Annotated in this window: 102 protein-coding genes, 8 tRNA genes and 1 pseudogene (1 of these 111 only partly in view); 44 read left to right on the top strand and 67 right to left on the bottom strand. The window is 71.4% G+C overall.

The annotated features are described in order from the left end of the window. Together ACTWQF_RS25315 and ACTWQF_RS25310 are read left to right on the top strand one after the other, a co-directional pair. Nucleotides 1-1,250 carry the 3' portion of a sensor histidine kinase gene (locus ACTWQF_RS25315; RefSeq protein WP_443281951.1) on the top strand. Its footprint begins 4 nt before the window's first position, so only the last 1,250 of its 1,254 coding nucleotides appear in the window; the start codon falls outside the window, past its left edge; the stop codon is at nt 1,248-1,250. After that, nucleotides 1,247-1,930: a response regulator gene (locus ACTWQF_RS25310; protein ID WP_443281950.1), complete on the top strand. Its 684-nt coding sequence runs from the start codon at nt 1,247-1,249 to the stop codon at nt 1,928-1,930. The genes ACTWQF_RS25315 and ACTWQF_RS25310 overlap by 4 nt, the downstream gene beginning before the upstream one ends. Nucleotides 1,931-1,933: 3 nt before the next feature. Here ACTWQF_RS25310 and ACTWQF_RS25305 read toward each other — a convergent pair whose 3' ends face one another. After that, the gene (locus tag ACTWQF_RS25305; protein ID WP_443281949.1) at nt 1,934-2,668 is read right to left on the bottom strand and encodes a winged helix-turn-helix transcriptional regulator; all 735 of its coding nucleotides are present in this window, start codon (nt 2,666-2,668) and stop codon (nt 1,934-1,936) included. Nucleotides 2,669-2,832: 164 nt separating this feature from the next. Between ACTWQF_RS25305 and ACTWQF_RS25300 the strand changes: the two genes are divergently transcribed. Both ACTWQF_RS25300 and ACTWQF_RS25295 read left to right on the top strand, forming a co-directional pair. Further along, nucleotides 2,833-3,405: a dihydrofolate reductase family protein gene (locus ACTWQF_RS25300; protein ID WP_443281948.1), complete on the top strand. Its 573-nt coding sequence runs from the start codon at nt 2,833-2,835 to the stop codon at nt 3,403-3,405. A 189-nt stretch (nt 3,406-3,594) separates the two neighbouring features. Then, a complete protein-coding gene (locus tag ACTWQF_RS25295; protein WP_443281947.1) occupies nt 3,595-6,045 on the top strand; it encodes a SpoIIE family protein phosphatase in 2,451 nt (816 codons plus the stop codon). Nucleotides 6,046-6,104: 59 nt separating this feature from the next. Here the strand turns inward: ACTWQF_RS25295 and ACTWQF_RS25290 are convergent, their stop codons facing one another. Next, the gene (locus ACTWQF_RS25290; protein ID WP_443281946.1) at nt 6,105-7,229 is read right to left on the bottom strand and encodes an FAD-dependent monooxygenase; all 1,125 of its coding nucleotides are present in this window, start codon (nt 7,227-7,229) and stop codon (nt 6,105-6,107) included. Nucleotides 7,230-7,336: 107 nt separating this feature from the next. Between ACTWQF_RS25290 and ACTWQF_RS25285 the strand changes: the two genes are divergently transcribed. Then, the gene (locus tag ACTWQF_RS25285) at nt 7,337-8,053 is read left to right on the top strand and encodes a TetR/AcrR family transcriptional regulator (RefSeq protein ID WP_443281945.1); all 717 of its coding nucleotides are present in this window, start codon (nt 7,337-7,339) and stop codon (nt 8,051-8,053) included. 49 nt (nt 8,054-8,102) lie between these two features. Here ACTWQF_RS25285 and ACTWQF_RS25280 read toward each other — a convergent pair whose 3' ends face one another. Further along, a complete protein-coding gene (locus ACTWQF_RS25280) occupies nt 8,103-8,519 on the bottom strand; it encodes a Fur family transcriptional regulator (RefSeq protein WP_443281944.1) in 417 nt (138 codons plus the stop codon). 289 nt (nt 8,520-8,808) lie between these two features. On the opposite strand from ACTWQF_RS25280, the gene katG reads away from it, so the two are divergent. After that, on the top strand, nt 8,809-11,028 hold the full coding sequence (katG, locus tag ACTWQF_RS25275; protein WP_443281943.1) for a catalase/peroxidase HPI: 2,220 nt from the start codon (nt 8,809-8,811) through the stop codon (nt 11,026-11,028). A 124-nt stretch (nt 11,029-11,152) separates the two neighbouring features. Here katG and ACTWQF_RS25270 read toward each other — a convergent pair whose 3' ends face one another. Beyond that, nucleotides 11,153-12,082 (bottom strand): D-alanyl-D-alanine carboxypeptidase family protein, encoded by a 930-nt coding sequence (locus ACTWQF_RS25270; RefSeq protein WP_443281942.1) that lies wholly within the window; start codon nt 12,080-12,082, stop codon nt 11,153-11,155. A 276-nt stretch (nt 12,083-12,358) separates the two neighbouring features. Between ACTWQF_RS25270 and ACTWQF_RS25265 the strand changes: the two genes are divergently transcribed. The 5 genes from ACTWQF_RS25265 (at nt 12,359) to ACTWQF_RS25245 (ending at nt 18,175) form a co-directional block, all read left to right on the top strand. After that, a complete protein-coding gene (locus tag ACTWQF_RS25265) occupies nt 12,359-14,065 on the top strand; it encodes a protein kinase domain-containing protein (RefSeq protein ID WP_443281941.1) in 1,707 nt (568 codons plus the stop codon). Nucleotides 14,066-14,166: 101 nt separating this feature from the next. Next, the gene (locus tag ACTWQF_RS25260) at nt 14,167-14,793 is read left to right on the top strand and encodes a MarR family winged helix-turn-helix transcriptional regulator (RefSeq protein WP_443281940.1); all 627 of its coding nucleotides are present in this window, start codon (nt 14,167-14,169) and stop codon (nt 14,791-14,793) included. After that, on the top strand, nt 14,790-15,590 hold the full coding sequence (locus ACTWQF_RS25255) for a class I SAM-dependent methyltransferase (protein WP_443281939.1): 801 nt from the start codon (nt 14,790-14,792) through the stop codon (nt 15,588-15,590). The genes ACTWQF_RS25260 and ACTWQF_RS25255 overlap by 4 nt, the downstream gene beginning before the upstream one ends. Nucleotides 15,591-15,690: 100 nt before the next feature. Continuing rightward, nucleotides 15,691-16,500, top strand: coding sequence for a phosphatase PAP2 family protein (locus ACTWQF_RS25250; protein WP_443281938.1), 810 nt, complete (start codon nt 15,691-15,693; stop codon nt 16,498-16,500). 79 nt (nt 16,501-16,579) lie between these two features. Continuing rightward, nucleotides 16,580-18,175, top strand: a complete 1,596-nt coding sequence (locus tag ACTWQF_RS25245; protein WP_443281937.1) for a bifunctional phosphatase PAP2/diacylglycerol kinase family protein — start codon at nt 16,580-16,582, stop codon at nt 18,173-18,175. 67 nt (nt 18,176-18,242) lie between these two features. Here the strand turns inward: ACTWQF_RS25245 and ACTWQF_RS25240 are convergent, their stop codons facing one another. The 8 genes from ACTWQF_RS25240 to ACTWQF_RS25205 all read right to left on the bottom strand — a co-directional run bounded on the left by ACTWQF_RS25240 (nt 18,243) and on the right by ACTWQF_RS25205 (nt 27,343). Beyond that, the gene (locus ACTWQF_RS25240; RefSeq protein ID WP_443281936.1) at nt 18,243-19,049 is read right to left on the bottom strand and encodes a glycosyltransferase family A protein; all 807 of its coding nucleotides are present in this window, start codon (nt 19,047-19,049) and stop codon (nt 18,243-18,245) included. 58 nt (nt 19,050-19,107) lie between these two features. After that, complete coding sequence (locus ACTWQF_RS25235) at nt 19,108-19,989, bottom strand: alpha/beta fold hydrolase (RefSeq protein WP_443281935.1); 882 nt, start codon at nt 19,987-19,989, stop codon at nt 19,108-19,110. 221 nt (nt 19,990-20,210) lie between these two features. Beyond that, nucleotides 20,211-20,561, bottom strand: coding sequence for a hypothetical protein (locus tag ACTWQF_RS25230; RefSeq protein WP_443281934.1), 351 nt, complete (start codon nt 20,559-20,561; stop codon nt 20,211-20,213). A gap of 35 nt (nt 20,562-20,596) precedes the next feature. Continuing rightward, complete coding sequence (locus tag ACTWQF_RS25225; RefSeq protein ID WP_443281933.1) at nt 20,597-23,230, bottom strand: SpoIIE family protein phosphatase; 2,634 nt, start codon at nt 23,228-23,230, stop codon at nt 20,597-20,599. Between the two features lie 320 nt (nt 23,231-23,550). Next, nucleotides 23,551-23,623, bottom strand: a tRNA-Lys gene (locus tag ACTWQF_RS25220). Between the two features lie 113 nt (nt 23,624-23,736). After that, complete coding sequence (locus ACTWQF_RS25215; RefSeq protein WP_443281932.1) at nt 23,737-25,878, bottom strand: DEAD/DEAH box helicase; 2,142 nt, start codon at nt 25,876-25,878, stop codon at nt 23,737-23,739. Between the two features lie 219 nt (nt 25,879-26,097). Continuing rightward, nucleotides 26,098-26,763 (bottom strand): hypothetical protein, encoded by a 666-nt coding sequence (locus ACTWQF_RS25210; protein WP_443281931.1) that lies wholly within the window; start codon nt 26,761-26,763, stop codon nt 26,098-26,100. Between the two features lie 205 nt (nt 26,764-26,968). Beyond that, nucleotides 26,969-27,343: a metallopeptidase family protein gene (locus tag ACTWQF_RS25205; RefSeq protein WP_443282003.1), complete on the bottom strand. Its 375-nt coding sequence runs from the start codon at nt 27,341-27,343 to the stop codon at nt 26,969-26,971. A gap of 115 nt (nt 27,344-27,458) precedes the next feature. Between ACTWQF_RS25205 and ACTWQF_RS25200 the strand changes: the two genes are divergently transcribed. From ACTWQF_RS25200 to ACTWQF_RS25180, 5 genes are all read left to right on the top strand, one after another. Next, nucleotides 27,459-29,027, top strand: a complete 1,569-nt coding sequence (locus ACTWQF_RS25200; protein ID WP_443281930.1) for a metallophosphoesterase family protein — start codon at nt 27,459-27,461, stop codon at nt 29,025-29,027. 145 nt (nt 29,028-29,172) lie between these two features. Continuing rightward, a tRNA-Glu gene (locus tag ACTWQF_RS25195) sits at nt 29,173-29,248 on the top strand. 159 nt (nt 29,249-29,407) lie between these two features. Next, entirely contained in the window at nt 29,408-30,049 is a 642-nt protein-coding gene (locus ACTWQF_RS25190) for a DUF2867 domain-containing protein (protein ID WP_443281929.1), read from the top strand. A gap of 134 nt (nt 30,050-30,183) precedes the next feature. Then, nucleotides 30,184-30,258: transfer RNA gene (locus ACTWQF_RS25185), tRNA-Asp, on the top strand. 64 nt (nt 30,259-30,322) lie between these two features. Beyond that, nucleotides 30,323-30,396: transfer RNA gene (locus ACTWQF_RS25180), tRNA-Phe, on the top strand. Nucleotides 30,397-30,487: 91 nt separating this feature from the next. Here the strand turns inward: ACTWQF_RS25180 and ACTWQF_RS25175 are convergent. The 22 genes from ACTWQF_RS25175 to ACTWQF_RS25070 form a co-directional block, all read right to left on the bottom strand. Next, entirely contained in the window at nt 30,488-31,690 is a 1,203-nt protein-coding gene (locus ACTWQF_RS25175) for a site-specific integrase (RefSeq protein ID WP_443281928.1), read from the bottom strand. Next, a complete protein-coding gene (locus tag ACTWQF_RS25170) occupies nt 31,690-31,887 on the bottom strand; it encodes a helix-turn-helix domain-containing protein (RefSeq protein WP_443281927.1) in 198 nt (65 codons plus the stop codon). The genes ACTWQF_RS25175 and ACTWQF_RS25170 overlap by 1 nt, the downstream gene beginning before the upstream one ends. 188 nt (nt 31,888-32,075) lie before the next feature. Next, nucleotides 32,076-33,242 carry a DUF3631 domain-containing protein gene (locus tag ACTWQF_RS25165; protein ID WP_443281926.1) on the bottom strand — a complete coding sequence of 389 codons (1,167 nt, stop codon included), beginning with the start codon at nt 33,240-33,242 and terminating at the stop codon, nt 32,076-32,078. Beyond that, nucleotides 33,239-33,595, bottom strand: coding sequence for a hypothetical protein (locus ACTWQF_RS25160; RefSeq protein WP_443281925.1), 357 nt, complete (start codon nt 33,593-33,595; stop codon nt 33,239-33,241). Before ACTWQF_RS25160 ends, ACTWQF_RS25165 begins: the two co-directional genes overlap by 4 nt. Beyond that, entirely contained in the window at nt 33,592-34,479 is an 888-nt protein-coding gene (locus tag ACTWQF_RS25155) for a bifunctional DNA primase/polymerase (RefSeq protein ID WP_443281924.1), read from the bottom strand. The genes ACTWQF_RS25160 and ACTWQF_RS25155 overlap by 4 nt, the downstream gene beginning before the upstream one ends. After that, nucleotides 34,476-35,279 (bottom strand): deazapurine DNA modification protein DpdA family protein, encoded by an 804-nt coding sequence (locus ACTWQF_RS25150; RefSeq protein ID WP_443281923.1) that lies wholly within the window; start codon nt 35,277-35,279, stop codon nt 34,476-34,478. The genes ACTWQF_RS25155 and ACTWQF_RS25150 overlap by 4 nt, the downstream gene beginning before the upstream one ends. A 178-nt stretch (nt 35,280-35,457) precedes the next feature. Continuing rightward, a complete protein-coding gene (locus ACTWQF_RS25145; protein ID WP_443281922.1) occupies nt 35,458-35,616 on the bottom strand; it encodes a hypothetical protein in 159 nt (52 codons plus the stop codon). A 238-nt stretch (nt 35,617-35,854) separates the two neighbouring features. Then, nucleotides 35,855-38,065 carry an ATP-binding protein gene (locus tag ACTWQF_RS25140; RefSeq protein ID WP_443281921.1) on the bottom strand — a complete coding sequence of 737 codons (2,211 nt, stop codon included), beginning with the start codon at nt 38,063-38,065 and terminating at the stop codon, nt 35,855-35,857. A 94-nt stretch (nt 38,066-38,159) separates the two neighbouring features. Next, nucleotides 38,160-38,585 (bottom strand): NUDIX domain-containing protein, encoded by a 426-nt coding sequence (locus tag ACTWQF_RS25135; RefSeq protein WP_443281920.1) that lies wholly within the window; start codon nt 38,583-38,585, stop codon nt 38,160-38,162. A 26-nt stretch (nt 38,586-38,611) separates the two neighbouring features. After that, a complete protein-coding gene (locus ACTWQF_RS25130) occupies nt 38,612-38,917 on the bottom strand; it encodes a hypothetical protein (RefSeq protein ID WP_443281919.1) in 306 nt (101 codons plus the stop codon). 43 nt (nt 38,918-38,960) lie between these two features. Next, nucleotides 38,961-39,158: a hypothetical protein gene (locus ACTWQF_RS25125; protein WP_443281918.1), complete on the bottom strand. Its 198-nt coding sequence runs from the start codon at nt 39,156-39,158 to the stop codon at nt 38,961-38,963. 5 nt (nt 39,159-39,163) lie between these two features. Beyond that, nucleotides 39,164-39,469: a hypothetical protein gene (locus ACTWQF_RS25120; protein ID WP_443281917.1), complete on the bottom strand. Its 306-nt coding sequence runs from the start codon at nt 39,467-39,469 to the stop codon at nt 39,164-39,166. 18 nt (nt 39,470-39,487) lie between these two features. Then, complete coding sequence (locus tag ACTWQF_RS25115; protein ID WP_443281916.1) at nt 39,488-39,877, bottom strand: RRQRL motif-containing zinc-binding protein; 390 nt, start codon at nt 39,875-39,877, stop codon at nt 39,488-39,490. Beyond that, nucleotides 39,877-40,818 (bottom strand): DUF2637 domain-containing protein, encoded by a 942-nt coding sequence (locus ACTWQF_RS25110; RefSeq protein ID WP_443281915.1) that lies wholly within the window; start codon nt 40,816-40,818, stop codon nt 39,877-39,879. Before ACTWQF_RS25110 ends, ACTWQF_RS25115 begins: the two co-directional genes overlap by 1 nt. After that, nucleotides 40,815-41,084: a DUF6284 family protein gene (locus ACTWQF_RS25105; RefSeq protein ID WP_443281914.1), complete on the bottom strand. Its 270-nt coding sequence runs from the start codon at nt 41,082-41,084 to the stop codon at nt 40,815-40,817. The genes ACTWQF_RS25110 and ACTWQF_RS25105 overlap by 4 nt, the downstream gene beginning before the upstream one ends. Nucleotides 41,085-41,563: 479 nt before the next feature. Then, entirely contained in the window at nt 41,564-42,301 is a 738-nt protein-coding gene (locus ACTWQF_RS25100) for a GntR family transcriptional regulator (protein ID WP_443281913.1), read from the bottom strand. Nucleotides 42,302-42,583: 282 nt separating this feature from the next. Then, nucleotides 42,584-43,684, bottom strand: coding sequence for an ABC transporter permease (locus ACTWQF_RS25095; RefSeq protein ID WP_443281912.1), 1,101 nt, complete (start codon nt 43,682-43,684; stop codon nt 42,584-42,586). 68 nt (nt 43,685-43,752) lie between these two features. Continuing rightward, nucleotides 43,753-44,625: a cytochrome c biogenesis CcdA family protein gene (locus tag ACTWQF_RS25090; RefSeq protein WP_443281911.1), complete on the bottom strand. Its 873-nt coding sequence runs from the start codon at nt 44,623-44,625 to the stop codon at nt 43,753-43,755. Between the two features lie 6 nt (nt 44,626-44,631). Further along, nucleotides 44,632-45,441 carry a DsbA family protein gene (locus ACTWQF_RS25085; RefSeq protein ID WP_443281910.1) on the bottom strand — a complete coding sequence of 270 codons (810 nt, stop codon included), beginning with the start codon at nt 45,439-45,441 and terminating at the stop codon, nt 44,632-44,634. A gap of 74 nt (nt 45,442-45,515) precedes the next feature. Further along, nucleotides 45,516-45,896, bottom strand: a complete 381-nt coding sequence (locus ACTWQF_RS25080; protein WP_443281909.1) for a hypothetical protein — start codon at nt 45,894-45,896, stop codon at nt 45,516-45,518. Between the two features lie 91 nt (nt 45,897-45,987). Next, complete coding sequence (locus tag ACTWQF_RS25075) at nt 45,988-48,111, bottom strand: tetratricopeptide repeat protein (RefSeq protein ID WP_443281908.1); 2,124 nt, start codon at nt 48,109-48,111, stop codon at nt 45,988-45,990. Beyond that, nucleotides 48,108-48,821: a SanA/YdcF family protein gene (locus ACTWQF_RS25070; RefSeq protein ID WP_443281907.1), complete on the bottom strand. Its 714-nt coding sequence runs from the start codon at nt 48,819-48,821 to the stop codon at nt 48,108-48,110. The genes ACTWQF_RS25075 and ACTWQF_RS25070 overlap by 4 nt, the downstream gene beginning before the upstream one ends. Before the next feature lie 117 nt (nt 48,822-48,938). On the opposite strand from ACTWQF_RS25070, the gene hrpA reads away from it, so the two are divergent. The 3 genes from hrpA (at nt 48,939) to ACTWQF_RS25055 (ending at nt 53,452) form a co-directional block, all read left to right on the top strand. After that, nucleotides 48,939-52,985, top strand: coding sequence for an ATP-dependent RNA helicase HrpA (hrpA, locus tag ACTWQF_RS25065; RefSeq protein ID WP_443281906.1), 4,047 nt, complete (start codon nt 48,939-48,941; stop codon nt 52,983-52,985). 91 nt (nt 52,986-53,076) lie between these two features. After that, a tRNA-Asp gene (locus ACTWQF_RS25060) sits at nt 53,077-53,151 on the top strand. A gap of 73 nt (nt 53,152-53,224) precedes the next feature. Beyond that, nucleotides 53,225-53,452 (top strand): DUF6274 family protein, encoded by a 228-nt coding sequence (locus ACTWQF_RS25055; RefSeq protein WP_443281905.1) that lies wholly within the window; start codon nt 53,225-53,227, stop codon nt 53,450-53,452. Between the two features lie 422 nt (nt 53,453-53,874). Here ACTWQF_RS25055 and bldC read toward each other — a convergent pair whose 3' ends face one another. Both bldC and ACTWQF_RS25045 read right to left on the bottom strand, forming a co-directional pair. Then, the gene (gene bldC / locus ACTWQF_RS25050; RefSeq protein WP_003949541.1) at nt 53,875-54,081 is read right to left on the bottom strand and encodes a developmental transcriptional regulator BldC; all 207 of its coding nucleotides are present in this window, start codon (nt 54,079-54,081) and stop codon (nt 53,875-53,877) included. 533 nt (nt 54,082-54,614) lie between these two features. Next, nucleotides 54,615-55,490, bottom strand: a complete 876-nt coding sequence (locus ACTWQF_RS25045) for a hypothetical protein (protein WP_443281904.1) — start codon at nt 55,488-55,490, stop codon at nt 54,615-54,617. A gap of 203 nt (nt 55,491-55,693) precedes the next feature. Between ACTWQF_RS25045 and ACTWQF_RS25040 the strand changes: the two genes are divergently transcribed. After that, a complete protein-coding gene (locus ACTWQF_RS25040) occupies nt 55,694-56,818 on the top strand; it encodes a Leu/Phe/Val dehydrogenase (protein WP_443281903.1) in 1,125 nt (374 codons plus the stop codon). A gap of 273 nt (nt 56,819-57,091) precedes the next feature. Then, complete coding sequence (locus tag ACTWQF_RS25035; RefSeq protein ID WP_433101372.1) at nt 57,092-57,352, top strand: DUF3073 domain-containing protein; 261 nt, start codon at nt 57,092-57,094, stop codon at nt 57,350-57,352. 132 nt (nt 57,353-57,484) lie between these two features. Here ACTWQF_RS25035 and purM read toward each other — a convergent pair whose 3' ends face one another. From purM to purS, 6 genes are all read right to left on the bottom strand, one after another. Continuing rightward, a complete protein-coding gene (gene purM / locus ACTWQF_RS25030) occupies nt 57,485-58,555 on the bottom strand; it encodes a phosphoribosylformylglycinamidine cyclo-ligase (RefSeq protein WP_443281902.1) in 1,071 nt (356 codons plus the stop codon). Between the two features lie 109 nt (nt 58,556-58,664). After that, nucleotides 58,665-60,215 carry an amidophosphoribosyltransferase gene (gene purF, locus ACTWQF_RS25025; protein WP_443281901.1) on the bottom strand — a complete coding sequence of 517 codons (1,551 nt, stop codon included), beginning with the start codon at nt 60,213-60,215 and terminating at the stop codon, nt 58,665-58,667. 55 nt (nt 60,216-60,270) lie between these two features. Further along, nucleotides 60,271-61,122: a sterol carrier family protein gene (locus ACTWQF_RS25020; protein WP_443281900.1), complete on the bottom strand. Its 852-nt coding sequence runs from the start codon at nt 61,120-61,122 to the stop codon at nt 60,271-60,273. A 96-nt stretch (nt 61,123-61,218) separates the two neighbouring features. Next, the gene (purL, locus tag ACTWQF_RS25015) at nt 61,219-63,501 is read right to left on the bottom strand and encodes a phosphoribosylformylglycinamidine synthase subunit PurL (protein WP_443281899.1); all 2,283 of its coding nucleotides are present in this window, start codon (nt 63,499-63,501) and stop codon (nt 61,219-61,221) included. Further along, nucleotides 63,498-64,181 (bottom strand): phosphoribosylformylglycinamidine synthase subunit PurQ, encoded by a 684-nt coding sequence (purQ, locus tag ACTWQF_RS25010; RefSeq protein WP_443281898.1) that lies wholly within the window; start codon nt 64,179-64,181, stop codon nt 63,498-63,500. The genes purL and purQ overlap by 4 nt, the downstream gene beginning before the upstream one ends. Further along, entirely contained in the window at nt 64,178-64,486 is a 309-nt protein-coding gene (gene purS / locus ACTWQF_RS25005) for a phosphoribosylformylglycinamidine synthase subunit PurS (RefSeq protein ID WP_443281897.1), read from the bottom strand. The genes purQ and purS overlap by 4 nt, the downstream gene beginning before the upstream one ends. Before the next feature lie 346 nt (nt 64,487-64,832). On the opposite strand from purS, the gene ACTWQF_RS25000 reads away from it, so the two are divergent. The 8 genes from ACTWQF_RS25000 to ACTWQF_RS24965 all read left to right on the top strand — a co-directional run bounded on the left by ACTWQF_RS25000 (nt 64,833) and on the right by ACTWQF_RS24965 (nt 69,699). Next, a complete protein-coding gene (locus tag ACTWQF_RS25000; RefSeq protein WP_443281896.1) occupies nt 64,833-65,150 on the top strand; it encodes a histone-like nucleoid-structuring protein Lsr2 in 318 nt (105 codons plus the stop codon). A gap of 241 nt (nt 65,151-65,391) precedes the next feature. Beyond that, nucleotides 65,392-65,463, top strand: a tRNA-Gly gene (locus ACTWQF_RS24995). 79 nt (nt 65,464-65,542) lie between these two features. Continuing rightward, nucleotides 65,543-65,615: transfer RNA gene (locus ACTWQF_RS24990), tRNA-Gly, on the top strand. A gap of 150 nt (nt 65,616-65,765) precedes the next feature. Continuing rightward, a complete protein-coding gene (locus tag ACTWQF_RS24985; RefSeq protein WP_443281895.1) occupies nt 65,766-66,728 on the top strand; it encodes an ABC transporter ATP-binding protein in 963 nt (320 codons plus the stop codon). Next, entirely contained in the window at nt 66,725-67,558 is an 834-nt protein-coding gene (locus tag ACTWQF_RS24980; protein ID WP_443281894.1) for an ABC transporter permease, read from the top strand. Before ACTWQF_RS24985 ends, ACTWQF_RS24980 begins: the two co-directional genes overlap by 4 nt. 76 nt (nt 67,559-67,634) lie before the next feature. After that, on the top strand, nt 67,635-68,918 hold the full coding sequence (locus ACTWQF_RS24975) for a sensor histidine kinase (protein WP_443281893.1): 1,284 nt from the start codon (nt 67,635-67,637) through the stop codon (nt 68,916-68,918). 34 nt (nt 68,919-68,952) lie between these two features. Further along, complete coding sequence (locus ACTWQF_RS24970) at nt 68,953-69,549, top strand: response regulator transcription factor (protein ID WP_443282001.1); 597 nt, start codon at nt 68,953-68,955, stop codon at nt 69,547-69,549. A gap of 77 nt (nt 69,550-69,626) precedes the next feature. Beyond that, nucleotides 69,627-69,699, top strand: a tRNA-Gly gene (locus ACTWQF_RS24965). A gap of 60 nt (nt 69,700-69,759) precedes the next feature. On the opposite strand, the gene ACTWQF_RS24960 is transcribed toward ACTWQF_RS24965, so the two are convergent. The 4 genes from ACTWQF_RS24960 to purD all read right to left on the bottom strand — a co-directional run bounded on the left by ACTWQF_RS24960 (nt 69,760) and on the right by purD (nt 76,220). Then, nucleotides 69,760-70,683 (bottom strand): phosphoribosylaminoimidazolesuccinocarboxamide synthase, encoded by a 924-nt coding sequence (locus tag ACTWQF_RS24960; RefSeq protein WP_443281892.1) that lies wholly within the window; start codon nt 70,681-70,683, stop codon nt 69,760-69,762. Between the two features lie 153 nt (nt 70,684-70,836). After that, on the bottom strand, nt 70,837-72,471 hold the full coding sequence (locus ACTWQF_RS24955) for a N,N-dimethylformamidase beta subunit family domain-containing protein (RefSeq protein ID WP_443281891.1): 1,635 nt from the start codon (nt 72,469-72,471) through the stop codon (nt 70,837-70,839). Between the two features lie 124 nt (nt 72,472-72,595). After that, nucleotides 72,596-74,623, bottom strand: coding sequence for a hypothetical protein (locus tag ACTWQF_RS24950; protein ID WP_443281890.1), 2,028 nt, complete (start codon nt 74,621-74,623; stop codon nt 72,596-72,598). A 322-nt stretch (nt 74,624-74,945) separates the two neighbouring features. Then, nucleotides 74,946-76,220 carry a phosphoribosylamine--glycine ligase gene (gene purD, locus ACTWQF_RS24945; RefSeq protein ID WP_443281889.1) on the bottom strand — a complete coding sequence of 425 codons (1,275 nt, stop codon included), beginning with the start codon at nt 76,218-76,220 and terminating at the stop codon, nt 74,946-74,948. A 201-nt stretch (nt 76,221-76,421) separates the two neighbouring features. Between purD and ACTWQF_RS24940 the strand changes: the two are divergent. Beyond that, nucleotides 76,422-77,105: pseudogene (locus ACTWQF_RS24940) on the top strand (SLATT domain-containing protein); the annotation flags it as partial. 71 nt (nt 77,106-77,176) lie between these two features. On the opposite strand, the gene ACTWQF_RS24935 reads toward ACTWQF_RS24940, so the two are convergent. From ACTWQF_RS24935 to ACTWQF_RS24915, 5 genes are all read right to left on the bottom strand, one after another. Next, entirely contained in the window at nt 77,177-77,836 is a 660-nt protein-coding gene (locus ACTWQF_RS24935; protein ID WP_443281888.1) for a hypothetical protein, read from the bottom strand. Between the two features lie 115 nt (nt 77,837-77,951). Next, a complete protein-coding gene (locus ACTWQF_RS24930) occupies nt 77,952-78,857 on the bottom strand; it encodes an alpha/beta fold hydrolase (protein ID WP_443281887.1) in 906 nt (301 codons plus the stop codon). Then, nucleotides 78,854-79,582 (bottom strand): GntR family transcriptional regulator, encoded by a 729-nt coding sequence (locus ACTWQF_RS24925; protein WP_443281886.1) that lies wholly within the window; start codon nt 79,580-79,582, stop codon nt 78,854-78,856. The genes ACTWQF_RS24930 and ACTWQF_RS24925 overlap by 4 nt, the downstream gene beginning before the upstream one ends. Then, entirely contained in the window at nt 79,579-80,976 is a 1,398-nt protein-coding gene (locus ACTWQF_RS24920; protein ID WP_443281885.1) for an aspartate aminotransferase family protein, read from the bottom strand. The genes ACTWQF_RS24925 and ACTWQF_RS24920 overlap by 4 nt, the downstream gene beginning before the upstream one ends. A gap of 151 nt (nt 80,977-81,127) precedes the next feature. Next, the gene (locus ACTWQF_RS24915; protein ID WP_443281884.1) at nt 81,128-81,649 is read right to left on the bottom strand and encodes a hypothetical protein; all 522 of its coding nucleotides are present in this window, start codon (nt 81,647-81,649) and stop codon (nt 81,128-81,130) included. A gap of 226 nt (nt 81,650-81,875) precedes the next feature. Here ACTWQF_RS24915 and ACTWQF_RS24910 point away from each other — a divergent pair, with 226 nt between their 5' ends. Continuing rightward, complete coding sequence (locus ACTWQF_RS24910; protein ID WP_443281883.1) at nt 81,876-82,598, top strand: response regulator transcription factor; 723 nt, start codon at nt 81,876-81,878, stop codon at nt 82,596-82,598. Further along, nucleotides 82,598-83,971: an ATP-binding protein gene (locus tag ACTWQF_RS24905; RefSeq protein ID WP_443281882.1), complete on the top strand. Its 1,374-nt coding sequence runs from the start codon at nt 82,598-82,600 to the stop codon at nt 83,969-83,971. Before ACTWQF_RS24910 ends, ACTWQF_RS24905 begins: the two co-directional genes overlap by 1 nt. Before the next feature lie 9 nt (nt 83,972-83,980). On the opposite strand, the gene ACTWQF_RS24900 is transcribed toward ACTWQF_RS24905, so the two are convergent. Continuing rightward, nucleotides 83,981-84,610, bottom strand: a complete 630-nt coding sequence (locus ACTWQF_RS24900; protein WP_443281881.1) for a LysE family translocator — start codon at nt 84,608-84,610, stop codon at nt 83,981-83,983. A 109-nt stretch (nt 84,611-84,719) separates the two neighbouring features. Between ACTWQF_RS24900 and ACTWQF_RS24895 the strand changes: the two genes are divergently transcribed. After that, nucleotides 84,720-85,172 carry an Lrp/AsnC family transcriptional regulator gene (locus ACTWQF_RS24895; RefSeq protein ID WP_443281880.1) on the top strand — a complete coding sequence of 151 codons (453 nt, stop codon included), beginning with the start codon at nt 84,720-84,722 and terminating at the stop codon, nt 85,170-85,172. A gap of 3 nt (nt 85,173-85,175) precedes the next feature. Here ACTWQF_RS24895 and ACTWQF_RS24890 read toward each other — a convergent pair whose 3' ends face one another. From ACTWQF_RS24890 to ACTWQF_RS24880, 3 genes are read right to left on the bottom strand one after another with little or no spacing between them, the layout of a single operon-like run. Beyond that, nucleotides 85,176-85,781 carry a hypothetical protein gene (locus ACTWQF_RS24890; RefSeq protein WP_443281879.1) on the bottom strand — a complete coding sequence of 202 codons (606 nt, stop codon included), beginning with the start codon at nt 85,779-85,781 and terminating at the stop codon, nt 85,176-85,178. Continuing rightward, a complete protein-coding gene (locus ACTWQF_RS24885; RefSeq protein WP_443281878.1) occupies nt 85,778-86,635 on the bottom strand; it encodes a polyphosphate polymerase domain-containing protein in 858 nt (285 codons plus the stop codon). The genes ACTWQF_RS24890 and ACTWQF_RS24885 overlap by 4 nt, the downstream gene beginning before the upstream one ends. 44 nt (nt 86,636-86,679) lie before the next feature. Beyond that, nucleotides 86,680-87,375, bottom strand: a complete 696-nt coding sequence (locus ACTWQF_RS24880) for a DUF4956 domain-containing protein (protein WP_443281877.1) — start codon at nt 87,373-87,375, stop codon at nt 86,680-86,682. A 159-nt stretch (nt 87,376-87,534) separates the two neighbouring features. Between ACTWQF_RS24880 and ACTWQF_RS24875 the strand changes: the two genes are divergently transcribed. The 3 genes from ACTWQF_RS24875 to ACTWQF_RS24865 all read left to right on the top strand — a co-directional run bounded on the left by ACTWQF_RS24875 (nt 87,535) and on the right by ACTWQF_RS24865 (nt 90,682). Next, nucleotides 87,535-88,119: a DJ-1/PfpI family protein gene (locus ACTWQF_RS24875; RefSeq protein WP_443281876.1), complete on the top strand. Its 585-nt coding sequence runs from the start codon at nt 87,535-87,537 to the stop codon at nt 88,117-88,119. Beyond that, nucleotides 88,116-88,574, top strand: a complete 459-nt coding sequence (locus tag ACTWQF_RS24870; RefSeq protein WP_443281875.1) for a MarR family winged helix-turn-helix transcriptional regulator — start codon at nt 88,116-88,118, stop codon at nt 88,572-88,574. The genes ACTWQF_RS24875 and ACTWQF_RS24870 overlap by 4 nt, the downstream gene beginning before the upstream one ends. A gap of 143 nt (nt 88,575-88,717) precedes the next feature. Next, nucleotides 88,718-90,682 carry a serine/threonine-protein kinase gene (locus ACTWQF_RS24865; RefSeq protein WP_443281874.1) on the top strand — a complete coding sequence of 655 codons (1,965 nt, stop codon included), beginning with the start codon at nt 88,718-88,720 and terminating at the stop codon, nt 90,680-90,682. A gap of 72 nt (nt 90,683-90,754) precedes the next feature. Here ACTWQF_RS24865 and ACTWQF_RS24860 read toward each other — a convergent pair whose 3' ends face one another. Both ACTWQF_RS24860 and ACTWQF_RS24855 read right to left on the bottom strand, forming a co-directional pair. Continuing rightward, complete coding sequence (locus tag ACTWQF_RS24860) at nt 90,755-92,419, bottom strand: ABC transporter permease (RefSeq protein WP_443281873.1); 1,665 nt, start codon at nt 92,417-92,419, stop codon at nt 90,755-90,757. Then, a complete protein-coding gene (locus ACTWQF_RS24855; protein ID WP_443281872.1) occupies nt 92,416-93,408 on the bottom strand; it encodes an ATP-binding cassette domain-containing protein in 993 nt (330 codons plus the stop codon). Before ACTWQF_RS24855 ends, ACTWQF_RS24860 begins: the two co-directional genes overlap by 4 nt. A gap of 108 nt (nt 93,409-93,516) precedes the next feature. Between ACTWQF_RS24855 and ACTWQF_RS24850 the strand changes: the two genes are divergently transcribed. Then, nucleotides 93,517-93,993 (top strand): GbsR/MarR family transcriptional regulator, encoded by a 477-nt coding sequence (locus ACTWQF_RS24850; protein WP_443281871.1) that lies wholly within the window; start codon nt 93,517-93,519, stop codon nt 93,991-93,993. 172 nt (nt 93,994-94,165) lie between these two features. On the opposite strand, the gene ACTWQF_RS24845 is transcribed toward ACTWQF_RS24850, so the two are convergent. Next, nucleotides 94,166-95,053, bottom strand: a complete 888-nt coding sequence (locus tag ACTWQF_RS24845) for a hypothetical protein (RefSeq protein ID WP_443281870.1) — start codon at nt 95,051-95,053, stop codon at nt 94,166-94,168. 373 nt (nt 95,054-95,426) lie between these two features. Here ACTWQF_RS24845 and ACTWQF_RS24840 point away from each other — a divergent pair, with 373 nt between their 5' ends. The 3 genes from ACTWQF_RS24840 to ACTWQF_RS24830 all read left to right on the top strand — a co-directional run bounded on the left by ACTWQF_RS24840 (nt 95,427) and on the right by ACTWQF_RS24830 (nt 97,900). After that, nucleotides 95,427-96,710 carry an adenylosuccinate synthase gene (locus tag ACTWQF_RS24840; protein ID WP_443281869.1) on the top strand — a complete coding sequence of 428 codons (1,284 nt, stop codon included), beginning with the start codon at nt 95,427-95,429 and terminating at the stop codon, nt 96,708-96,710. Between the two features lie 97 nt (nt 96,711-96,807). Then, nucleotides 96,808-97,416 carry a Uma2 family endonuclease gene (locus ACTWQF_RS24835; RefSeq protein ID WP_443281868.1) on the top strand — a complete coding sequence of 203 codons (609 nt, stop codon included), beginning with the start codon at nt 96,808-96,810 and terminating at the stop codon, nt 97,414-97,416. 211 nt (nt 97,417-97,627) lie between these two features. Beyond that, nucleotides 97,628-97,900, top strand: a complete 273-nt coding sequence (locus ACTWQF_RS24830; RefSeq protein WP_443281867.1) for a hypothetical protein — start codon at nt 97,628-97,630, stop codon at nt 97,898-97,900. Between the two features lie 124 nt (nt 97,901-98,024). Here ACTWQF_RS24830 and ACTWQF_RS24825 read toward each other — a convergent pair whose 3' ends face one another. The 5 genes from ACTWQF_RS24825 to yczE all read right to left on the bottom strand — a co-directional run bounded on the left by ACTWQF_RS24825 (nt 98,025) and on the right by yczE (nt 102,221). After that, entirely contained in the window at nt 98,025-98,738 is a 714-nt protein-coding gene (locus ACTWQF_RS24825; RefSeq protein WP_443281866.1) for an alpha/beta hydrolase family protein, read from the bottom strand. Continuing rightward, on the bottom strand, nt 98,735-99,988 hold the full coding sequence (kynU, locus tag ACTWQF_RS24820; RefSeq protein WP_443281865.1) for a kynureninase: 1,254 nt from the start codon (nt 99,986-99,988) through the stop codon (nt 98,735-98,737). The genes ACTWQF_RS24825 and kynU overlap by 4 nt, the downstream gene beginning before the upstream one ends. Next, a complete protein-coding gene (locus tag ACTWQF_RS24815) occupies nt 99,981-100,802 on the bottom strand; it encodes a tryptophan 2,3-dioxygenase family protein (RefSeq protein WP_443281864.1) in 822 nt (273 codons plus the stop codon). The genes kynU and ACTWQF_RS24815 overlap by 8 nt, the downstream gene beginning before the upstream one ends. Before the next feature lie 365 nt (nt 100,803-101,167). After that, complete coding sequence (locus ACTWQF_RS24810) at nt 101,168-101,581, bottom strand: DUF3151 domain-containing protein (protein ID WP_443281863.1); 414 nt, start codon at nt 101,579-101,581, stop codon at nt 101,168-101,170. A 37-nt stretch (nt 101,582-101,618) separates the two neighbouring features. Then, on the bottom strand, nt 101,619-102,221 hold the full coding sequence (gene yczE, locus ACTWQF_RS24805) for a membrane protein YczE (protein WP_443282000.1): 603 nt from the start codon (nt 102,219-102,221) through the stop codon (nt 101,619-101,621). A gap of 323 nt (nt 102,222-102,544) precedes the next feature. On the opposite strand from yczE, the gene ACTWQF_RS24800 reads away from it, so the two are divergent. From ACTWQF_RS24800 to ACTWQF_RS24785, 4 genes are read left to right on the top strand one after another with little or no spacing between them, the layout of a single operon-like run. Then, nucleotides 102,545-103,186, top strand: a complete 642-nt coding sequence (locus ACTWQF_RS24800) for a DUF6875 domain-containing protein (RefSeq protein WP_443281862.1) — start codon at nt 102,545-102,547, stop codon at nt 103,184-103,186. After that, nucleotides 103,183-104,127, top strand: coding sequence for a tryptophan 2,3-dioxygenase (locus tag ACTWQF_RS24795; RefSeq protein ID WP_443281861.1), 945 nt, complete (start codon nt 103,183-103,185; stop codon nt 104,125-104,127). The genes ACTWQF_RS24800 and ACTWQF_RS24795 overlap by 4 nt, the downstream gene beginning before the upstream one ends. 33 nt (nt 104,128-104,160) lie before the next feature. After that, entirely contained in the window at nt 104,161-105,441 is a 1,281-nt protein-coding gene (locus tag ACTWQF_RS24790) for a kynureninase (protein ID WP_443281860.1), read from the top strand. Then, on the top strand, nt 105,438-106,235 hold the full coding sequence (locus ACTWQF_RS24785; protein ID WP_443281859.1) for an SDR family NAD(P)-dependent oxidoreductase: 798 nt from the start codon (nt 105,438-105,440) through the stop codon (nt 106,233-106,235). Before ACTWQF_RS24790 ends, ACTWQF_RS24785 begins: the two co-directional genes overlap by 4 nt. A 179-nt stretch (nt 106,236-106,414) precedes the next feature. On the opposite strand, the gene fbaA is transcribed toward ACTWQF_RS24785, so the two are convergent. The 4 genes from fbaA to ACTWQF_RS24765 all read right to left on the bottom strand — a co-directional run bounded on the left by fbaA (nt 106,415) and on the right by ACTWQF_RS24765 (nt 110,335). Beyond that, nucleotides 106,415-107,446, bottom strand: coding sequence for a class II fructose-bisphosphate aldolase (fbaA, locus tag ACTWQF_RS24780; RefSeq protein ID WP_443281858.1), 1,032 nt, complete (start codon nt 107,444-107,446; stop codon nt 106,415-106,417). 224 nt (nt 107,447-107,670) lie between these two features. Next, complete coding sequence (locus ACTWQF_RS24775; RefSeq protein ID WP_443281857.1) at nt 107,671-108,213, bottom strand: orotate phosphoribosyltransferase; 543 nt, start codon at nt 108,211-108,213, stop codon at nt 107,671-107,673. Between the two features lie 47 nt (nt 108,214-108,260). Further along, entirely contained in the window at nt 108,261-109,112 is an 852-nt protein-coding gene (locus tag ACTWQF_RS24770; protein ID WP_443281856.1) for an aldose epimerase family protein, read from the bottom strand. Nucleotides 109,113-109,372: 260 nt separating this feature from the next. Then, complete coding sequence (locus ACTWQF_RS24765) at nt 109,373-110,335, bottom strand: hypothetical protein (RefSeq protein WP_443281855.1); 963 nt, start codon at nt 110,333-110,335, stop codon at nt 109,373-109,375. Between the last annotated feature and the right edge of the window lie 290 nt (nt 110,336-110,625).

Genomic DNA, 110,625 nt, shown 5'->3' with positions numbered 1-110,625 from the left:
GTTGGTCCCAGCGCTGTGCGGCCGTACGGGAGCGCGTCCGACCTGTCGCCGACGTGGCGGTGGCACTCGCCCTCGCGGTGACCACCGCTTCGCGGGACGGCCGGTCCGCCAACTTCGCCTACCTCGATCCGCCCCCTTCGCTCTGGCTGGCCGTTCCGCTGGGGCTACTGACCGGCGCGGCGGCTTGGCAGCGGCGCCGCCGCCCGGAGCTGTTCCTGCTGTGCGCCCTGGTCTCCTTCGTGGCGCTGGCGTCATGGGTGGTGGTGATGGTCGCGCAGTACACCCTGGCGGAGCGCACCACTTCCTGGCGGAAGGTCGCGCCGACCACGCTGCTCGCCCTGGTAGTGGTCGCCATGCCGGTCTGGCGGCTGGGCGGCCCCGACGCCTCCGCGCCGATCAGCCTGGGGATCTGTCTGCTGCCGACACTGCTCGGACTGTACGTCGGCGCCCACCGCGCGCTCCTGGCCGAACTGCGCGAGCGCGCCGAACGCGCCGAACGGGAACAGCGCCAGCGGGTGCTGCAGGCACGCAGCGACGAACGCGCCCAGATCGCCCGGGACATGCACGATGTGGTCACCCACCGGGTCTCGCTGATCGTGCTGCACGCCACCGCGCTCGAAGCCGCCAAGGGCGAGACCGCCCTCACCCTCGGCCGCCAGATCGGCACCATCGGACGCGAAGCCCTGAGCGAACTCCGCTCCCTGGTCGAAGTGCTGCGCGCCGATACGGACGTACCGCTGGCCCCCCAGCCCGGCCTGGCCGAACTCGAGGACCTGGTCGCCGAGTCCCGCCGCACCGGAATGCCCGTCACCCTGACGATGACCGACGGGGACGGGGACGGCGACTTGGACGGGGATGGGAACGGCGACGGGACGCCTGAACTGCCTGCCCTGGTCCAACATGCCGTCTACCGCGTCGTCCAGGAAGCGCTGACCAATGTGCGCAAGCACGCCGGTGACGCCGAGACCCACATCGAGGTCCGGAACACCCCTCAGATGCTGCGGCTGTCGGTGACCAACCGGCGCGGCACGACGGGCAGGGCCCCCGGCTTGCCGGGCGGAGGACACGGCCTGCTCGGCATCGCCGAACGCATCCGCCTCCTCGGCGGCGAGTTGACATCCCGGCCCACACGGGACGGCGGCTTCGAAATCCTCGCGGAGGTCCCGCTGGACGAGCCCCCGCGCGGCGCAGACCACCGCGACGGAGCCCACCGTGCCAAGACCTCCCCGACAACGGAAACGGCCCGATGAGCGAGAAGATCAGCGTCCTGATCGTGGACGACGAATGGATGGTGCGCTCCATGCTGCGCACCATCCTGGAATCCGCACCGGACATCACCGTGGCCGGTGAAGCGTCCGACGGCAACACCGCGGTGAGCATGGCCGCGACCCTCCGGCCGGACGTCGTCCTGATGGACATCCGGATGCCCCGGGCCGACGGCCTGACGGCCACCGAACGGCTCGCCCGCTCGGCCCACCCGCCGCACGTCGTCGTCCTCACCACCTTCGACCTGGACGACTACGTACGGACCGCGCTGCATCACGGCGCGGTCGGGTTCCTGCTCAAGGACGCCACGGCACACGACATGACCGCCGCGGTGCGCAGCGCGGCCCGCGGAGACGCCATGCTCTCCCCCAAGGTGACACGCAGGCTGCTGCGGCACTTCACCGAGGACGACGAGGGACGACGCGGAACGCAGACCGAGCAGCGGGCGGCCGAAGCCCGGCAGCGCCTCCAAGCCCTCACGGCCAAGGAGCGCGAGGTGCTCGCCGCCTTGGGCAAGGGCCTGTCCAACACCGACATCGCCGCAGCGCTGCGCATGAGCGAGGCCACCGCGAAGACCCACATCAGCCGGATCCTCACCAAACTCTCCGCCACCAACAGGGTCCAGGCCGCCATCCTCGCCCACCACGCCGGCCTCCTCGACTGATGGCTACGCGTCAGGTCCAGAAGGTCCAGGAAGTGCAGAAGGCCCAGAAAGCCCGGAAGGTCCAGAAGGCCCGGAGGTGGCGCCGACAGGTGCGGGGAGGCTGAACATGCTCAGGAAACGCCCGGCTGCCCCGACGTCGCCCTCGACCTCGACGTCTCCCGCAGCGGATGCCTTGCCGAGGTCGTACCCCTGGTACACCACGCGCGCGAGGAGGGTCGGCGGTCCGGTGACGACGGCGTCCGGCTGCTCCTGCGAGCCCCGCTCGACCAGGAGTGTCCCGTCCTCCAGAACCACGCGGGCGACCTCCTCGCCCACGTGCAGCTCGTACTTTCCGCGCGCACCTCCGGCACGGCCCTGGTCGAAGTTCGTGCGCAGAGACAGCAGGAAGGAGGTGGCGCTCAGATGGGCGGTGGCGTCGTGGTCGGGGGAGCGGATGGCCCAGCGGCCCAGTGCTCGGAGCAGCGGTTCGAGTTCGTATCCCCAGTCGGTGAGTTCGTAGACCGTCGCGCTGGTGGGCGGCGGGAGTCGGCGCTTGCGCAGGACGCCGGACGCCTCCAGCTCGCTAAGGCGCTGGGCGAGCACATTTGTTCCGATCCCGGGCAGGTCCGCGCGCAGTCGCCCGTATCTCTTCGGGCCGAGGAGCAGCTCGCGCACCACCAGCAGCGCCCAGCGCTCGCCGACCAGATCGAGCCCGTGGGCGATCCCACAGGCGTCGTGGTAGCTCCGCTTCTTTGCCATGGCAGCAGTCTACGGCACAGGACTTCTACTTTGAAACTTGCTACTTGCTTTTTAGAAGTAGCACCTCTACGTTGATCACAGTCGGGCAGGAGCCGACCCCGCTCCGGCGACGGAGACAGCACGCGGCACGAGACACCCAGGACACTCACTCAGGAGACTTCGAGATGCGCACTCTGATCAGCACTGCCTTCGTTTCGCTCGACGGCGTCGTGGAGGCCCCGGGCGGCGAGCCCGGCTACCGCAACTCCGGCTGGACCTTCAAGGAGGTCGAGTTCGACGAGGCGGCCTACGAGATCAAGGGCCGGGAACAGAAGGAAGCCACCGCGATGCTGCTGGGCCGGGTCAGCTACGAGGCGTTCAGCCCTGTCTGGCCGGACATGGCGGAGTTCGCCGACTACAAGCCGATGCCGAAGTACGTCGTCTCCTCCACCCTGTCCGAGGACGCCCTGGTCGACAACTGGGGCGAGAACACCATCCTGCGCACGCTCGACGACGTGGCCGCGCTGAAGGAGACCGAGGGCGGCCCGATCATCATGCACGGCAGCGCCACCCTCAACCGGAACCTCTCCGACGCCGGCCTCATCGACCGCTACCACCTGCTCGTCTTCCCGCTGCTGCTCGGCGCGGGCAAGCGGCTGTTCAGTGCCACGGACAAGGACGCCCAGAAGCTGAAGCTCGTCGAGCACGAGGCGTACGCGAACGGCATGCAGCTGAACATCTTCGACGTCGTCCGCTGAACAGCTGAACAGGAGTGAGGCCCCGGCTGGGCAGGCTTCCGGCCGGGGTCCCACCAGGGGCGACCGGGACGACCGGGGGTGCGGTGGGCATGGGGGGCGCTGCGGCGGGACGCTGGAGGGGGTACCCGGAGGTCGGTGGGGTTGCCGGCGAGCGCCCGGCTCCGGTCGGGGCGGGGCGCGGTCGGGGCCATGACCAGCAGGGGGGTCATACCTGGAGGCAGAGTGGAGGGACACGTTCCGGAGGGTTTGGCGGTCGTCGTCGACGCCGGTGGGGCGATCCTGGTGTGGAGCGCCGGAGCCCAGCAGCTGCTCGGATACGAATCCGCCGAGGCCGTGGGCCGGGCCGCCACCGACCTGCTCGCCGCCGACCTGCCGGATGCCACCCAGCGTTACCTTGCAGAGGGGCACCGGTGGGCCAGTGAGGTGGCGCTTCGGCACCAGGACGGATCTCGTGTCGTGGTGCGGCTCCAGGGAACGCCGCTGGCGGACGCGGGCGGCAAGCGGCTCTGGCTGGTGACCGGTGCCGCACCGGCGAGCGTGGCGGGGCGGCCCGAGCCGGGGGCGGTGGCCCTGTGGGACCGCACACTCACGCAGCTCCCCGTGCCGGTGGCGGTCTACGACCGCGAGGCCCGGCTGGTGGCCTGCAACGAGGTCATGACCCAGGTGATGGGCAGGGGCGAGGAGGAGATGAAGGGCCTGACCCTGTGGGAGATCGAGCCGAGGCCGCCCTTCGACGAGTACGACCGCCTTCAGCGGCAGGTCCTGCGCACTGGCGAAATGGTGTTCCTCGATGAGTACAACCGAGGTCCTGCTGAGATCCGGGAACATGCCTGGTCGATGTTCATTACGCCCTTGAAGGACGAGGCCGGCACCGTTCAGGGGTTGTCCGCGGTCGTCTTCGACACCACGGAGCAGTACTGGGCCCGCCGCCGCCTCGCGGTCCTCAACGACGCCAGCCTCCGCATCGGCAGCAGCCTGGACGTGACCCGAACGGCCGAGGAACTGGCCGAGGTCGCCGTGACCGGGTTCGCGGACTTCGTCACCGTGGACCTGCTGGAGCCCGTCGTGCTGGGTGACGAGCCGGAACCGGTACCGCTCGACGAGCCGGTCACCGTGCGTCGCACGGCCCAGCAGTCCGTGCTGGAGGGCTGCCCGGAGTCGGCGGTCGCCTCCGGCGACACGACGTTCTACCCGGTGGGGACGACGCCGATGCGGACGCTGGTCGCCGGCCGGGGAACCCGGCACAAGCCGGAAGATCCGGGGCTGAGGGAGTGGCTCAGATCCTCCCCGGCCCGCGCCGAGTCCGTGGCCAAGTACATGATCCACTCGGGGATGATGGTGCCTCTGCGAGCCCGGGGAGTCACCATGGGCCTGGTGCACTTCCTGCGGCACCGGACGGCGGAGTCCTTCAGCGATGACGACCTGCTGCTCGCCGAGGAGATCGTTGCCAGGGCCGCGGTGAGCGTGGACAACGCCCGCCGTTACACCCGTGAACGCCGCACGGCGCTGGCGCTCCAGCGCAGCCTCCTACCCGAGCGGCCGACGCGCCTGGCGGCGACGGAGGTGGCCTACCGCTATCTGCCGACCAGCTCCGGTGCGGACATCGGCGGGGACTGGTTCGACGTGATCCCGCTGTCCGGCGCCCGGGTCGCCCTGGCCGTGGGCGACGTGGTGGGACACGGCATTCACGCCTCGGCCACGATGGGCCGGCTGCGGACCGCCGTACGGACCCTCGCGGATGTCGACCTCGCCCCCGACGAGCTGCTCACGCAACTGGACGACCTCGTCATCAAGCTCGACCGGGAGGAAGGCCCCGAGGTGCGCAGGCAGGCGGAGGCGGCGTCGGGGGAGGTGGGGGCCACCTGCGTGTACGCCGTGTACGACCCGGTGTCCCGCCGCTGCACCATGGCGCGCGCCGGACATCCGCCGCCCGCCCTGGTCACGCCCGACGGCGTCGTACGGCTGCTCGACCTGCCGGCCGGGCCGCCGCTCGGTCTCGGCGGCCTGCCGTTCGAGGTGGCCGAGATGGAGCTGGAAGAGGGCAGCCTGCTGGCCTTCTACACCGACGGCCTGGTCGAGGCCGCCGACCACGACGTCGAGACCGGGCTCGCCCTGCTGCGCCAGGCGTTGAGCAGCCCGGCCGACACCCTGGAGGAAACCTGTGACCAGGTGCTGAGCACGGTGCTGAGGGGCCGTCCCGCCGACGACATCGTGCTGATGCTGGCCCGGACATCCGCGCTCGACACCGGAAATGTACGCACCTGGGAGCTGGAGCAGCACCCTTCGGCCGTGGCCCAGGCCCGCAAGATGGCTGCCGAACAGTTGGCCGCCTGGGCGCTGACGGAGGCGGCGTTCGCCACCGAACTGATCGTCAGCGAGCTGGTCACCAACGCCCTCCGGTACGGCACAGCCCCCGTCACACTGCGGCTGATCCGCGACTCGACCCTCATCTGCGAGGTGTCCGATGGCAGCAGCACCGCGCCGCATCTGCGCCGGGCCCGCGTCTTCGACGAGGGCGGGCGCGGGCTGCTGCTCGTCGCCCAGCTCTCCGAGTGCTGGGGCAGCCGCCAGACTCCCACCGGCAAGACCATCTGGGCCGAACAGCCGCTGCACGCCGAACCATCCGCCGGCCCACCCTGACGGCACTCGGCTGCTCCGCGAGCCGCGGGACGGCGTTGAGCGTCTGCCGCCACCGGGGATCAGAGCGTCCAGCCGATGACCGGAGCGAGCGACCGGGCGAACGCGGAACGTGGCGTCATGCGCATGAATGCGTTGCGCGCCGGGGTGAGCGCCGGGCCGGATCGATGCGCCATCGCCCCGATCCGGCGTGAGCGGCGGGCAATCATCTGGGTCCGCGGTCGGCGAGCACGGTCGTAGGCCGCCAGCCCTTCGGCCACGGTGACCTGCTCCATCGCCCTCGCCAGCACGACCGCGTCCTCCAGTGCCTGGCACGCGCCTTGTCCGAGGTCGGGCGTCATCGCGTGTGCGGCGTCGCCGACCAGCGCGACCTTGCCGCTGACGTACGTGTGCAGGTCCGGCAGCTGACAGGTGTCGTGGTACAGGGCACTGTCCTCGTCCGCGTCGTCGAGAAGCGCCGGTATCGGGTCGTGCCAGTCCGACAGGCGCCGACGCAGTTCGGGGAGGCGGCCACGAACGCCTTCCGCCGCGGTGACCATGACGTAGCAATAGACCCGTCCGTCCGGCAGCGGCGCGTAGCCGACACGCACCCCTCGGCCCCAGGTTTCGACGCTGCCTTCGAAAGCTCTGGGCTTGACGATGAGGCGCCAGGTGCCGTAGCCGGCATAGCGGGGCCCGGATGCGTCAGGCCACACCGACCGACGTGTGATGCTGTGCAATCCGTCCGCGCCCACGACGAGGTCTGCCGCGGAGCTGCCCTCGGTGTGTGTGACGGTGCCGTCGCCGCGCACCTCTCGTACCTCGATACCGGGCCGGAGCGCCTCGGGAGGCAGCGCGGTCCGCAGCTGGGCGAGCAGTTCGGCGCGCGGCAGCATGACCCACCGGCCATAGCGGCGTTCCAGTTCGTCCGTGTCGTTACGGACGAGCCACTTCCCGCTCGCGGCCCTGATCCCGCGGGGCGGGCCTGCCAAGGCGCCGGCCCGGATGGGCGTACCGAGCCCCAGCGCGTCCAGTGCGCGCAGGGCGTTGGGCTGAATCGCCAGGCCCGCGCCGACCTCGGTGAACCGAGGGGCCCGCTCCAGGACTTCGATGCGCCAGCCGCGCTGGTGCAGCGCCAGCGCGGCTGCGAGCCCGCCGATACCGCCACCGATCACGACCGCTTTCCGGGCGTGCGACGTCCGAGCCATCTCTCTCCCTTCCCTTATGGCCTCTAAGTAAATCTAGAAGCCGTAAGGAAACATAGATGCTCTAGGGTGTCAAACCTGCCGAGCGACGGAGGAGACGAAGGAGAACGATGGCCGCACAGACCAGTGCCCGCCGGAGCAGACAGCGACAGGCCACCGTGGCCGAGATCCGCACAGTCGCGCGCCGACTGCTGATCGAACGCGGGGCAGCCGCGGTGACGATCAACGCGGTCGCCAGGGAGATGGGGATGAGCGGCCCCGCTCTGTACCACTACTTCTCCGGCCACGACGAACTGGTCGGAGCCATCACCTCGGACTTCTTCCAGGAACTGGCCGAGGAGATGGAAGCCGCACGCGAGGCCACCTCCGCCGACCCGCCCGCGCGGCGGCTCCTGGCCATCTGCCGCGCGATGCACGGCTGGGCGAGGTCACACCCCGCCGAGTGCCGCTGGATATTTGCCAGCCCGGTGGCACCGCCGAACAGGGAGCCCGACTCGCCCCGGCACCAGGCCGGGCGCCACTTCGAGCAGATCTTCCTGGCCGAGGTCACCGCCTTGTGGGAGACACAACCGTTCGCGGTGCCGGACCTCGACGACCTGGCGCCGTCCCTGCGTGAGCAACTGCGCCAGTACGTGACCTCGACAGCGACTCCGCTGCCGCCGGAAGCCGCGCATGTGTTTCTGTCCTGCTGGATCAAGCTGCACGGTCTGCTGTGCCTGGAAGCGCTGCACCAACTCGACTTCGCCTACTCGGATCTCACTCCGGTTTTCGAGGAGTGCCTGCGCGACATCTGCCACATGCTGGGCCTGAGCTACGAGAAGCCATGACTGAGCAACTCGGCCCAGGAGACCGGGGCGCAGATGATCAGGGGCAGATTCAGTGGCCGGTGCAGTCGGGGCACAGGCCCCGGTAGGTCACCTCGACGGCGGAGACGGTGAAACCGAACCGCTCGGAGGCGGGCAGATCTGTCAGTGGATCGCCGACAGGGTGTACGTCACGGATGGTGCCGCAGCGCGAGCAGAGCAGGTGGTGGTGAGGCCGGTGGGCGTTCGGGTCGTAGCGCTTGGCGCGGTCGTCGGTGGCCACCTCGAGCACTTCGCCCAGGGAGACCAGCTCACCGAGGGCGTTGTAGACGGTCGCGCGGGAGATCTCCGGCAGCCGGGCGGTGGCGCGCGCGAACACCTCGTCCGCGGTGAGGTGGACGTGCTCGCCGTCGAGCACCTCGGCGACCACCCGGCGCTGGGCGGTCATCCGCCAGCCACGTCCGCGAAGCCGTTCCAGCAGGTCACTCATGACCACCAGCCTAACCATGTCTGCCGAACGAAAATCTTACGGGCCTGGTTTCCGTATTGACTTGGATTTCGTCCATCGTAGGATCGGTTCCAGCGACAGCCAAGGGGCAGGACACAGCAGGAAACATCGTGATGGTTCAGCAGGTGGGCCCGATCACATTTCGCAATCCGGTCGACGAGGCGACGGTCTTCATCGACGAGGCGACGGTCTTCGCCGGAGCCTGTGCCCCGGCTGTTCCAGTACCGGCATTCCCTGAGCACCGTGATCCGCCCAGTCCGGAAGGATTCCCATGTCTGAGAACCATGAGGCGATCGTCGTAGACGCGAAGACGGAGGACACAAGCGGCGGCTGCCCGGTCGCGCACGGACGTGCCCTGCACCCGACCCAAGGTGGCGGAAACCGCCAGTGGTGGCCGGAGCGGCTCAACCTGAAGATCCTTGCCAAGAACCCCGAGGTGGCCAACCCCCTCGGTGAGGAGTTCGACTACGCCGAGGCGTTCCAGGCCCTCGACCTCGCGGCCGTGAAACGTGACATCGCCGAGGTGCTCACGACCTCGCAGGACTGGTGGCCCGCCGACTTCGGCCACTACGGCCCGCTGATGATCCGTATGGCCTGGCACAGCGCCGGCACCTACCGGATCAGCGACGGCCGCGGCGGTGCAGGCGCCGGCCAGCAGCGCTTCGCCCCGCTCAACAGCTGGCCGGACAACGGCAACCTCGACAAGGCCCGCCGTCTGCTGTGGCCGGTCAAGAAGAAGTACGGCCAGAGCATCTCCTGGGCCGACCTCATGATCCTCACCGGCAACGTCGCGCTGGAGCAGATGGGCTTCCAGACGTTCGGCTTCGGCGGCGGCCGCGAGGATGTCTGGGAGGCCGAGGAGGACGTCTACTGGGGCCCCGAGACCACCTGGCTCGGCGACGACCGCTACAGCGGCGACCGTGAGCTGGAGAACCCGCTCGGCGCGGTCCAGATGGGTCTCATCTACGTCAACCCGGAGGGCCCGAACGGCAACCCGGACCCGCTCGCCGCGGCCCGTGACATCCGCGAGACGTTCCGCCGGATGGCGATGAACGACGAGGAGACGGTCGCCCTGATCGCAGGCGGCCACACCTTCGGCAAGACCCACGGCGCGGGCCCGGCGGACGCCGTCGGCGCCGACCCCGAGGCCGCCTCCATGGAGGAGCAGGGCCTGGGCTGGAAGAGCACCCACGGCACCGGTAAGGGCGGCGACGCCATCACCTCCGGCCTGGAGGTGACGTGGACGGAGACGCCCACGCAGTGGAGCAACAACTTCTTCAAGAACCTCTTCGAGTACGAGTACGAGCTCACCCAGAGCCCGGCCGGCGCGAACCAGTGGGTGGCGAAGAACGCCGAGGCGATCATCCCCGACGCCCACGACGCGTCGAAGACGAAGCTCCCGATGATGCTCACCACCGACCTGTCGCTGCGCTTCGACCCGGTCTACGAGCAGATCTCCCGCCGCTTCTACGAGAACCCCGAGGAGTTCGCGGACGCCTTCGCCCGGGCCTGGTACAAGCTCACCCACCGCGACATGGGCCCGAAGTCGCTGTACCTCGGCCCGGAGGTCCCGGAGGAGACCCTGCTGTGGCAGGACCCGCTGCCCGAGGCAGAGGGCGAGGTCATCGACGCCGGGGACATCGCGGCGCTCAAGGCCAAGCTCCTCGACTCGGGTCTGTCCGTCTCGCAGCTGGTCACCACCGCGTGGGCGTCGGCCTCGACCTTCCGCGGCAGCGACAAGCGCGGCGGCGCCAACGGCGCCCGCATCCGCCTGGAGCCGCAGCGGGGCTGGGAGGTCAACAACCCCGACGAGCTGGCGACGGTGCTGCGCACCCTGGAGGGCATCCAGCAGGAGTTCAACTCCGGGGCCAAGAAGGTCTCGCTGGCCGACCTGATCGTGCTCGGCGGCGCCGCCGCCGTCGAGAAGGCGGCCAAGGACGCCGGCTACGACGTCGAGGTTCCGTTCACCCCGGGCCGTGTCGACGCGACGGATGAGCACACCGACGCGGAGTCGTTCGCCGCGCTGGAGCCGACCGCCGACGGGTTCCGCAACTACATCGGCAAGGGCAACCGGCTGCCGGGCGAGTACCTGCTGCTGGACAAGGCGAACCTGCTCACGCTCAGCGCCCCCGAGACGACGGCCCTCGTCGGTGGTCTGCGCGTGCTGGGCGCGAACCACGACCAGTCGAAGCTCGGCGTCTTCACCGATACCCCGGGCCGGCTGACCAACGACTTCTTCGTCAACCTGCTCGACCTGGGCACGACGTGGAAGGCGACGTCCGAGGACGAGAACACCTTCGAGGGCCGCGACGCCGCCACCGGCGAGGTCAAGTGGACCGGCAGCCGTGCCGACCTCGTCTTCGGCTCCAACTCCGAGCTGCGCGCACTCGCCGAGGTGTACGCGAGCGACGACGCGAAGGAGAAGTTCGTGAACGACTTCGTCGCGGCGTGGGACAAGGTGATGAACCTCGACCGGTTCGACCTGAGCTGATCGTCAGCGTCCGAGCAGGACGTCCGGTCTCAGCAAGCTGAGGGCAGGGCCCCGACCGCCGCCGGTCGGGGCCCTCGCCGTTGTGAGGTCCCGCTGGCCTGCGGTGGAACGTCAGTCTGGAACGTCAGTCGTCCTGGGAGCCTGTGGGGAGTTCGCGGATCTTGAGGTCCTTGGCGCTGTCGGAGCCGAAGCCGTGGTCCAGCAGCTTGGCCGCGTCCTTGTACCGGTCCTTGCTGTTGAGGACGGTGCCCACGAGGGTCTTGCCGTCGCGGGTGGCCGCGAAGACCAGGCACTTGCCGGCCTTGCTGGTGGTGCCGGTCTTGAGGCCGATCGCGCCGTCGTAGGCGCCCAGGAGCTGGTTGGTATTGGTCCAGGTGTAGTACCGGGTCCGGCCGTTGGCGGCCGGGGCTTCGGCCTTGTACTTCTTGGTCCGGACAATCTGGCGGAAGGTGTCGTGGTGCAGGGCGTGCCGGGTCAGCTTCGCCAGTTCGGCCGGGGTGCTGAAATCCTTGGAGGAACCGTCGAACGTCCCGAACCGGGTCTTCCTCAGGTGCAGTTGCCTGGCCTTGACGTTCATCTTCCCGACGAAGGACCTGACCCGTTCGGTGGGAGTGTCGCCGGTGCCGAAGGTGTCGGCCAAGGCGTAGGCGGCGTCCGCGCCGGAGGGCAGCAGGGAGGCGTAGAGGAGCTGGCGGACGGAGACCTTGTCACCGGTCTGGAGGTCCGCCGTGCTGGCGTGGTGCTCGGTGACGTAGTCGCGGTACTGCTGCCGGACCGCAACCTTGCGCTCCAGGTCGACATTGCGGGTGTCCAGGACCACCGACGCGACCATGATCTTTGCCGTGCTGGCAATCGGACGGGCCTTGTTCACGTCCTTGCCGTAGAGCGACTTGCCGTTCTTGGCGTCCACCAGCGTGGCGCCCTTCGCGGCCACGGTCGGTGCCGGGTCCTCGGATGTGATCGCCCGCGCGACCAGTGGGGAGGCGGCCAGAAGGGTGCCACCGGCGGCGACGGCTATGACGGCTTTGCGGACGGTCAGCGTTCTTGCGGCCATGGGAAGGTGCTCCGAATCTGCGGGTTGGAGTTCGTCGTGGGGCCGAGCCCTCCGGGTCCGGACGACACCGATGTCTGATGACGGCCCCGCCGCAAAAGTTCACGGCGCCGCCGCCCAATGGGTTCACGCCGCCCCCAATGCCTGAAGGCCCAGCCCTTCTGGCCCCTCCTCCGGCTGCGTGGGGGTGGGGGCCCAAGGCTGGGCCCCCACGCGTTGGACCCCGTACGCTCGCCCGGTGCAAGCGGATGGCCGGACGGCAGGGAGGGGCAGGGCGGGATGAAGCCGCTGGAGGCTGGCGATCCTTATGCGATCGGCCCGTACGAGTTGCTGGGGCGGCTCGGCAGCGGGGGCATGGGGGAGGTGTTCCTCGGCAGGCCGGGGCGGGACGGCCGACCGGCCGCGATCAAGGTGGCGCGGGGGGAGTTCGCGGACGACGCGGGGTTCCGGCGGCGGTTCGCGCGCGAGGTGCAGGCCGCGGGGAAGGTGGACGGCCGGTTCACGGCCGAGGTCCTCGGGGCCGACCCGGAGGCCCGCCGTCCATGGCTGGCCACGGCGTACATACCCGCGGCCTCGCTCGCGGACGCGGTGGCCACCAGCGGGGTGCTGCCGGAGAGTTCGCTGCGTGCGCTGCTGGCCGGGATCGCTGGGGCCCTGGAGGCGATCCACGCCGCCGGGCTCACCCACCGCGACCTGAAGCCCGCCAACGTGCTGCTCGCCGACGACGGGCCGCGCGTCATCGACTTCGGCATCTCCCACTCCTCCGAGCAGTCGCAGCTCACCCGCACCGGGCAGGCCCCCGGAACCCCCGGCTATATGGCACCCGAACAGTTGCGGGGCACCTCCCTGGGCCCGCACACGGATGTGTTCGCACTCGGCGCGACTCTCGTGTACGCCGCCACCGGCGAAGGCCCGTTCGGGGCCGGCGACCCCATGTCGCTGATGTACCGCGTGCTGGAGGACGAGCCGCGGCTGGACGGCGTGCCGGACGGGCTGCGCGACGCTCTCGCGCGCTGTCTGGCCAAGGATCCGGAGCAGCGGCCGACGGTCGCCGCGCTGCGCGCCGAGTTCGCCGTCCCGCGCACGGTCGGCGAACGGCGCTGGCTGCCGCCTGAGATCTCCACCATGGTGGCGCTGCCGACACGGCTGGAGCCACAGCGGCTGGACGATCCGCAGGGCGCCGCCGTCCCACGGCAGCCCGACGATCCGCGGAACGCGCTCGCCACACCCCGGGGCGCCTTCGGACCGCCGCTTGGCGCGGACGGCCGGCCACCGTCGCCGGGGGCCGCCGCGCCCCCGATGCCCCCCGCGTACGGCACGCCCCCCATCGCCCCGCAGCCGCCGGGCGCGCCGGGCGAGGCCCCCAAGCGCCGCCTCAGCCGCCGTTCGCTGGTGGCGCTGACCGTGGGCGGAGTCGCCGCGCTCGGGACCGGCGGGACACTCGGAGCCCTCGAAATCCTGAACGGGGGCAGGAGCGAGGGCAAGGACAACAACGCGGACGACAGGGGGCCCGGGGGCAAGGGCGACGCCCCCGCCGACGACGCCGCCCGCAGCGATGGCCGGGGCAGCGGGCCGCTGCCGAAAGTCGTCTCCGGGAAGAAACTGGGGCACCGGCCGACAGTGGAGAAGGAGCGCGGAGCCCCGCCGAAGGACCTGGTCGTCCGTACGCTGATCCAGGGCTCAGGCCAGAAAGTGCGGGGCGGCGACCATGTGAAGTGCCACTACGTCATGCAGGAGTGGACCAGGGCCAAGACCGTGGACAGCTCCTTCGACCGCAAGGAGACGTTCGTCCTCCAAGTCGGCGTCAGCCAGGTCATCAAGGGCTGGGACGCGGCCCTCACCGGCCGACGGGCGGGCTCCCGTCTGGAGGTCTCGGTCCCGCCCTCCCTCGCCTACGGCGACAAGAGCCCCAGCGAGGACATCCCGCCCAGAGCAACGATGCTGTCCGTGATCGACATCCTCGAGGTCATCCACACCAGCGACTGACCGCGCCCTCCGGGGGACGGCCCCGGACATCGAGGTGGTGGCCGACTGCGGCAGAATGTATTTGCTTGTACAAGCAGATAATTTCCCTCTATTCTCCGGACGTGACGATCACGACAGAGGACGGGGAAGAGCCGTCGCGTCCGGCGGACGACGCCGAGGACGACCGCTGGTGCATGGCCGTACGGCTGCTGGGGCGGGTCGAACGCGAGCTGGACGAGACCCTCTCGCGCCGCCACGGCCTCCCGTTGTCCGAGTACCGGGCACTGTGCGCCCTCAGCCGCGCCGACGCCGAAACCGGGAGTGAAGAAACCGGGAGCGGAGAAACCGAAGGCCAAGAAGCCGAGGGGGAAAAGGCGACCGCTCTGCGCATGGGGGAGCTGGCCGACCGGATCGGGCTCAAGGACAGCAGCGTGACGCGGCTCGTCGCACGGCTGGAGGGACGCGGGCTGGCGGAGCGCGCCGCGGCACCCGGCGACAGACGGGCCGTTGCCGCCCGGATCACCCCGCTGGGGCGCCGGTGGTACGCCGACACCACGCCGACCTACCGGGCCGCGCTCGGCCGCGCGCTGGAGGCGTCGTTGAGCAACGTCTATCTCGCCGATCTCGCCGCCTGGGTCCGCACCGGGCAGTCCGCGGTGGCGGGCCTCCACCCCGCACCGGGCCCGTCCGCGCAAGAGCCCGCGCAAGAGCCCGCAGAAGGATCCGCAGAAGGAGAGGACCGCCCATGACAGCCGCAACCGGCGCCGGCAGGACCAAGGGCGCAGCCCAGTACGAGGCCCACTACGCCTCCCTCCTCGCCCCGCACTACACCTGGATGCTCGGCGGTGACCTGGAGGCCGCGGTGAGCGCGCAGCTCGATCTCCTGCGCGGGCTCGGCCTGCCGCGGGAGCAGCCGGGCGCCGGCTCCTTCGCGATCGACCTCGGCGCCGGTCCGGGGCCCGGCGCCCTCGCGCTGGCACGTCTCGGCTTCACCGACGTGGCGGCCGTCGACACCAGCGAGGAGCTGCTCGACGAACTCGTGCGGCACGCCGCGGAGACCGGCGCTGCGGAGGCGGTACGGCCGGTGCGGGACGACATCCGCAGCTACCCCCGCACCGTCGCTTCCGGCTCCGCCGAGGTCGTGCTGTGTCTGGGCGACACCCTTCCGCACCTGCCCCACCGTTCGGACGTCCTGGCGCTGCTGGTCGAGATCTCCGGCGTACTCGCCCAGGGCGGCAGCTTCGTCGCCACCTACCGCGAGCAGGAAAAGGTGGCACGGGGCACGGACCGCTTCCTTCCGGTACGCAGCACCCAGGACCGGATCCTCACCTGCTTCCTGGAGTACGTGGACGAGGACACCCTCCTCGTCCACGACCTGCTGCACACCCGCGACGGTGCGGGCTGGCACCTGGAGACCAGCGCGTACCCCAAGCTGCGGCTGACGGCGGGCCTGCTGGAGGAGCAGTGTGCCGAGGTCGGCCTCCGGGCCCGCCATCACGAGACCGGCCCCCGCGGGATGCGGGTCCTGCACGCCGTCAAGCCCTGAGACGGCCACCCGGCCGGCGGCTCCCCGCTCGCACCCGTGGTCGGCTGCCGCTCTACTGAGGGCTACGTGCCCTCAGCGGCCCACAAGGAGGAGCCCACCGATGAGCGGCCAGTTGCCCCTGGAATCGTCCGAAGCCACCGCAATCGGCGGGCCCCCCGACACCGTCGACCCCCGCGGGCTGCTCAAGCACCTGGCGCCGGTCAAGGTGCCGGTGCCCGCGGGGAGCGCGACCCGGCGGCTCCCCGGGCACGACGGGCCCTCCCGGCGGGCCCGGCTGCTGCCGCTGGGGGCCGGGCTGCTGGCCAGCCTGCTGCTGTTCGCGGCCACCACGTACCTGGTGCTCGGGAGGGGCACGGGCCTCCTCGACTGGACGGTGCTGACCGAAGTCGTGGGGCACCGGCAGGACGTGCTGAACGGGCCGGTGCGACACCTCACGCATGCCTCGCAGACTCCGCTGCTCATCGGTGCGGCGCTGCTGGCGCTGTGGCCTGCCTGGCGGGACCGGTCCTGGTGGCCGTTGGTGCTGGTCGGCGCCGCCTCCGGGCTGGCACTCGTGGTGGCGACGGCCGCCAAGCACTTGGCGGACCGCAGCCGGCCGCCCGCAAAGCTGTGGGAGGTCCAGGAGGACGGCTTTTGCTACCCCTCCCGGCACACGGTGATCGCCACCGCCGTTCTGCTCGTCCTCGCCTATGTGTTCGCCGTCAGGATGGCCTCCCGTGCGGCGCGGATCCTGCTGTGGACCGGTACGGCAGTGCTGTGTCTGCTGGCCGGGGCCGGCCGGGTCTATCTCGGCGTGCACTGGCCCACCGACGTACTCGCGGGCCTGGCCCTCGGCGCGGCCGTCCCGCTGCTGGTCGTCATGGTGCACGCGCTGGCTGATCCGCGACGCTCCCGTCGCTCCTCGGGCTGACTCCGGTGTGTCCCGTCCGGCATTGGGCACTCCGCCCGTGACGTACGACGGATGCGACGGGAGCGAGGGGGCACCACCGATGGAGACACACCGGGGAGCGAGCGGGAGCGTGAGCGCCGGTGCCGAAGGGGTACGCGGCACCGTCATCCGGACCCTCAGCGCCTGGGATCGCACCCTCTTCCGCACCGTTGCCCTGCGCCACTGGCCGCGCGGCGAGGGCGTACTGCCACGGCTGAGCCGCACCGCCGACCACAGCAAGCTGTGGCTGGGCACGGCGGCGGCCATCGTGCTCTCCGGGGTGGGCGGACCCCGCGCCCGGCGGGGTGCCCTGCGCGGGCTGGCCTCCATCGCGGTGACCTCGGCGGTGGTCAACACCGTCGGCAAGGGCGCGTTCGGCCGCACCCGCCCGGTGCTGGACGACGTACCGGTGATCCGGCGGCTCAAACGGCTGCCGACCAGCACCTCCTTCCCCTCCGGGCACTCGGCGTCGGCCGCCGCCTTCGCCACCGCGGTGGCACTCGAATCGCGCGGCTGGGGCGTGGCGGTGGCGCCGGTGGCCGCCTCGGTCGCGTTCTCCCGCGTCTACACCGGCGTCCACTACCCGAGCGACGTCCTGGTGGGCTCCGCGCTCGGCACCGCCGCCGCCTTCGGGGTACGCGCAGTACTGGACGCGCGGCGTCCGGTACCGCCCGCGCAGCCCCTGGTGGCGGCCCCGGCGCTGCCGGAGGGGCGCGGTCTGTCGGTGGTGGTCAATCCGGGCTCGGGCTCGGCATCGGCCGCCCGCGAGATCGGCGAGGCGCTGCCCGCGGCCCGCGTCGTCCACTGGGACCCGGACGCGGGGCCGCTGACCGAGCTGCTGGCCGACGAGGCGCGGCGGGCAGCCGAAGAGGGCGGCGCGCTGGGGGTGTTCGGCGGCGACGGCACGGTCAACGCGGGGGCACGCGCCGCACTCCGCTACGGGGTGCCGCTCGCGGTGCTGCCCGGTGGCACCCACAACCACCTCGCCCTCGACCTGGGTATCGGCCGCTGCGCCGATCTGGCCGACGCGCTCGCCTCCGGGCACGCCATCGCCGTGGACATGGTCCGCTTCGCCCCACCGCGCGGGTCGCGGCGACAGGCGGAGGGTGCCACTCCGTCCGAACCGGGCTACTTCGTCAACACCTTCAGCCTGGGCGCCTACGGCGACCTGGTCGAGGTACGGGACCGCTGGCGAGACCGGATCGGACCGTGGGCGGCCGGGCTGGTCGCCGCGGTGCACGTACTGCGCCACTCGCGCCCGTTCGAGGTACGGGTGAACGGCCGACGGCGGTCGCTGTGGCTGCTGTTCGTCGGCAACTGCTCGTACCACACCGTCGGCGGCGGCCCCGGCGGGGCGCGGCGCTTCAACCTCTCCGACGGCATGCTGGACATCCACCTCGTCCGCGCCGGCCGCTGGGCCCGCACCCGCCTGGTGGCCTCCGCGCTCGCCGGCGTACTGCACCGCTCCCCGGTGCACGCCGCAGCGCGTGGACGCCGACTGCACCTCGCCGGGATACCGGAGGGCACCCTGTGCTCGTACGACGGCGAGACGGCGCCCTCCGCGCCTGCCCTGCTCCTCGACAAGTCCGCCGGCACGCTGACGGTCTACCGGCCGCTCCCGGCCTGGCTGAACGGATCGGCGCTGCCGGACGGTTGAGCGGGTCGGCAGCGAAAAGCGGGGAGCCGGACAGCCGGGAGCCAGACAGCCGGGAGTGCTCCGCCCGTCACCCGGCCTCCCACGGCGGCAGGGCCAGCAGTCCGGCCACCCGGCTGCGCACGCCGCGGACCTGGGGCCCCTCGACGGCGGAGCTCCGGGCGTGCCTCGAGCGCTGCTCCGCATGCCTGCGGTACCGGAGAGTGGCCTGCGGGATGAGCACACCGGGCGTCGCGGCGGAGGCGGCCATCAGCAATGCGGTGTCCTCCATCCCCGCGGCCGCCTGCCAGCCGCCGAGCACGGTCACCAGATCGCGGATGTACAGGGCAGCGGCGGGGACCGCGGGAAGCAGATAGGTGTCCTCGGTGGTGACCCAGTGCGCGGCGAGCGTGCCGCGTTCCAGCGGGCCGGGTGCCAGCGGGAGGGGGACCTCACGGAGTCGGCCGTCCGGCAGCAGATCCCTGGCCTGGCCCAGCGCGAAGCCGGCACCGGGGTGCTCGGCGAGCGCGGCGACGAGCCGGGTGAGGGCTTCGGGTTCCAACTCGTCGTCGGCGTCGGCCGTCTGGACGTAAGGGGCCTGCCCCCGGTGGAGGGCGAGGTTGCGGACGATCGCGGGGCCGAGGGCTGCGCCCCCGTGCGCACCGATGCGCACCCGGGGGTCCAACACCGCGCCGCATCCCGTCAGTACCTCGGTGACCTCGTCGGCGGCGCCGTCGATCTCGACCCACCAGGTCCAGCGGGGATGTGTCTGCTCCCGGAGCGACTTCCACAGGTTGGGGAGGAAAGAGGCGTACGCGGCGTGCACAGCGGTGACCACATCGACATCAACCCTGTCCGCTCGCGGCGTCCGGCTCCGTATCGGTCCATCGCCGTACATGCGCCCAGAATACGGGAACAGTTGTACGGGCGGGGTACGGGAAAGGGCGTACCGGAACTCAGTCGGCGGACAGCACCTCGCGCAGCGCAGCCGCGAACGCCTCCGGCTCGCCCTGCTGGCCGAACTCGCCGCCGAGGAAGCCCGCATGGTGGCTCGGGAAAACGGTCAGCGCGATGCCGAGCCGGTCGGCGATCGACGCCGCGGCGCGGGCCGCCAGCTGTCCCCCGGACTCCTTGCCGGCCGCGACAACGATACGGGTCGAAGCGGCGCGGAGTGCGTCGAAGTCGGGCCGGTAGCCGGTGCAGCCGCGGATGTTCTGCCGCATCAGGGGGTCGTCGCGGGAGCCGTCGTCCTCGGTCGGCAGCCCGAAGTCGGCCGGGTCGGGCGAGGGCTCCTCGGCCCAGTTCGCAGGAAACGGCCCCTTTCTGCTGGTCACCGCTATGAACTTGGCCATCCCGGGGCCCATTCCGCTGCGTTGGTAGGTGTCGTAGATGTCCACGCAGACCGCCAGCGCCTCCTCGCGGTCCGGCAGCACCTGCGCCGTCGGCGGCTCATGAGCGACGAACGTCCGCACCAGTCCAGGGTGAGCCGCCACCAGGGCGAGCCCGTTCACCGCGCCGCCGCTGCTGCCGAACAGCTCCACGGGACCGGCGTCCAGGTCCTCGATCACCCGCCGCAGATCGTCGGCGTGCTCCTCCGGCAGATGCTCCGCGGCCCCGTCGGTACGTACGCTGCGGCCGACCCCGCGCGGGTCGTAGGTGACCACGGTGCGGTCGGTGAAGTACGACCCGAGCGTGCCGAACCCGTCGGCGGTCATCGGCGAACCGACCAGCATCAGCACGGGGCTGCCGTCCGCCCCGGCGTCCTTCAGCTCGCCCCGGATGTCGTACTGGAGCGTGGCGCCGGGAACCTCCAGCGTGCGCGTCTCGAGCTCGGTCATGGCTGCCTCCTCGTCATCGGTGACGTTCAGCAGGACAGACCGGCGAGCCCGCGAAAAGTAATCGCCGCGCCACTATGGATTGCCGCGCCGCCAAGGCTTGCCCGGCGGATCTTGCGCGGCCCTCCCGTGTTCCGGCCAGGGGGTGCCCCTGCCCGCCGCCCGCAGGCTGCGGGCGGGTTGTGGCTGATCGCGCAGTTCCCCGCGCCCCTTCGGGGCTCGTCCTATCGCGCCGCCCACGGCACCCGGCAGACATGCGGAGCGTCGCCTTCCGGGCACAGGCCGCGGAGGACTCCCTTGCGCAGCGCCCGCCAGACCCGCAGGGAACACTTCACCCGCACCGCCACCTCCACCGGCCGCCGCGCCCCCGCGTCCTGCCCCGGGTGCTCGATCGTCCACTGCTCGCGCAGGTCGCCGTACAGCTCCTCCGCGCTGACGCCGCCGCCGAGATCGCCGCTCAGAGCGCGCAGGTCGTCCACCGTCGCGCGCCGGACCGCCGCCTCCCGCCGGATGACGTCCTCGACGAACTGAACGCCCTCGTCGTCGGCGAAAACCCCGAACCTCAACCACCGCATGGCGTCACGCTACTCGCCCCGCCTGAGCGGCGGCTTCAGGGGAGGACCTGCTCCGCCCAGATGATTTTCCCCGCGGGCGTGTAGCGCGTGCCCCACCGTTCGGCCAGCTGGGCGACGAGGAAGATGCCGCGCCCGCCCTCGTCCGTCTCGGCCGCGTACCGCATATGAGGCGAGGTGCTGCTGGCGTCGTAGACCTCGCAGAAGAGGCTGTGGTCCCGGATCAGCCGGACCCGGACGGGCGGGGTGCCGTAGCGGATGGCGTTGGTGACCAGTTCGCTGAGCAGCAGTTCGGTGGTGAACGCCGTCTCCTCCAGCCCCCACTCCGCGAGTTGCTCGGTGGCCGCGGTGCGCACCTGCCCCACCGCGGTCGGATCGTGCTCGACGTCCCACTGCGCGACCTGGTCGGAACGGAACGTCCGGGTGCGGGCCACCAGCAGGGCGACATCGTCGGACGGGTGTGTGGGCAGCACCGTCTTGAGCACCTCTGTGCAGGTCTGCTCCGGTGTCGGACCGCTGCCGGCGAGGGCCCCGCGCAGAAGCTCGATTCCGGCGTCGACGTCCCGACTGCGGTCCTCGACGAGGCCGTTGGTGTACAGGACCAGACGACTGCCCTCGGGAAGCTGCCGCTCGACCGCCTCGAACCGCATCCCTCCCACTCCGAGCGGCGGACCGGGCGGCAGGTCCAGGAACTCCACGGCCCCGTCCGGGGTGACCAGCGCGGGCGGCAGATGCCCGGCGCGGACCAGTGTGCAGTGTCCGCCGACCGGGTCGTAGACCGCGTACAGACAGGTGGCCCCGGCCACCGGCGTCCGGTCCGGGCCCGTCTCCTCCACATCGATACGGCTGACCAACTCGTCCACCCGTGCCAGCAGTTCGTCGGGCGGCAGATCCAGGTCGGAGAGGGTGTGGATGGCCGCGCGCAGCCGGCCCATGGTGGCCGTGGCCTGGAGGCCGTGGCCCACGACATCCCCCACCACCAGCGCGACCCGGAATCCCGTCAGCGGCAGCACATCGAACCAGTCCCCGCCCACCACGGCCTGCGCCGGCAGATACCGGTGCGCCACCTCCAGGGCGTTGTGGGTGACGTGGGCGCCGGGAAGCAGGTTCTCCTGGAGCGTCACCGCGGTGGCGTGCTCACGGGTGTAGCGGCGGGCGTTGTCCACGCCCAGGGCCGCCCGGGCGACGAGTTCCTGGGCGAGGAAGAGGTCCTCCTGGCCGAACGGTTCGGAGTCACCGGCCCGCCAGAGGTTGACCATGCCCATCAGCACTCCCCGGGCACGCAGCGGGACGAGGATCAGGGAGTGGATCCCGTAGTCGATGGCACGCTGCGCCTGCTCCTGGTCCACCGCCATCCAGGACCGGGAGGCAGCGCGCAGATCCCCCATGAGAACGCCCGGCGCTCCGCCGAGCACCGCGGCCTGCGGCGTGCTCGGCGGCAGGGTGAGCTCGGTCCCTACCGGGAAGAGGGGGTGGTCCTCGCGGATGCCGTGGACCGCGGCCCGGCGCACCGGAACCAGCCCGTGGGCCATGACCGGTTCCTCACCGCGGAGCACGGGCTCCGCCAGATCGACGCTGGCGAAGTCGGCGAGCCGGGGCACCACCACCCGCACCAGCTCCTCCGCCGTCCGGGTCACGTCCAGGGTGGTGGCGATGTCCGCGGCGGCGTCGTAGAGCAGTTTCAGCCGCTTCCGCGCGGTCTCGGCCTTGCCGGTCAGGGCCCGCAGCTCGGTGGAGTCGCGCAGCGTCGCCACGGTGCCGGCGGGGACGCCGTACCCGTCGGTGCGCCGCTGGTTGACCGCGAGCAGCCGGTCCCCGACCGTGATCATCTCGTCGGTGGCCTCGCGCCCCGAGGCCAGCAGCGCCGTGCTGTACGGGGGCAGATCCAGCTCGTCCACCCGTTTGCCCTCGGCGTCCGACGGCAGCTGCAGCAGACGGCGGGCCTCGTCGTTGGCCAGCGTCAGCCGCCGGTCGTCGTCCACGAGCAGAACGCCTTCACGCACGGAGTGCAGCACCGCGTCGTGGTGCTGGTACTGCCGCGCGATCTCGGCCGGATCCAGACCCAGCGTCTGACGGCGCACCCGGCGCGCCAGCAGGAACGAGCCCGCGGCACCGATCGCCAGCGCCGCCACAGCCAGCCCCACCAGGATCGGGATCTGGCGCGACGCCTCGGTACTGATCTGCCGGAGCAGCACCCCTGCCGAGACCAGGCCCACCACCCGGCCGTCGTCCTTGATCGGCACCACAGCACGCACGGATTCGCCCAGCGTGCCGCGGTAGGTCTCGGTCAGCGCCTCTCCGCGCTGGGCCGGTCCGATGTTGCCGACGAAGTGCCGCCCGATCTGGGCCGGGTTCGGATGCGTGTAGCGGATCCCGCCCGGGCTCATGAACACGACGAAACTGGCTCCGGTGTCCCGCTGCACCGCCCTCGCCACCGGCCGCAGCTCCCGGGTGGGATCCGAGGACTGGACGGCGCTGATCACGCTGGGGGCCCGAGCGAGCGTCCGGCTGATGGCGAGCATCTTCTCCCGGCTCTCCGAGTTCGCGGCCCGCAGCGAGAACCCGACACTCACCGCAGCGCCGATGCCGACGACAAGCACCAGAACCCCGACCTGGAACAGCAGCATCTGCCCCGCCAGACGCCATCCACCCCGCGCAAGGACAGGTCTCATGTCGTCACACTCTCGCTCGCCTGCTGACGAGCTTATGGTTTATGACCTGTTTCTTCGTGTTTGACCAGGCATGGACACGCGCGGACAGCTCTTTCGCCCACATCTGCGGCACCGGGCACAGAAGTCGTGCCGGAAGAACGGATCGCTCGACCCCCGCTCTCCACGACCGCAAGCGTGGCCCTCCAGGACGCCTCCTGACGGCACATCGGCTCACGGCATCGCGCACCCACAGCCGCCCGGAACGCCGAAGCGCCCGGACCGATCATCTCGGTCCGGGCGCTTCCTTGCAGGTCAGCGGGGTGCACCCGCCTCCCTCTCGGTAGGCCGTGTGGGACTCGAACCCACAACCAATGGATTAAAAGTCCACTGCTCTGCCAATTGAGCTAACGGCCCGCACCGAGCAGCATAGCCCGGGGGTCGGGCGGGCCTCGAAGGCATTCCGGGTTGAATGCCTTCGAGGCTGCGGTCGGGCGCGCGTTCGGGAGGGCCGGGGCCCTCACCGTTCGTCAGCCGTTGCGCTTCCAGCGGGGCTTGTCCGCGCGGCGGTCCGGGGTACGGGCGCCGTTGCGGGCCGGGGCGTGCGAGCTGGAGCGGTGGTCACCCGCGCGGCCCTGCGGGCGGCGGTCGTCGCGCCGGTCGCGGAGGAACGGGCGGTCGCCGCCACGGAAGCCCTCCCGGCGGAAACCACGCTCACCGCCCTCGCGACGGTCGTCACGGCGGACATCGTCCCGGCGGTAGCCCGCCGCGCCGGAGCCGCCACGGCCACCGTCCCTGCCGCCGTCCCGACGGTCCCGGTCACGGTCGCGGTCCCGCCCGTACGAACGGTCGTCACGGTCCCGCCCGTACGAACGCTCGTCCCGGTCCCGCCCGTACGAACGCTCGTCCCGGTCCCGGTCCCGGCGGAAGCCGCCCCGGTCGCCGCGGTCGCCGCCGCGGTCGGACGGACGGCGGTCGCCCCGGTCCCGGCGGTCGTACGACGAGCGTCCGCCGCGGTCGCCGCGGTCGCCGCGGTCGCGGTCGGACCGCTCCCGCTCCGCCCGCTCACGGCGCTCCGCCTCGGCCTTCGCCTCGCGCCGGGCCTCGGCGCGGGCCTCCTCGGCGGCGTGGGCCGCCTCCGCCTCGGCGGCGGCCGCGACGGCGGCCTCCGGGTCCTCGCCGCGCTCACGCGCCGCGCGGGCGGTCAGCAGGGTGGCCTCCTCGCGCAGCTCGGCGGCGCGCTGCTGGAGCTTCTCCAGCTGGCGGCCGAGCTTCTTGGCCTCGCGCTCGGCCTGCCGGGCCGAGTTGGCGGCGGACTCCGCCTGCACCTCGGTCAGCGAACGGGCGCCTGTGATACGGGCCACGTCCTCGTCGAAGATGTCGCCGCGGCCGATGATGTGCCGCGAGGCGTCCACGCCCGCGTCCTCCATCAGCCGGAAGATCTGCCGCCGCTGGTGCGGCAGCGCCAGCGAGACGACCGTCCCGGACTCGCCCGCGCGTGCCGTACGGCCCGAACGGTGCAGGTAGTCCTTGTGGTCGCCGGCCGGGTCGACGTTCAGCACCAGGTCGATGCCGTCGACGTGGATGCCGCGGGCCGCGACATCGGTGGCGACCAGGGCGTTGACCTTGCCGTCCTTGAAGTCCGCCAGCGTGCGGGTACGCGCGCCCTGGGTCATACCGCCGTGCAGCGCATCGGCGCGTACGCCCGCCTCGCGCAGCTGCTCGGCGACGCGGTCGGCGCCCAGCTGGGTGCGGACGAAGATGATGGTGCGGCCCTTGCGGGCTGCGATGGCGGTGGTGACCGGCGCCTTGTCGCGGGGCTTCACGACCAGCACATGGTGCGTCATGGTCGTCACCGCGCCCTGCGCCGCGTCCACCTCGTGCGAGACCGGGTCGACGAGGTAGCGGCGCACCAGCGAGTCGATCTCCTTCTCCATGGTGGCGGAGAAGAGCATCCGCTGGCCGCCCTCGGGCACCAGGTCGAGGATCTCGGTGACCTCGGGCAGGAAGCCCAGGTCGGACATCTGGTCGGCCTCGTCCAGGATCGCCGTCTGAACGTCCTCAAGGGAGCAGGAGCCGCGGTTGATCAGGTCACGCAGCCGGCCCGGGGTGGCGACGAGGATGTCGACACCGCGCTCGAGTGCGGAGATCTGGTTGGCCATCGACGTACCGCCGCACACGACCTTCAGCTTGAGGCCGAGCGTGTCCCCGTACGGCTGGAGCGCGTCGGAGACCTGCATCGCCAACTCGCGGGTGGGCGTGAGGATGACGCCGCGCGGGCGCTTGCGCTGGGTGCGGCCACCGCTGAGCCGGGCGAGCAGCGGCAGACCGAAGGAGAGGGTCTTGCCGGAGCCGGTACGGCCACGGCCGAGCACGTCCTTGCCGGCCAGCGCGTCGGGGATGGTGGCGGCCTGGATGGGGAACGGTGCGGTCACACCGTTCTGGGCGAGCTTGCGTACGACGGACTCGGGAAGCCCGAGATCGCCGAACGTGATCTTCGTCTCAGCCGCCTCGTCGGCTGCCGCCTCGATGCTCTCGTCAGCCGCCGTTTCGGCCGCTTCCGTCATCTCGGGGGCCGTTTCGGTGGTTTCGGGGGCCGTTTCGGTGACCGTCTCAACGGTCGGCTCGGGGAAGTCCTCGGGCCGTACGGCGGCAGGGGTGGTGACAGACATGCGAGTTGCGACAACCTTCCGGAGTCATTCGGCACGCGCCCATAACTCCGTGAAATTCGCAAAGAACCGCCTCGATGCGGTCAGCCACGGTCGGAGAGAACGCGCCACACGGCGCGCTCTGCTGACGGCGCCGGGCAAATGGGATCAAACGATCTACCAGCATACGCGGACCCGGGAGTAACAGCAAACGGGCCTCGGGGCCGCACCCGGCCCATCCTCTCAGGCCGGGCTGGGCTGGGTGCGGCGGGTGTAGCTGTCCGTATGTCCCCCGGCGCCCGGCCGGGAGGCGCCCTCGGGTGACGCGGTGGTCCGGGTCGGCGAGGGATCCGGGTCCGGCTTGCTGGGGGTGGGGCTGGGCGAGTTCGTCGGTGAGCCCGAGCCGCCGCCGTGTCCGCCCCCGCTCCCGGAGCCGCCCGAACCGCCGCCGTCCCCGCTCGGACGGGGCCTGGGCCGGTTCCGGTCGCCGCCCGACGACGAGCCCGACGCGTCGGTGCCCGAGGAGGACGCGGCGTCCCCGCCCCCGCTGTCGCCGTCCGTACGGTCCCGGCCCGCGGAGCCTTCGCCGTCGTCGGAGGTGTCGCGCTTCGCGTGCTTTTCGTTCCCGTCCCGTCCGCGCTCCCGGCCCTTGCGCCCGTCGGCGCCGTGCTTTCCGCCATGGGCGTGGCCGTTCCGGTAGGCGCTGCCGTCCAGCCCGCCCTCGGGCTCGGCAGCGCCGCCGTTGTCGTCGGCCCGGCTCCCCACCGGGGCCGCGCCCTCACCGGCGTCACCGGTGCCCTGCACCGTCATACAGCCGCTGAGAGTGGAGACCGCCGCGAGTATCAGCGCCCCTGCGGTCGTCCGCGCGACGACGGTGGTGGTGGGCGCGGCGGTACGGGATCGGCGCACGGCGGGACCTCCTGCGCGGGACTTCGGCGGGACTTCAGGCGAGTGCCATGCCCAACTCCCCGTCACCCCAACAGGTCACGCCGCACGGCGCCGACGGCGCCCGGCACGGCGCGCATCCACCCGCGGAGCGCCGCCGCCGCAAGCGCCCGAACCGCCGGAAAACCCCCGGCCCGTCGCGGGCGGAGGCGCGAGGCGCGGGCGCCGCTCACCCGTACCCGAGGGCGTGCAGCCTCTCGTCGTCGATGCCGAAGTGGTGCGCGATCTCGTGGACGACGGTGATCTCGACCTCCTCCACGACCCCCTCCCGGCCCTCCCCGTCGCCGCCGTCCTGGATGCTGTCCCGCTCGACCATGCGCAGGGTCGGCCCGCGGTAGATCGTGATGCGGTCCGGCAGGACGCCCGCGTACCACTCGCCCCGCTCGGTCAGCGGCGTCCCCTCGTAGAGCCCGAGCAGCTCGGGGTCGCTCGCCGGGGGCTCGTCCTCCACGAACACCGCGACGTTGTCCATCAGCCTGGTCAGCTCCGGCGGTATCCGGTCGAGGGCTTCGGCGACCAGCTCCTCGAACTCCTCACGCGTCATCTCCAGCACGCGCCCATTGTCGGCCAGCATCCCGGCGGAGGCATCATCCCTGCCCCGCGGAGGCAGCATTCCTTTCCGGGCATACGGATGCCGCACAAGGGGCATAGGGGCCCACATGGCCAGCGTTGTCTCCAAGCCGTCGCGTGCCGCGGGGGGCTGGTTCAGACAGTTCGCCGACCGGCTCGCCACCGCCGTCCACCACCCACGCCCCTACCAACGCGCCGCCGGTCTGGTCGTCGTCACGCTGCTCGGAGCCTGGCTGGGACTGCTCGTCGTGGGCAGCGTCCGCGCGCCCGTCGGGCCGGTCGATACGACGATGACGCTGCGCCCCTCCCTGGCCGGCGGCACCAAGGTCAACGTCTCCCCGCTGGGCGCGCTGGAACTGCACAGCCACACCGCGCCGCTGCGGCTGGACGTCGACGTCGACCAGCTGGACCAGGAGCGCGCCGCGGCGCTCGTGGACCATCCGGAGCGCATCGAGGGCCTCGAGGACGAGATCTCGGGCGACGTCCGCTCGGGCGCGCTCGACCTCGGGCTGCGCTCCGCCGTCGCGGTGCTGACCGGCTCGTCCGCGCTCGCCCTCGCCGTCTACCGCCGCCCCCGCAAGGCCCTCGCGGCGGGCGGCCTCTCCCTCGCGCTGCTGGTGGCCTGCGGCGCGACGGCGGCGGCGACCTGGAACCCGAAGTCGGTGCTGGAGCCGAGGTTCTCCGGACTGCTGGCGAGCGCTCCGTCGGTGGTGGGCAACGCCCGCAGTATCGCCACGGAATTCGACGTCTACCAGAAGGAGTTGGCCCGCCTGGTCACCAACGTGACCAAGCTCTACGATGCGGCCTCCACCCTCCCGGCCTACCAGCCGGACCCGTCGACGACGCGGGTGCTGCACGTCTCGGACATCCACCTCAACCCGGCCGCCTGGCACATCATCCGGTCGCTGGTCGCCCAGTACAAGATCGACGTCATCATCGACACCGGCGACACCATGGACCACGGCACGGCCCCCGAGAACGGCTTCCTGGAACCCATCCCGGACCTGGGCGCCCCGTACGTCTGGGTACGCGGCAACCACGACTCCGCCACCACCCAGAAGGCCATGGAGAAGCTGGCCGACAAGCGCGGCTCGCAGGTGCACGTGCTGGACGAGGGCGTACCGGTGAACGTCGCAGGGCTGCGCCTCTCCGGCTGGGGCGACCCGCAGTTCACCCCGGACCGCTCGGTCGTCCCGGAAGGCGACCCGGCGGAGCGGGCGGAGGGTCGCCAGCTGGCCGAAACCCTGCGCGCCCAGCGGGCCGCCGGCACCCCGGTGGACATCGCCGTCGGCCACAACCCCGAACTGGCCAAGCAGACCGACGGCCTGGTGCCACTCGCCCTGGCCGGGCACACCCACAACCGGAGTACCAAGGTGCTGCCGCACGACACCCGGCTGATGATCGAGGGCTCCACCGGCGGCAGCGGGCTGCGCGCCGTCGAGGGGGAGACCCCCGACAAGGTGCAGGCGTCCGTGCTCTACCTGGACCGGGACAACAACCGGCTCCAGGCGTGGGACGAGATCAACCTGGGCGGCCTCGGGCTGTCCAAGGCGGAGGTCTCCCGGCACCTCCCGGCTGAGATAAAGCCCGGCTCGTCCCCGTCGCCGTCCCCCTCCTCGTCGAGCCCCACCGTCACCAGCCCGGCGACGGGGCGTTGACAGGCCGCTGACGGTCCGTCGCCGGGCCGCAGCACCGCGGGAGACGGGCACCGCCGCCCGAATATGTTTTGGCGAACCGTCCGTGCATCCCATATGCTGCCCGAGCCTGCCGAAGCACTGCTCAGGCGCTCGGTTCGGCCGTTTCGCCCTCATCGTCTAGCGGCCCAGGACGCCGCCCTTTCAAGGCGGTAGCACGGGTTCGAATCCCGTTGGGGGCACCAAAACAACGCCCTGTGACCTGCGGAAACGCGAGTGGCAGGGCCTTTTTTGTGCCCGAAGACCCTCTCGCACCCCCCCAATCACGCCAAAGGTGTATACGCCGGCGTACAGATGGGGCTAACCTGAGTTCTATACGGCACCGTATAGAGAGGGGTCCGGCCATGAGACTTCCCCGCACCGCACACACCTCCCGCCCCTGGCGCATCCACGAGATCGCGCCCGACTTCAAGATCGAAGACGTATGGCGGATGCCGACCCCCGGCGGGCCGGACGACTTCCCCCATCTCGTCGACCAGATGGCGAACGGCGTCGAAGCGCACCGCTCCGCCGCCGTCTCCCGCTTCCTCTTCGCGGTCCGCTGGAAGCTGGGCGCGGTGCTCGGCTGGGACAGCTTCGACGCGTCCCTCGGCGCCCGCGTCCCCACCCTGCGGGACCGGCTCCCCGCAGACCTGAGGGAAGTCCCGCGCGGGCCGGACCTCAAGGGTGTCCCCATCCCGTTCCTCTCCGTCTACCAGACCCACGACGAATGGGTGGCCGAGATGGCCAACCGCACGGTGCACGGGCTGATGCACGTCGGCTGGGTCCCGGACACCAAGGCCCCGGGCGGCTACCGAGGCCAGATGACCGTCCTGGTGAAGCCGAACGGGGCCTTCGGCACGCTCTACATGGCAGGCATCAAGCCCTTCCGGTACCTCGGGATCTACCAGCAGATGCTCCTCGCCCTCGGCCGCGAGTGGCGGGCGACCGCCGCCCGGAGGAGCACGGCCGAGACGACCAGGACGACCGGCACGACCGGCCGATAGCAGTTCGGGGCAGCCCCCGGGGTCTGTTACTCTTTTCCGGCGACGTCACCCCTGCTGGGGAGCCCCACAAAGCCCACAAAAGCGGTTGGGAGCACTCGTCGCACTGTGCGAGACTGGAGCTCGCACGAAAGCTTGGTCCTGTGGAGCAGTTTGGAGTGCTCGCCACCCTGTCAAGGTGGAGGCCGCGGGTTCAAATCCCGTCAGGACCGCTGCCATCAAGTTTCTTCATCTCTTGATGGTCCTCCCGACCAGGGGTTCCGCCCCTGGACGCCGGGCTGGGTAGCTCAGTTGGTACGAGCGTCCGCCTGAAAAGCGGAAGGTCGCCGGTTCGACCCCGGCCCCAGCCACAGCAGCCCTGAACAGGGCAAACGGCCCCACCGAAGATCTTCGGCGGGGCCGTTTTTCGATCTCTTACGCCATCCGGTACGCCAACGGGTCTCAGGAGAGGGTGTCACCCAGCTTCCGGAGCGCCTTCCGCTGTTCGTCCAGGGAGGCGTGGGCGTAGACCTTCATCGTCACTCCGATGTCGCTGTGCCCGACGATCTGCCGGACGATGTGGGGCGGCACCCCCAGATCGAGCAGGAGCGAGACGGCCGAGTGCCGGAGGTCGTGAAACCGGATCTCCAGACCGAGCCGCTTGCGGAGCGGGTGCCAGCTCCTCCGGAGGTTGTCCGGCTCCAGCGGAGTGCCGATGCGGGACGTGAATACGAGCCCGCGCTCCTTCCACTCCATGCCAGCGGCGGCCCGCTCCTGCGCCTGCCGCTCACGATGCTCAGTGAGCGCCTTCACGACGACCGGCGGGAGCGGGATCGTACGGAACGAGGTCTTCGTCTTGGGCGCCACCAGCGTCAGCTCACCGTTGACGCGCTGGAGTGCCCGCTCCACGATCAGCGTCTCGCGGTCGAGGTCGACGGCATCCCAGCGGAGCCCGAGCAGCTCCCCCCGGCGCATCCCCAGGACCAGGGCAAGCACGTAGAGCGCGTGCAACCGGTCGTCGGCGGATTCCCGAAGCAGGAGACGGGCCTCAGTGACGCTGAGCCCCTTCCCCGTGTCATACGACGGTGTGGGGATCTGCACGAGCTGGGCGACGTTCCGCACGATCAGCTCCTCCCGGACGGCGTTCTGGAGGGCGTTCCGCAGCACCGCATGGATGGACTGCACCATGCGGCGGGACAGAAGCGTCTGGCAGCACTCCCCCGCCGCGCAGCACTCCGGCTCAGGACGCTCCTCATCCCACCCGTGCTTGCAGCACTGGCACTCGGACGTGACGCGGGCAAGCCAGGTGCGGACCTCGGCGGCGCGGAGCGTACGGATCTTCTTCCGCCCGAGTCCGGGCACGATATGGACGCGGACGACGCTCTCATAGCCCTGGTACGTCTTCGGGCGGCGGTTGACCTTGACGACCCGGGCGAGCCAGTACGTCATGTACTCGTCCAGCTTCATGTTGGTGTCAGGCGTGGGGATGCCCTGGTTCTCCTGGTCCTGGAGTCGGGTGATCTTCTCTCGTACGTCGTCCCTGGTCTTGCCGTAGACCGAGACGCGCTTGCGGATGCCGGAGGTCGTCGTCACGTAGACGCGGCCCTCGTACGTACCGTTCTTGCGCTGACTGATGCTGCCGTCGCCGTTGGCGCGCTTGGCCATCAGGCTGCCTCCTGGAGTTTGTTCTGCATGTACGTGTAGAGCGAGTCGGCTGGAATGCGGCGAGTGCGTCCCTCGGTGAAGCTGGGGAGAGCTCCCGAGCGGATGAGGTCGTAAACCTTGAAGCGGCTGAGACGCAGGGCCTCCATAACCTCCGGGACGGTCAGGGCCCTGTGCGTCGGGGGCAGGGTGAAGCTCATCGGGGTGCCTCCTGGGCAGGCGACGGCTCGGGGGGCCTCTGAAGTCCGCTACATCCGCTTCACCTGCTACGCCACAGGTCAGAGGCGGGTTTCGGAGTAGCGGTCAGGCGGTGTGTAGCGGACGGTGCCGCTACAGCGCTGGTCGGCTGTAGCGGCACAGGTGGGGGTGTAGCAGGTGTGTAGCGGCTTCAGTCGGCTACTTCCGCTACGGCGTTCGCGCTGATCAGCGGGTCATCGGCCGTGGTTGTGGCGGATGTAGCGGCTGGGCAGTACCGGGCCCAGGCGTCGTGAAGGTCGGCGGCGTAGTAGCCCTTGACCACCGACCCCTCTCGGGTGCGGATGTTGCGGGCCTTGATGGGCTGGTTGTCGGCCGTGACGTACTCCCCGAGCCGCTTGGCCAACTGACGGGAGTCCAGCGGCTTGCCGCCCATGTCGGCCCAGGGCGCCTCGTCCATGGCGTTGAGCCCGGCGAGGATCTGCGCGGTGGGCATCCGGTCGGCTCCGCAGAACACGGTGTCGCGCAGGTCGGTCAGCAGCCGGATGCCCAGCGACGCCTTGTCCCCGGCGGTGGCGGCGGCGACCAGTTCGACGCAGGCTTGCCGGGCCCGCTCGGGCCAGGTTCCGCCAGCCGCGTCCGCGACGGCCAGCAGCGGCTCCCACACGTCCGCAGGACGGTCGGAGATCCCCTCGGGCATCACGGGGAAGGCGTCACATACCTGCTCGCGCACGCTGTCGGCCCACGCGCTGAGCTTGGCCCGCAGGGCGTGCCCTTCCGGCTCGTTGCGGGTGCGGAAGGCTTCCACCTGCTCGTTGGGAGCGCGCCGGCGCATGCGGATGACCACGGAGCGGGTCAGGATCGTGTCCGGCAGCCACCCCAGCCCTGCCATGGCCACCCCGCAGTAGGACGGGAAGGGCTGAACGCCCTGGTTGGAGCCGTCGCCCACACACCGGTAGGTGACGCCCTTGCGGCGGTGCCCGGCGTTGAGGAATCCCCGCAGCTCCTCGTTGTCCCCGGCCTTGGGCCCGAAGACGGTATCGATCTCGTCGAACAGGATCGTGGGACGCCCCTCGGTCCCGGAGACGGAGCGGAAGAGCGCCGCCGCACTCGCGTTGACCGCCACCATCGGCTGAGGAACGAGGGTCTCGCAGATCTCCAGCGCCCGTGACTTCCCCGACCCGGGTTCGGGAGAGAGGAAGGCGAGGCGGGGTGTGGAGTCGAAGCAGTCCAGCAGGTGCGCGTGTGCGTCCCACAGGGCCACGGCCACGTGGGCGGCTTCGGTGGGGAAGACGTTGAAGCGGCGGTGGAAGCGCTCGACTTCATCGAGCAGCGCGGCGCCGTCGATGGGCTCGGTCATGCGGCGGCCCTCCCTTCCTGGGGAGCACGGAGCGGGCAGATCTCGCGGTGTGCGGTGTGGTCCTCGATCAGCGCGGGCACCTTGGTGTGGCCGACGGCGCTGCGGTTCCTGCCGCACGCGCACCACGACGTGGCGGTGGGTACGGCGCCGCGTCCGGGTGCGGTGATGGTCAGCCATGCCACGGGGCACCGTCCGTCGCCCTGGTGCGGGTCAGAGCGGAGAGCTGAAAGGACGCCCTTACGGGCGGCGTCTTTCGGCGCGACACGGCCAGTGGTGGCCGGGGCCGGTTTGGCGGAGCGGGGCTGGTCGGTGGAGGGGATGCTTTTCAGGCGGGGGGAGTTGGGGGTGCTCACGCTGTCTCCCGGGGCCGGGCGTTGCGGATGGACCAGTTCAAGGCACTGCGCAGGGTGGAGCGGCACTCGGCCGGGGTGAGGCCCGCCGACTCTCCCCCCGCCTGAAAAGCCGCTTCTACCTGGTGGCGGGGGATGTCGCCCCACGCGACGAAGCGGCCCATGGACCGTGCGGCGGTGAACAGCGTGTGCTCGCGGGCGCCTTCCTGCGCAGCCGTGATGCGGGCCGTCTCGCGCTCCAGCGCCACGCGCGCCACCTTCGTAGCGTCCTGTGCCGGTGCGATGGACACCGGTCCGGTGGGGCGCTGCTCGCGCAGCATGTCGGCGAGCCAGGCAGGGAGCGGGGCGACCAGCGCGGCATCGGTGAGCTGGTAGGTGCCGTCCGGGGTGGTGCTGCCGGGGGCGACGACGTAGCCGCCCCACGCGCGGGTGTCGATGCGCCGTGCCAGGCGGCGCGCGCTCGACTTCAGCCGCTCGCCGGGCGGTGCGGTGAAGTACAGGTGCTCCCCGCCGCTGGGTGTCCGCACTCGGCGGGTGTGGGGCACCTGCTGTCCGGCGCGCTCGCAGAGCGCCTTGAAGGACGTTGCGCCGTCAGGCGCTCCTTTCTCGTCTTTCGGCTTGAGCGTGTCCAGGTCGACCACCAGCAGCCCGGCGGGGCCGGTAGCGATACCGACGTTGTACGGACGCTGTCCCCACGCTGCCCGGATGAGGTCCGGATCGGTGGTGGCGCGCTGCTCAGGCGTCACGTGCCCACCGGCGCAGCGGCCGGTGCCGGGGCAACGGTCCTCCCGGTGACCGGCCGGGCGCTTCCCACCAGGACGGAGGGGAATGACGGGCCAGCCGTGTTCAGCGGCTCCCAGAGCGGCGTTCAGCAGGTTCCCGGTCATGCGGCGGCCCTCCCTTCGAGGGTGGGCTGGTGCCAGGTGGGAAGGCCGCTGAGCATGCGTTCACGCCAGGCCAGCGCGTAGGGCAGGCAGTTGGCACAGTTCTTGTGCGTGTGACCGAGCATCGGCTCACGGCGGCGCGCGTGGGAGCTCCAGGCGAGGGAGTCCGCCGAAGCCAGTAGGTGCCCGACGCGTGCGAGTCCGAGCGTTTTGAAGCCGAAGCCGTGCAGCTTGAGCCCGTGGGCGGCCATCGCAGCGACGATGGCCGCCCCCTCGCTGGTCGACTGCAAGCGGCACACCGACCCAAGCCCCACAACGGGCTCACGTGCCAGGTCCACCCCGGCACGCTCATACAGCTCCCGGCAGTGTTCGTAGTCCGGGATACTCCGGCCCTGAAGTACCGGGATGATCCGCAGCTCAGGGGCCAGTGACCGCAGATCGAGGAAGTTGGCGACAGTACGGCGCTGATGCTCGCGGACGCTTAGGTGGGTGCCCACGAAGGTGAGAGGCCCGGCCTGGCCACCGTGGATGATCAGGTCCTCGCACATCCAGTCTTGGGGCGCGGCCCAGTCGTAGGGGCCCACGCATTCCCAAATGCGGCGCAGATCGTTCAGGTACTGCTTGGGGCTGCGGGTCCAGCGACCATGACGCTGGAGCTCCGAGAATCCTCCGGAGTCCACCGCGTAGGGGCCCAGTGCCTCGGGCAGGGTTCGCGCGGCAGCGAAGTGCCCGACCTGAACGAACAGCGGCTTGTCGGTCAGGCGCACCCAATGGCGCTTATGGGTGGTCAGGTAGAACCGCATGCCACCCCAGGCGGGTAGCTGCGCGGGAGCTCCCGCTTCCGGCAAGCGCGGCCTGAACCGCGCTCGCCGGATGTCAGTGAGTTGGGTCATGCTGGAGACCTCCAGTGCTCTGTTGAGTTGCTGGGTGGACAAGGGCGGCCCCGGTTCTTTGGCGAGAGAGGGGCCGCCCTTGGCGTGTTCAGGGGCAGGTGCATTCGAGGCGTTCGCTGCCGCCGTCGGCCAGGCACAGGCAGCAGTGCGGGCCCTCGTACGGCTCGTCGCCGTCGTCCGGCCAGCACAGGGGGCAGTCCTGGGCTTCGAGGTAGTCGTCGTAGCTGGTCGGGTTCGGAATGGACATGCAGAACCTCCTGGTGTGGGTGCTGATGAGCAGAAGCGGAATCCGCACGGAAGTGGTTCAGGGAGGCGGAGGCACCCCCTGCCGGGAGCCATGTGGAGGGGGTTTCCGGCACACGCCCCGGGGTGCCTCCCTGCCTCCCTGGCAGGTCATTTGTGCTGATCAACCCCAGGGAGGAGGGGCCAGGGAGGGGGTTAGGGAGTTCTCCCTGTCTCCCTGACCCCGCCGGGTGCGGCTCCCTCTACCCGAGACCGGAAGCGGAATCCGTCTCGGGCCGGTTGGCGAGGGCGCGATGGAGCCGTTCGCGGCCGATGACCATCCGGCCGTCGGACTTGTAGGGCTCCGCGCCAGTGCCGTCCAAGACGCGCTTGAGGTCGATGAACGACCACTTCCCGTATGCCTCGCCGGACAGTGCGGCCAGCCGCTTGAGTACGTCCTGCGTGAGGACGCGGGGCGCGTCCCCAACCACGGTGGCGATGTCGGCCAGGTGGTCTCGCTCCTCGCCGGTCTCCACGGCGTGCAGGGTGGTCACCCCGTCGCGCACCGCCTTCGCACGCTCGGCGATCTCGTCGGCTTCGTCGTCGGTGATGTAGTGGGTGCGGATCGTGGTGGACGACTGGCCGGGCGCGAGCTTCACGCCGTCACCGGCCACCACGACGGTGCCCTTGTCCAGGCCCTGACGCAGCTTGTGCGGGGCGGCGCCGCCGTCCACGGCCTTGTCGCCCAGCGCCATGCGGGCCTGCGACTCGGTGCCCAGCACGAGCGACGCGCGGATGTGGGCGCCCTCCCGCACGAGCTTGGGCAGGTTCTGGTCGGTGGGGTCCTGGGTGCCCTGCCACAGCAGCACGTCCACCGCGCGGCCCTGGTTGTGAATCTTGCGGGCCGCCTGGAAGTAGCGGCTGGTGGCCTTGGTGCCGCCCAACGGCCGCTTGTCCGCTGCGCCGATGGGCTTGCCGTTCTCGTCCAGGGGTCGGTTGTCCTCGCTGATCGCGGGGCACATGAACGCCACCTGCGCCTCATCAACCACCAGGATCAGCGGGCGGAACTTCGTTCCGGGCGGGGCCATGATGCGGCGCTCCATCTCGGCTACGCCCTCTTCGACCATGTCCACGACCTGGGCGACGTGTTCGTCGGTGGGGCCCTCGATCAGGACCGTTGCGATGCCCTCGAACGGCTTCCAGTCCCCCACGCCCTTCAGGTCCCCGATGCGGAATTCGACCGTGGGGTCGAGCGCGAGCCACAGCGCAAGGGCCCGAAGGGAAGCGGTCTTGCCCTGGTTGGACAGACCCGTGATGAGCAGGTGCCGCTGGAAGAGACTGATCAGGGCCGCGTCGCCGCGCAGATCCTGGCCCCAGGGGGCACGGCCACCCTTGTAGTCGCCGGTCGCGGTGGGGTCGGTGACCAGCGGCGAAGGGCCGATCGGCTCGTCCAGCGCGCCGGAATCCGCGATCCACAGCCGCACCGTGCGGGCCGCCTCGGGGATGGTGATGAACACTTCGTGTTCATGTCGGGAGAGGTTTTCCGCGAGCTTGCGACGCCGGTTTTGCACCTCGTCGGTGGAGACACCGGATGGGAGCGTGACATCAACTTCCACGCCGCATCCAGCGATCCGGATCGGCCCGAGCATCCCGGCGCCGGCGTCCCCCATCTCCTTGATGGCGCTGCGGAGCGCTGCCACTCCGAGGTTGCGCAGGGCCTGCACCACGATGGACGGGGTGATGGGCTCGCCCTCGGTGCTGCGCTGGTTGGCGGGCAGCGCCCAGGCCGGGGCAGCACTGCGCTTGCGGCCCACGTTCCACAGGCCCGCGAGCAGCGCCCACGGTGCGATGGTCACCAGCGGTCCCCATACGACCGTGCCGATGAACACGATCCAGCGGATCAGCTCGATCACGGCCATAACCGGGCCGATGACCTGCGTGATGTCCTTCTCCGCGATGGCCAGGACGATCCCGAGCAGCAGCAGGCCAGCAGTACCGGCGCCAGTGCCGACGGCGGCCGACTTGGCGATACGCGGCGCGGACGTCAGCAGCTCCATCCGGCGGCTGTGGCGGTCCGCGCGGAAGCGGCGGGCGCGCTCCTCCCACTCGGCCGCAGCTTCAACTTGTCCGGCGGCCTCAGCGGTGCGCATCATCCGCTCGTACCGGGCGGCGGTGCGCCCGTCCCAGGCACGGCGGGCGAGAATCCCGCTGCCTGCCAGCACGTAGGAGCCGTGGCGGACCACCAGGCGGGCCCCGGTTCGGGTGCGTTCGTCGGCCAGCGCCGCACGCGCGGCCCGCATCCCACGCACCCACACTCGGGGCGGCGCGGCCGAGGGGCCGTCCGCCGACCGCGCTGCGGGGCCGGGCGACGGTATCGGCTTGACGAGGCTGACGGGACCGCTCTTGCGGGCGCGGTGCTCTTCGAGGCTGGTCACGGCGCCCGGTTCATGCGCCGCTGCTGTGGGGTGGGTCATGCTGGTCTCTCCTGTCTGCTCACGAGTGGGGCGGTGCAGGGGCCCGCGACGGCCGACGACGCTGGCAGGCTTGGGCGGCCGTCGCGGGGCGGAACTACCGGCGGGTGGGGTCCGCCAGACCGTGCAGGATGTCGGCGTGGTCGAAGGCCAGTTCCGGCAAGCTGTCCAGCGGCCACCAGCGGGCGGCGCGGGCGTCGTCCCCGGCGGTGGCGCGGGTGTCGGCGGGGACGTGGGCGAAATAGGCGACAGTCACGTACCGGCCGCGTGGGTCCCGGCCGGGACGGTCGAAGGCCCCGAGCTGCCGCAGGTCCCCGGCGGCGACCTGAACGCCGGTCTCCTCGGCCAGTTCGCGGACCGCCGCCTCACGGCTGGTCTCACCCTCGTCCACATGCCCACCGGGCAATGCCCAGCGGCCCTCGAACGGCTCCCAGCCCCGCTCGATCAGCAGGACACGGCCGTCAGCAGTGACGGCGACCACGTCGGCGGTATAGCGGATGGTCTCCGGAACGGTCTCGGTCATCGGTTTTCCTCCTGAGCAGTCGGGTGTTAGCGGCGGGCGCGCTCAGCGCGGCGCAGCCGGTCCTCAGCGTCCCTACGGGCCTGCTTGGCCCGCTGCCGCTCCTCGGGCCGTGCGGAGCGTTCGGCGGCCTTGGCGGCGGCCAACTCGTCCTTGGCCTGGTCGATTTGCCGGTCCAGGGCCCTGCGCTCGCGCTCGTAGCGGTCGGTGGCCACGCGGTCGATACGGTCAAGCTCGAGGTCGATGGCCGAGGTGTCGCCGTAGGCGTTCTTCGCGCCCTTGGCCAGCAGCCGGGCCCGCTTGACCTTCTCGCCCGGGGTGTAGGTGTGGCTCATCAGGTGGTCTCCCTGTGTCGATTGCTGCTGTTCACGGGGGTGTTCAGCCGACCTTGCGCAGTTTGTTGTTGGTGCGGCACAGAACGGGGCCGATCAGCGGGCCGATCCGGTGGACGGTCCAGCGGCCGACTGTGAGCGGTCCGGGCGGGACCTCGTCCACGATCCGGCCGGTCCTCCCGGCCGCGCGGGGGTCGTCCTCGCAGGAGGTGATCAGCACTTTGTCGCCGACGGTGAAGGCCATGGCGTTCAGCTCCTGCTCTGCGTGAAGTCGCTGAAGACCGAGCGCAGGACGACGACGCACACGGTCAGGGCCACGGCGCCGATGGCGAACGCGACCATGGACACCGCCAGCGAGACGGCCAGGAACGCCCCGGCGGTGACGATGGCGACCCACTTCCCGGCCGCCCCCTGCGGGGCGGGCGCCTGGTGGTGCTGGCAGGGTGCGGGCGTCGCCTGCTGCGCGGCCTGAATGGCGGCCAGGACTACGGCGAACTGCTCGCCCTGCCGGGCCGCTTCCACGGCGTCTTGGCTCGCCTTCTCGATATCGCTCATGGGTTCCTCTCCAGACGTTCAGGCGGCGGCCTGGACGTCCTCGGGGTAAGCGCACGGGATGCACATCCCGAGCGAGGAAGGGATGACGTAGCCCGCGTCCAGCCCGCAGGCGGGGCAGGTACGGCGGGCGAGCATCGCCAGCGCCAGCGCTCCCCACTTGCGGGAGGTCATCCGCCGCACGGGCTTCGCGCAATCGACTCGATAGAGGAACGCCACCGCCACACCGGACTTGTGGTTGCGGGAGTGGCGCATCACCTGCGCCTGGATCTCCTGTCCTCCGGGCCGTAAGCCCATCGCCCGAAGCTGCCGACGCGTGGCCATCCCGTCGGGCGCGTAGCGCCATGGGTAGGTCGGTATGCCGTACCGGGCACCGTTGGGGTCCCAGCACTTTCCGAACGCGGGCGACATCAGGCGGCCCTGTCCAGCGCGGTGCGGTCAAGGGCCAGGCGCGCGAACGCCTGCTCATCCTCCGGGACTTCCATCTGGTGCCGCTGCTCAGCCACACGTCCCTCGGCACGTTCGGTCTTCACCGTCTCGCGGAGCTCCCGGGCTTTGGTCGCCGAGCAGCGCACGGACTTGCGGATGACCTCGGCGGTCACCTCGGAGTCGGGCAGCTTGTGCGTAGCCGCCCGCGCCTCAGCGAGCAGTTGAGCCGGAGTGCGAGTCGGCCGCGTGGGTCGGGCCGACTCCGGGAGTCGACCAGTCGCCCGATGCGGACGCGTAGTCGACTCAGCGGCCACCGCACGAGCCGCCGGGACGGCCGACGCGGACGGCTTGGACGGCTCGTGCGCGCCGACCGGCACGCCGGGAAGCGGCTGCGGTTCGACGGCCGGGGCAACCGGCGCCGGAGCGGTCTCCCGCAGGTCAACGGTCGACTGATACGCCCCGACCTGTGCCGATCCCTCAGGGTTCGGTGCCGGTTCGGGTCGGTGGTGGAGGACCTTGGCCACCAGGTCGGACCCGAAATAGATCGAGCCGACCGGCAAACTCGTCGCCAGCAGCACCAGCGCCCAGTTGGCCGGGTCCCAGTCGGCCAGTCGACCCCAGTCGACCGACGCACCGTGCAGGTCGGGCACCAGCCCGTGCACGTAGTTCAGGACCAGTGAAGCGACGGTGTAGGCGCCCAGTACCCGCAGAGCGAACCTGCGGTCGTCCCCAGTCAGAACGAGGGTGGCCACCAAGGCGAGCGCCATCAGTCCGTCGACCACAAAGGGGTAGAGGGTCGCGGCGGTCTGGTCAGCGCCGACCGCACCGGCGATGTCGCGCAGCGCGTTCCACGACACCCGGAAGGCCATCCCCACGACCGCGACCAGCGCGGCAACCAGCAAAGTGCGACCTTTGCCCTTCATGCCCCCACCCCCGACGAGGTCACGGTGATCGAGGCGTTGGCCAGGTCGCGGCACTCCTTCAGTACGCGCCGTACGGCCCGGCGAACGCGGAAGATGTCCAGCTCGCTGGCCGGACGGTCAAGCGTCATGATCTGCGCGTCCAGCAGCTCGACCTCAGCGTCGATAAGGGGCGTCTCCAGCCGGATCGCGTCCAGTTCGGCACGGGTCGGCTCACGCCACGGAGCGAAAGCCGTAACAGCCTCCTGAACAGTCACGATGTGATCCATGGGTCGTGTCCTCTCGAATCGGGACGGCCCTACAGCGGCCCCGGTGTTGCACCACCGGGGCCGCGCGCCGTTGAGAAGCAGGAATCTCCGGCTCCCCTCAGCCCCGCCCGTACGACCCGCGCAGTACGCGGACCCGGACGGGCGGGGGAGGCAACCGGCCGCAACACACGCAGCGCTGCGGAGAGGTCAAGTCGTGCAGGTGTCTCCTTCGAGAGCGCGCTCCCGTTCCAGGCGTATGGAGACGTGGCCTTTCGGCCTAAGCCCTCCGAACTGCCAAGGGGTTCGGGTCCCTCGCCCCCGCGCTGACGCACAGGGCCTCATGACCCCCAAAGGGGCCCTTGGGAACCTCTGTGAAGTTCCCTAGGGATATTGAGCCAGAGTTCCCTAGGGATGTCAACGAGGAGCGGAAAAGATGCGTCTGAGCAGCAGAAAGGGAGCCCGCCAGTTGGCGGGCTCCCTGGTTTCGCGAAGTGGTGGGGCTAGCTTTCGAGGTGATACCGCATCACGTAGACGCCGGCGTCAAGCAGCATCTGGTTGACCTCGATCGGGCGGCCGTTGGTAGTGAACGCGATCCGGCAGATCTCGACCACGGGCGTACCGGCCGAGACGGCGAGCAAGCTCGACTCCTCCTGGCTCGGCATGCGGGCCCGCAGCTCCTCCGTGAAGCGGACCGGCTTCAAGTCCAGGTCAGCCAGGCGGCCATAGATGCCGCCCTCGCCCGGGTTCTCCTGCGCGATGGGAGAATCCCGTACCTCCTTGGCAGGCAGGTAAGAGGTGGCCTGCTGCACAGGTTCCCCCTCCACCACGTAGCGCCGACTCCGGACGATGACCGGCTCGCCCTCATCCAGTTCCAACAGCTTGGCCACCTGTCGAGGAGGCTCCGACTCATAGACCTGCAGGTCGGTAACCGTGAACTCGCGGTCGCCAAGGTCGGCGTCCCAGATGGATTTCCCGGCACCCCAGCCGTCCGCAGCCAGCCTCTTGTTCGCCACGCGCGGGATGGGTCGGAACTCGCGAACGTAGGTGCCGCTGCCCCGTCGACGGACGGCCAGCCCCTCGTCTACGAGCAGCGTCAAGGCACGGCGCGCGGTCTCCTTGGCGACGCCGTAGTCCCTGACCAGCGCAGGCTCACCGGGCACACGGTCGCCCGGCGTCAGCTCACCCGAGCTGATGCGCGCCCGCAGATCGTCGGCGATCTGCCTAGCCGTCTCTGCCATCGAAAATCCTCACTTCCCTAGGGTGGCACTCCTCCACAGTGACACAGATGGAGCGGGAGTGACGCCCCCGCCTCGTTACCGGAATAGAGCGGGCGGCTTACGCCAGTCCGTACGCCAACAGCAGCGCACAACGGCAGCCACCAGACGACACACCTGGTCTGCGCGATCAGCCCTGGTCAGGCCCAGACACGGCCTGAAAAGCGGAAGGTCGCCGGTTCGACCCCGGCCCCAGCCACAGTGTGAGGAAGGCCCCGTCCCTTGGGACGGGGCCTTTTCGTGGTTTCAGCCCGGGGCTGCCGCGGCGCGGCCGCCCGGGTGGCGGTGGCGCCAGGTCCAGAAGACGGCGCAGGAGACCAGGGCCCAGGCGGCGAGGACCAGGTAGGGCTGGAGGAGCTGGTGGTCCGGGAAGTAGACGGCGGTGTGCTGGGCGTTCACGGAGGCGCCGGGCGGCAGCCAGCGGCCGATCTCGCCGAGCGCCGACGGCAGCAGCGGCCAGGAGACGGCGCCGCCCGAGGAGGGGTTGCCCAGCAGCACCATCAAGCCCCAGGTCGGCAGCATGGCCCAGCGGCCGACGAGGGTGTTGAACATCGTGAAGACCATCCCACTGGCGAACATCGTCAGCGCCAGGATCAGCCAGGAGCGCACGAACGGGAGGTGCAGTGCGTCGAGGCCCCAGTCGACGAGCGCTGCGATGACGAAGCCGCCGAGGAGGGCGTAGGCGACGGTGAAGGCGATGCGCTCGGGCGGGTTGAGGGCGCGCGCGTGGACGCTGAGCTGGATGGCGCCGACGAAGCCGATGATCACGGCGGCGAGCGAGATGTAGAAGATCGCCAGGCCGCGCGGGTCGCCCTTGCCCAGCGGTTTGAGGTCGCGGACCTGGACGGGGACCCCGATCTTCTTGCCCACCTTCGGACCCGCCTCCTCGAGCAGCTCCGCCACCGAGGCACCGGAAGCGCTGGAGACGTCCAGTTCGACGCCGTCCGGCCGCTCCACCCGCATGACGGCGAAGACCCGCTGGGCCTCGATGGCCTGCTCCGCCGCCGCCTGCGCACGGTAGTGCCGCAGCTGCAGCGAGGAGCTGAGCGCCTTCTCCATGCCGGTGACGAACGCGCTGCGGTCCTGCTTGCTGTCGGGCTCGCCGACGACCGCGACGGGCACATGGCGCGGGGTGGGGTCGGCCATCGCGTACGTGTACGACCCGGCGAACAGGCCGGCGGCGGCAGCGAGGATCAGAACGAGGACGGTGGCCGGCAGGAACGGCGAGTCCTTGAAGTCCTGCCACTTCTGGGACGCGGTGCGCTGGGCGCCGTCGTGCCTGCCATGGGGCCCCCGCCGGGGGCCGGGGTCCGCGCGGTGCTCGGACCACTCGGGTTCCTCGCTCATGGCCCTCACATTAGGCGGACACAGCGGTCATTCCCGTACTTTCCGGGCAGCCGGGGCTTGGCCCTCCGCTATGTGTCCGAGGACTTATCCGAGGACGTATCCGCGTACGTGTCCGAGCGCGCCCGGCGGCTCCCCCGTACCGCGCGGACTCCCAGCACCGCGCCCACCGCGAGCACCAGGGCCACCAGCAGCGCGCCGTCCGGTACCGCGTCGCCCGCCCGCCGGGCCCAGCTCTCCGCGGCGAAGGCGCCGTCCACGTCCGTCAGCCCCGGCAGCCCGGCCGCGCCGTCGAAGGCGAGGAAGAGGGTGCCCAGCAGTACGAAGAACAGCCCCGACAGGAGCGAGGTGGTGTGGAGCCGGAGGCGTCCGCCGAGCCGCAGCTCCCGCCCGCGCAGCCAGCGCCGCCGGCCCAGATCGAACCGCTCCCACAGCAGCGCGAGTACGAACAGCGGTACGGCCATGCCCAGCGCATAGACCGCCAGCAGCACTCCGCCGTAGACGGGGTTGCCGTGCACGGCGGCGACCGTCAGCACGCTGCCGAGGATGGGACCCGCGCAGAACCCGGCCAGGCCGTAGACGGCGCCCAGCGCGTAGACGGACAGCGCCGTTGTCGGACGGATGCGGCCCGACGCCTCCGCCAGGCGGCGCGGGGCGAAGCCGCGGCCCGCGAGCTGTACCAGCCCGAGCGCGACGATCAGCCAGCCGCCCGCCGAGACCAGCAGATCGCGGTGGCCGTAGAACAGCCGCCCGGCGAAGGAACCGGCGGCGCCCAGCGGGACCAGCGTCGTGGCCAGACCGAGGTAGAAGATGCCGGTACGGGCCACCAGCCGGCCGGCCGAGTCGATCGAGTACGCGAAGAACGCGGGCAGCAGCAGGGCGCTGCACGGGCTGAGCAGGGCGAGGAGGCCGCCGAGGAAGGCGGCCAGATATCCGACGTCCATCAGTCGTCAGCCCTTGTGGCCGGACTTGCCGGACTTGCCGGACTTCTCGGCCTTCGCCGCCGCGCGTTCGATGGCGTCGATGAACACCTCGTCCGGCTGGGCACCCGCGATCGGCTGCCCGTTGACGAGGAAGGCAGGCGTGGCGCTCGCACCGAGCCCGTACGCCTCCGTGCTGTCCTTCTTCAGCTGCTTCCTTGCGGCCTCGCTCGCGCGGTCCCGGTCGAAGCGGCCGAGGTCCTTCACGCCCGCCTGCTCGGCGAGTTCATGCAGCTGACCGGTGGTGAAGGCGCTCTTCTCGTTGCCCTTGTCTGCGTAGACGGCGTCGTAGAACTGCCAGAAGCGGCCCTGCTGCCCCGCCGCGTAACTGGCGAGCGCGGCGCGCTCGGAGCTTTTGCCGAAGACGGGGAAGTTGCGCCACTCGATGCGCAGCAGGCCCTTCTCGACGTACTTCTTCACCAGCTTCGGCTCGGTGTCCCGCGCGAACTTGCCGCAGAAGGAGCAGCCGAAGTCGGCGTACTCGATCATCACGACAGGCGCGTCCTTGTCCCCGCGCGCGAACGGGTCGTCGGCGGTGCGGCGCGCGAGCTTCAGCAGTGCGGGGTCGCCGGCGGCCGTGTCGTCGGAGCGACCTTCGACGGTGGCGTTGCCGCCGCCCGAACCGGTGGAGTTGCCACCGACGGCGTACTGCGACACCCAGCCCGCCAGCAGCGCGGCGACGGCGACGAGGGCGCCGATGACGACGCCCTTGCGGGGGCGGGACGGGGAGGGGGACGAAGGGGTGGGCCTGTTCGGTTTGTGCTGTTTGTTCGACGGCATGCGAACGTCTCCTGTGCTGCGAATGCGGAAAGCGACGGACCGGCGCCGACGCGGAGCCGCGTCGGCGGGTGCCGCTATACGCGCAGGACGGAGAGCTCGACGGGAGTGGGAGGCGGTATCGGCGCGGGACCGCGCACGGGCGGCCTCGCGTGCGCCGCACCGATCGCGCTGTGCGACTGGGGTGTCAGACAGACCGGGAGCGCGAGGGGCAGCAGTTGCTGCTGACCGGCGGCCGGCGCCGCCGGAAGCGCGCCTCCCCCGTCCTTCGACTTGTGACAGTGGGAGGGACCCGCGTCGCCGACGGGGGCGGCAGCGGAGGCGACGGGCGCATCGGCGGCGGACGGAGCGGACCGGTCCCCCGCCAGCTGGACGGCTCCGCACAGGGCGAGCAGCAGCGCCACGAGTACGGCGGCGGCCCGCCGTGTCCCTCGTACCGCCTGCTCGCCACCGTGCATGCCGCCACCCTAGGGGGTACCTCCCGGCCGGAGTCCCCCAGCCTCCGGCCGGGGGCACCCCCAGGGGGAGGCCGACAGTTGGCAGGCCCGTTCACCCCAGCACGCGCCGCAGGACCTGGGCCACCTCCTCCGCCGTCAGCAGCGGCCCGGTCTCCTCCCCCTTCGGGGTGTACGACTGTTCGAGGTGGTTCCGCGCGGCGTCCAGGTCGCCGCGCTGCTCCGCGATGCGCGCCAGCAGGTGCCGGGCGGTGCGGTGCTTGGGGGAGTCCTCCAGCACGGGAGCGAGCAGGGTCTCGGCCTCCTCGTACGCCTCCTCCGTCGCGATGTCGTTCACCAGCACCGTCGCCAGCTCCATCGACGGGTTGAAAAGCGAGGTCAGCATGAAGCCGCTGTAGCCGAGCCGCACGATGTGGTGGACGTCCCGCGCGGTACGCAGCCACTCCACCGCCTCCGCGGATCGGCCCTGCCCGTGCAGCGCCCGCCCCAGCCAGTACGCGGCCTCGTGCAGCGGGTCCTTCTCCTCGCGGCCGGTCCAGGCGAGCCGCAGCAGCCCCTCCGCCTCCGTGTACCGCTTCCAGCGCACGAGCTGCATACCGGCGCGCCAGCCGTACCAGACCCGCCCGCCCTTCGCGGCACGCGTCCACCAGCGGACGGCCTCTTCCATGTCGCCGTAGTCATCGCCGACCCGGTTGCCGACCCAGCTCGCGGCGTCGGGCCGCCCGAACCGCGCCGCCTTGCGCAGCCACGGCTCCGCCTTGACCGGCTCCTCCAGCCGTACGTACAGCGCGCCCAGTCCCTCGATCGCGTCCAGGTCGCCCGCCTCGGCCGCGGGCAGATAGAGGGGGGCGGCCGCCTTCTCGTGGGCGCCGCACTCGTGGTGCAGCATGCGGCCGAGCGCGTACGAGGCGGCGGGGCCCTGCGGGCTGTCGGCCGCGGCCATGGACGCGGCGCGCTTGTAGTGCCGTACGGCCTCCGGATAGCGGTGCAGGCTCTCCATCAGGCGGCCGAGTTCGAGATCGGCGGCCGGGTCACCGGACTCGGCGGCCTCACGGAGCGCGGGCAGCCGGGACTCCTCCTCGGCGTCGAGGGCGGGCGGGGCTGCCAGCTCGGCCTGTTCCAGCTCTTCGAGGGACTCCTCGGCGGACTCATAGGTGTCGTCGTCGCCCTCGGTGCCCTCGGCCGCCGCATCCAGCCAGCGGCGGGCCTCGGCCAGCCGCCACTGGTCGCGGTAGTAGTCGCCGAGCCGCCGCTGCTGGACGCGATCGCCGGCCTCGGCGCCGGGCAGCAGCGACGCCTCGTACTTCTCCAGCTCGCCGTACTGGAGGTGTACGGCGCTGAGGGTGCGGGCCAGCATCCGGGAGTCCGGATACCGGCGCAGCCCGTCCTCCAGCACCCGGCACGCGTCCTGGTACCGGTCGAGGTTGTAGTACAGGAGCCCGTGCCAGCGGTCGGTGCGCGGGTCACCGAGCGCCTGCGCCTCCTCGTACGCCTTCTCCGCGTCGGGGAGGAAGGAGGGGTAGGAGGTGAACCACTCCGGCTCCGTGTGCAGTTCACCGAAGGGCTCGTACTCGTAGTCGTCCTCACCCTCCTCCAGGAACGCCTCCAGCTGCTCGTCGAGGTCCGCGGGGCGCTCCTCGGGCGGCAGCGCGCACAGTTCGCCGAGCTCGGAGATCCGCTGCCGGTAGTGGTCGAGCCGGTCGTCCAGCTCGATCAGCCGGTCCTCGATCTGGTCGGCCACGTGGTCGTGCAGCGCCGCCTGCTCCAGCTCAGCCCTGGCCTCGCTCGTGCGGCCCTGGCGCAGCATGAGCAGGGCGCCGTTGGTGCGGCACTTGACGCTGCCGAGTTCCGCGCCCTTCGCGTACCACTCGGCGGCCCCCTCCGGATCGTCCAGCCGCTCCAGCAGCAGCTCCGCGAGCCCGAAGGCGCAGTCGCCGTCCCGCTCGGCCGCCGAGCGGTACCAGTAATCGGCGACCGAGAACTGGCCCCGGTCCTTCGCCGTTATCGCGCGCAGCCGGGCGGCCCGCGCGTCGCCGCCCTCGGCCGCCTCCTCCAGCCATGGAACGGCGTCGTCCACGCGTCCTCGGCCGACGAGGTACTCGCCGTACGCCTGCTTGTCCCCCGCGTCACCCTCCTCGGCGGCGGTGCGGTACTTGCGCTCCTCGGCCGTGAGCTCGGTGTTGCCGGAGCCGTCGGTGCTGGTCGCCGTTGATGTCATTGCTGTGTGTCGCTTTCTCGCGGTTTCTTCGAGTGCTGGCGGTGGTGCTTCCCGGACTCCGCGAGGGCACGCCGGACGCCGGGTTCATGGGGGCCGAGGAAGCGCGGGTCGGGGGTGACCGCTGCGTCGTACGCCGCCTTCACCGCACCCGGCAGCTCACGCAGCCCGCCCGCGTACCAGGTGGCGTCCCGCGGTTCTCGCACGGGAATGCCGTACGAATCGATGCCCGCCCCCCGGCACAGCGCGGCAGCACGGCGTACGTGATAGTCCTGGCTGACCAGCAGCGCCCGGCGCACCCCGAAGACACGGGCGGCGCGTGCGCACGAGTCCCAGGTGTCGAAGCCCGCGTAGTCCGCGACGATGCGGGAGGACGGGACGCCGCGGTCGGTGAGGTAGTCGCGCATGGCGCCGGGTTCGTCGTAGTCGTGGCGGCTGTTGTCGCCGGAGACCAGAAGGACGCGGACCTTGCCCGCGCGGTAGAGCTTTGCCGCGGTGTCGAGGCGGTGCGCCAGATAGGGGGAGGGTTCGCCGTCCCACAGCCCCGCGCCGAAGACGAGGGCCACCGGCGCTTCGGGGGCTTGCGCGATGTCCGCACGGATACGGCTGTCGGTGGAGAGCCGCAACCATGTCGCGGGCAGCAGCGCCAGTACGCAGGCCAGCACGGCGCCCTGCACCCACCGCCTGCGGCGCGCCGTGACGCTGCTCCTCACCCTGTTCCCCCGCCCATCCCCCGTCCGGTTCCGTTTGCGTACAGCGACGCGGAAGCCGCGCCCCCGGTTGCAAACCGTTCGCCACTCGCTCCCCGCGGGTGCGATCCTTGGCGTGGTATGTCGACTTCCACCCAGACCCCCGCCCCCTCTCCCCAGGAGCTGACCGAGCGCATCCCGCACCTCATGCTCGGCGACCAGCACCGGCTGGGCCGCCGTCTCACGGGGGCGCGGAAGATCCGCAAGTCAGAGGCCCGTACGGCCGTCCTCGCGGAGATCTCCGCGGCGATGGACGCCTCCGAGCTGCGCGTGGCCGCCCGCCGCGCGGCAGTTCCGCGGATCACGTATCCCGAGCAGCTGCCCGTCAGCCAGAAGAAGGACGCGATCCTGGCGGCCGTCCGCGATCACCAGGTGGTGATCGTCGCGGGCGAGACCGGCTCCGGCAAGACGACACAGATCCCGAAGATCTGCATGGAGCTGGGCCGCGGCATCCAGGGTGTAATCGGTCACACCCAGCCGCGCCGGATCGCGGCGCGCACGGTCGCCGAGCGGGTGGCGGAGGAGCTGGGGTCGCAGCTGGGCGAGGCGGTCGGCTGGAAGGTGCGCTTCACCGACCAGGTGAAGGACGACACGCTGGTCAAGCTGATGACCGACGGCATCCTGCTGGCGGAGATCCAGCAGGACCGCGAGCTGCGCCAGTACGACACGATCATCATCGACGAGGCGCACGAGCGGTCCCTCAACATCGACTTCCTGCTCGGCTATCTGGCGCAGCTGCTGCCCAGACGGCCCGACCTCAAGGTGATCATCACCTCCGCGACGATCGACCCGGAACGGTTCTCCCGGCACTTCGGCGACGCACCGATCGTGGAGGTCAGCGGCCGGACGTATCCGGTGGAGGTCCGCTACCGGCCGCTGCTGGAGGAGAGCACCGAGAACGCCGAGAGTGCGGCCTCCGACCGCGACCAGGTCACCGCCATCTGCGACGCGGTGGACGAACTGCATGCCGAAGGGCCCGGCGACATCCTGGTCTTCCTCTCCGGTGAGCGGGAGATCCGGGACACCGCCGACGCGCTGGAGAAGAAGTTCAAGAGCGGCCAGGGTGCACGCGCCGGCGGCGCCGTCGACGTGCTCCCGCTCTACGCCCGGCTGTCCAACGCCGAGCAGCATCGCGTCTTCCAGCCGCATTCGGGCCGCCGCATCGTGCTGGCGACCAATGTGGCGGAGACGTCGCTGACCGTCCCCGGCATCAAATACGTCATCGACCCGGGTACGGCCCGCATCTCGCGCTACAGCCACCGCACCAAGGTGCAGCGGCTGCCGATCGAGCGGATCAGCCAGGCGAGCGCCAACCAGCGCAAGGGCCGCTCGGGCCGTACGTCGGACGGTATCTGCATCCGGCTGTACTCGGAGGAGGACTTCCTCGCCCGGCCGGAGTTCACCGACCCGGAGATCCTGCGTACGAACCTGGCCTCCGTCATCCTCCAGATGACGGCCGCGGGCCTCGGGGACATCGAGAAGTTCCCGTTCATCGATCCGCCGGACCACCGCAGCATCAAGGCGGGCGTGCAGCTGCTGGAGGAGCTGGGCGCGCTGGATCCGCAGCGAGCACAGACGCGGAAGCTGACACAGCTGGGCCGCCGCCTGGCCCAACTGCCCGTCGACCCGCGGCTGGCCCGGATGGTGCTGGAGGCCGACACGCATGGCTGCGTACACGAGGTGATGGTGATCGCGGCGGCGCTCTCCATCCAGGACCCGCGCGAGCGCCCTTCGGACAAACAGCAGCAGGCCGACCAGCAGCATGCCCGCTTCAAGGACGAGGGCAGCGATTTCCTGGCGTTCCTCAACCTGTGGCGCTACGTACGCGAGCAGCAGCGCGAGCTGTCCTCGTCGGCCTTCCGCCGGATGTGCAAGGCGGAATTCCTCAACTATCTGCGGATACGCGAGTGGCAGGACATCTACAGCCAGCTGCGCCAGGTCGCGAAGACGATGAAGATCCGGCTGACCGACCAGGAGGCGAACGAGGACGCCGTCCACCAGTCGCTGCTGGCGGGCCTGCTCTCCCACATCGGGCTCAAGGACACCGACAAGAACGCGTATCTGGGTGCGCGCAGCACCAAGTTCGCGGTGTTCCCCGGCTCCGCGCTGTTCAAGAAGCCGCCGCGCTGGGTGATGTCGGCCGAGCTGGTGGAGACCTCGCGGCTGTGGGCCCGGGTGAACGCGAAGATCGAGCCGGAGTGGATCGAACCGCTGGCACAGCACCTGGTCAAGCGGACGCACAGCGAGCCGCACTGGGAGCAGAAGCAGGCAGCAGTGCTGGCGTACGAGCGGGTGACGCTGTACGGCGTGCCCATCGTCGCCCAGCGGAAGGTCAACTACGGCCGGATCGACCCGGAGACCTCACGCGATCTGTTCATCCGCAACGCGCTGGTCGAGGGTGACTGGCGCACCCACCACCAGTTCTTCCGGGACAACCGCAAGCTGCTGGACGAGGTCGAGGAGCTGGAGCACCGCGCCCGGCGCCGCGACATCCTGGTGGACGACGAGACGCTGTACGACTTCTACGACCAGCGCGTGCCCGAACACGTCGTCTCCGGGGCGCACTTCGACTCCTGGTGGAAGAAGAAGCAGCGCGAAGAGCCCGACCTGCTCAACTTCGAGAAGTCGATGCTCATCAACGACCGGGCCGAGGAGATCTCCGCCGCCGACTACCCGGACGTGTGGCGGCAGGGCGGCCTCGCCCTCCCGGTGACATACCAGTTCGAGCCGGGCACGGACGCGGACGGTGTCACGGTGCACGTCCCGCTCCAAGTGCTCAACCAGGTGACGGCCGGGGGCTTCGACTGGCAGATCCCGGGACTGCGCGAGGACCTGGTCACCGAGCTGATCCGCTCGCTCCCCAAGGCGATCCGCCGGCACTACGTCCCCGCGCCGAACTACGCCAAGGAGTTCCTGCGCCGTACGCAGCAGCATCAGCATGAGGCACAGTCCGAGCCACTGACGTACGCGCTGGCGCGGGAGCTCAAGCAGATGGTCGGCGTCCCGGTGACGGCCCAGGACTTCGACCTGGCCAAGGTCCCCGACCACCTGAAGATCACCTTCCGGGTGACCGACGAGCGCCGCCGCAAGCTCGCCGAGAGCAAGGACATCGAGGCGCTGCAGATCCAGCTCAAGTCCCAGACGCAGACGGCGATCTCCAAGGCGTTCGACTCGTCGGCGCGCGCGGCCCGCAACAAGACCCGCAAGTCCGCCACAGACGCCTCAGCGGCCACGGAAGCCGCCGCCGCGCCCGCCCTCCAGCGCACGGGGCTCACCAGCTGGACGATCGGCTCGCTCCCCCGCACCTTCGAGACGCGGCGCGCGGGCCAGCCGGTGAAGGCGTACCCGGCGCTGGTGGACGAGGGCGCCTCGGTGGCCGTACGGCTCTACGACACCGAGGCGGAGCAGCGCGCCGCCATGTGGCGCGGCACCCGGCGCCTCATCCTGCTCAACGTCCCCTCAGACCCCGCGAAGTTCGCCCAGTCGAAGCTGAACAACCAGCAGAAGCTGGCCCTCTCCCGCTCCCCGCATGGCAGCGTGCAGGCCCTGTTCGAGGACTGTGTCGCGGCCACCGCCGACCAGTTGGTCGCCGCGCGCGGCGGGCCCGCCTGGAACGAGGAGTCCTTCCGCAAGCTGTTCGACGCCGTACGTGCCGACCTGGTGGACGCCACACTGCGGACGGTGCGCCAGGTGCAGGAGGTACTGGCCGCCTGGCACTCGTGCGAGGGCCGGCTGCGGGCGACGACCAGCCCGGTGCTGGCCGACTCCGTGGCGGACGTACGGCAGCAGCTCGCCGAGCTGATCAAGCCCGGGTTCGTGACCGAGCACGGGGCCGGACGGCTGGCCGACCTGATGCGCTACCTCGTCGCCGCCGACCGGCGCCTCCAGCAGCTCCCGCACAACGTGGAGCGCGACCGGACCCGGATGGCCAAGGTCCACGAGATGCGGGACGAGTATCTGTGGCTGCTGGAACAGTTCCCCGCGGGGCGTCCGGTGCCGCAGGCCGCGCGGGACATCCGGTGGATGATCGAGGAACTGCGGGTCAGCTACTTCGCCCATGCGCTGGGCACCGCGTACCCCGTCTCCGACAAGCGGATCGTGAAAGCCGTGGACGCCGCCGCACCGTGAGGGCTTCGCCGCCGCGCGGTGGGTGATCTTTCCGTCGCTCAGGGTGAGTTCGCTCCGAGCCCCTGACCTGCTGTACAGTTCCATCTCGCGAGGTCCTGTGGAGCAGTTTGGAGTGCTCGCCACCCTGTCAAGGTGGAGGCCGCGGGTTCAAATCCCGTCAGGACCGCACTTTTTGAGAGGGCCGCGCAGCCAATGGCTGCGCGGCCCTTTTCGTTTGCCGCCCCACTCGTTGCCCCCACATGTTGACGACCCGGGGAACGATGGGTACTCCTGGCCCAAGGAGGAGGTGGCTCATGGCGAGGGAGCCCATCGACGCGGCGCGGCGGGAGGCGAGGGCACTCCTGGGCAGCCACCTCGCGGCAAGAGGGCGCCGGCATCATGCGACCCGGCACTGTCCGCACTGTCACCGCCTGCTCCGCCTCGCGATGGCCGCGGCTCCACGTGAGGTCGCCAGGAAGCACAAGTGAGGGGCGGCGCCGAGCTGTTGGCGCACTACCGTACGGGAGCCGGTCGTCACAAGACCTCCCGTATGTGACGGGAGTCACGCGACCGACCCATACCGGCCGGGAACTTGAGGGGTCCTCAGAAGCCCTCAATTTAATATGTGCAATTGCACCGCTCATCGGGACACGCGCACGGGTTCCGTGCATCAGGCCCCGCACACCAGGTCGCGGACGCAAAATGCCGTGGGTACGAGTCACCTCGGCGGCGCCCACAGGAAGCGGACACAAAAAGATCGCGCTGGACCCGGCGGAGTCCAGCGCGATCAACGGACAAGCACTGTTGGGGCAGCGACCTGGCCGTGTGGTGCGCAGTGGGCGGATCGATGGGGTTGGGGGCCCCGGAAACGCCCCTGTTTGGTGCTGTTGCGCCTGCTCAGGAACCCTGATCAGGCTTCGCTGCGCTGCTGCGGGATGCCCGCCAGCAGAGCGCGAACCTCCGCTTCGCGGTAGCGGCGGTGTCCTCCGAGCGTGCGGATGGACGTGAGCTTGCCCGCCTTTGCCCAGCGCGTGACCGTCTTGGGGTCCACACGGAACATCGTGGCAACCTCAGCCGGGGTCAACAGCGGCTCGGCATCAGGGGTGCGAGCGGTCATGAGCGGCCTCCTCGGGAGAACCGAACCATCACGGTTCTTTCCTCTAAATTCTGCACCTTGACCCGCGTTGCCCGATATGGCGGACGCGAGCCGAGTCGGTTATAGGACGAACGGCTTGTCCTCGGCACTACAACTACACCATCTGTCCAGCCACGTCGGCCAAACCGATGGAATTGCCCTCTCAGGTGTTCAACCTCGGCGGAAGCCGATGGACCGTCCCATAGCGGACAGTCATCCCCCCGTAACGATCAGTCACAACGGGAGCAGGGGTCATCAGACCCACCAAGGAGCGCAATACCGATCTATCCGCCCATAGTTGGACGGAAGGAGCCCCGTGCGGACTCCTTGTCCTATTTTGACACGAGGGGTAGCTCTGAGAGCAAGACCCGTTTAAGTGCAATCCATCACGCTTGAGGCAAACACCCGGTTCGAGACGTAGGTCCCACTCCCGCTCCCCCAGCCTTCGGCCGGGAGGCGCCCCCAGGTCGGCGGGCTCGCGTGACAGACCGCCCCCGCCGTGCGGCGGGGAGGGGTCAGCTCGCGTACTGGAGCTGGCGAACCGCTCTCCAGCGCGCTGTCAGCCGCTCGTACGCCGCACCGGCACGCTCACCGTCGCCCGCGCGGAGGGCCTCCAGGCCCTCCGCCACATCGGCGGCGGAGTGGTCGCCCGCCAGCTGCTCCTCGGGGATGGCGTGAGCCAGCCCGCCGTAGTCCAGCTCGACCAGGGAGCGCGGGTGGAATTCCTCCAGCCAGCGGCCCACATCGATCAGGCCCTCGACGAGCGGCCCCTCTTCCAACTCCTCGCGGAGCACCTTCAGGCCGCGAGCGAGGCGACGCCTCGCCTGAACCATGGGCGTGCGATAGCGGAAAACGAACTGCTGTCCGCTCTCCTGACCCGATTCCGGCTTCGCAAACTCCCTTTCTTCGTCCTCGAAGAGAACGAACCAGCGCACGGGCACATGCCACAGCGCCGTACGGATCCAGGGCCGGGCGTCCGGGTTGCGCTCGCGCCACTGCTCGTAGTCGGCCGCGGCCTGCCGCCGTACGACGGGCGGCAGCGCGGCGTCCAGCACCGTCTGGGGCAGGGCGAGTTCGAGGTCGTCGGCGGCCTGGGTGAGCGCGCTGAGCGCCTGCCAGCTGCGCAGCCGGGTGCGCCAGGGGCAGACGCACGTCACACCGTCCACCTCCGTCACGAACGCCTCGGCGCTCTCCCGGACAGGCACCACCACAGGCGGCACCGGGACCAAGTCGGCCAGGGCACGGCGGATTTCGTCCTGCGCGGTGGGAAAGCGCTCTCCCTTCGCATATGCGATCCAGTGCGAGCGCTCCGGCTCGGGGAAGGCCGCCAACGGTTCGTAGACCCGCAGGTACGCCGCGTACGGGACGACGACCGACGCTTTCTCAGCCACGCATTGCCTCCAAGCCTCCACGCCTCACGAACCGGTCGCGATGAGCGAGCCTGGAAGACAGTTGACTACCCCGATCGTGGGACCGCAACGTGCCCGTGACGCGCAGGTCGTACGCTGCTTCCCGACCCGGCCCTCCCCGGGCTTCGACTGCCACAAGCGGCGTGTCCGCCGAGGGCTACGACGCGATCCCAGGAGTCACTACCGTGATCGAGGTATCACCTTCTGCAAGCGTTCCCGCCGGCGTCCCTGCGGGGGACCCGGTCGTCAGCACACTTTTCCGCTCCGAGCAGGGCGGACACGAGCAGGTCGTGCTCTGTCAGGACCGTCCCACCGGCCTGAAGGCCGTCATCGCGCTGCACTCCACCGCGCTCGGGCCCGCGCTGGGCGGCACCCGCTTCCACGCGTACCCGGGCTCGGCCGACCCCGAGCAGGCCGCGGTGCTCGACGCGCTGAACCTCGCGCGCGGGATGTCGTACAAGAATGCGCTGGCCGGGCTCGACCACGGCGGCGGCAAGGCCGTGATCATCGGCGACCCCGAGAAGATCAAGACCGAGGCCCTGCTGCGCGCCTACGGCCGCTTCGTCGCCTCTCTCGGCGGCCGATACGTCACGGCCTGCGACGTCGGCACGTATGTGCAGGACATGGACGTCGTCGCGCAGGAGTGCCGCTGGACGACCGGCCGCTCGCCGGAGAACGGCGGCGCCGGCGACTCCTCGGTGCTGACCGCCTTCGGCGTCTTCCAGGGCATGCGCGCCGCCGCACAGCGGCTGTGGGGCGCGCCCACGCTGCGGGGCCGGCTGGTGGGCATCGCGGGCGTCGGCAAGGTCGGCAAGCACCTGGCCTCGCACCTGCTGGAGGACGGGGCGCGGGTCGTCGTCACGGACGTGCGCGAGGAGTCCGTACGCGGCGTGCTGGACGCCCACCCGGGCGCCCCGCTGACGGCCGTGGCCGGCACGGAGGCGCTGATCAGGACCGAGGGGCTGGACCTGTACGCGCCGTGCGCGCTCGGCGGCGCGCTGAGCGACGAGACGGTGCCGGTGCTGACCGCCAAGGCCGTCTGCGGCGCCGCCAACAACCAGCTCGCACACTCCGGCGTGGAGAAGGACCTGGCCGAGCGCGGCATCCTCTACGCGCCCGACTACGTGGTGAACTCGGGCGGCGTCATCCAGGTCGCGGACGAGCTCCATGGCTTCGATTTCGCACGTGCGAAAGCAAAGGCCGAGAAGATCTACGACACCACTGTGGCGATCTTCGAGCGGGCAGAAGCGGATGGCGTACCTCCGGCCGTCGCCGCCGACCGGCTCGCCGAGCAGCGCATGGGCCGATGAGTGTGACGCAGGAGACCACCGTGACAGTGGTCTCACCACCCCACGGCGGGTCCCTCAGCTACAGGAAGGTAAAATCGCCACTGACCAGCACGAGAAGGGTCAACGGGCGCGTCGGACGGCGGCCGTGTCGTGCGGGCGACGTACCGTACGGCGGCGGAAGCAGGTACCGTTGAAGCCCTGAGTACCGGTCTCTCGGTCGAGAGGCCGCTCTGAACTATGAACGCGTGTCAAGACTCTGGGGCCGTCGAGCCCCGTCGTTGAGGGGGTCGAGCCATGGGGCGCGGCCGGGCCAAGGCCAAGCAGACGAAGGTCGCCCGCCAGCTGAAGTACAACACTGGCGGGACAGACCTATCGCGCCTGGCCGAGGAGCTGGGCGCATCGACATCGAACGAGTCGCCGAACGGCGAGCGCTTCGAGGACGATGAGCAGGACGACCCGTACGCACGGTACGCGGATCTGTACGACGACGAGGATGACGACGACGCGGGTGCGCCCGGGTCGTCCGACCCCCAGTCGAAGCGCCGCGGCGCCTGACGTTCGCCCGTACTGACCCGGTCCGGCAACCGCCGGGCCGGGTTCTGGCGCGCGCGGCGGGCCCGCGGCGCGGCACAGCAGCCCTGCGGCAACCCTGCGCGGAGCAGCCGCGTGGGGCCCGCTGTCAGATGCTCACCGGGCATAGTCACCCGTGAGGGTGACCGCTTCCGTGCGGTCCCCGCGCTCGGTGATCGCGCCCGCCACCCAGGCGTCCACGCCCCGGTCGGCGAGGGTCGCCAGCGTGGCGTCGACCGATTCCTGCGGTACGACGGCGATCATGCCGACGCCCATGTTCAGTGTCTTCTCCAGCTCGGCACGCGCCACGTCGCCCGCGGTGCCGACCACCTCGAACACCGGGCCGGGCCGCCACGTCGAGCGGTCCACCGAGGCGTGCAGCTCGTCGGGGATGACCCGCGCGAGATTGCCGGCCAGCCCGCCACCGGTGATGTGTGAGAAGGCGTGCACCTCGGTCGTACGGGCCAGCTCCAGGCAGTCCAGCGAGTAGATCTTCGTCGGCTCCAGCAGCTCCTCGCCCAGGGTGCGGCCGAACTCGGGGACGTGCCTCTCCAGCGCCCAGCCCGCGCGGTCGAAGACCACGTGCCGGACCAGCGAGTACCCGTTCGAGTGAAGACCGGAGGCCGCCATCGCGACCACCACATCCCCCGTACGGATGCGATCGGGGCCGAGCAGCGCGTCGGCCTCCACCACGCCGGTGCCCGCGCCCGCCACGTCGTACTCGTCCGGGCCCAGCAGCCCCGGGTGCTCGGCCGTCTCCCCGCCCACCAGCGAGCAGCCCGCCAGGACGCAGCCCTCCGCGATGCCCTTGACGATGTGCGCCACGCGCTCCGGGACGACCTTGCCGACGCAGATGTAGTCCGTCATGAACAGCGGCTCGGCGCCGCAGACGACCAGGTCGTCCACGACCATCGCCACCAGGTCGTGACCGATCGTGTCGTGCACGTCCATGCGCTGTGCGATGGCGACCTTGGTGCCTACCCCGTCGGTCGCGGACGCGAGGAGGGGGCGGGCGTAGCCCTTGAGGCGGGACGCATCGAAGAGGCCCGCGAAGCCGCCGAGCGCACCGATCGACTCGGGGCGCTGGGTCTTGGCGACCCACTCCTTCATGAGCGTCACCGCCCGGTCGCCGGCCTCGATGTCGACGCCGGCGGCGGCATAGCTGACGCCTTCGCTGCTGTTGGTCATGGGTACGTCGTCTCTCGTGTCTGCGGGAGGGAGAGGGCGCTCCGCACGCCCCTGAGGCGGCGAGGCCGAAGGGGGTGGGCAACCCCCACGAGCGCGGGGCGGGCGAAAGCTACGGGCGCTTCAGGGCGTCGGCGGCGCCTACACCGGAGGCCAGCGTGTTGACGCCGTCCACGTCGGACCCCGCCTCGGCCTCGAGCAGATGCTTGCCGAGCAGCTCGGGGTCGGGCAGCTCCATCGGGTACTCCCCGTCGAAGCAGGCCCGGCACAGCTGGTTCTTGGGGATCGTCGTCGAGTCGATCATCCCGTCGATGGAGATGTAGGCCAGCGAGTCGGCCCCCAGCGACTTGCCGATCTCGTCGGTCGACAGCCCGTTGGCGATCAGTTCGGCGCGGGTGGCGAAGTCGATACCGAAGAAGCACGGCCACTTGATCGGCGGCGAGGAGATCCGTACGTGCACCTCGAGCGCCCCGGCCTCGCGCAGCATCCGCACCAGGGCGCGCTGCGTGTTTCCGCGGACGATCGAGTCGTCGACGACGACCAGCCGCTTGCCGCGGATGACTTCCTTGAGCGGGTTGAGCTTGAGCCGGATGCCGAGCTGGCGGATGGTCTGCGAGGGCTGGATGAAGGTCCGGCCCACGTAGCTGTTCTTGACCAGGCCCGCGCCGTAGGGGATGCCACTGGCCTCGGCGTAGCCGATCGCGGCGGGGGTGCCGGACTCGGGCGTCGCGATCACCAGATCGGCGTCGGCCGGGGCCTCGGCCGCCAGCTTGCGGCCCATCTCCACCCGGGAGAGGTATACGTTCCGGCCCGCGATGTCGGTGTCGGGGCGCGCGAGATAGACGTACTCGAAGACACAGCCCTTCGGCTTTGCTTCGGCGAACCGCTGGGTGCGCAGTCCGTCCTCGTCGATGGCGATGAGCTCGCCCGGCTCGATCTCCCGGATGAAGCTGGCGCCGACGATGTCCAGCGCCGAGGTCTCGCTGGCGACGACCCAGCCGCGCTCCAGGCGGCCGAGGACCAGCGGACGGATGCCCTGCGGGTCGCGGGCCGCGTACAGCGTGTCCTCGTCCATGAAGACCATCGAGAACGCGCCCTTGACCTGGGGCAACACCTGCGGCGCCGCTTCCTCGACGGTGAGCGGCTTGCCGTCCTCGTCGGTCTGGCCCGCGAGCAGCGCGGTGACCAGGTCGGTGTCGTTGGTGGCTGCTACCTGGGTGGCGCGGCCACTTCGGGCGTCGGCCTGCTTGGCGACCAGCTCCGCGAGCTCCGCCGTGTTGACCAGGTTGCCGTTGTGACCCAGGGCGATGGAGCCGTGGGCGGTTGCGCGGAAGGTGGGCTGGGCGTTCTCCCAGACCGAGGCGCCGGTTGTCGAGTAGCGCGCGTGACCCACAGCGATGTGGCCGCGCAGGGAACCGAGGGAGGTTTCGTCGAAGACCTGTGAGACCAGGCCCATGTCCTTGAAGACCAGGATCTGGGAACCGTTGCTCACCGCGATACCCGCGGACTCCTGACCGCGGTGTTGCAGAGCGTAAAGGCCGAAATACGTGAGCTTCGCGACCTCTTCCCCCGGCGCCCAGACACCGAAGACGCCGCAAGCGTCCTGGGGGCCCTTCTCGCCGGGGAGGAGGTCGTGGCTGAGCTTTCCGTCACCACGTGGCACGTCTTCGAGTCTACGGCCAGCAACGCAGCTCCGCCGAACCGGGGACCTGTGACCTTCAGCCCAGTACGGGCAGCACCTGGGACAGGTCGGCGCGGGCACCGCTGGCGATGAGGTGGGGGGTGGCCAGCGCTTCGGCCCAGGTCGTGCGGCCCGTGGCCAGCCGGATCCAGGTCAGCGGGTCGGTCTCCACCACGTTCGGCGGGGTGCCGCGGGTGTGCCGGGGGCCCTCGACGGCCTGGACGACGGCGAACGGCGGGATCCGCACCTCGACGGAGGCACCGGGGGCCTTGGCAGCCAGCGCGTCGGCGAGCAGCCGCACGGTGGCGGCCGTCGCCTGCCGGTCGAGCGCCACACGCACGCCCGTGGCCCGCGCCAGGTCGTCGCTGTGCACCACCAGCTCGACCAGCCGGGTCACGGTGAAGTCGAGCATCCGCATCGCACCGAAGTCGTGCGGGATCAGCAGATCCTCGCGTACGGCCGACTCGATGACCGGCTCCAGGTCGGCGACGGCCTGGTCGATACGGGCCGGGCTTCCCCCAGCCTCCGGCCGGGGGGACCCCCAGGAGGACTCCGCGTCCTTGCGGGTGTCCGCGTCCAGTTCCTCGGCGAGGGTCGCGGTCGAGACGGCCCAGCGGGCGAGGGAGACCTGCGGCGCCTTGCTCGTCACCTCCGTCTCCGGGCGGGCCAGGAAGCGGGGCACGGCGTCGATCTGCCGGGCGATGTGTACGAGCAGGTGGTGCACGTCCCATCCGGGGAGCCCGGACGGGAGGGCGTGCTGCGCGGGCGTGAGGCGGTGCGCGGCGTCGGCCACGGCCTCGACCTGGTTGATGAGCGCGGTGCGGATGCGGGTCGGGTCGTACGTACGCCGGTCTCTTCCAGAGGGGGCGGTGCGTCGAGCGGGCGGCATACGCGTGAGATTAGCCGCCGAGCGCCCTTTGGGGGGAGAAGGCCGGGAGAAGGCCCCTGCCCCGGGCCTTCACCCGGGGGCAGGGGCCGGGGCAGCTCAGCCGAACAGCTGGGGGATCGTCGCCTCGTGGTGGCGGCGCAGCTCCTCCAGCGGGAGGGAGAACTGGCCCTGGATCTCCAGCGCTTCCCCGTCCACGACACCGATCCGCGCCGCAGGCATCCCGCGTGCGGCGCACATGTCGGTGAACCGCACCTCCTCGCTGCGCGGAATGGCCACCAGCGCCCGGCCCTGCGACTCCGAGAAGAGGAAGACGAAGGGGTCGAGCCCGTCCGGCACCACGATCCGGGCGCCCTTGCCGCCCTTGAGGCAGGACTCCGCGAGGGCCTGGACGACGCCGCCGTCGGAGATGTCGTGCGCCGCGTCGGCCATGCCGTCGCGCGACGCGGCGATGAGGATCTCCGCGAGCAGCCGCTCCCGCTCCAGGTCGACCTTGGGCGGCCGGCCGCCCAGGTGGTCGTGGGCGACCTGCGACCATGCCGAGCCGCCGAACTCCTCCTCCGTTTCGCCGAGGAGATAGATCAGCTGACCCTCGTCGCGGAACGCCATCGGGGTGCGCCGGGTGACGTCGTCGATGACGCCGAGCACGCCGACCACCGGGGTGGGGTGGATGGCGGCCTCGCCGGTCTGGTTGTACAGCGAGACGTTGCCGCCGGTGACCGGGGTGCCCAGCTCCCTGCAGGCATCGGCGAGCCCGCGGCACGCCTCGGCGAACTGCCACATGGCCGCCGGGTCCTCGGGGGAGCCGAAGTTGAGGCAGTCGGTGACGGCGAGGGGGCGCGCGCCGGTCGCGGCGACATTGCGGTACGACTCCGCGAGCGCCAGCCGCGCTCCCTCGTACGGGTCCAGCTTGGCGTAGCGCCCGTTGCCGTCGGTGGCGACGGCGACGCCCAGGCCCGTCTCCGCGTCGATACGGATCATGCCGCTGTCCTCGGGCTGCGCGAGCACGGTGTCGCCGAGGACGTAGCGGTCGTACTGATCGGTGATCCAGGACTTGGCGGCCTGGTTCGGGGAGGAGACCAGCGCGAGCGTGGCGGCCCGCAGCTCCTCGCCGTTCGCGGGGCGGGGCAGCTTGGCCGGGTCGTCGGCCTGGAGCGCGTCCTGCCAGTCGGGGCGGGCGTAGGGGCGCTCGTAGACGGGGCCCTCGTGCGCGACCGTACGGGGATCGACGTCGACGATCTTCTCGCCGTGCCAGAAGATCTCCAGCCGGTCGCCGTCGGTGACCTCACCGACGACGGTGGCGGTGACCTCCCACTTCTCGCAGATCTCCAGGAAGCGGTCCACCTTGTCGGGCTCGACCACCGCGCACATCCGCTCCTGCGACTCGCTCATCAGGATCTCCTCGGGGGAGAGCGAGGAATCGCGCAGCGGCACGGTGTCCAGCTCGACCTGCATCCCGCCGGAGCCGTTGGAGGCCAGCTCGCTGGTGGCGCAGGACAGCCCGGCCGCACCCAGGTCCTGGATGCCGACGACGAGGTCGGCGTGGAACGCCTCCAGGGTGCACTCGATGAGCAGCTTCTCCTGGAAGGGGTCGCCGACCTGGACGGCGGGGCGCTTGGACGGCTTCTCATCGTCGAAGGTCTCCGACGCCAGGATGGAGGCGCCGCCGATGCCGTCGCCGCCGGTCCGAGCGCCGTAGAGGATGACCTTGTTGCCGGTGCCGGCGGCCTTCGCCAGGTGGATGTCCTCGTGCTTCATCACACCCACGCAGAGCGCGTTGACCAGCGGGTTTCCCTGATAACAGGGATCGAAGACGACCTCGCCGCCGATATTGGGCAGCCCCAGGCAGTTGCCGTAACCACCGATACCGGCGACGACACCGGGCAGCACCCGCTTGGTGTCGGGGTGGTCGGCGGCGCCGAACCGGAGCGGGTCCATCACCGCGACCGGGCGGGCACCCATGGCGATGATGTCGCGGACGATGCCGCCGATGCCGGTGGCCGCGCCCTGGTACGGCTCGACGTACGAGGGGTGGTTGTGCGACTCGACCTTGAAGGTGACCGCGTAGCCCTGGCCGACGTCCACCACGCCGGCCTGCTCGCCGATGCCGACGAGCATCGCCTCGGCGCCGGGTCCTTCGGTCGGGGCCTTCTCGCCGAACTGCCGCAGATGCACCTTGCTGCTCTTGTAGGAGCAGTGCTCGGACCACATCACCGAGTACATGGCCAGCTCGGCGCCGGTGGGACGGCGGCCGAGGATCTCCCGGATACGGGCGTACTCGTCCTCCTTGAGGCCGAGCTCCTTCCAGGGAAGTCCGGTGTCGGGGGTCTGTTCGGCGTGCTTGACGGTGTCCAGGGTGTGGCTGTGGCTCTGGGGACTCATGAGGCGACCAGCTTCTTCAGGGCCGAGGTGAAGAAACCGAGCCCGTCGGTCGTCGGCCCGGTCAGGGCCTCGACGGCGTGCTCGGGATGCGGCATGAGGCCGACCACGTTCCCGGCCTCGTTGGTGATTCCGGCGATGTCGCGGCGCGAACCGTTGGGGTTGCCGTCGAGGTAGCGGAAGACGACGCGGCCCTCCCCCTCCAGCTCGTCCAGGGTGCGCTCGTCGGCGACGTAGCCGCCCTCGCCGTTCTTGAGCGGAACGACGATCTCCTGGCCGCGCTCGTAGTCCGACGTCCAGACAGTGGTGTCGTTCTCGACCCGGAGCCGCTGGTCGCGGCAGAGGAAGTGGAGATGGTCGTTGCGGGTCAGCGCGCCGGGGAGGAGATGGGTTTCACACAGGACCTGGAAACCGTTGCAGATGCCGAGCACCGGCATTCCGGCCTTCGCCTGTTCGACAACTGTCTCCATGATGGGAGAGAACCGGGCAATTGCGCCGCACCGCAGATAGTCGCCGTAGGAGAATCCGCCCGGCAGCACGACCGCGTCGACCTGCTGCTTGCGCAGATCCTTGTCCCGGTGCCAGAGCGCGACGGGTTCTCCGCCCGCGATACGGATGGCGCGCCGTGCGTCGCTGTCGTCCAGGGAACCGGGAAATGTGACGACGCCGATACGGGTGGTCACGCCACTGCTCCTTCGGATGCCGCATCCGGGCCCGCCTCGACGGGGCGTTCGTTCCCGTCCGCGTCCTGGACGCGCACGGTGAAGTTCTCGATCACGGTGTTGGCGAGAAACGTCTCGGCGAGTTCGTGTATGCGGGCGAGGGCGTCCGCGTCGACGGGACCCTCCACTTCGAGCTCGAAGCGCTTGCCCTGGCGGACATCGGAGATGCCCTCGAAACCCAGGCGGGGCAGTGCACGCTGCACCGCCTGTCCCTGGGGGTCGAGGATCTCCGGCTTCAGCATGACGTCGACGACGACGCGAGCCACAGGTACTCCTAGTGCTTAGCGGGGCGCTGCGCTGGCCAGCGTACCCGGCGCCAGAATCTACGCGCGTTGATATGTGTGCCGATCCTGGTAGGACTTCGCGAAGCACTGGGAAAACCGGCGGGAAAAAAGTAGGGTCCAGATTGCGGCCGGATCCGGAATCAATTCCGTGTGGCCACAATCTTTGTGCGCCCTTTGCACTCCGGTGCCGGTGTGCAGCACATAGTTGAATAAGAACCTGTTTCCTACTCGGGTTCGCCCCGCATACCCGCCGGTCGGCGGGGACTTGCCGACGACGTCGTAATGCCGGGTGACCCCCTTTCGTGATCCTGAGGAAGGACCGATATCCGTGGCCCAGCGCGTAGTAGTGATGCTCTCCGACGACATCGATGGCGGAGAAGCGGCGGAGACGGTCTCCTTCGGCCTCGACGGCAAGACCTACGAGATCGATCTGAACTCCGACAACGCGAAGCGGCTCCGTACCGAGCTGGCCCCCTTCGTGGAGGCCGGCCGCAAGCGGGCGAAGTCCGGCAAGACGTACCGCCGGACCTCCATCGACCCCGATCCGAGTGCGGTGCGCGCATGGGCGTCGTCCAACGGCTTCGACGTGCCCGCGCGGGGGCGCATCCCGAAGAAGGTGTACGAGGCGTTCCGGGCCGCCAGCTGATTGCGGCGAACGTTGTGGCTGCGGGCCTCGCCCCTGCCGCCGAACCCTCGTTGATTGTGGTTGCCCACCGCTGCGGCGGGATGACGGGGCGCCCCGGGACAGTGGGAGGGGCGCCCCGGCACAGCTCGGCGGGCCGGAACGGGGGGCGCTGGGGCTCGACTTGCCAGGGACCCCGGGTGATCGGCTAGAGTCAAGGCACGCCGCGAGGGACCCCCCGAAAGGGAGGACCTCAAGCAAGCGTGCGGGTGTAGCTCAGTAGTAGAGCGCCCTCTTTCCAAGAGGGAGGCGCAGTGTGCGATTCCTGTCACCCGCTCTCCAATACGGACCGCCGGTCGGAAACGATCAGGTACAGTATTGGTCGCGCCACTCGGTGAGAGCCGGGTGGAGGCAATGCGGACGTAGCTCAGTTGGTAGAGCGCAACCTTGCCAAGGTTGAGGTCGCGAGTTCGAGCCTCGTCGTCCGCTCGGTTCACCAGTGAAAGAGCCCCGGTCTTCGGACCGGGGCTCTTTCGCGTATGCGGCCTCCCGATGACGTGGCTCCCCGATGACGTTTGTCATCCGCACCCATGACTGCCCGCACTCCCCTCGCGCTCTGACCGGCGGAAGCCTGGAGGCATGGACGCGATCGAGGTCGAGGGACTGAAACGCCGCTACGCGGCCGAGGCCGGTGCGGGCGGCGACGGATTCGAGGCAGTACGGGACGTCTCGTTCTCCGTACGCGAGGGGGAGATCTTCGCGCTGCTGGGCACCAACGGGGCGGGCAAGACCTCCACGGTGGAGGTGTTGGAGGGGCTGGCGCGGCCGAGCGCGGGAGTCGTGCGGGTGCTGGGGTTCGACCCGTTCAGCGAGCGGTCCTTCGTACGGCCGCGTACCGGCGTGATGCTCCAGGAGGGCGGCTTCCCCTCCGAACTGACCGTCATCGAGACGGCGACGATGTGGGCCGGCGTCACCAGTGAGGCCCGGCCGCCGCGGGAGGCGCTCGAACTCGTCGGGCTGGGCGGCCGGACCGGCGTACGGGTCAAGCAGCTGTCCGGGGGCGAGCGGCGGCGGCTGGATCTGGCGCTGGCGCTGATCGGACGGCCCGAGGTGCTCTTCCTGGACGAGCCGACGACGGGCATGGACCCCGAAGGGCGCCGGGACACCGCCGAGTTGGTGCGCGAGCTGCGCGCTGAGGGCACGACAGTGCTGCTGACCACCCACTATCTGGAGGAGGCCGAGCAGCTTGCCGACCGGCTGGCGATCATGCAGGCCGGGCGGATCGTGACGTCGGGAACCCCGGAACAGGTGGTGGCCGCCCGGCCCTCGCGGATCACCTTCCGGCTGCCGGCCAGGTTCCCGCCCGAGCGGCTGCCGCTGGGCGTTCCGGCCGCGGTGGACGGTCGGGTGGTGACGGTGAAGACGCACGAGCTCCAGCAGGCACTGACCGAACTGCTGCTGTGGGCACGGGAGTCCGGCATCGCGCTGGAGAACCTCCAGGCGAGGTCGGCCTCGTTGGAAGAGGCGTTCTTGGAGATCGCCCAGGCAGGCAACCGGCCGGGCCGGGAAGACGAACGAGCGGTGACGGGGGTTCGGGCATGAGCGGGACGACGACGACCACGGCCCAGGGCGCTGCAACGGCGCGCAGCGCGCGTACCGGCTGGGCGGGCAGGCTGTCGGCGAAGCGGGTGGCGGCGCTGGCCCGGGCGGAGCTGACGCTGCTGATACGGAACAGGTCGGCGCTGTTCGTCGCACTGCTGCTGCCGACCGTGATGACCTTCTCCCTCAAGTCCACCGTCGAGCAGGCGGATCTGTCCGGCACCGGGCTCTCGGTGGGCACCGCCGTGCTTCCGGGGACCGTGGGGATGGTGTTGCTGTTCGCCGTCTACAGCAACCTCGTCGGGGTCTATGTGGGCCGCCGCGAGGAACTGGTGCTCAAGCGGCTGCGCACCGGGGAGGCGGACGATCTGGAGATCCTGGGCGCCGCGGCGCTGCCGTCCGTCACCATCGGCATCGTCCAGTCGGTGCTGCTGCTGGCGGGCGGGGCGCTGCTGCTGGACGTGGGGGCACCGGCGCGGCCGGACCTACTGGTGGCAGGGCTGGTGCTCGGCCTGTTGCTGACGGCGACGCTGGCCGCTGCCTCGGCCGCGTTCACCCGGACCACCGAGCTGGCGCAGCTCACGCCGATGCCGCTGATGCTGGCGACGTTCGCCGGGTCCGGGGTCTTCGTCCCCCTGGAGGTCTACCCCGACCGGATCGCCGAGATCTGCCGCTGGCTCCCGATGACACCGGTCATGGACCTGCTGCGGAGCAGCTGGACGGAACAGCTCAGCGGGCCGGAGACGCTGCGGGCGCTCGCGGTGGCGGTGGGCTGGACGGCCGTGGGCGGATACGCGGTGCGCAAGCGGTTCCGGTGGGAGCCCCGCCGCTGACCGGCTGCGGGGTCGGGCTGTGGCGGATGCCGCATACGGTGTGCCGTAAGCGAGACGAGGAGGGGGGCGATCGCCGATGATCCGCTGGGGGCGGCAGAAGCGGCGGAACTGGCAGCGGCGCAGCCAGCTGGAGCAGGTCGAGGTCTCGACGCGCTGGATGCTGCTGCTCACACCGTGGATCTACTTCACCAGCGGCATGCCGCAGTTCCTCGTCCAGGTGACGTCCCAGCCGCAGCCGATGACGCTGGCCGGCATCGTGGTGGCGCTGGGGTTGGTCCAGTGCCTGACCGCGGTGCGCGGTCTGCGGCAGGGGGTCGACCACTATCTGGGGACCGGCGAGGCCCCGCGCCGCCTGATGGCCGCCGGGCTGGTGTCGTTCGCCCTCAGCACGGCCTTGCTCACGGTGCTGGTCGCACGCGGGTGGGTGGGCGACACCGTGGGGCCCGCGATGGGACTGTTCGCCAGCGTCCCGGGTCTGACGGGGATCTACGGACTCACCGTGCCGCCACGTCGGTCGGCGGCCGTGGCAGCCGGTGGCGGCGCGCTCGCCACCTGTGCGTTCGCCGTGGCGGGCATGGCGTGGCCGTCCCTGCTGGGCACCCTGATCGTGCTGGCGCTGGGCGGACTGGTCGGGATCTTCACACCGCGCTGCTCGGCCTGGTACATCGCCGTGATGCGGGAGCTCGACGAGGCGAAGGAGGCCCAGTCGCGGCTCGCCGTCGCGGAGGAGCGGCTGCGCTTCAGCCGCGACCTGCACGACGTGATGGGCCGCAATCTGTCGGTCATCGCGCTCAAGAGCGAGCTGGCGACCCAGCTCGCCCGGCGGGGTGCCGAGTCGGTCGTCGAGCAGTTGGAGGAGGTGCAGCAGCTGGCCCGCCAGTCGCAGACCGAGGTGCGCGCCGTGGTCCGCGGCTACCGCGAGGCGGGGCTGGAGACCGAACTCGCCGGGGCCCGCTCGGTGCTGCGGGCCGCCGGAGTGGACTGCCGTATCGAGTCCGCGGAGCTCGGGATGGCGCGGGATGTGCAGTCGGCGCTGGGCTGGGTCGTCCGCGAGGGGGCCACCAATGTGCTGCGGCACGCGGAGGCGAGCCACTGCGCGATCCGCCTCACCACCGGTGCGGCGGGCACCGCGGTGCTGGTGATGGAGAACGACGGGCTGCGGCCGAGGCCGCAGCAGGGTGGCTCCGGTCTCACCGGTCTGAGCGAGCGCCTGGCCGCCCTCGACGGCACGCTGACGGGGGAACGCGATGAGACCGCGCAGGTCTACCGGCTGCGCGCCGAGGTCCCGCTGGCCGTCGGCGGTGAAGCAGCCGTCGGCGGTGAGGTGGCGGGCCCGGTGGGAGGAGAGGGCTGTGAGTGACGAGGGAACGGCGCGGGGCGAAGGTGTCATCCGGGTGCTGCTGGCCGACGACGAGCATCTGATCCGGGGAGCGCTGGCAGCGCTGCTGGCGCTGGAGGACGATCTGGCCATCGTCGCCGAGGCGGCCTCGGGGCCCGAGGCGCTGGCCATGGCGCGGGCGCACCACCCGGACGTGGCCGTGCTCGACCTCCAGATGCCGGGTGCCGACGGGGTACGGGTCGCGGCCACGCTGCGGGAGTCGGTGCCGGAGTGCCGGACGATGATCGTCACCAGCCACGGCAGGCCGGGCCATCTGAAGCGGGCGCTGGCGGTGGGCGTGCGCGGCTTCGTGCCCAAGACGGCGTCCGCCGAGCAGCTCGCGGAGATCATCCGTACCGTCCATGGCGGCAGCCGCTATGTGGACCCCGAGCTGGCTGCCGACGCCATCAGCGCGGGGGACTCGCCGCTGTCCGCGCGCGAGGCCGAGCTGCTGGAGCTGGCCGGGGACGGGGCGCCGGTCGCGGAGATCGCCAAGCGCGCCTCGCTGACCCAGGGCACCGTCCGCAACTACCTCTCGGCCGCCGCCGCCAAGCTGGGCGCCGAGAACCGGCACACGGCGGTCCGGATGGCGCGCGAGCGGGGCTGGATCTGACGCGGTCCCGGGCCGGGAAGGGTCCGGCTATACTGGGCCCCGCACCACGGCGGCCCGCTCGGGCCGAGGGTGGGCATGCGGACGTAGCTCAGTTGGTAGAGCGCAACCTTGCCAAGGTTGAGGTCGCGAGTTCGAGCCTCGTCGTCCGCTCGGGTTGTACAGATCAACGGCCCCGGTCTAGTGACCGGGGCCGTTGTCGTGTGCGGGCCGTCAGCTCCAGGGGACGCCGGTGAGGCGTTCGTACGCCTCGATGTAGCGGGCGCGGGTGGCCTCGACGACCTCGGCGGGGAGAGCGGGCGGCGGCTGCTCGGAGGCGCGGTCCCAGCCGGACTCGGGAGAGGTCAGCCAGTCGCGTACGTACTGCTTGTCGAACGAGGGCTGGGAGCGGCCCGGCTGCCACTGGTCGGCCGGCCAGAAGCGGGACGAGTCGGGGGTGAGCACCTCGTCGGCGAGGGTGAGCACCGGCTCGTCGCCCGCTGCGTTGCCGCCCTGGTCCCAGCCGAACTCGAACTTGGTGTCGGCCAGGATGATGCCGCGCTCCCGGGCGATGTCGCGGGCGCGGTCGTACGCGGCGAGGGTGGCCTGGCGCAGTTCGGCGGCGGTCTCGGGGCCGACTTCGCGGGCCACCTCCTCATAGGCGACGTTCTCGTCGTGCTCGCCCACGGCTGCTTTGGTGGCGGGGGTGAAGATCGAGCCGGGCAGCTCGGAGCCGTTCACCAGGCCGTCGGGGAGGGCGAGCCCGCAGACGGTGCGGGACTCCTCGTACTCGGCCAGCCCCGACCCGGCGAGGTAGCCGCGGGCCACGCACTCGACGGGCACCATGCGCAGGGAGCGGCAGATCGTCGTGCGGCCCTCCCAGTCGGCGGGGGCGCCCGCGGGCACGTCGGTGCCGAGCACATGGTTGGGCAGCAGGTCCGCCAGCTGCTCGAACCACCACAGGGAGAGACGGGTGAGGATGCGGCCCTTGTCCGGGATCTCGGTCGGCAGCACCCAGTCGTACGCGGACATCCGGTCGCTGGCGACCATCACCAGGTCGCCGTCCTGGTTCCGGTAGAGGTCGCGCACCTTGCCCGTATGCAGGTGCACCAGGTCAGGGACCTGGGCGGGCTCGGGCTTTTCGACGAATCCCGTCACGTTTTTCCTCCCGGGGGCAGCCGACGTACTGCGGGTGCCCTCGATTGTTCCTTGTCGGCTGAGGGGAGTGCGCATCGGTACTCGCCGTGGGGGTTCTCGCCGTGACGGTTCACCCACCCGCCCGCCTCCTCGCCCCTTCGGGGCGCGCCGGCCCTAGTCACGCTTGCAGATGCGGTCCAGGAGGTTGCTGGTGGCGCGTTGGACCCGGGAGTCGACGTAGCCGGGGCGGTCCAGGGCCGGGGACCAGGCGAAGGTGCCGGAGGAGAAGACCAGGGCGCCGGAGGGGGCGCGGTAGAGGGAGGTCTCCTGGTGGCGCTTGGCGCCGCCGCGGTCGCGGTAGGGCGAGTGCGCCAGCAGGATCCGGGAGGTGTGCTCCGGCAGCACGGTACGCGGGAAGTAGCGGTCCGCCTCGCCCGCGACGAGGCCGGGCAACTCGTCCCCCTCGTACGCGCCGGTGGCCTCCCACAGCCAGTGGTCAGCGTTGCGGACGATCAGCGGATAGGGCTCGGCGACCTGGCCGGCGTACTGGATGCCCAGCAGCGCCTGCTCGGGTTCGCCCTGCTCACGCCAGAGTGCGGGGCGCCCGGGCCCACGCCGTTTTCGGCAGGTCAACAGCCGGTCGGGGGCGCCGGAGGGCAGCGCCTCCAGTTCGACCTGCCAGTACATGGTGTTGGCGGAGAGAAAGACCAGCGCGGTGCCGCTGTCCCGGGCGCGCTCGACCGCCCGGCGCATGGGCACGGACCAGTACTCGTCGTGGCCGGGGAAGACCAGCCCCCGGTAGCGGGTGGGATCGATGTGCCCGGCGTGCAGATCGCGGGTGTCGGCGTAGGCCAGGTCGTAGCCGTACCGCTCGGCCCAGCGGATGAAGTCGTAGGCGTGGCCCACATGCAGGGGCAGCCCCGAGCCGGCGTAGGGGCGGTCGAAGGAGACGGTCATCGCCGCCTCGCTCTCGCCGAGCAGCCGCCCCTGGTCGTCCCAGGCGTGATAGAGGCTGGCGCCGGTGCGGCCGTCCTCGGGGAAGAGGTTGTACGCCTGCCATGTCACGTCGGGGAGGACCAGCAGCAGGTCGGCGGGATCGCGGTCGCGGACGGTGAAGGGGATGTGGGAGCGGTGGCCGTCGGCGGTGGTCAGGACGGCGACATAGGCGCCGGTGGACCAGTAGTCGGGGATCTGCAGCCGCCAGGAGAGCCACCAGTGGTGGCAGGAGACGGTGCGGTCCGCGGTCAGCGGTGCGGGCTGCATGATGCCGGACAGCCGAGGACTTGTGGTGATCTTGGTGGCGCCCGCGCCGCCGTAGTGACCGATGCGGTAGACGTCGACGCTGAAGGGCTGCGGCGGGTTGACGGTGATCCGGAAGTCGATGGACTCACCGGGCGGGGTGCCGCCGGCCACGGACGCGAAGCCCTTGATCTGGCAGCGCACATCGTCAGCGGTGGGCGGAGCACTGCTGGACAGGCCCCGGGTGCGGGGCTTGGGAACGGTCTGGCCGCCGCCCGCCAACTCCCGCACGAGTTCGGGGGTGTGGGAGGTCTGGCCGGGGGCCTGGTCGACGCAGTCGACGTACCAGGGGACGAGGCGCCCGTTCTCGAAATAGTTCTCACTCACCCGCAGCCATGGCAACGGGCCCTGGCCGAAGGGGTCGGTCACGGCGTGGGCCAGTGCCCCCGACTCCCATCGCCGGATCGGCTCGGCCGTCTCACTTGCGGTATGTACAGGCTGCTCGGCCGTCGCGAGCCGCTCGATCCGCTCGGCTTCACGTACGGGCTGCCCGGTGCGCTCGGTTCCCATCGCTGCTCCCTCCCCGGCACCCTCGCTCCGCGCTGCCGCTGTGCCGCGGGTGTGACGGCAGACAGCACATCACATTACGCAAGGGTGTGGTCACCCTTCGTCGCTAAATGGCTGGAGATGATCTTCAGACGAGCCGAACGGGCTTCTCCGGCCGGACGCCGACCGCCGCCAGCCAGTCGCGCAGCCCCGCCGTCTCGCCGTCCTCGACAAGTGCGAGCACCAGTGCGGACAGTTCGCTGGTGCGTCGGCCGTCGACGTACAGCGCCGGGCCGTCCAGCCAGTCCAGCCCGGGTGCTGCCCCCGCCGTGTCGACAGCGGCGCAGCAGACGGCCGCGGTGATGTGATCGGCCAGCAACTCCTTGCCGCCGCGCGGCGGCTGGAGCGGCAGCCCCATGGGGGCCAGGGGCGCGAGGTGTGTACTCCCCGCACCCGGCAGCGGCCCCGCGCCGGGGCTCGCACCGATGACACCGGGGGCGCTCGCCGCTTCCGCACGCGCCACCTCGGCGCTGATACGCGCGGCCAGCGCGTCGATTCCGCCCGGCGATGCGAATCGGTCCAGCACCCGGGCCAACGTCGGCCCCACCAGCCCGTGATCCGCATCGTCGCCGGGCAATGATCTGTCGCTGCCGGTGGGGGGCGGTCCGTCGCCGTCGAGGGGTGGAAGCCTGTTGCCGTCGTGGGGCGGAAGGCCGTCGCTCTCGCGGAGTGGGCGTCTGTCGCCCTCGGGGGTCGGGGAGGCGGCGCCGACGACGGGTGCCGGGGCCGGGTGGCCGACGGCCAGCGGGGAGTTGGCGCTCTCGGCGGGGCGCGGTGCGCCGGCTGCGGCCGGCGACGGGGAGCCGACGGCGTCCAGCGCGGCGAAGAGGCGGGCCGCTTCGGCACGCCAGATGCGGTCGACGACCTCCTCCGGATACGCGGACCACTCCACCGGCGTCCACTCCGGCGCCGCCTCCCGCGGTCCGGCCGTCATGGGCAACGGTGGGCGGTGCCCCAGGAAGAGGCGGGCCGCGAGCAGCGAGACCGCGCCGTCCACGGCGCCGGGCTCTTTCAGCAGATCGCAGGCGGGGCGTTCGCCGAGCCGCGAGGTGAAGCCCTCCGCGAGCCGGTCGCGGTGGGACAGCTCGGTCAGCGCCGAGACCACCCCGGCGTCCAGCCGGGTGGGCCACAGCCCGAGCCGCCAGGCGGGCAGCGCCACCCGGGTCAGCAGCCGGTCCCAGCCGGCATAGGCGAGGCCGACCTGTTCCTGGGCCGCGGCCCGCATCGCGTGGTCGACGGCCTGGGCGCGGTCGGCGGCGGCAGCGGCGACGCCCTGCTCCATCGCGGCGGCGTACGGGCCCGCCGCCCGGAGCATCAGCCGGGCGACCGGCCCCACCATCCGGTGCACCGCCCTGCGCAGCACAGCCGCGCCGGCACATACGGCACGCCCGAGCGGTCCGGACCCGCCCGGCGAGGCGAGCGGCCCCGGCGGTCCGGGCCCCCAGGCCGAGGCGTGGCCGGGCCCTCCGGCCGGGTCCGGAGGCCGCTCGGCGTTGGCGACCGCCGCATCCAGCCCGCGTACGAAACGCCGCGCCGCCGCTATGTCGGGGTGGGCCGAGGGGCCGGTGCCCGCGACCACGGGGGCGAGCAGCGCTCGCAGTTCGGCAACGCGCATCCACCACAGGAACGGCGAGCCGATGACCAGGACGGGGGCCGCACCGCGCGCTCCGCCCTCGCCGGTGTCCGCGCGGAAGTGCGTACGGTCTTCCAGCCAGCTGTCGCAGTCGGGGGTCAGCGCGATGGCCGAGGGTGCGGGGACCTCCAGCCGGTCGGCGAGGTCACGCACCAGGGCGTGCAGATCGGGGGCCGCGCGCTCCTCGACGGGCACCGTCGGCGAGACGGCCGGGCGGCCCCGGGCGATGACGAGCCCGGCGACAGCGGCGCAGGCCAGCGCTGCGACGGCGAGCCCGGTGACCGACCAGCGGGCCGCGTCCCAGCCGGGGCCGGGGCCGAACTGTCCCGTCGTACGCCCCACCCACAGGATCACCGCTGCGGCGGCCGGGAGCAGCGCCAGGGCGAGTGCCGTACTGCGCACCCGGAGCACGGCGAGGGCGTGGGCGCGTGCGGAGCGCGCTACCGTCCGCCGGCCGGGGCCGGGTCCACCGGAACCGCTCACGTCTCACCCCCGCACCTTCCAGACCGCAAGCCGGGCTCTCCGGCTTCCACCCACTGTGTCACCGCGCTCCGACACCGCAATGCGCGCTGCGCCAGTCGACGGACGGTTCGAGACAGCTCGGCGAACAGTCGCCGGACCGTGCGCGAGCAGGCCGTAAACCGCCCAGGCGGCAGTTCACGGCGCTTGTGGGGCACCATAGTTGGGGCCCTGGCGGGCGTCAGCCGTAAGCGAGCGTCGTCACTCGATGGAATGGCTTTGGGGAGAGCTCTTGCCCGGGTGGGACCGGGGGTATATGGGTACGCGCCCTTCGCAAGCGGCCAGGTCAGCCCTCGGCGGACTGGGTAGCGGCCCGCTCCGCGATGTCCCTGCGGTGGTGCGAGCCCGCCAGCCGGACGCGGCCGACTGCCGCGTAGGCACGCTCGCGGGCCTCGCCGAGGTCGGTACCGGTCGCGGTGACCGACAGGACCCGGCCACCCGCGCTGCGCACCGTGCCGTCCTCGTCGGCCTTGGTGCCCGCGTGCAGGACGTACGCCTGCGGGCCGTCCTCCCGCTCGATCTCGTCGAGCCCCTCGATGACATCACCCGTACGAGGCTTCGCCGGGTAGCCGTGTGCCGCGACCACGACGGTGACCGCCGCGCCGTCGCTCCAGCGCAGCGCCGGGAAGTCGGCGAGCGCTCCGGTGGCCGCCGCGTACAGCAGCCCGCCCAGCGGCGTACGGAGCCGGGCGAGGACGGCCTGCGTCTCCGGGTCGCCGAACCGGGCGTTGAACTCGATGACCCGCACCCCGCGCGAGGTGAGGGCCAGGCCCGCGTAGAGCAGCCCGGAGAAGGGGGTGCCGCGGCGGCGCAGTTCGGCCACGGTCGGCTCCAGGACCGTCGAGGTGATCTCGTCCACCAGCTTCGGGTCCGCCCACGGCAGCGGCGAATAGGCGCCCATGCCACCGGTGTTGGGGCCCTCGTCGGCGTCGTAGGCGCGCTTGAAGTCCTGCGCGGGCTGGAGGGGTACGACGGTCTCCCCGTCGGTCACCGCGAAGAGAGAGACCTCCGGGCCGTCCAGGAACTCCTCGATGACGACGGCGCCACCACAGGCGCGGGCGTGGGCGCGCGCCTGCTCGATGTCGTCGGTCACCACGACGCCCTTGCCGGCAGCGAGGCCGTCGTCCTTGACGACGTAGGGCGGGCCGAACGCGTCCAGTGCGGCGTCGGCCTCCTCGGGCGTCGTACACACATAGCTGCGTGCCGTGGGTACGGCTGCGCCCGCCATGACCTCCTTGGCGAACGCCTTGGAGCCCTCCAGCATGGCCGCCTCGGCGGACGGGCCGAAGACCGGGATGCCGCGCGCGCGGACCGCGTCGGCGACGCCCGCGACCAGCGGGGCCTCGGGCCCGATGACGACCAGGTCGGCGCTGACCTCGGCGGAGGCGGCGAGCGCGGCGACCGCCTCGCCGTCGAGCGCGTCCACGGCGTGCGGCGTGGCCACCTCGGCGGTCCCGGCGTTGCCGGGTGCGCAGTGCACGGCGCTGACCTCGGGGTCGAGGGAGAGCGAGCGACAGATTGCGTGTTCGCGGGCACCGCCGCCAATGACCAGAATCCTCACGCCGCCACCCTAACGGCCCGCGCGGCCCCGCTTGCGCGGCCCTTACGAGTGACACGGCAGTGCCCTATACCCGACCGGGCGCCACTTCTGGGGGGAAATCGGCGCGGATCGTCGGCGTGGTCCCACTTTTGGCGGTAGGAAGGGAGGCCGCCGGGAGCGCCGGGAACACCGGGACCGCCGGATCACGACGAAGGAGCATGGGTGAAGCGGGTCAAGCAGCCGGATCTGCTGGGGCGGGGGTTCCCGTCCGGGGACTGGAACGAGCCCGCCGAGCGCCTCGAAGAGCTGTACCAGTGGGTGGAGCAGGAGGCAATGCGCCTCGTCGAGTGGTATCTCGCCGACCGGGTACGCAAGCGCCGGTGGGCGCGGTGGCTGCGCGGCGGTGTCGTGGTGGGGGCCGCCGTGGGGGCGCTGGTGCCGCTCGCCGATCTGGCGGGCGTCGCCTTAGCGCACGGGCGCTCCGGCTACGTCGGTTACGTCGCGCTGCTGTTCGCCGCCGTGTGCGCCCTCGCCGACCGCTGGCTCGGGCTGACGTCCGGGTGGATGCGGGATGTCGCCGCCGCGCTGGCCGTGCACCGGCGGCTGGAGATGCTGCGGTACGAGTGGGCGGCCGAGAACGTCCGCGAGGTCCTCGGCCCGGCCGAGGGGACGGCCGGAGAGGCGGCGGAACGGGCACTGGCCGTGCTCCGCCGCTTCTCGGAGGACGTGAACGAGACCGTACGGGCCGAGACGGTGGACTGGATGGTCTCGTTCCGTACCGCGGGCTCCCCCCTCATGCTGGCCGCGCAGAGCACGGGGCCCGGCGCGCGTGGCGTCCCGATGCGCAGGCTGCCCCCGCCGCCGAACGGGTCCGGGGGCTGGGCCACCATGCCGCGGCAGCGGCCACTGGGTGGTGGACTGGGCCCCGGGTGGGGACTCTCCCGCCCCGGGACCCGGCGGGGGCTGCCCCCGTCGGCTCATCCGAAGACGATCATCGACCCCTGGGCCAGGCTGCGCGTCGCGGCGGCGTGCAGGCTCAGCCACACATGCCGCTCCCTGCCGAACGGGGTGCCGTCCTCGTAGCCGATGGCCGCGGAGGCCGCGGGCTCGTCCAGCTCGGTGGGGCCCAGTGGCGCCGCCGGTGCGGGCGGTGGGTTGTCCGGGTCGATTCCCAGGTGCGGTCCCACCGTCCTCAGCTCGCGCAGCAGTCCGTGACTGGAGCCCAGCGGGCCGCCGCCCTCCAGCAGTTCGTCGTCGGACAGCGGGGCGTTGAAGTCCACCGGGATGTAGGCGCCCGCGTGGTCGTAGTGCCACACCAGATGCGACTGCTGGGCCGGCTGCTCGAACATCTCCAGGAGTTGCTCGTAGTCGCTGCCCAGCTCCCCCACAGGCGTGACCTCCAGACCGGCGGCCAGCAGCAGATAGACGCGGCGCAGATAGTGCAGGGCCTCGTAGTCGAAACCCGCGACCGGGGCGACGTCCCCGGAGAGGCCCGGCATATAGCCGAAGACGGGAACCTTGGGCAGGCCGGCTTCGGTCAGCGCCCTGTCGTAGATGGCGATCTCTTCCGAGAAGGGGTTGTCGGGGCTGTGGCAGAGCACGTCGACGAGGGGGACGAGCCAGAGGTCACAGGCCAAGGGGCGCTCCAATACCGTCAGGGACCTGCCTGCGACCAGCGTAGTGCGCCCCCCTGCGGTCCGTCCCCCGCACGGCTCACCCCTTGTCCGCCGGTACGCAGCCACGCCGCGGGCCTCACTCCCCCGCGCGCTCCCGCAGCGTGCACAGCACCGCCGAGGCGTGCGTCCACAGCAACGCGCCGCCCACACCGGGCAGTACGTGCCGCACAGCACCGGGTACCCGTGCCGTCAGCCCTTCCCCTTGGTCGGGCGAGTGGCCGAAGTCCTGATCGCCGTACCAGAAGTCGACCGGTGCCCCGATCGCCGCCAGGTCGATGTCCCAGCGCCCCATGGCGAGCACCGTGTCGCGGGCGTAGCCGTCGGGGCCCTGCGCGAACGCCTCGTCCAGGGCGCGGCGGTAGGCGGTCGCGAAGTCGGCGCGCTCGTAGACGGCCCGGTCCTGGGGCGGGCTGCCCGCGAGCACCATGTCCCACATCGCCTGCGGGGTGAAGCGCGCGAACTCGGCGTGCGCCGCCTCCGGTTCCCGGGTGGCCAGCTCTGTGAGCCGGTACAGGTCAACGGGGAGTACGTCGGTGAAGGGCGGCCCGGCGAATCGAGGATGGGCGATCTCGTCCGCACCGGAGACCACCGCCAGTGCGCGGATCACCCCATGCGCGGCGCAGGCCAGCGCGAAGGGAGCCCCCTGGGAGTTGGCCACCATCGCCGGCCGGTCCAGGCCGCGCGTCCGGGCGAACGCGGCGATGTCGGCGGCGAAGTCGTCGAACGTACGGCCGGGCGCGGGCGTGGAGGCACCGAGCCCCGGGCGGTCGAGCGCGATCAGCCGCACGCCGGCCTCGTTCACGACGCCGGCGCCGAAGCCCAGGGACCGGGACGTCGCGGCGCCCGGCGAGAAGAGGACCGGGATGCCGTCCTCGGGCCCCCACTCGGCCCATGCCATCTCCCGGCCGTCCGGCAGCGGCGCAGTGCCGGTGCGGGCGGCCGGGGCGACCAGGACGGGGGACCGGTCCGGGATGACTGTCATGTGGTCGGCTCCGCCGCGCCGACCTGTGCCAGCGCGTGTTGGTGGTAGGTGGCCATGACTTCGCGGGCGGCGCGCGCGTCGCCCGACTCGACGGCGTCCAGCAGTGCGTTGTGCCCCGACCACAGGCGACCGCGCAGCGAGGTGTGCCGGCGCAGGACCGGTACGGCGAAGACCCAGCACTGGACCCGGAGCCGGTCGAGGAAGTCGCAGACGTACGGGTTGCCGAGCAGCCCGCTCAACTCCCGCCAGAACCGCAGGTCGTAGGCGATCAGCACATCGAGGTCCCCGGCGCGCGCCGCGCGTTCGGCGGCGTCGGCGCGGCGGCGCACCGAGGCCAGCACCTCGGGTCCCAGGCCGCCCAGCGCCCGGCGGGCGACCGACATACCGGCGGAGAGACCCTGGGGGCCCGCGGAGTCGGCGGCGTGCTCCTGGTCCCGCTCGATCCCCTGGAAGACGCCGTCCACGACCAACTGCCGGGCCTCGCACATGGCGCGGTAGTCCGCGAGCGTGAACTCGTGTACGCGGAAGCCGCGATGCTGTTCCACATCCAGCAGCCCCTGCGCCGCGAGATCCACCAGCGCCTCGCGGACGGGAGTCGCGGAGACGCCGTACTGCTCGGCGATCTCCTTGACCGTGAAGTCGCGGCCCGTGGCGAGCCGGCCGGCCAGGATCTCGTCCCGCAGCGCGGTGGCGATCTGCGAGCGCAGGGTGCTGCGTTTGATCACGCCCCCGCGCTCCCTGTGCCCGCGGTGGTGTGCGCGTCAGCCGCGGTCAGCGCCTCGTCCAGCACGCTGAGGCCCTCCTTCAGCTCGGCCTCGGAGATGTTGCACGGCGGCACGACATGGGTTCGGTTCATGTTGACGAACGGCCACAGGCCGCCGCGCTTGGCCGCCGCGGCGAAGTCGGCCATCGGTTTGTTGTCAGCGCCGGTGGCGTTGTACGGGACCAGCGGCTCGCGGGTCTCCTGGTCGCGCACCAGGTCGAGGGCCCAGAAGACGCCGGTGCCGCGCACCTCGCCGACCGACGGGTGGCGGGCTGCCAGCTCGCGCAGCGCCGGACCGATGACGGTCTCGCCCAGGTGCGCGGCGTGCTCGACGATGCCCTCCTCGGCCATGGTGCGGATCGTCGCGACGGCCGCGCCGCAGGCCAGCGGGTGGCCGGAGTAGGTGAGGCCGCCCGGGTAGGGGCGCTGGTCGAAGGTCTCGGCGATCTTCGCGGAGATCGCGACCCCGCCGAGCGGTACGTAGCCGGAGTTGACGCCCTTCGCGAACGTCATCAGATCGGGTATGACGTCGTACAGGTCGGCCGCGAACCAGGTGCCGGTGCGGCCGAAGCCCGCCATCACCTCGTCCAGCACGAAGACGATGCCGTGCCGGTCACAGATCTCCCGCACGCCCGCCAGATAGCCGGGCGGCGGCATCATGATCCCGGCGGTGCCGGGGATGGTCTCCAGGATGACGGCGGCGACGGTCTGCGGCCCCTCGTACGCGATCGTCTGCTCCAGGTGGGCCAGCGCGCGCTCGCACTCCTGCTCCTGGGTCTCGGAGTAGAACGGGGTGCGGTAGAGGTGCGGCGCGTGGAAGTGGACGACGCCCGCGGTGCCGCTGTCGGACGCCCAGCGGCGTGGGTCGCCCGTGAGGTTGATGGCCTGCTGGGTACCGCCGTGGTACGAGCGGTAGGCGGAGAGCACCTTGGGGCGGCCGGTGTGCAGGCGGGCCATGCGGATGGCGTGCTCGACGGCGTCGGCGCCGCCGTTGGTGAAGAAGATCTTGTCGAGGTCGCCCGGCGTCCGCTCGGCGATCAGCCGGGCCGCCTCGGAGCGCGCCTCGATGGCGAAGGCGGGCGCGAAGGTGCACAGCTTCGCGGCCTGCTCCTGGATCGCGGCGACGACCTTGGGGTGCGCGTAGCCGATGTTGGTGAAGACGAGGCCACTGGTGAAGTCGAGGTACCGCTTTCCCTCGTAGTCCCAGAAGTACGAGCCCTCGGCGCCCGCCACCGCCGGCGGATCGATCTGTCCCTGCGCCGACCAGGAGTGGAACACATGCGCCCGGTCGGCGTCGTGCACGGCCCGGCCGGTGGCGGGGTCGGGATGCGCTGAGGGGTGGTGGTGCGTCGTCACGGTCGGTACCTCGGTTCGCTCGCGTGTCGCCCGTCCGGCCCCGGACGGGCACCTTCCGGGCAGGGAGGCCCCCGGAAGGGTGACAGCCAGCGTAGTGTCGCCCTCCGCTTTTCTGCGCGGGGAGGGCGCCGGCCGCGGAGCGGGGTGCCGGTCAGTCGTCGTCCGCGTCGCTGTCGTCCGCCTGGCTGTCCCGCTCGACCGTGGTCTGCGGCTTGCCGTGGACGCAGCGGATGCGGACGGTGGGGTCGTCGGCGTCGTCCGCGGCCGACTCCAGCTCGACGGTGGCCCTCAGCGCCGGGCCCGGAGCGACGTCGTCGACGCTGTAGCCCTCCCCGGGGGTCCAGCTCAGCAGCGTGACGGTGCGCGCCTCGGCCCGGCACTCGGCGCGCGCTGTGCCGAGCCCGTCCGGAAAGCGGACGGTGCTCGTGCTCCCTGCGGAGGGCTCGGAGGAGGGGCTCTCCGGTGCGGGGCTCGTGGTACGGCCCCGCTGCTTGGCCTGGCCCAGCTCATGCCGGACGCCTGCCTCGGTCAGCGGGTCCGGGCGGCCGTACTGGCCGCCGGGGTCGGCTTGTGAGAACGACCACGCGCCGAGCAGAAACGCGATGCCGACCGCGCACACCCAGCCCGCGGCGGCCAGCCGTCGCCGCCCCAGCTCGCTCCTGATGAACTCCATCCCTCACAGTCTGCAGCCGCGTTCCCTAACACCGGGTTAAGGAGCGGACAATGACGCGCCCCGAAGGGGCGCGGGGAACTGCGCGACCAGCCATGGGGGTACCTCCCTGCTCGAAGAGCTTGGGGGAGGACCCGCGTCCTGCGGCGGTCGGAAAGGGGCACCCCCTCCCCAGCACAGGGGAGTGAAGCGGCACCCCCTCCCCAGCACTGCGCACTAACGTATCTGCATGCCGCATCTACTCGTCGTCGAGGACGACCCCCAACTCCGCGCGGCCCTCGTACGCGCGCTGCGCGACCGCGGGCATGCCGTGGCAACGGCCGACACCGGCATGGCGGGGCTCGACGCGGCGGTCACCCACCGGCCCGACCTGGTCGTACTCGACCTTGGCCTGCCCGATGTGGACGGCGGGCAGGTGCTGCGGATGCTGCGTGCGGTCAGCGACGTACCGGTGATCGTCGCAACGGCGCGGGACGACGAGCCGGAGATCGTCGCCGCGCTGGAGGACGGCGCCGACGACTACCTCGTCAAACCGTTCGGCTCGGGGCAGCTGGAGGCCCGGATCAAGGCGGTGCTGCGGCGGCTCGGCAGCGGCGAGCCGGACGAGCCGGAGCCGCCCGTACGGGTCGGCGGGCTCCTCGTCGCCCCCTCCGCGCGCGAGGTCACGCTCGACGGCAAGCCGCTGGAGCTGACCCCGCGCGAGTTCGACCTGCTGTGTTACCTGGCCCGTCGGCAAGGCCAGGTGATCTCGCGGCGGGAGCTGCTGGCGGAGGTCTGGCAGCAGCCGCTGGGCGGGGCCGACAAGACGGTGGACGTCCATCTGTCCTGGCTGCGCCGGAAACTGGGCGAAACCGCGCAAGAACCGCGCTATTTGCACACGGTACGGACGGTGGGCGTGAAGCTGGCGGCTCCGGACGCCGGTGAGAGGGACACCGGCGAGGGACCGGGCTGATGCGGCGGCAACTCCTCGCACTCATCGGTACGACGACCGCCGTCGTGCTCGCCGTGCTGCTTGTCCCGCTCGCACTGCTGGTCCGCAGCCACGCCGAGGACCGGGCCATGACGGACGCGACCGAACGCGCCCAGTCGGTCGCGGCGGTGGTCGGCGGCTCGCTCGGGCGGGGCGGTGACGGCGGAAGCGGCCGGCGGCCGGACCGCGAAGTCGTCATCGGCGTGCTCGACGGGCTCAACGGCCAGGACCAGCCCCGGACCTCCGTCGTCCTCGCGGACGGCACCGTGCTGGGCCCGCGCGCTGCGGGAGTGAGCGCCGCCGCACTCGACCTCGCACGGCGCGGCCGGGCCTTCACCTATGCGCCCGGCGACGAGCGCGGCGGCGGCAGGGTGGTGATGGTGCCCGTGCTGGGCGCCCAGCAGGGCGGCACCCCCGGCGCGGGCGGGAGCTCCGCTTCCGTGGTGCAGGTCGCCGTCAGCGAGGAGCGGCTGCACGCCGGGGTGCTCCCCTCCTGGCTGGCCGTCCTCGGGATCGGCATCGCGCTGATGCTGCTGGGGCTGGCCTTCGCGGACCGGCTCGCGGCGCGGATCGTCCGGGCCACGCGCCAGCTGGCGGCCGTCTCCGACCGGCTGGCGGGCGGCGAACTGACAGCACGCGCCGAGCCGTTGGGGCCGCGCGAGCTGCGGCAGCTCGCCGGGCGGCTCAACGAGCTCGGTGAGCGCATCGACGGTCTGGTCACCGCGGAGCGGGAGCGCGGCGCCGACCTGGCACACCGGCTGCGTACCCCGGTCGCCGCGCTGCGGCTGGACGCCGAGGGGCTGCGGGACACGGAGGAGGCGGCCCGGATCGGGGAGTCGGTGGCCGCGCTGGAACGCAGCGTGGACGGCGTGATCCGCGCGGCCCGGCGCGCGGGCGCGGCGCCGGACAGCCGCTGGTGCGACCTGGCGGAGCTGACGCGGGAGCGTGCGGCGTTCTGGGAGCCGCTCGCCGAGGACCAGGGACGGGCGCTGCACGTCTCGGCGCCGGGCCAGGTTCCGGTACGGGTCTTCGCCGAGGAACTGTCCGCCGTACTGGACGCGCTGATCGGCAACGTCCTCGACCACACCCCGGAGGGGACGGGCTTGTGGCTCACCGTCACGACGTCGGCGGACGGTGCCTACGGGCTGCTCACCGTGGAGGACGACGGACCGGGTTTCGCCGAGGGAGCCCGGGATGCGGCCGTACGCGGGGAGAGCGGCGCGGGCTCGACGGGGCTGGGGCTGGACATCGCCCGTACGACGGCGGAGGAATCGGGGGGAGTGGTGGAGCTCGGTGCCTCGCGGGAGCACGGCGGGGCCTCGGTCAGCTGCAGCTTCCGTACGGCGGAGCTCTGACGCGCCCGCTCAGTGCGGGATCTGCTCCACCAGCAGCAGGGCACCCAGCAGGATCATCGCGACGCCGGAGAGCCGGGTGACGACGCGGGCCGCGGTCGGGCGGGCGCGCAGGACGGTACGGGCCAGCGAGCCCACGCCCAGGTAGACGGCGCCCGCGATGCACATGTGCAGCAGCCCGAGGAGCCCGATCTGGAGGGCGAGCGGCCAGTGGCCGTGCTGGTCGGCGAACTGGGGCAGCAGTGCGACATAGAGCAGCAGCGCCTTGGGATTCAGCCCGCTGACGCCGACGCCCTTGAGCACCCTGGTGCGCGCGCCGGGTCCCGCGGCGACGCCCTCCTCCACCAGCGGCGGCCCGGCCTTCTTGGCCCCGGCGAAGGTCGTCACCCCGAGCCACACCAGATATCCGGCGCCCAGCGTGGTGAGCGCGGTCAGCGCGCCGGGCGTCTGCGCGACCACGGCCGCCACCCCCGCCACGACGACGGCCGTGAGCGCCACGTACCCCAGCATCAGTCCGCCGACGGCGGGCACCACCGACCGGTCCCGCAGCCCCGAGGTGATCGCGTACGCCCAGTCCGCGCCGGGGACGAGGACGAGAAGAAGGGAAACGGAGAAAAACGCGGCTATGGAGCTGACAGCCATGGACGGTCCTTCCTCTCTGACGAGTGCAGGAGGAAGAATAGGAAGAAATGCCCCGAAGGTGTTTCCCGAACGAGTCGCCCTACGCCGCCACAGTGGAAGAATCTCCCCCATGGACGATATCGACCGGGAGATTCTTGCGGAGCTCCAGAACGACGGCCGGCTGACCGTCACCGAGCTGGCCGCACGGGTGGGGCTCAGCCTCTCCCCGTGCCACCGCCGGCTGCGCGAGCTGGAACGCAGCGGTGCCATCCGCGGCTACCGCGCCGTGGTCGACGCGGACGCGGTGGGCCTCACCTTCGACGCCCTCGTCTTCGTCACCATGCGCCAGGAGGACCGCACCACGATCTCCGGCTTCGAGCAGGCGCTGACCGAGCTTCCCCAGGTCATCCAGGCGCAGCGGCTCTTCGGCGACCCCGACTACCTGCTCCGCGTCGTCACCGCCGACCTGCCTGCCTTCCAGCGCCTCTACGACGAGCGCCTCGCCACGCTGCCGGGCGTCCATCGGCTGAGCTCGACGCTGGTGATGAAACACGTGGTGCACGAGCGCCCGCTGCCCGCGTGAGGGTCACCGTTCGGCGACGACCGTCACCGTCCACTCGCACCAGGGCCCCGCACTCAGCTGGAACAGGCAGGGCTGCCGCACCGTGAACAGGGCCTCTCGCTTGCCGGCCTTCCGTACGTCCAGGACATCCCAGTGCTTCTTGTGGGTCGCGTCCGGCCGCAGGAACAAGTCGACCTGGGCGTTGTTCAAGCCGTCGGCGATCAGCTTGTCCAAGAAGGGGTCCGGGTGCTCACGGCTGAGGACCACGGCATCGGCGGGCGGCCCGTTGTAGACCAGGACATCGGTTCCGACGCCGGTCACCGAGTCGACGAGCGGGGTGGCGGCCTCGGGCCCGTGGAACCGCAGCGTCCACTCGGTCTTGGTCTTGACCTTGACGGTCTTGCTCTCCCCGTCGGTACACCACAGAGCCCGCTCCGCCACACCCTTCTCGGGCGGCACCTGCCCGAAGGCGCAGTAGAGCCCCTCGCCCTTCACGGAGAAGCTCTCCTCCTCGGCCAACCGGGCCTCCAGCAGAACCGGCCCCGCCGGCAACGGCGGCAACTCCAGCTTGTGCTTGCCAGGCCCACCACGCACTTCATGAAGCAGCGCTGCGCTGCGATCCCCCGTCATGCCTGCCATGGTGCCAGGACCGGCCGCCCCGTCGGAAACGTCTCCCCCAGTGAGCGCAGCCAGCGGTTGGCGGGGAGGGACGGGTCGAGGGCTGCCAGGGAGGCGTATTTGGTGAACTCGGCGGCGCGGTGGCCGTGTTCGTGGAGGAGCAGGTCGGCCTCGGTGAGGTGGCCGTAGGACTTGGTCTCGACGAGGATCAGGTCGTGTGCGGCGCGCACTTCGGTGCCTGCCGCGTCGCGGCAGACCATGTCCGCGTCGGCGGTGATGCGTTGGCCGTCGGCGACGAAGGTGGCGCGGGTGTAGTCCGTGACCAGGCTGGGGGTCAGATCCCGCGGGACGTCGTAGTCCGGGCCGTAGATGTCGTGGAGCGTGCGGGACAGGAACGTACGGGAGGCGTCCTCCAGGGCGTGGCCGCGCTCCGCGAGGCGGCGGCGGAACTTCAGCGTCTGGCCCCGCCCGCCCTTCGCCTTGATCTCGAACTGCCGCTCACCGGTGTCCTCGTACAGCCGCTCGCGGATCTTGCACCGCTGCCGACGCCCCTGCCGGTGGTCGTGGTAGGCGCGCAGGCCGGGGGTGTCGTAGTAGACGGAGTGGTAGTGGAACCAGCGGCGGCCACCGATGGACAGGGCACGGAACGGCTCGGCACGGTGCGGGTCGGTCAGCCGCGCCGCGATGTGCTGGAAGGTGGCGGCGGGGACGAGGTAGCAGCGGTCGTAGCGGTCCAGCAGCTCGGCCCGTGCCATGACGGCGTCCAGGCTGATGGGGCCGGCGGCCAGTGCGGCGCGGGCGAGCGCGCGGACGGCGGGGGCGACGCGGGCGCCGTTCGTGCTGACTGCGGTGGTGGGCGCGGTCATCGAGCTGTCTCCCTCGGGTGGGCGGCAGTGGCGGACGGTTGCGTTCACGTCGTACGGGCGTCGCCGTGGCCGACGAGGTCACCGGGGGCACCGGGGTCGCTGTGTCCGGCGAGGTCGCCGGCGGCGAGGTGACGGTGACGAGCCGTCTCCCCCTGTGCTCCCCGCTCCCTGCCCGGGACCGCCGCGCCCTCCCGGTAGCGGACGTCCACGACCGTAAGGTCGCGTACGTAGTCCACTTCGCTGACCTTCCATGCCAGCGGCTCCCCCAGTCGCCTGCGTATGTGTGCGCGGACGGCGTCGGGCTGTGTGACGGCCGCGTCGAGCGTGACGACCGCGCGCCGCGTACGGGCGTACAGCCGCGGATGGTCGGCGGCGTACAGCACGGCGACGGGCAGCAGGCACAGGACGGCCGCCAGACCGAACGGCAGATGCGGCAGGCCGGCCACCAGACCGATGACAAGGGTCGTGAAGTAGTAGGCCACCTCCTCGTTCTGGATGGACTCCGAGCGCAGCCGGATCATCGACAGCACCCCGAAGAGGCCGAACCCGAGCGCCATACCGCCGTCGCCGCCGACCCGCGCGAGCGCCGCGACGACGGCGAACAGCGCCACGTTGAGGGCGAGGTAGGCGGGGAGCAGATCGCGCCGCCGGTGCCTGGGGAAGTACACGGCGAACGTCAGGATCAGCACCCCGGCGAGGTCGAGCGCGAGGTGGTCGAGGAACTGGCGATACGAATCCATGCCGGTGAACGTACGGACGCGCGGGTTAAAGCGGCTTCCCCGGCACGTTAAGGATCAGGCAGGCCGTGACCAGGAGCAGGCAGGCCGCACTCATTGACAGCGCGCTGTCGACATGACAGGATTCTGTCATCATCACCGAGCGCCCCCACGGAGGCCGCCATGACCGTCCATCTCGCCGTGTACGACACCGTCGCCGACTGGGAGTACGGTCACGCCGTCGCCCACCTCCCCGGCGGCGTACGTACCGTCGGCCTCACCGGCAGCACCGTCACCACCAAGGGCGGGGTGCGCATCGAGCCCGATATGACGCTCGACGGTCTGCGTCCCGTCGACAGCCGGATGCTGATCCTGCCCGGCGCCGACAGCTGGATCGGCGGCGCTCTTGCCGATTTCGCCTACACCGCACGGGAGTTCCTGCACGCGGGGGTGCCCGTCGCCGCGATCTGCGGAGCCGTCTTCGGGCTTGCCGACGAGGGGCTGCTCGACGAGCGTGCGCACACCAGCGCGGCGCCGGAGTTCCTCCAGGCGGCCAACGGTTACCAGGGCGGCGCTCTCTACCGCGACGCCGACGCCGTCACCGACCGCGATCTGATCACGGCGGGACCGACCGAACCCGTCGCCTTCGCCCGCGAGATCTTCACCCGGCTGGGCACCTACGAGCCCCCCGTCGTGGACGCCTTCTACCGGCTCCACCAGCACTCCGACCCGGAGGCGTACGCGGTCTTCGCGGCGGCGGGCGCATGAGCGACCACCCCGGGGAAACGGAGTTGCTCAGCGAGACCGCGCTGGCCGTCTTCCGGCTCAACGGGCAGTTCCTCACCGCCTCCGAACTGATCGCCCGCCCGGCCGGGCTGACCGCAGCCTGGTGGCAGGTCCTCGGCGCCGTACTCCGCGAGCCGCTCCCCGTCTCCGGGATAGCCCGCGCCATGGGCATCACCCGGCAGAGCGTGCAGCGCGTGGCGGACCTGCTGGTCGAACGGGGTCTCGCCGCATACGAGCCCAACCCGGCCCACCGCCGCGCCAAACTCCTCACCCCCACCCGCGAGGGCCGCGCCGCCGTCGAGCGCATCGTCCCCGGCCACGCCGACCTGGCGCGCCGGCTGTGCGAAGAGCTCGGCGGCGAGCGGGAGTTCGCCCGGGTCGCGGAGGCACTGCGCCGGCTCTCCGAAGCGATGGAGACGCTGCACCCGGAGAAGTGACCGACTCCGCGGTGCCAGGAGACATCTCGGCACACCATCAAAGCGACGCCCGTTGGCAGCCCGACCGTGACCTTCCTGCCGGACAGTGAAATGGGAGACGACCGACAGGCAGTGAGTCGACGAGGTACGGGGGCGGGCAGCGCATGACGGACCTGACGCCGGAGGATCCGGTCAACATCGGCGGCTATCGGCTGCTGAGGAGACTGGGCGCGGGCGGCATGGGACGGGTGTACCTGGGGCGCTCCTCCGGGGGACGGACCGTCGCCGTCAAGCTGGTGAAGGCCGAGTTGGCGGCGGACCCCACGTTCCGGGCGCGCTTCCGGATGGAGGTGGAGGCCGCACGGCGGGTCGGGGAACGGTGGACGGCGCCGGTGCTGGACGCCGACACCGAGGCCGACACCCCGTGGGTGGCCACCGGATACGTCGCGGGACCCTCGCTCGAACAGGTGATCACCGCCGGGCGGACGGGAACCGTGGCGCAGGCCGCGCGGCAGGGGCACGGACCGCTGCCGCCCGGCTCAGTACGGGTTCTGGCGTACGGTCTTGCCTCCGCGCTGCTCGACATCCACGGCGCCGGGCTCGTCCACCGGGACCTGAAGCCGTCCAACGTGCTGCTGACCATCGACGGGCCGCGCGTCATCGACTTCGGCATCGCCCGCGCGCTGGACGAGGTGCCCACCTCCACGCTGACGAGCACCGGCATGGTCGTCGGTTCGCCCGGATACATGTCGCCGGAGCAGATCACCGGCGGTCAACTGTCCGCCGCCGGCGATGTGTTCTCCCTCGGCGCGGTGCTCGGCTACGCGGCGACGGGACAGCCGCCCTTCGGCCTGACCGGGGGCGGCGGCGGGGTGCACGCGGTGATGTACCGGATCGCCTCGGAGGAGCCGGACCTGGGCGGGTTCGGTACCGACCCCGCCGACGAAGAGGCCGTACGACTCCGGGAGTTGATCGGCGACTGTCTCGCCAAGGACCCCGCCGCGCGGCCCGCGCCGGAGGAGATCGTGGCGCGGGTTCAGCCGGTGTCCGTCGGCGCCTCGGCCCCGCCCTGGCTGCCCGCCGGGCTGCTGGCCGAACTGGGCCGCGAGGCCGTGCGGTTGCTGGATACGGACACGCCCCCGCAAGGGTCGGGGAGGCACGGTGCGGCCGGCTCGGAGGCGCCGACGGCTGTCGGCGCCTCAGGTTCCGCTTCCGGTTCCGGTTCTGCCGGGCCGCTCGGGGGCGAGCCCGAGGCGCAGACTTCGGTGCTCCCGCCGTCCGGAGGGGCAGCGCCCGCGCCCGGCCGCCGAGTTGGGCGCAGCCGCCGTACGCTGCTCGCCGCGGGGGCGGCCGTCGTCCTCGTGGGTGCCGGGGTCGCTGCGGCGGGCGCCGGTGTCGGGCCGCTGGGCAGCGACAGCGGGGGAAAGGACGGCGGCAAGGAGTCGTCGGACGTGCCGGAGCCCTACCTCGGCACCTGGGTCGGCACCGTGGAGCGGGACGGGAGACCGACCGGTCAGTATCGCCGGTTCGTCATCACCAAGGGCAAGGAGGGCGAGATCGTCGCGACCAGCATCAGCCTGGGCACCGACTACGAGTGCAAGAGCGACGGCAAGCTCGCCTCGGCCCCCGGGTCCGGGAGCGACAGCGAGGGCATGCGGCTCGACACCAAGGTCGTGGAGAGCACACCGGCCGGCAAGTGTGCGGCGATCGGCGAACATACGCTGACGGCCGGGCCGGGCGACGTCCTCGAATGGCGGGCCGCGGGCCGCACGGCGACACTGCGCAAGGTAGCCACCCCCGAGCGACTGCCCGACGCGCTGATCGGCGAGTGGCGCCGCCCGCTGTCCGACGGCGGCAGCCAGACGCTGACCATCCACGCCGACGCCCCGGCGGACAACGGCCTGACGATGATCTCGGACGGCACCGAGCACTGCGAGGCGCGCGTCGATGTCTTCTCCGCCGGAAGCGACACCGAACCGGCCCGGCTGGCACCGCCCGACGTGGACAGGGCCAAGTCGCGGGGGACCTGCGCCGCGGGCAACACCTCCACGCTGCGCGCCGACGAGGACGGCACGTTGCTCCGCGAGTTCCCTGACGGGCGTGTGTTGCGGTACACCCCTGCCGATTGAGGGCTGAGAGGGGGCGGGAGAAGGGGTGCGGGACAGCACCCGCACCCCCTCGCGTACCACCCGGGGCAGCCCCTACTTCGTATCCAGGTCCCGCCTCCGGAACCCCGCAACGCCGCACGCCACCAGGGCAGCGGCGACCAGGGTGAGCAGCAGCATCGGGGTCCAGCGCATCTCGGCGGCGGGGAGCTGGGGGACGTGGCCGAAGGGGGAGAGGTCGTTCAGCCACCCGGGCAGGTCGAGGAGCTTGCCGAGGTAGCCGACGACGAAGCCGTAGGCGGGAACGGCCCAGGCGAGCGCGGTCGCCCGCGGTGCCCAGCCGAACAGCAGCACGGCCGCGCCGCCGGTCACCCACAGCGCGGGGGCGTAGGCGAGCCCCGCGCCCAGCAGCTGCACCACGAGGTCGCCGTCGCCCGCGGAGGCCGCTCCAGCCAGGCCGAGGCCGAGCGCCCCGAGCAGCAGCACCAGAGTGCCGCCGCCCAGCGCTGCCACCAGGTGCGAGCCGACCCAGCGGGACCGGGACAGACCGGTGGCCAGCAGCGGTTCGACGCGCCCCGCGGTCTCCTCCGAGCGGGGCCGCAGCGCGGCCATCACGACGAAGAGCGAGGCGACGACGGCGACGACGAGCATCACCGTCGAGGCGAACGACTCGACCAGCGTGCCGCCCGCCTTGGCGAGCGCTTCGCGTACGTCGTCCAGGTCCTTGAGCATGTCGTCCACGTCGCCGAGGATCGAGCCGTACATCGCCCCGAGCAGCAGCAGCCCAGCGCTGAAGCCGGCGAACAGCCCGCGGTGCAGCCGGACGGCGAAGCCGAGCGGGCGAGTGAGCGCTTCGGAGGCGCTCGGCCTGCCCAGCCGGGGCGGCAGGATGCCGGCGCCCACATCGCGCCGGGTGCTGAGCGCGTATCCGGCGGCAGCCGCGACGACGGCCAGCGCGAGCCCGGGCAGCAGCGGCCACCAGTGGTTGTCGACGAAGGGGTAGGTGCGCTGCACCCAGCCGATCGGGGAGGCCCAGGAGAGCGCGTCGGTGCCCACGTCGCCCGCGGCGCGCAGCGCGTAGGAGGCGCCCAGCACCCCCAGCGCCATCCCGGAGACGGCCCTGGCATGCGCGGACAGCTGTACGGTCACGGCCGCGACACCCGCGAAGACGAGGCCGACGACGGTGTGCGCCGCACCGTAGAGCAGCGCCCCGCCGGCGGTGGCACCGTCCAGCCCGGCGCCGGGCAGCGCGGCGGCCAGCAGCAGGCCCAGCAGCACGTTGGCGCCGGCCGCGACGGCGAGCGCAGCGGTGAGCGTGGCATGCCGTCCGACGACGCCGGAGCGGACCAGCTCGGCGATGTTGCTCTCCTCGTCGGCGCGGGTGTGCCGCACGACGGTCAGCACGCTCATCAGTCCGGTGAGGATCGCGCCGTAGCCGAGCATCAGCATGCTGAGCGCGGAGGCCGGGGTGAGCTGTGAAAGGTAGTGCTCGGGTCCCGTCATCGCGAGCATGGCGGGACCGCTGAGGGTCTTGACCATGTCGGCGGACTTCTTCGGGTCGTCCGGCGCCAGCTGCGTGGCCTTCTGCACGCTCGACAGGGTGAACAGGAAGGTCGCCAGCACCCAGGCGGGGAGCCGCACCCGGTCGCGGCGCAGCGCGAAGCGGAAGAGGGCGCCGGTCCCGGCCAGCGCGTGGCCCGCCGGCCGGCTCCGGTCCTGCACGGCCCCGGTGCGGGCCGCGGCGTCGGTGACGGTGCTCATCGCGAGCTGCCCTCCGCGGCCGAAGCGTCGGCGGAGTCGTCCGACGACATGTGCCCGAGCTCGGACAGTTCGTCGCCGTAGTGCCGCAGCATCAGCTCCTCCAGGGTCGGCGGGTGGCTGACGAGGCTGCGGACGCCGAGCCCGCTCAGGTGGCGTACGGCGGAATCGAGGTGCGCGCCGTCGACGGCGAAGTGCACCCGGCCGCCGTCCGTCCGCAGGTTGTGGATGCCGGGCAGCTGGTCGAGACCGGTCAGCGGGCTGACGGTCTCCGCCTCGATGGTCGTCCGGGTCAGATGGCGCATCTCGCCGAGCGTCCCGGACTGCACGGTCTTGCCGAGCCGGACGATGCTCACCCGGTCGCAGAGCTTCTCGACCTGGGACAGGATGTGGCTGGAGAGCAGGACGGTGCGGCCCTGGGCCTTTGCCTGGAGGATGACGTCCTGGAAGACGACCTCCATCAGCGGGTCGAGCCCGGAGGTGGGCTCGTCCAGCAGCAGCAGCTCGGCGTCGGAGGCGAGCGCCGCGATGATGGCGACCTTCTGCCGGTTGCCCTTGGAGTAGCTGCGGCCCTTCTTCGTCGGGTCGAGGTCGAAGCGCTCGATCAGTTCGGCACGCTTCTGCGGGTCAAGGCCGCCACGCAGCCGGGCCAGCAGATCGATGGCCTCGCCGCCGGTGAGGTTGGGCCACAGTTCGACGTCGCCGGGGACGTAGGCGAGCCGCTGATGCAGGGCGACCGCGTCGTGCCAAGGGTCGGCGCCCAGCAGCCGGGCGGTGCCCGTGTCGGCGCGGAGGAGGCCCAGCAGGATGCGCAGGGTCGTGGACTTCCCGGCGCCGTTCGGACCGAGGAAGCCGTGCACCTCGCCGGTGGTGACCTCCAGATCCAGCCCGTCGAGGGCACGGGTTCTGCCGAAGGTCTTGACGAGGCCGGACACGGAGATCGCAGTGGTGGCGGGTGCCGCGGTGGGGGGCGCGGTCGTGGACGCGTTCATGATTCAGAAGCTACGTTGATTTCACAAATTTGTGAAGTTAAGGAAGCGTTAGGATCGTGCACAAGACCGCTGAGCAGGGAGAAGCTGACAGACGTGGCAGAAGACTCCGTGGCAGATCACTCCGTGGAGGACTACGAGAAGAGGGTCTCCCCCTTCGTCGAACGGTTCGCCGCGGACCTCACCGAGGCAGGCATGCAGCGCATGGCGTCCCGCGTCTTCGCCTGCCTGCTCGCCTCCGCGGACGGCGCGCTGACCTCCGCGGAACTGAGTGAACGGCTTCAGGTCAGCCCCGCCGCCATCTCCGGCGCCGTGCGCTATCTCTCGCAGGTCGCGCTGGTCTCCCGACAGCGTGACCCCGGCTCCCGGCGCGAGCGCTATCAGCTGCACCACGACGTCTGGTACACCAGCCTGCTCAATCGCGACCAGATCCTGACCCGCTGGCTGGGCACGCTGGCCGCCGGCGCGGAAGCCCTCGGCACTGATACGCCCGGCGGGCGTCGGGTGCAGGAGAGCGCGGAGTTTCTTGAATTCATGCGGAAGGGGCTGGCGGAGATGCTTGAGCAGTGGCGGTCCAGTCGCGGTTGAGCCCTCTCCTGGTCCGGGGAGGGGCTGCCCCCGTCCGACTCCTGCGGGCTGCGGGTGAGCTTGTGGCCGCTCGCGCAGTTCCCCGCGCCCCTGACGGGGCGCGTTCCCTCCTGCTGCGCTTGGGCAGTCTGCGCCAGGGGCGCAGGGTGGGCAAGCGCAGCTCCCACGCGGCTCAGCCCGGCGGCAGGACCAGGTGCCAGGCGCGGGGCGCCACCGTCCAGGTGCGGGACTCGGCCGGGGCGGCCGAAACCCCGGCATCGGCGTCGGCGCGATAGCGGAAGCCCTCCGGCGCGGAGACCGTCACGGACCTGGCCCGTACTCGCACGGGCGGGCCCGCGAGGGGCTGGACGGACACCTCGGCAAGCCCCTCGGCGCCGGTCGTACGTACCGTCACATCCGTCACTGGCCGGTCAGGACCGGCCACCACCGCACCGTCCGCCTCCACCCGCAGCCGCTGCACAGTACGGACCTGCGGCGTACGCGGCGCGGGGGTCACCGGCGCCGCGTGCTGCTCCTCGCGCTGCGCCCGGGACAGCACCGTGCGTGCCAGCGCCTGGCACATCCGCCGCCACGGCGGGTCCGCGACCGGGGGCTCGTCGGCCCGGCGCGGAGCGGCGGACGAGGCACCGACCGCGCCGGCCGAGCCCTCGGCCCCCTCCGTACGCAGCCCGCCCAGCACGATGCCGTCCTCGTCGTCGACCAGCAGGTCCAGCGCCCGCGGATTGCCGCGCAGCACCGTACGGGCGGCCGAGACCGCGTCCAGCGGCAGCCCGAGGCTGCGGGCGAGGGCGACCGAGGGGCCGTTGCCGACCGGCACTACCGACAGTGCCGTCTCCTCCAGGGCGCGCTCACCGTACAGATGCCGGACGGCGCGCAGCAGGGCCCGGTCGTTGCCGATCAGGACGGGGCGTCTGCCGCCACGCCGGGCCAGCAGCCGCGGCGTCTGGGCCGGGTCTTCGGGGAGACACAGCTTGAGCCCCGGCGCCGCAGCGCGCAGCACGTCGCGCGCGATGCGTACGGACTCGGCGTCCGTGAGCCGGGCGACCGGGTCGACGACCACGAGCAGCGGAACCTCCCCCGAGCTCTTCGAGCAGGGGGTGCCCCCAGCGGCCGGGTCCACGCTCGCGGGGGGCCTCGCGGAATCTGGAGCCGACACCACGATCCTTCCTCATGAATCCGGAGGGATCCGGATGGTTCCGATACGTACTTCCATTGCGTACTGAGGTGGTGCTGGTCCGTACGTCCGTCCGGCCCGGGGCACTCCCCTGTTCGTCACCCGGGAGAATTGTTCGGTAATCTCTCGGTGCAAGAGCCCCTGCCGCTGTTGCGCCAGGGGCTTCCTCTATCTGGGGTACCGGCCTGCGGCTCTTGCGATGGTGCCGAGCGGCGCCACCGCACGTGGGACATGCCCCGCCCGGAAGGGGTGTACGCCTGTGCCCGCACTTGTGCTGCTCGGTGCTCAGTGGGGTGACGAGGGCAAGGGAAAGGCCACCGACCTGCTCGGCGGCTCCGTGGACTACGTGGTGCGCTACCAGGGCGGCAACAACGCCGGCCACACGGTCGTCGTAGGCGACCAGAAGTACGCGCTGCATCTCCTCCCTTCCGGGATCCTCTCCCCGGGGTGCACCCCGGTCATCGGCAACGGCGTCGTCGTCGACCCCTCGGTCCTGCTCTCCGAGCTGAGCGGGCTCCAGGAGCGCGGCGTCGACACCTCCAAGCTGCTGGTCAGCGGTAACGCGCACCTGATCACCTCGTATCACGCGACGCTCGACAAGACGACGGAACGGTTTCTGGGCAAGCGCCGCATCGGCACCACAGGCCGCGGCATCGGCCCGAGCTACGCCGACAAGATCAACCGGGTCGGCATCCGGGTCCAGGACCTGTTCGACGAGTCGATCCTGATGCAGAAGATCGAGGCCGCGCTCGACTTCAAGAACCAGGTGCTGGCCAAGCTCTACAACCGCCGCGCGATCTCCGCGCAGCAGGTCGCCGAGGAGCTGCTGGGCTACGCGGAGCAGATCAAGGGCTACGTCGCCGACACCACGCTGATCCTCAACGACGCTATCGACGAGGGCAAGGTCGTCCTGTTCGAGGGCGGCCAGGGCACGCTGCTGGACGTGGACCACGGCACGTATCCGTTCGTCACCTCCTCCAACCCGACCGCGGGCGGTGCCTGCACCGGGGCCGGGGTCGGCCCGACGAAGATCAGCCGGGTCATCGGCATCCTGAAGGCGTACACCACGCGGGTGGGCGCGGGTCCCTTCCCCACGGAGCTGTTCGACGACGACGGCGAGGCGCTGCGCACCATCGGCGGCGAGTTCGGCGTCACCACGGGCCGCAACCGGCGCTGCGGCTGGTTCGACGCGGTCATCGCCCGCTACGCGACCCGCGTCAACGGCCTCACCGACTTCTTCCTCACCAAGCTGGACGTGCTCACCGGCTGGGAGCAGATCCCGGTCTGCGTCGCCTACGAGATCGAGGGCGAGCGCACCACGGAGCTCCCCTACAACCAGAGCGACTTCCACCACGCCAAGCCGGTGTACGAGTACCTGCCCGGCTGGAGCGAGGACATCACCAAGGCCAAGACCTTCGGCGACCTCCCCAAGAACGCCCAGGCGTATGTGAAGGCCCTGGAGGAGATGTCCGGCGCCCCCATCTCCGCCATCGGCGTCGGCCCGGGCCGCGACGAGACGATCGAGATCAACTCCTTCCTGTGAGCCGGACGTTCACTCGTTCGGGCTGACCGATGTAGAACACCCCTCCGCTCCGGGCTGGGCCGGGTCACTCTGGCCTTTGCCTGGAAGGGGGTGCAACATGACGGTTATGGCCGAGGACACGTCTCACATGTCGGTGGAGCATGGGTCCCACATGTCCGTGGAGGACTTCGAACGGATCGCCTCCACTGCCCCCGAGACCGTCACGTTGGAGTTCATCGACGGACGGATCGGGGAGAAGGCAGTGCCGGACGGAGCTCACGCGGGTCTCATCATGTGGCTGCTCAAGCAGTGCATGCAGTCTCGCCCGGATCTCGACCTCGATCCGACACAGGGGCTGAAGGTCGGCGCTTACCGCAAGGGGAGAGCACGCCCCGATGGCTCGCTCGTGCCCCCGGACCACTTCGTGGGCCAGGGCGAGTGGGCCGAGCCCGACGGGGTGCAGATGACGGTCGAGGTCACCTCGTACGACTCCGACACCGACCGGCGCGACCGGCAGGAGAAGCCGGCCGCGTACGCGACGGCCGGCATCCCCGTCTATCTCCTCGTCGACCGCGACCGGTGCGAAGTCGTCGTGCACACGAACCCGGACCCGGATGCCGGCCGCTACCGGGACCTGCACACCGCGTCGTTCGGGGAGCAGGTCGACATCCCCGGGCCGGTCGGGATCTCGTTGGACACGGAGCCGCTGAAGAAGTACGTGCGCTGAACGGTCATGCCGGAAGGGTGCCGGAGGCGATCGTGAGGCGTGCGCGCACTCCCTGTCAGCTTCGGTACGAGGACGGCCGGTAGGCGCCCGTGCGGGGTAGATGACCGGCACGTGTGGACTAATGATGATCGTTCCGGCGTGCGGTGTGGAAGGCATCTGACGCACAGCCAGAACCGCGCGAGACCGCGCACCACATCCGCAAGGAGCACCTATGCGCATCCGCACCGCGACCGCAGCCGCCCTCCTGGGCGCCGCCGCCATCCTCGGCTCGGTGGGCACCGCCACCGCCACCGCCCACGACAACAACCGCGCCTCCTGGACGTCGTTCGCCCAGGACTTCAGTGACCGCGTCGTGGCCCCGCGCGTGAGCAGCAGCGACAACGACACCACCGACGTGAAGTCCTTTTCGACCCGGATCACCTCCGACAACGAACTGAAGAACATCAGCAGCGGCCTGGCGATCGGCGAAGTCGAGGTCGAGTGAGCCCGCCCGGATCTTGAGGGCGCAGAGGCGCCCGCGCGCCGTTCCGGCCCCGCTATGTGCGGGGCCGGACGCGTGCGTGAGGGCCGACGAACATGCTGGTGCGGCCCCGGAAGAGTTGCTGTTGCTAGCGCAGTGATTTCACCAGGACGTCGAAGGACGGGGTGCGGGGGGTGATCGGGGCGTAGTGGCCCACGCCGGGCATCAGATGGAGGCGGGCGCCCCAGTTGTTGGCGTAGCGGCGGGACAGCTCGATGGGGACCTCCTGGTCGGCGGTGCCGTGCAGGATCTCCACCGGGACGCGCGGCAGCAGCCGCATCGGGTCCGCGTCCCACAGCGTCGAGGCGACCTTGTCCTCGCCGCCGAGGAAGGCGGACACCACCCCGCCGTTCAGCCGCACCGCGTGGGCCCGCTCCAGGTCGGCGACCGGCGCCAGCACGACCACGCGCCCGGCGGCCCGCTCCCGTCTGGCCGCGGCCCACAACGCCAGGTGCCCGCCCGCCGAGTGGCCGAACAGCACGCTCGGGGTGGCGCCCAGGTGATCGAGCGCGGCGTCGATGTCCTCCACCGTCGCGGGCCAGCCGCCACCGCCGCCGACCCGGCGGTACTCGACCAGCGCGACGGGGATGCCCTGGCCGGCCAGCGCGGCGGCGAACGGGGACAGATGACTGCGGTCCCACTCCTCCCGCCAGAACCCGCCGTGCAGCAGCACCACACGCCCGCCCCCCGCGGCCTCCCCGTACAGGTCGATGACCTGCGAAGGGTGCGGTCCGTACCGTTCCTGACGCTCCGGGACGGCCGGCGGCAGGGCCAGCAGTGCCTTGTAGTCGTCCTGGCTCATCGTGTTCCCCCGATCACTTCGCCCAGGACGCGGGCAGCACGCTCGACGTCCTCGAACGAAGTGTAGAGCGGGGTGAAACCGAAGCGCAGGACGCCGGGGCGACGGAAATCACCGACGACGCCGCGCGCGATGAGCTCTTTCATCACCTCCTCCGCACGCTCTGCCGGGTCGCACAGCAGCGCGATCTGGCTGCCGCGCCGCGGGTGTTCGGCAGGCGTCAGGGAACGCACCCTGATCGCCGCACGGGCCGAGCCCTCGGGCCCGTACGCGGCCACGCAGCGCAGGAAGAAGTCGGTGAGCGCCAGCGACTTGGCCCGCACGTCCTCGATCCGCACCCCCTCCCAGACGGCGAGCGCGGTCTCCAGCGCGGACATGGACAGGATGTCCGGGGTGCCCACCCGGCCGCGGGCCGCGCCGCTCGCGGGCTCGTAGGCCGGGGCCATGGCGAACGGGTCGGCGTGCGAGTTCCAGCCGGGCAGCGGGGAGTCGAACCGCTCCTGGAGGCCGCGGCGTACGTAGAGAAAGGCGGGCGATCCGGGGCCGCCGTTGAGGAACTTGTACGTGCAGCCCACCGCGAGGTCCACACCGTGTGCGTCCACCTCCACGGGCAGCGCGCCCGCGCTGTGGCACAGGTCCCAGACGGCGAGGGCACCGGCTTCATGGCTGGCGGCCGTGAGGGAGGGCAGGTCGTGGAGCGCGCCGGTGCGGTAGTCGACGTGGTTGAGCAGCACGGCGGCGGTACGCGGGCCCACCGCCGCGGGCACCTGCTCGGGCGCGAGGGCACGCAGTGTGCACCCGGTGAGCCGGGCCGCGGACTCGGCGATGTAGCCGTCGGTGGGGAACGTCGCCTCGTCGACGAGGAGTTCGTCGCGCGCCGGGTCGTCCTGCCGCGCGACGCGGACCGCGCCGACCATCGCCTTGAGGACGTTCACGCTGGTCGAGTCCCCGACGACGACCTGCCCCGGCGCTGCGCCGATGAGCGGCGCCACCAGCTCGCCGACCCGCTCCGGCATGGACCACCAGCCGGACTCGTCCCAGGACCGGATCTGCAGCCGCCCCCACTCCCGGGAGACGACATCGGCGAGCCGCCCCTCGACGGCCTTGGGCAGCGCCCCGAGGGAGTTCCCGTCGAGGTAGACGGTGGCGGGGTCGAGCACGAACAGCTCACGGAGGCGGGCGAGCGGGTCGGCGGCGTCCTGGGAGAGGGCTTCGGAGGAGAGGTCAGCTGTCACGGCCGCGCGGTCAGACATGGCTGCGCGCCGTCCACAGCTCGGGGAACACCTGCTTGGCGGCTCGCTTCTCCAGCCAGGCCACGCCGGACGAGCCGCCGGTGCCGACCTTGGCCCCCATCGCCCTGCGGGTCGCCACCAGGTGGTCGTTCCGCCAGCGCCACACCAGCTCGGCGACCTCGGTCAGCGCCTCACCGAGCCGGTGGGCGGCGGAGCCGGGGTCGGCCGCGTAGATCCGCGCCCACACCGCCTCGACACCCGGGTCGGGCTCGTACTTACGCGCGACGTCCCGGTGCAGCACCGCTTCCGGAACGTCCGCACCCTGCCGGGCGAGGAACCGCAGCGCCTCGTCGTAGAGGCTCGGTTCCTGGAGCGCCTTCTCCAGCTCGGCGTACACCCGGGGCGAGCCCCGGTGCGGTACCAGCATGGAGGCGGACTTGTCGCCCAGCAGGAACTCCAGCCGCCGGTACATCGCGGACTGGAAGCCGGACCCTTCGCCGAGCGCCGAGCGGTAGGCGTTGAACTGGGCCGGGGTCAGATGTGCCAGCGGCTCCCAGGAGGCGTTGAGCGACTGCAGTTCGTACGTCGAGCGCTTGAGGGCCGCCAGCGCGCCCTCGATGTCGTCCTGCCGCAGCCGGGTCGCCGCTGTCTGCCACTCGTGCACGATGACGGTGAACCACAACTCCATGACCTGCGTGGTGACGAGGAACACCATTTCTCCGGGGTCCTCGGAGAGCGGGTGCTGAAGGTGGGTGAGGACGTCCGCGCGGACGTAGTCCTCGTACGGCGTGGTGCCCGCGAAATCCAGTACCGGGGCATCGGGGTCGTGTGACATCGCTGTCTCCACTCACTGTGCTTCCGGGTAGCGGTCCGCCCCTTCCGGATAGACATCGGAGCCCCGGTCCCCTCGGGCCCGTCGGGGCCCACCGGCATCATGCGTCCTCGCCACGGCGGCGGCAAGTTCCCCGCGAGGGGGCGCCCCCTCCCCTGGGCTGGGAAGGGGGTGCCCCGTGCTCGATCCCGCAGGCTGCGGGCACGTCGTGGCCGATCGCGCAGTTCCCCGCGCCCCTTACGGGGCGCGTCCCCCTGCGCTGCGAAGCTTGGGCAGTCTGCTCCCCCAAGCTCTTCGAGCAGGGGGTACCCCCAGGGCGCAGGGTGGGCAAGCGCAGCCCCCACGCCGGGTACGCAAGAGGCACCGGATCAACCCAAGGTGGCCGCCGCCGTGGGGGAGCTCTCCTTCAGGAAGGAGGAGCAGCGCTCGTACTCATCGTGCTCCCCGATCGCCTGGGCCGCACGCGCGAGAGCGTGCAGGGCACGCAGGAAGCCGCGGTTCGGCTCGTGCTCGAACGGCACGGGGCCGTGCCCCTTCCAGCCGTTGCGGCGCAGCGCGTCCAGCCCCCGGTGGTAGCCGGTGCGCGCGTAGGCGTACGACTCGACGACGCGGCCCGCCTCGAACGCGTCGTCGGCGAGCTGTGCCCACGCCAGCGAGGAGGTGGGGTGCTGCGCGGCGACCTCGGCGGGTGCCGTCCCGGCGGCGAGCAGCTCGCGGGGCTCGGGGTCGTCGGGCAGGTGGGTCGGGGGCGGACCCCCGAGCAGGTTCTCGTGAATGGCCATGGCCCCAGTGTGCCTGTACGTCCTGCTCCGCCACGCGTCAGGACGCCGCCTGACCCGGCACTCCCCGCCCGGCGGCCCCCGCCGGTTCCCGCAGGGCGAACAGCCGCTGGAAGAACTGGATCAGCGGCCCGATGGTCAGCGCGTGGACCACTGTGCCGACACCGACGGAGCCGCCCAGCAGGAAGCCCGTCACCAGGACGACGACCTCGATCACCGTCCGCACCAGCCGGGTGGAACGCCCCGTGACCCGGCACAGCCCCGTCATCAGCCCGTCCCGGGGCCCCGGGCCGAAGCACGCGGCGATGTAGAGGCCCGTCGCGGCGCCGTTGAGCACCACGGCGACCAGGAACAGCGGAACGCGGACGAGCAGCGGCTGCGGCGTGGGGGTGAGGGCCAGGGTGGCGTCCATCGACAGGCCCACCAGCAGCACGTTGGAGACAGTGCCGAGGCCCGGCCGTACCCGCAGCGGTACCCACAGCAGCAGAACGGCGGCGGAGGCCAGGATGACGACGGTGCCGATGCTCAGCCCGGTGTGCTCGGCGACGCCCTGGTGGAAGACGTCCCAGGAGTTGAGGCCGAGCGCGGCCCGCAGTTGGAGGGCGACGCTCGCGCCGAAGAGCAGCAGTCCGGCGTAGAGCATGGTGAGCCGGCGCGGGAGGTTCCCCTGGGCGAGGCCGAGGGCGCCGCGGAGGCCGGCGGCGCTGCGGAAGGGGCGCGGAGAGGGGGTCACCACCCCATCGTGGCCGTACCGCGTCGGCGCGAGGCCATGGCGCCCGGCCCGTCCGGCGGCAACCACGCAGAAACAGCCACATCCCGGTGGCCCCTCCTGCCGCGCCCGGCTCTCTCCGTCACGCCTGCTCCGTCCCACCAGGCATCCCGCACCCGGCGCATGCCTCTGGCACCCGCACACGATGACGGAGATGAGCCTGCCGTCCCCGCCCGGGATGGCGTGATTCTTACGGAATGGACTTACGCAACGGGGACAGTGGCGAGCACTGCTCCGCACCGGGGGAGCAGGCGTGGCGCTGGTTCGAGGACTTCCTGTGCCGACCGCACGGGCAGCTCGGCCGGGAGGGACAGGTCTGCCCGTTCGTCGGCCCGGCGATCGAGGCCGGGACGCTGCGCGTGGCGGAGTGGGAGATCGGGCCCGAGCCGAGCGTGGACGAACTGGTCGCGCTGGTGCACCGGATGGTCGACGCCTTCGGGACGATGGAGTGGGCGACCCGCAATCGCACGCTGCACGCGTTCGTCGTCGTCCTCACCGGGCTGGACGCCGCCGCACTGCCGCTGTTGGACGAGGCGCACCGCAAGGTCAAGCCGGATCTGGTGCGCCGCTACCTGATGCTCGGTCAGTTCCATCCGGCGTGCGACGAGCGCGCTGCCCGCAACCCCGGCCTGCGCGTCTCGCGGGCTCCGGTGCCGCTGTTCGCACTGCGGCATATGGCCTTCCACGACGTGCTGTTCCTGGACGACGACGGGGAGTGGTTCGGCGCCTACCACGCGCGCTTCGGCCGCCGGTACTCCTCGGTGACGATGCCCGACCCGCTGTTCGCGGACCGGTACGCACGCGCCTGCGAGAAGTGGCTTGCGGGGTGCGGCGCATGACGGCCGACTCCGACGTGAGCAGCAACGGAAGCCGCGGCTGTGACCTCGGTGGCAAGGGCAGCGACGCCGAGCGGGCCCGGCTCGCGGCGCTGCGCGACGGCGAACCCCTGGTCGACTTCGCGGGCCGCTCCACCCCGTACATCGACTACCAGTCCATCGACGTCCTGCTCTCCCTCCAGCAGCCGCGCTCCGACGAACCCGCCGAACTGCCCTTCTACGTCCTCGGGCAGGTCAAGGAGCTGCTGTTCAAGCTCCTGTACGAGGAGCTGGTGCGGGTGCGGGCGCTGCTGGACGAGGACGAGGTGTGGCAGGCGGTCTGGGTGCTGCGGCGCGTGCACCGGGAGGCCGCGCTGCTGTGCTCGACCTGGGACGTGCTGGGCTCGCTCGCACCCACCGAGTTCAACGCCTTCCGCGACAGCCTGGGGCAGGCTTCCGGGCTCCAGTCGTACATGTACCGGATGGTGGAGTACGTCCTCGGCAACAAGGACCCCCAGCTCGCCCGCCCGCATCTGGGCGTCCCCGGCGTGGCCGAGCAGGTACGCCGGGCGCTGGAGGAGCCCAGCGTGTACGACGCCGCGCTGGCGCTGCTGGCCCGGCGCGGCGCCCCGCTCCCCTCGTCGACGCTGGAGCGCGACTGGTCGCAGCCGTACGAGCCCAGCGACGCGGCCGAACTGGCGTGGGCGCGGGTGTACGCCAAGGGCAGCGCGCCGGATGGGGGCACCTCCCGGCCGGAGGCTGGGGGAGAACTGTTCTGGCTGGCCGAGGCGATGGCGGATGTCGCCGAGGCGATGTGCCGGTGGCGGTCCCTGCACCTGCTCACCGTCGAACGGATCATCGGCACCAAGCCCGGCACGGGCGGCACCCACGGGGTGGCCTGGCTGCGCCGGGTGAGCGAACACCGGTTCTTCCCCGATCTGTGGGCGGCGCGGGGACGGATCTGACCGGACACCAGGGGCGGACACGAGGGGGCGGCCATGACGACGACACAGCCGGACACACACGGGTACGCGGACGTGTATCCGGAGGTAGACCAGGACAGCACCATCGAGCCGAGCACCGTCCGGCAGTTGGACGCCGCGGACCCGCTGGCCGCCTTCCGCTCCCGATTCGCGCCCACCCCCGAAGGGATGGTGTTCCTCAACGGCGCCTCCCTCGGCCGCCTCCCCGCGGCCACCGCCGACGCGACCGACGCGCTGGTGCGCGGCGAGTGGGGCGACCGGCTGGCCGAGGCCCGCACCCAGTGGCTCGACCTGCCGCAGCGGGTCGGCGACGAGCTGGCCGTCACCGTGCTGGGCGCCCGGCCCGGCGAGGTGGTGGCCTCCGACTGCACCAGCGTCAACCTCTACAAACTGGCCGCCGCCGCACTCCGCGACCGGCCGGGCGCCGTGGTGCTGGACGACGACAACTTCCCCACCGACCAGTACGTGCTGACCGGGCTCGCCGAGGAGTACGGCCGCGAGGCCCGCGTCATACGCACCGACCCGGACCGCGGCCCGCAGCCCGAACAGCTCCGGCTGGCCGTCGAGGGCGGGGCCGCGCTGGTGTCGCTGTCACTGGTCTCGCACCGCTCGGGCGCACTGGCCGACATCCGCACCGTCCAGGAGATCGCACACGCTGCCGGCGCACTGGTGCTGTGGGACCTCAGCCACGCGGTGGGCGCCCTGCCGCTGCAGCTGACCGCCGACGGCGCGGACCTGGCCGTCGGCTCCACGTACAAGCACCTGTGCGGCGGGCCCGGGGCGCCCGCGCTGCTGTACGTCCGCGAGGAGCTGCACGGCCGGCTCACCCAGCCGGTGCAGGGCTGGTACGGGCACCGCGAACAGCTCGCGATGCGCCACGACTACTACCCCGACCCCAGCATCCGCCGCTTTCTGACCGGCTCTCCGCCCGTCCTCTCGCTCGCGGCCCTGCAACCCGCCGTACGGCTGCTGGGCGAGGCCGGCCTGGAGCGGATGCGGACCAAGAGCACCGCGCTGACCGGCCTGTTCCAACGGCTCGCCGCCGAGCTGCTGGCCCCGTACGGCTTCCGCCTCGCCGGTCCGGCCGACCCCGCCGAGCGCGGCGGCCATGTCACATACGCGCACGAGCGGGCACGGCAGCTGGTGCCGCTGATCGCCGAGCGCGCGGGCGTCCTCGTCGACTACGGCGCACACGACCGGATCCGCGTCTCACCCGCGCCGCTGTCCACCCGCTTCGAGGACGTGTACGAGGCCGTGCACCGCATCCACCGCGTGCTGAAGGAGGAGAGCGCATGACCGCCGCCGAGGGGCAGGCCGACCGCCGCAGGAGGGTGCTGGTCACCGGGGCCTCGCGGCCCACCGGCATCGGCGCCGCCATCGCGGCCGTGCACGCCGAGCGCGGGGACGCGGTCGCGGTGCACTGCCGCGCCGACCGCGCGGCGGGCGAGGCGGTCGTCGCGGCACTGCCGGGCGAGGGCCACGCGCTCGTCGTCGGAGACGTGGGCGATGCCGAGCAGATCCCCGGCATCTTCGACGACGCGGTGACAGCGCTCGGCGGCGTCGATGTCCTCGTCAACAACTCGGCGGTGCACATCGAGCACCCCATCGCGACCACCCCGTGGGAGGAGTGGCAGCGGCTGTGGCGCCGCACCCTGGAGGTGAACCTGCTGGGCGCGGCCCATCTGTCCTGGTGCTTCGCCCACCATCTGCTGCACCGCCCGGAGGGGTCGCACGGCGGCCGGCTGGTGATGGTCGGCTCCCGGGGCGGCTACCGCGGCGAACCGGACGTACCCGCGTACGGCGCGAGCAAGGCGGGCATGCACGCGCTGGCCCAGTCGCTGGCGGTGGCCCTGGGACCGCACCGGATCGCCGTCGCCGCCATCGCCCCCGGCTTCACCCGTACCGATCTCACCCAGCCCCTGCTGGACAGCCCCGAGGGCAAACGCATCATTGCCGACCACCCCATCGGCCGGATCGCCGAGCCCCGCGACATCGCCGAAGCCGTCGCCTGGTTCACCGCCGACTCCCCCGGCTCCGAGTGGGCAACGGGCGCCGTACTCGACCTGAACGGCGCCTCGTACCTGCACTGAGCAGGCGGTTCACCTCACCAAGGGCGCGGCCATCGAGACGAACTTCTCGATGGCCTCCCGCGCCTGCCCGTCACGCTCGTTCCGCCGACCGCCACGACACTTGTCCAGATGGCTTCCACGGCACCAGTCGAACACAGGAAGCCCCCGGCGTACCGGGGGCTTCCTGTCGCTCGCTGCTGCTACTTCAGGCGGGTGCCCGTCGAGCGGAGGTTGGCGCAGGCGACCTGGACGCGCTCGGCCATGCCCTTCTCGGCGGCCTTGCCCCAGCTGCGCGGGTCGTAGACCTTCTTGTTGCCGACCTCGCCGTCGACCTTCAGCACGCCGTCGTAGTTGCTGAACATGTGCGCGGCGACCGGCCGCGTGAAGGCGTACTGGGTGTCGGTGTCGAGGTTCATCTTCACGACGCCGTTCTGCAGCGCCGTGGCGATCTCCTCCTCCGTGGAGCCGGAGCCGCCGTGGAAGACGAAGTCGAACGGCCGGCTGCCCGCGGGCTTGTCGAACTTCCCGGCGACGCCCTCCTGGAGGTCCTTCAGCAGCTCGGGACGGAGCACCACGTTGCCCGGCTTGTAGACGCCGTGCACATTGCCGAAGGAGGCGGCGAGCAGGTAGCGGCCCTTCTCGCCCAGGCCCAGCGCCTCGGCGGTACGGACCGCGTCCTCGACGGTGGTGTACAGCTCGTCGTTGATCTCGTGGGTGACGCCGTCCTCCTCGCCACCGGTCGGGGTGATCTCGACCTCGAGGATGATCTTCGCGGCGGCCGCCTCGGCCAGCAGCTCCTGGCCGATCTGCAGGTTGTCCTTCAGAGTCTCGGCGGAGCCGTCCCACATGTGGGACTGGAAGAGCGGGTTCTCACCGCGCTGCACCCGCTCGCGGGAGACCGCCAGCAGCGGGCGGACGTAGCCGTCGAGCTTGTCCTTGGGGCAGTGGTCGGTGTGCAGGGCGACGTTCACCGGGTACTTCTTCGCGACGATGTGCGCGAACTCGGCGAGCGCCACCGCGCCGCTGACCATGTCCTTGCTGTACTGCCCGCCCAGGAACTCGGCCCCGCCCGTGGAGATCTGAACGATGCCGTCGCTCTCCGCCTCGGCGAACCCGCGGAGCGCGGCGTGCAGCGTCTGCGTCGAGGTGACATTGATGGCGGGGTAGGCGAACTTGCCCTCCTTCGCCCTGTCGAGCATCTCGTTGTAGATCTCGGGGGTTGCGATGGGCATCAGACCGCTCCTTGGGGTGTGCGTGGTGTGATCCGGCTTCGGCTCAACGGAACGACGTCATCGTCGTGCCCATCTTCCCAGACGGGGCCGGATGCTCCAGACGCCGGTATTCACAAATTCACTTGGTGCCGAATTCACTGAGCGTCGGCTTGACTGTGCGCGAACTTCACCGAGCGTGCTCATGGTTTCACGTGAAACGACGAGTACGCGTGGCGGACCAGGGCTTACGCGAGTTCGAGGTCGTTCAAATCGAACGCGTATACGTACGGCATCCCGGCGCGCTCCATCGCCCCGGCCGCGCCGCGCTCCACGATGGTCGCCACCGCGACCACCTCGGCACCTGCCTGGCGGGCCGCCTCGACGGCGGTGAGCGGTGAGTTTCCCGTCGTCGAGGTGTCCTCGACGATCAGCACCCGGCGCCCTGCGACGTCCGGCCCCTCGATCCGGCGCTGCAGCCCGTGCGCCTTGCCCGCCTTACGGACGACGAACGCGTCGAGGTGCCGGCCACGGGCCGCGGCAGCGTGCAGCATCGACGTCGCGACCGGGTCCGCACCGAGGGTGAGGCCGCCCACCGCGTCGTAGTCCAGATGCGCCGTCGCATCCAGCATGACCTGGCCCGCGAGCGGCGCCGACTCACCGTCCAGGGTGATGCGGCGGAGGTCGATGTAGAAGTCGGCCTCCGCACCGGAGGAGAGGGTGACGCGGCCGTGCACCACGGCCTTGTCCCTGATCTGTCGCAGCAGCGCGGCGCGCACGTCGTCGTTCATGAGACCTCAGCCTAAGTGCCCGCGGCCGGTGCCACGGCAGCCGCCACCTACAGGCGCTGCCAGCTCCAGGTCGTCGTCAGCTCCAGCGGGTCCAGGGGGGTCACCTGGCGCGGGTGGGAGTTGAGCCCGTTCGGGGGCCCGCTCTGCGGCTCCACACAGACGGCCTCCTCCGGCTCGTCGTACACCACGACGTACTCGGCACGCGACGTCAACCGCAACGACAGCTCCGACGGCCACGTAAGGGTGACATCGACGCCGCCCGGCATTCCGAAGCAGTCGTCCCACGGGCCGGGCTGCGGCTCGATCCGGGCGCCGGTCGGGATGTGGTCCTGGCCCCGCTCCTCCTGCCACTCGGGCGAGAAGTCGATCCGTACGTCCTCGCCTCCCTGGCCGAGGTTGCGCAGGAACCATGGGTGCCAGCCGGCCTGGGCCGGAAAGGAGACGTCGAAGGTCTCCACGGCGAGCTTCAGGGTGAGCGAACCGCCGTCCTCGGCCAGCTCGACGACCTGGGTGGCCCGGCCCTCCCAGGGCCACGGGTCGGTCAGGTCGTAGGTGAACGACGCCTTCGTACCGGTGGCGCCAGGTGCCTGGCGCCACCCCCCGTCGCGCACCGTGCCGTGAATGGCGTGCGGTCCTCCCCCAGCCTCCGGCCGGGAGGTGCCCTCATTGAGCGGGAGCTGGAACATCTCGCCGCCGTTGCGGAAACGCCCCTGCGCGGTGCGACCGCACCACGGCGCCATCACGAACGAGCCGTACTCGGGCCCCTGACGCAGGAGTTCGGTGCCGCCCACCCGGAGGGAGGCGAGCCGGCACCCGTGCTGGGGTTCGATCGTCGCCTCGGTCCCCTGGGCACTGAGCACGACGGTCGTGGCTTCTGCGGAGGTGGGCAGATCAGTCATACAGCGACCATAACGGCGCTGTCAGCAACGCCGCCGCATGACCCGCTGTCGCGGTTGGCCGCGCACGTTGTGGCGCGGGGCCGTGAGCCGGCGGCCTGCACCGGTGACCCGCACGCTGCGGTGCGGGGCCGTGAGCCGGCGGCCTGCATCGGCGGCCCGCACCCTGCGGTGCGGGGCCGTGAGCCGGCGGCCTGCACCGGTGACCCGCACGCTGCGGTGCGGGGGCGCCCCGCTGCGGTGGGGTGGGGCGGCAGTCGGTTTCAGCGGCGGCGGCGCAGGACCCGACCGAGGACCACGGCGCCGGCGACCACGGCAGCGGCGGCGGGGGCCGCCCAGCGCAGGGTGGCGGTCGCCGAAGTCGGCTCCGGCGCCGGGATCGGGGCGTAGCGACCGCGCGGCGGGGCGTGGTCCACCTCCTCCGCGCTGCGGCCGATCATCGTGCGTCGCGCGTGCGCGGCCTCCGCACCGAGCCCGCCCGCATCACCGGGCACCTCCGCGTCGCCGTAGTCCTCGCTCGCCGCGTCCGCCGCGTCGAGTTCGGACTCGTCGTCGCGGCCCAGCGACGAGGGCGGCACCTCGGTCTCGAACAGCGGGGTACGGTCCGGCTCGGGCTCCGGTTCCGGGATGCCGGGGATGGCGCGATCGTTGTCGCCGGGCGCCCCGATGCCGCCCGTGACGGGGCCTTCGCCCTCGCCCTCGTCCGTTCCCTCGCCGGTCGCCTCCGGGCTGCCCGCGGGCGGCTCGTCGCGGATGCTGTCGCCGAGCGCCGCGGCGAACCGGTCGAGCAGCCGTACTCCTGCCGAGGTGGCGGTCTTCTCCTCGATCGCGGCGAGCCTGCCCGTGCCGGTGACCGTGCCGACGCACACCAGTGAGGTGCCCTCGCCGTCGTCCGCCGAGCGGGGCTCGATGGTCAGCGCAAGCTCGACGGTGCCCTCGCCGCGGGCCTCGGTGCCGCGGCCCGTGACCTCCAGTCGCTCCAGCGCGTCGGGCGCCGCCGCGCTGCCGGTGCCGCCGCGTGGGGTGAGGGTGAGGGTGCCGCGGTAGGTGATGGTCGAGCCGCCGATTCGTACCTTCAGGCGGCCCGCGAGGCCCTCCGCTGCGGATTCGGCACCCTCTTCCGGCTCCTGCTGGAATCCGGGTACGCAGCGGGCGACGCGGGCGCTGTCTGCGAGGGCGGCTCGTACCGAGCCGGCGGAAAGCGGTACGTACACCTCGTGCTCCATGGGGCGGAGCCTATTACCCATCAGTCCGCGCCACATATGACTGCGCCGCAAACATTTGGCCGCCGCCCCCAATGCGTGAGGGCCCAGCCCTCCGACGGGTGGGTGGGGGCGGCGGTGGCTTGAGGGCCCAACCCTCTGACGGGTGGGTGGGGGCGGCGGTGGCTAGAGGGCCCCAACCCTCTGACGGGTGGGTGGGGGCGGCGGTGGCTTGAGGGCCCCAGCCCTGGGCCCTCTCCCGTTGTTGGGGGCTCCGCCCCCAAACCCCCGGTCCTCGCCGGACAGGCGTAGGA

Source organism: Streptomyces sp. 8N114 (assembly GCF_052245835.1).
GTDB lineage: Bacteria > Actinomycetota > Actinomycetes > Streptomycetales > Streptomycetaceae > Streptomyces.
Note: the sequence above shows the minus strand (reverse complement) of the source record. Positions and strands in the feature narration are given on the sequence as shown.

What these genes read in the sequence shown, in the direction of transcription:
- ACTWQF_RS25310 (WP_443281950.1), top strand. Translation starts at nt 1,247, where the DNA reads ATGAGCGAGAAGATCAGCGTCCTGATCGTGGACGACGAATGGATGGTG.
- ACTWQF_RS25305 (WP_443281949.1), bottom strand. Translation starts at nt 2,668, where the DNA reads ATGGCAAAGAAGCGGAGCTACCACGACGCCTGTGGGATCGCCCACGGG.
- ACTWQF_RS25300 (WP_443281948.1), top strand. Translation starts at nt 2,833, where the DNA reads ATGCGCACTCTGATCAGCACTGCCTTCGTTTCGCTCGACGGCGTCGTG.
- ACTWQF_RS25295 (WP_443281947.1), top strand. Translation starts at nt 3,595, where the DNA reads ATGACCAGCAGGGGGGTCATACCTGGAGGCAGAGTGGAGGGACACGTT.
- ACTWQF_RS25290 (WP_443281946.1), bottom strand. Translation starts at nt 7,229, where the DNA reads ATGGCTCGGACGTCGCACGCCCGGAAAGCGGTCGTGATCGGTGGCGGT.
- ACTWQF_RS25285 (WP_443281945.1), top strand. Translation starts at nt 7,337, where the DNA reads ATGGCCGCACAGACCAGTGCCCGCCGGAGCAGACAGCGACAGGCCACC.
- ACTWQF_RS25280 (WP_443281944.1), bottom strand. Translation starts at nt 8,519, where the DNA reads ATGAGTGACCTGCTGGAACGGCTTCGCGGACGTGGCTGGCGGATGACC.
- katG (WP_443281943.1), top strand. Translation starts at nt 8,809, where the DNA reads ATGTCTGAGAACCATGAGGCGATCGTCGTAGACGCGAAGACGGAGGAC.
- ACTWQF_RS25270 (WP_443281942.1), bottom strand. Translation starts at nt 12,082, where the DNA reads ATGGCCGCAAGAACGCTGACCGTCCGCAAAGCCGTCATAGCCGTCGCC.
- ACTWQF_RS25265 (WP_443281941.1), top strand. Translation starts at nt 12,359, where the DNA reads ATGAAGCCGCTGGAGGCTGGCGATCCTTATGCGATCGGCCCGTACGAG.
- ACTWQF_RS25255 (WP_443281939.1), top strand. Translation starts at nt 14,790, where the DNA reads ATGACAGCCGCAACCGGCGCCGGCAGGACCAAGGGCGCAGCCCAGTAC.
- ACTWQF_RS25250 (WP_443281938.1), top strand. Translation starts at nt 15,691, where the DNA reads ATGAGCGGCCAGTTGCCCCTGGAATCGTCCGAAGCCACCGCAATCGGC.
- ACTWQF_RS25245 (WP_443281937.1), top strand. Translation starts at nt 16,580, where the DNA reads ATGGAGACACACCGGGGAGCGAGCGGGAGCGTGAGCGCCGGTGCCGAA.
- ACTWQF_RS25240 (WP_443281936.1), bottom strand. Translation starts at nt 19,049, where the DNA reads ATGTACGGCGATGGACCGATACGGAGCCGGACGCCGCGAGCGGACAGG.
- ACTWQF_RS25235 (WP_443281935.1), bottom strand. Translation starts at nt 19,989, where the DNA reads ATGACCGAGCTCGAGACGCGCACGCTGGAGGTTCCCGGCGCCACGCTC.
- ACTWQF_RS25230 (WP_443281934.1), bottom strand. Translation starts at nt 20,561, where the DNA reads ATGCGGTGGTTGAGGTTCGGGGTTTTCGCCGACGACGAGGGCGTTCAG.
- ACTWQF_RS25225 (WP_443281933.1), bottom strand. Translation starts at nt 23,230, where the DNA reads ATGAGACCTGTCCTTGCGCGGGGTGGATGGCGTCTGGCGGGGCAGATG.
- ACTWQF_RS25215 (WP_443281932.1), bottom strand. Translation starts at nt 25,878, where the DNA reads ATGTCTGTCACCACCCCTGCCGCCGTACGGCCCGAGGACTTCCCCGAG.
- ACTWQF_RS25205 (WP_443282003.1), bottom strand. Translation starts at nt 27,343, where the DNA reads ATGACGCGTGAGGAGTTCGAGGAGCTGGTCGCCGAAGCCCTCGACCGG.
- ACTWQF_RS25200 (WP_443281930.1), top strand. Translation starts at nt 27,459, where the DNA reads ATGGCCAGCGTTGTCTCCAAGCCGTCGCGTGCCGCGGGGGGCTGGTTC.
- ACTWQF_RS25190 (WP_443281929.1), top strand. Translation starts at nt 29,408, where the DNA reads ATGAGACTTCCCCGCACCGCACACACCTCCCGCCCCTGGCGCATCCAC.
- ACTWQF_RS25175 (WP_443281928.1), bottom strand. Translation starts at nt 31,690, where the DNA reads ATGGCCAAGCGCGCCAACGGCGACGGCAGCATCAGTCAGCGCAAGAAC.
- ACTWQF_RS25170 (WP_443281927.1), bottom strand. Translation starts at nt 31,887, where the DNA reads ATGAGCTTCACCCTGCCCCCGACGCACAGGGCCCTGACCGTCCCGGAG.
- ACTWQF_RS25165 (WP_443281926.1), bottom strand. Translation starts at nt 33,242, where the DNA reads ATGACCGAGCCCATCGACGGCGCCGCGCTGCTCGATGAAGTCGAGCGC.
- ACTWQF_RS25155 (WP_443281924.1), bottom strand. Translation starts at nt 34,479, where the DNA reads ATGACCGGGAACCTGCTGAACGCCGCTCTGGGAGCCGCTGAACACGGC.
- ACTWQF_RS25150 (WP_443281923.1), bottom strand. Translation starts at nt 35,279, where the DNA reads ATGCGGTTCTACCTGACCACCCATAAGCGCCATTGGGTGCGCCTGACC.
- ACTWQF_RS25145 (WP_443281922.1), bottom strand. Translation starts at nt 35,616, where the DNA reads ATGTCCATTCCGAACCCGACCAGCTACGACGACTACCTCGAAGCCCAG.
- ACTWQF_RS25140 (WP_443281921.1), bottom strand. Translation starts at nt 38,065, where the DNA reads ATGACCCACCCCACAGCAGCGGCGCATGAACCGGGCGCCGTGACCAGC.
- ACTWQF_RS25135 (WP_443281920.1), bottom strand. Translation starts at nt 38,585, where the DNA reads ATGACCGAGACCGTTCCGGAGACCATCCGCTATACCGCCGACGTGGTC.
- ACTWQF_RS25130 (WP_443281919.1), bottom strand. Translation starts at nt 38,917, where the DNA reads ATGAGCCACACCTACACCCCGGGCGAGAAGGTCAAGCGGGCCCGGCTG.
- ACTWQF_RS25125 (WP_443281918.1), bottom strand. Translation starts at nt 39,158, where the DNA reads ATGGCCTTCACCGTCGGCGACAAAGTGCTGATCACCTCCTGCGAGGAC.
- ACTWQF_RS25120 (WP_443281917.1), bottom strand. Translation starts at nt 39,469, where the DNA reads ATGAGCGATATCGAGAAGGCGAGCCAAGACGCCGTGGAAGCGGCCCGG.
- ACTWQF_RS25115 (WP_443281916.1), bottom strand. Translation starts at nt 39,877, where the DNA reads ATGTCGCCCGCGTTCGGAAAGTGCTGGGACCCCAACGGTGCCCGGTAC.
- ACTWQF_RS25110 (WP_443281915.1), bottom strand. Translation starts at nt 40,818, where the DNA reads ATGAAGGGCAAAGGTCGCACTTTGCTGGTTGCCGCGCTGGTCGCGGTC.
- ACTWQF_RS25105 (WP_443281914.1), bottom strand. Translation starts at nt 41,084, where the DNA reads ATGGATCACATCGTGACTGTTCAGGAGGCTGTTACGGCTTTCGCTCCG.
- ACTWQF_RS25100 (WP_443281913.1), bottom strand. Translation starts at nt 42,301, where the DNA reads ATGGCAGAGACGGCTAGGCAGATCGCCGACGATCTGCGGGCGCGCATC.
- ACTWQF_RS25095 (WP_443281912.1), bottom strand. Translation starts at nt 43,684, where the DNA reads ATGAGCGAGGAACCCGAGTGGTCCGAGCACCGCGCGGACCCCGGCCCC.
- ACTWQF_RS25090 (WP_443281911.1), bottom strand. Translation starts at nt 44,625, where the DNA reads ATGGACGTCGGATATCTGGCCGCCTTCCTCGGCGGCCTCCTCGCCCTG.
- ACTWQF_RS25085 (WP_443281910.1), bottom strand. Translation starts at nt 45,441, where the DNA reads ATGCCGTCGAACAAACAGCACAAACCGAACAGGCCCACCCCTTCGTCC.
- ACTWQF_RS25080 (WP_443281909.1), bottom strand. Translation starts at nt 45,896, where the DNA reads ATGCACGGTGGCGAGCAGGCGGTACGAGGGACACGGCGGGCCGCCGCC.
- ACTWQF_RS25075 (WP_443281908.1), bottom strand. Translation starts at nt 48,111, where the DNA reads ATGACATCAACGGCGACCAGCACCGACGGCTCCGGCAACACCGAGCTC.
- hrpA (WP_443281906.1), top strand. Translation starts at nt 48,939, where the DNA reads ATGTCGACTTCCACCCAGACCCCCGCCCCCTCTCCCCAGGAGCTGACC.
- ACTWQF_RS25055 (WP_443281905.1), top strand. Translation starts at nt 53,225, where the DNA reads ATGTTGACGACCCGGGGAACGATGGGTACTCCTGGCCCAAGGAGGAGG.
- bldC (WP_003949541.1), bottom strand. Translation starts at nt 54,081, where the DNA reads ATGACCGCTCGCACCCCTGATGCCGAGCCGCTGTTGACCCCGGCTGAG.
- ACTWQF_RS25035 (WP_433101372.1), top strand. Translation starts at nt 57,092, where the DNA reads ATGGGGCGCGGCCGGGCCAAGGCCAAGCAGACGAAGGTCGCCCGCCAG.
- purM (WP_443281902.1), bottom strand. Translation starts at nt 58,555, where the DNA reads ATGACCAACAGCAGCGAAGGCGTCAGCTATGCCGCCGCCGGCGTCGAC.
- ACTWQF_RS25020 (WP_443281900.1), bottom strand. Translation starts at nt 61,122, where the DNA reads ATGCCGCCCGCTCGACGCACCGCCCCCTCTGGAAGAGACCGGCGTACG.
- purL (WP_443281899.1), bottom strand. Translation starts at nt 63,501, where the DNA reads ATGAGTCCCCAGAGCCACAGCCACACCCTGGACACCGTCAAGCACGCC.
- ACTWQF_RS24985 (WP_443281895.1), top strand. Translation starts at nt 65,766, where the DNA reads ATGGACGCGATCGAGGTCGAGGGACTGAAACGCCGCTACGCGGCCGAG.
- ACTWQF_RS24980 (WP_443281894.1), top strand. Translation starts at nt 66,725, where the DNA reads ATGAGCGGGACGACGACGACCACGGCCCAGGGCGCTGCAACGGCGCGC.
- ACTWQF_RS24975 (WP_443281893.1), top strand. Translation starts at nt 67,635, where the DNA reads ATGATCCGCTGGGGGCGGCAGAAGCGGCGGAACTGGCAGCGGCGCAGC.
- ACTWQF_RS24955 (WP_443281891.1), bottom strand. Translation starts at nt 72,471, where the DNA reads ATGGGAACCGAGCGCACCGGGCAGCCCGTACGTGAAGCCGAGCGGATC.
- ACTWQF_RS24930 (WP_443281887.1), bottom strand. Translation starts at nt 78,857, where the DNA reads ATGACAGTCATCCCGGACCGGTCCCCCGTCCTGGTCGCCCCGGCCGCC.
- ACTWQF_RS24915 (WP_443281884.1), bottom strand. Translation starts at nt 81,649, where the DNA reads ATGGAGTTCATCAGGAGCGAGCTGGGGCGGCGACGGCTGGCCGCCGCG.
- ACTWQF_RS24910 (WP_443281883.1), top strand. Translation starts at nt 81,876, where the DNA reads ATGCCGCATCTACTCGTCGTCGAGGACGACCCCCAACTCCGCGCGGCC.
- ACTWQF_RS24905 (WP_443281882.1), top strand. Translation starts at nt 82,598, where the DNA reads ATGCGGCGGCAACTCCTCGCACTCATCGGTACGACGACCGCCGTCGTG.
- ACTWQF_RS24900 (WP_443281881.1), bottom strand. Translation starts at nt 84,610, where the DNA reads ATGGCTGTCAGCTCCATAGCCGCGTTTTTCTCCGTTTCCCTTCTTCTC.
- ACTWQF_RS24895 (WP_443281880.1), top strand. Translation starts at nt 84,720, where the DNA reads ATGGACGATATCGACCGGGAGATTCTTGCGGAGCTCCAGAACGACGGC.
- ACTWQF_RS24890 (WP_443281879.1), bottom strand. Translation starts at nt 85,781, where the DNA reads ATGACGGGGGATCGCAGCGCAGCGCTGCTTCATGAAGTGCGTGGTGGG.
- ACTWQF_RS24885 (WP_443281878.1), bottom strand. Translation starts at nt 86,635, where the DNA reads ATGACCGCGCCCACCACCGCAGTCAGCACGAACGGCGCCCGCGTCGCC.
- ACTWQF_RS24880 (WP_443281877.1), bottom strand. Translation starts at nt 87,375, where the DNA reads ATGGATTCGTATCGCCAGTTCCTCGACCACCTCGCGCTCGACCTCGCC.
- ACTWQF_RS24875 (WP_443281876.1), top strand. Translation starts at nt 87,535, where the DNA reads ATGACCGTCCATCTCGCCGTGTACGACACCGTCGCCGACTGGGAGTAC.
- ACTWQF_RS24870 (WP_443281875.1), top strand. Translation starts at nt 88,116, where the DNA reads ATGAGCGACCACCCCGGGGAAACGGAGTTGCTCAGCGAGACCGCGCTG.
- ACTWQF_RS24865 (WP_443281874.1), top strand. Translation starts at nt 88,718, where the DNA reads ATGACGGACCTGACGCCGGAGGATCCGGTCAACATCGGCGGCTATCGG.
- ACTWQF_RS24860 (WP_443281873.1), bottom strand. Translation starts at nt 92,419, where the DNA reads ATGAGCACCGTCACCGACGCCGCGGCCCGCACCGGGGCCGTGCAGGAC.
- ACTWQF_RS24855 (WP_443281872.1), bottom strand. Translation starts at nt 93,408, where the DNA reads ATGAACGCGTCCACGACCGCGCCCCCCACCGCGGCACCCGCCACCACT.
- ACTWQF_RS24835 (WP_443281868.1), top strand. Translation starts at nt 96,808, where the DNA reads ATGACGGTTATGGCCGAGGACACGTCTCACATGTCGGTGGAGCATGGG.
- ACTWQF_RS24830 (WP_443281867.1), top strand. Translation starts at nt 97,628, where the DNA reads ATGCGCATCCGCACCGCGACCGCAGCCGCCCTCCTGGGCGCCGCCGCC.
- ACTWQF_RS24825 (WP_443281866.1), bottom strand. Translation starts at nt 98,738, where the DNA reads ATGAGCCAGGACGACTACAAGGCACTGCTGGCCCTGCCGCCGGCCGTC.
- kynU (WP_443281865.1), bottom strand. Translation starts at nt 99,988, where the DNA reads ATGTCTGACCGCGCGGCCGTGACAGCTGACCTCTCCTCCGAAGCCCTC.
- ACTWQF_RS24815 (WP_443281864.1), bottom strand. Translation starts at nt 100,802, where the DNA reads ATGTCACACGACCCCGATGCCCCGGTACTGGATTTCGCGGGCACCACG.
- ACTWQF_RS24810 (WP_443281863.1), bottom strand. Translation starts at nt 101,581, where the DNA reads ATGGCCATTCACGAGAACCTGCTCGGGGGTCCGCCCCCGACCCACCTG.
- yczE (WP_443282000.1), bottom strand. Translation starts at nt 102,221, where the DNA reads ATGCTCTACGCCGGACTGCTGCTCTTCGGCGCGAGCGTCGCCCTCCAA.
- ACTWQF_RS24800 (WP_443281862.1), top strand. Translation starts at nt 102,545, where the DNA reads ATGGACTTACGCAACGGGGACAGTGGCGAGCACTGCTCCGCACCGGGG.
- ACTWQF_RS24795 (WP_443281861.1), top strand. Translation starts at nt 103,183, where the DNA reads ATGACGGCCGACTCCGACGTGAGCAGCAACGGAAGCCGCGGCTGTGAC.
- ACTWQF_RS24790 (WP_443281860.1), top strand. Translation starts at nt 104,161, where the DNA reads ATGACGACGACACAGCCGGACACACACGGGTACGCGGACGTGTATCCG.
- ACTWQF_RS24785 (WP_443281859.1), top strand. Translation starts at nt 105,438, where the DNA reads ATGACCGCCGCCGAGGGGCAGGCCGACCGCCGCAGGAGGGTGCTGGTC.
- fbaA (WP_443281858.1), bottom strand. Translation starts at nt 107,446, where the DNA reads ATGCCCATCGCAACCCCCGAGATCTACAACGAGATGCTCGACAGGGCG.
- ACTWQF_RS24775 (WP_443281857.1), bottom strand. Translation starts at nt 108,213, where the DNA reads ATGAACGACGACGTGCGCGCCGCGCTGCTGCGACAGATCAGGGACAAG.
- ACTWQF_RS24770 (WP_443281856.1), bottom strand. Translation starts at nt 109,112, where the DNA reads ATGACTGATCTGCCCACCTCCGCAGAAGCCACGACCGTCGTGCTCAGT.
- ACTWQF_RS24765 (WP_443281855.1), bottom strand. Translation starts at nt 110,335, where the DNA reads ATGGAGCACGAGGTGTACGTACCGCTTTCCGCCGGCTCGGTACGAGCC.